Here is a 115,343-nt window from a genome sequence, read left to right on the forward strand (position 1 = left end):
ATCTGTATCTAATGGTTCCAACCGAAGCCGGAACCACGCTAGCTGATAACTTTTCTGTCCAACTCGCTATTTAATTGTCAAGGAACCTTATCTCACCACACCTCAGCGGTGCGGGCGCGCACTCCGGCAGGGCATTCCCTGCTGCAAGCGCGAGAAGGCGTTTTGCCTGATTCCCCGCTACCTGTCAACCACTTTTATTTTTATTCCAGCGATTGTTCCGGGCAGCCTGTTGCTTTTTTCGCCCCGCCCTTTCCACTCTCGTTTTCAGGCATCTTGTTGAGATACTTGGAAAGCGTTGTTCGGGCAGTCCGTCGAAGCGAGAGCGGTTCTATGCAAAAGCACCCCGTGCGTCAACAGCTTTTTTCCTGTTTCCTCGCAAAACACCATAACACACTCAAAATGCAATGCTTTTTTCTTAAGACATAACGCTGCGGGAGGCCCGAAGCCCCCCGCAGCACCCAATCATCGTTTCAGCATGGCAGGAGGAACCACAGTCCCTTCTGTAACCATAGATTCCACCTGTGCCACATCCTTATCGCCCCGGCCGGAGAGGTTCACCAATATGATACTCTCTCTGCCCAGCGTGGGAGCAAGGCGAATGGCATGAGCCAAGGCGTGCGAAGATTCCAGCGCAGGGATAATCCCCTCCATGCGCGAAAGCATGAAGAAGGCGTCCATGGCCTCGGCATCGCTTGCATGCACGTACTCGGCCCGCCCTGCATCCTTGAGGAATGCGTGCTCCGGGCCCACGCTGGGATAGTCCAGCCCTGCCGAAATGGAATAGACCTCTGCCGGTTCTCCCTGCGGGTCTTTGAGCATGTAGGAGCGGAATCCGTGCATCACTCCCGGCTCGCCAAGGCACAGCGTGGCCGCATGCTGGCCATATTCAAGCCCGCGCCCGGAGGGTTCCACTCCCACCAGCTTCACCCCCGGTTCATCAATAAAATCTGCAAACAGGCCTATGGCATTGGAGCCGCCGCCCACGCAGGCTACGCAGTAGTCCGGCAGACGCCCCTCTGCCTCGCGCATCTGCCGTTTGGCCTCACGCCCCACCACCGACTGAAATTCACGCACGATAGCAGGATACGGATGCGGCCCCACGGCGGAACCCAGCAGGTAGAACGTTTCTTCCGCATCCTGCACCCATGCGCCCAGCGCTTCGTCCACGGCTTCCTTCAACGTTTTCTGCCCGCTCTGGGCGGCCACAACCTTGGCTCCCATCATCTGCATGCGGAACACGTTCAGCTTCTGCCGCTCCACATCCACGGCCCCCATATAGATGGTGCATTCCATGCCCATAAGCGCCGCCGTGGCCGCCGTGGCAACCCCGTGCTGACCGGCTCCCGTCTCGGCAATGATCTTCTTTTTGCCCATGCGCTTCGCAAGCAGTATCTGCCCGATGGTGTTGTTCACCTTGTGCGCGCCAAGGTGGTTCAGGTCTTCCCGCTTGAGATATATCTTGGCACCGCCCAGTGCTTTTGTAAGGTTGGAGCACAGATACACCGGCGTTTCGCGTCCCGAAAAATGCTTGAGATAGTAATTGAATTCCCTGAGGAACTCCGGGTCGTTCCGATATGTTTCAAACGCCTGCGCCAGCGTATCCAGAATGGGCTTGAGCGGTTCGGGCACATACTGCCCGCCGTACTGGCCAAAGAACCCTGCGGCGTCCGGCATAGCGGGGGATACGGTAGTCATGGGGCTAACTCCTTTTGATGATCCAGCGTTGTTGACGATGCGGATGAAAGATGGTCCGTTCTCCGATACCCGGGCAGACAGCCGGCCACAAAAAAACCGCGGCCAGTTGTGACTGCCGCGGTTTACTCTTTTTCCGTTGCTGCTTCGCCCAGCGCGAAACAAAACGCTTCCACGGCACTGTTACCAGTGCCACCACCAATTGCGAAGAGAAAGGGTGTTACCAAAAGCGTTTTTCATGAAGGCGATACTGTACGAAACAGCAGTCCTTGTCAAGAAAGCCGGCACTTCATGAACCGCAAGCAGAACCCCCATCCGCACTTTTTACGAGGCTAACCATCTGAATTGCCATATAGACATCGCAAGCGCCTTGCTCTGAGCAGTGAGACGCGCCCAAGCCGCAAACACATTCCGTGCCTGCTTCGCCCCTTTCCCCGCCTGCAGAATATTGCAGAATTGTAAAAAAGGCATTACAACACTCTCCGCTGTCTGTGAGCACCCACTGCGACACCCCTTTTGCACGGCACAAAGACTGCCAAAGGACGTATTCCCCGGTGCACACAGGACAACGTCACCGCCTGCTGGCCACGGCGTTGCCCTGCAGGCTCCCATGGCAAGGACAAGGCGCCCGCACCACGCGCCGCACATACAACCCGTTCGCTTCAAGGAGTTACCCGCCCATGAACAGATTCGCCTCTCTCGCGCTTGCAGTCCTCATCCTTGCCTTTTTCGCGCTTCCTGCCCTTGCCGGGACCAAAGGCGACTACAAGCCGGAATACAAGCTCAGCGTGGTTCCCGGTCCCACCTCCGGCTGGGGACTTTCTGCCACCTATTTTGCCGATCTGGTCGCCCAACGCACGGAAGGGCGCATTGTCATCAAGCCCTATTTCGGCAGTCAGCTTCTGGCGGGTAAGCAGACGTCCGAATTCCTTATGGTACGCAACGGGGCCATAGATTTCGCCCTTGCCTCCACCATCAACTGGTCTCCGCAGGTAAAGGAGCTGAACCTGACCGCCCTGCCCTTCATGCTCGCTGCGGAACCGGACCGCTACAAGGCACTGGACGCCATTGAAACCGGTGCATCCGGCAAGATGATGATCGAGGCCATAGAGGGCAAGGGCGTGAAGATCATCGGCTGGGGAGAAAACGGCTTCCGCGAACTGACCAACAGCAAGCGCCCCGTTTCTGCCCCCGAAGATATGAAAGACCTGAAGATACGAGTGGTGGGCAGCCCCATCTTCATAGACACCTTCCGCGCACTGGGAGCCAACCCGGTGAACATGAACTGGGCAGAAGCCACCACCGGCTTTCAGCAGGGCGTGGTGGACGGACAGGAGAACCCGGTGAACGGCATCTGCATTCCCGTTAAAATCTGGACCTACCACACCTATCTCACCGACTGGAACTACATTGTAGACCCGCTTCTTCTGGGCGTTAACCCCAAGGTATGGTCCTCCTTCAGCCCTGAGGACCAGCAGATTCTGCTGGAATGCGCGCAGCTGGCAGAACGCTACGGCAAGGCTATTGCCCGCGTGGGCATGGATAACGGCGAATCGCTCGCCTATTTGCAGGAGATAGGCATGGCACCGGAAGTGGCCGACCCGTTCGCCTTTCTGGCTGAGAAGGGTATGACGGTAATCAGACTCACCCCTGAACAGTCCAAGGCGTTCCATGACGCCACTGCGCCGGTGCGCGCAAACTGGATACCGCAGATTGGTGAAGGGCTTGTGCAGGCCGCAGAGGCCGATATGGCTTCCGTTCGCTGACCTGCTGCCCAAAGACTGCCCGCCCAAAGACTGCATACCTGAAGACTGTATAACGGAAGACTGCATGGCGGCGTGGGCTGTACAGACCGGACCGCGCCGCCATGCTCTGAAAATGCCGAACCGCACCGCTCCCGTTTTTTACTTGGTATCGCCGCCGGCGTCATAACCGGCATCACTGCCTTCATCACAACCGGCATCACTGCCGTGATAGCTGCCGAGGAAACCCGAGCCATGTTCAAATTCATATGGGATCGTTTCGAGGAACTGCTGGGCTCACTCCTGCTCTTCGTCATGGTAGCCATTGCCTTTGCCAACGTCGTCACCCGCTACTGCATCAAAATGTCTCTTTCATGGACGGAAGAGATCACCGTAAACCTGTTCGTATGGGTAGTTCTTCTCGGCACAGCTTATGCCTTTCGCAAAGACAACCATCTGAGCGTCACCCTGCTGCACGATGCCATGCCGCCATGGGCGCAACGGGCCTGCCGTGCGTTCTCGCTCATCGTATGCGTCGGTTTCTTTGCCGCCCTGTGCTGGCTGGGCATGGTGGAAGTGCGCGACGAGATGGATCTGGAGGTCATCACCGAGTCGCTTGCCATTCCGGTATGGTGGTACACTGTGGCAACCCCCGCCTTCTCGCTGCTCATCATCGTGCGCATTCTGGAACGCGCATGGCAAGACCTGCGTAACGGCAGGCTGTAGGGGGCAAGCATGGAATCACTCATACAAGACCCCGCCCTGTGGGCCGTGCTGCTTTTTGTTACCCCGCTCCTGCTGCGCGTGCCCATTGCCGTGGCCCTTGGCGGGGCGGCGCTGGCCGTGGCCTATCGCTGGGACCTAGGATACGAGATGCTCTCGTACAACATCTACGCCGGAGTGGCCAAGTTCCCGCTGCTGGCCATCCCCTTCTTCATTCTCGCGGGCATTATCATGGAACGGGCGGGCATTGCCGCACGCATTGTGGACCTGATGAAGGCGCTTGTTGGGTCCATGACGGGCGGTTTGGGTATTGCCACGGTGGCAGTGGCCACCTTCTGGGGCGCAGTAAGCGGCTCCGGGCCTGCCACGGTGGCTGCGCTGGGACTCATACTCATTCCGGGCATGGCGTGCGCGGGATATGACAAGCGGTTCGCCACGGCGGTGGTTTCCGTCACGTCCGGGCTGGCTATTGTCATTCCGCCCAGCATCGCCTTTATCGTTTACGGGGGTGTTGCCAACGTCTCTGTGCCCGCCCTGTTTGCGGCAGGATTCATCCCCGGCATTCTGGTGGCCCTGTGCCTTGCCGGGTCGGTATGGCTCACAAGCTGGCGGCACGGCTACCGGGGCAGCTGCGGGCCGGGAGAAGAACCGGCGCGCGTATGGCCTGCGCTCCGCCGCGCCTTCTGGGGCGTGATGACTCCGGTGATCATCCTCGGCGGTATATACGGCGGCGTATTCACTCCCACGGAGGCAGCGGCCGTGGCCGTATTCTACGGATTATTCGTGGGCGTTTTCGTCTACCGGACCATCCGGTCCGTGAGGGAACTCTTTGAGATTTTCGCCGCCACGATGCACGGCACTGCCGTGGTGATGATTGTTGTCACCTGCGCGGGGCTGTTCTCATGGGTGGGGGCGACAGTGGGACTTGTGGAAAAAGGTTCCGCCGTGCTGCTTGGTGCTTCAGACAGCCAATGGGTCATCCTGTTCATGATCAATGCCATTCTGCTGCTGGCGGGCATGGTACTGGATGCCATTTCCATCTATTACGTCTTTCTGCCCGTCATGCTGCCGCTTATCCACCACTTCGGGTGGGACCCCATATGGTTCGGGGTGATGATGACGGTGAACCTCGCCGTGGGTCAGGTAACGCCGCCCGTGGCAGTGAACCTGTACGTAGGCGCGAACATCAGCGGCCTTACCATGGAAGAAATTGCCAGACCGGCTCTGCCGCTTATCTTTGCCGCGCTTATCGCGCTGGCTTTCATCGTGGCGTTTCCGGACCTCTCCACCTTCCTGCCGCGGCTTCTGGGGCTTGAATGATAGCCACCTTCCTGTAACGACAAAAGCCGTCCCGGCTCTGCACCGGGGCGGCTACTTCGGCCCGACTCTGCGCCGCAGCAGTTCTTCGTAGCATGCGGGGTTTTCGCGGCAGGCATTGGCAAGGTCGCTTATATACCGGATGTTGGCCTCAATGGACGTGGCGTACAGGTCTTCGTCCCGGCCCCAGCGTTCCCTGAAGTGGCTGCGCATATGCGTATACAGCCCCTTAAGGCCGCCTTCCAGCCGCTTCTTGGCCACGTTGGTATAGAATGTTTCGGTCTGCATGATAAGCTCCTGCTCGGACGAAAAGCCGGGCAGCTTGGCTTCCTCGAATTCCTGAAACAGCAGGTGCAGCTTTTCCAGATAGGTGCGGTCCGCCATCTGCGCCAGCAGATCGGCCGCACCCACAATGCACCCGAGCACACTGTCTCCATCAACGGAAAAGGCGATGTTCTCCGGCGGCAGACTCAGGATGGTACAGCGGATCATGTCTGCGCAGGAACGGATGTCTGCCTCGCCGTACCCGTGCGAGGCCAGATAGCGCTCCATGAATACAATGCTGCGCTGTTCGTGCCCGACCGTATACTTGGCCCCCGTGCCTTCCGTATCGCCTTCTTCCTGAATCATGCCCGTGTCATGAAAGTAAGCCGCCATGACGCAGAGTAAAAAATCGCGCTCCGAAAGACGCAGAACTCCGTCCAGTACGCACCCATGCAGCAGCCGCGCCGTGGCCAGCACCACCGAGCAGGTGTGTTCCAGATTGTGATATTTTGTCGTACTGCGCCTGTAGCCGGGAAAACGGCCGCTGAACAGACGCACTATGTCTTCGTGCAGGGCGGTCAGAGGCTGTTCGCACCCGCCCAGCGAGAGCAGCGAGGCCACAAGGGCCACCTCTTCCAGCACCCGTGCGTTATCCTTGGGGTCCACCAGATCATAGAGATGCTTGTCGTCCGTGCCGTTGCAGACATACTGCTGCCGGGTGTTGCCCTCTCCCGAAGCATTCTGGCGGGTGTTCCCCTGTCCCGGCTGACAGGCCTGTTGGGACTCTCGGTTTTTTTCCATATCCGCTCCGCTTATTCCCCGCCTATTTCCGCAATTCTGGCATGCTCACGCATGTAACCGCATGTGACCCCATGTAACCGCGTGTGACCTCAGTGACCGTGCTTATACCAAAACAAGGCCCGTGCTGTCAGCACAGAGGCGCAACATCAGCAGATGCGCGGCAACTGCTCACCTTCCAGCATGCCCAGCAGCCTGTGCCCGCCCAGGGGCGTTTCCAGCACCACCTGCCCGGCCTTGCCCGGCCCGTCTGCCGCATCGCGCACGGTGCCCACCTGCACCGCGTTCTCCCCGTAGGGCATGGAGCGCATCAACTCCAGCGCAGCCTGCGCCTTTTCCTGCGGCAAAATGCAGATAAGCTTGCCCTCGTTGGCAAGATACAAAGGGTCCAGACCAAGGAACGAGCAACCGTTCCGCACGGACTCACGCACGGGGACATCGGCTTCCCGCATGTGAATGACCACGCCGGACTGCCCCGCTATCTCGTTGAGTGTGGTAGCCAGCCCGCCCCGTGTGGGGTCGCGCAGCACATGGATATCGCCCACCTGCGTTACCAGCGCCTCCACCATGTGGTTCAGCGGGGCGGAGTCGCTGCGGATATCCGTGGAAAAATTCAGCCCTTCGCGGCCGGAGAGCACCGTCAGCCCATGGTCGCCCATGGTGCCGGAAACAAGCACCGCATCGCCGGGACGGGCGCAGTTGCCCGCAGGGGCCGGGTCGGCAATAATCTCGCCCAGCCCCGTGGTGTTGATAAACACCTTGTCCACCGCACCGCGCGGCACCACCTTGGTGTCGCCGGTAACGATAACCACCCCCGCTTCGCTGGCTGCCGCGGCCATGGAGACCACAATACGCTCCAGCGTCTCCATGGGCAGCCCTTCTTCCAGAATGAACCCGCAGGAAAGGTATCTGGGACGCGCGCCCATCATGGCCACATCATTCACCGTGCCGTGCACGGCAAGGGTGCCTATGTCGCCGCCGGGAAAGAACAGCGGGTCCACGGTGTAGCTGTCCGTGCTCATGGAAATGGGACCGCACATGTCCAGCCGTGCCGCATCATTCATGGCGTTAAGGATAGGGTTGTCGAAATGCCTGAAGAACAGGTTGCCGATGAGACGGCTGGAAGCGTGCCCGCCGCTGCCGTGGTCCAGGAGAAGTGTCTTTTCAGAAAGGGTATCTGCAAGGGGAGATTTGCTCATGATGACCATGCCTGTCTTGCCAGACCGCTTAAGGGGATGCGCGTTGCAGCGGCGTCCGGTCTCCGCAGCCCGTGCGCCCGTACAGATTCGTCCGTACAGATCCTGGGCTTGCAGGTTCCGGGCGATTGCGCACCTGCGCAGCAACACCGTTACCGGCCTGATGAAATGTTTTTACAGCACGTTATACCGAATATTTGTAGTAGGCGGCGCAACTGCCCTCGGTGGAGACCATGCACGGCCCCACGGGCTTTGCCGGGGTACAGCCCTTGCCGAAGAGCGGACAGTCCACAGGCTGCATCTTGCCCTTCAGCACCTCACCGCACTTGCAGCCGGGAGTGGGCGGGGCTTCCTGCACCGTCACGCCAAGGGCCTGCAACGCGTCGAACGACGCATAGTCCTCGCGGAACACCAGCCCGCTTTCCGGAATGCGGCCCACGCCGCGCCACAGGGCATCTGCGGTTTCAAAAACGCCGAACATCACCTCGCGCGCCCGCGCATTGCCCGAATCGGCAACAGCGCGCCTGTACTGGTTCACAATGCGGTAATCGCCGGATTTACGCTGCTCCACCATGATGAGCAGCGATTCCAGAATATCCACAGGGTCAAACCCCGTAATCACACCGGGCGTGCCGTATTTTCCCGCCACGAACTGATACGGTTCCAGCCCCAGCACGGTGGACACGTGCCCCGGAAGAAGAAAGCTGTCAATGGCGCATTCCGGGTCGTCCAGCAGTACGCGAAGCGCAGGGGGAACCAGCTTGTGAAAACAGAGCACCTTGAAATTGCGCAACCCCTGCGCCTTGGCCATCATCACCGTGCCCGCCACCGTGGGAGCCGTGGTCTCAAAGCCCACCCCGAGAAACACCACGGTGTCTCCGGGATTCTTTGCGGCAAGCTGCAACGCATCCACGGGGGAATACACAATCTCCACCCGTGCGCCCTCTGCCTGCGCCAGCTTGAGATTACGCCCCTTGGGGCCGGGTACGCGCATCAGGTCGCCGAAGGTGGCAAGGATAATGCCCTCGCGCCCCGCAAGATCCAGAAACGCCGCCACCTCGCTCTCGTGGGTCACGCACACGGGGCAGCCCGGACCGGAAAGATGGGTTATGCCCTCAGGCAGCAGCGGACGCAGCCCGCTCTGAAAAATGGCAACGGTGTGGGTGCCGCACACTTCCATGAACCGCAAGGGGCGGTCCAGTTCCTCATGGAGACGGGCAAGAAGACCTTTACAAAGGGCAGGGTCCCTGAAGGAATCAGCTATATTCACAACGCCCTTCCTTGGTGCTGCTGGGTGAAAACGAACGGATGAAACCCGCAGGGCTGTGCGGAGCAAGCCCCTTTGACCATTCACTGTGCTACGCGCCACGCGCAACCGTGTCAACGGGGCCACCGTTGCCTGAGCCTTCAAACAGCTTTGCAATTTTTTCCGGCACTTGCTAAAGCCAAAGGGCATACGGTACTCACAACCATGCCACACGCACAGGATTTTGCATGAACCGCCATCCACGCACGCCGCGTCCGGCCCTTTATCATGACAGCACTCCGCCCCTGCGCTTTGCCAACAGCCCGCAGTGGCAGGTGCCTGATGCTGCCTGCTGCCGCAGCCTGTGGAACAAATACGCCATGCCAGACCACATCCGCCACCACAGCGAGCATGTGGCCGCTGTAGCGGAGTTTGTGGCGCGCACCGGTGCGGATATGGGCCTTGCCGTCCACGTACCGAGCGTCATTGCCTGCGCCCTGCTGCACGACATTGCCAAATCCTACACCATCGTCCACGGGGGCAACCATTCACAGCTGGGGGCCAGCATTGTCATGCAGGAATGCGGCAACCCCCATGTGGCGCAGGGCGTGCTGCACCATGTACACTGGCCGTGGCAGCTGGACGTGGACGCATGGTTTCTGCCGCTGTGCATCATCTACGCGGACAAACGCGTCATGCATGACCGCGTGGTGGCCCTTGACGAACGGTTCGACGATCTGAACGTGCGCTACGGCAAAACGGAACGCATCCGCCAGCGCATCCATGAATCCTATGTTCAGTCGGTTGCCATAGAAACAGCTTTCAGCAGAAGAATGGGGACACCTCTTCATGCGTATTCTCTTGATAGCGGGCGGATGGTCCAGCGAACGTGACGTTTCCCTGTCCGGTGCCCGCGGCATAGAAAAAGCCCTGCTCACGCTCGGCCACACCGCTACCCGGTTCGACCCCGCCACCTCGATGGACGGCCTTCTGGAGGCCGCCTGCGCCCACGACTTCGCCTTCATAAACCTGCACGGCTCTCCCGGAGAGGACGGACTGGTACAGGCCATGCTGGACGCCGCAGGCTGCCCGTATCAGGGGTCCGGCCCCGCCGGTTCCTTTCTTGCGCTGAACAAAGCCGTGGCCAAGCAGATATTTGTGCGCCACGGCCTGCCCACGCCGCCGTGGGTGTTCCTGCCCTCGCACCCGGCCCCCGGCTGGCAGCCCGACCTTGCTTACCCCCTGTTCGTCAAATCCAATGTGGGCGGTTCCAGCCTAGGACTCTCCCGGGTGGATGATCCTTCGCAACTGCCCGCCGCGCTGGACGCCGTGTTCGCCATGGGCGACGAGGCCATTGTGGAACCCGCCGTCACCGGCGTGGAAGTCACCTGCGGAGTGCTGGGGGATGAAGCCCTGCCCCCCGTCCTTATCCTGCCGGAAAGCGGCGCAGGCTTTTTCGACTACAAAGCCAAATACACCCCCGGTGCGGCGCGGGAGATTTGCCCTGCCCCCATTGCGCCGGAAGCCACGGAACAAGTAATGCATATGGCCATGGTCGCGCACCGTGCACTGGGCCTTGCGGGTTACAGCCGGGCGGACTTCATCCTCGGGCCTGACGGGGAACTGCACCTGCTGGAGGTGAACACCCTGCCGGGCATGACCGAAACAAGCCTGCTGCCGCAGGAAGCAGCGGCCATAGGGCTGAACTTCGAGGCGCTCATAGACCGCCTCATAACCTTGGGCCTTGAGGCCTTCCGGGAGAAGACGGCATGAGCGCACTGGCAAACACCCTGCTTCTCAAGGCATACGGGGCACTCTGGACCATTGCCCGCCCTGTTCTGCGCCGCCACGCGCGGCTGCGCAACGGGCTTGAGCAGCGCATGGTGCCCGCCGACTGGGCTGTAAAGACGGATATCTGGATTCAGGCCGCTTCCGGCGGCGAAGCCTATCTGGTGTGGGAGTTGCTCAGGCACCTGCCGGAAGACAACGACCACGCCCTGCTGCTCACTTCCTGCACGGCGCAGGGGGTGGAAGTGCTGGAAAAGGCGCACCGCTGGTGCCGTGAAATGCGCCCCCGGCTCAGCCTGCAGATACGCTACTTCCCCTTTGACCAGCCCGCGCTTATGCAAAAAGCCCTGCGCATGACCTCTCCCCGCGTTGTCGCCCTCATGGAAACCGAACTCTGGCCGGGGCTTCTGGCGGCGTGCAAGAACAATCGCGTGCCCGTTGCCGTGCTGAATGCCCGCATGAACACCCGCAGCCTTGCGGGCTACCTTGCCACACACTCGCTATGGCGTTCCCTGCGCCCGGACACCGTGCTTGCCATATCCGAGGCAGACGCCCGCCGCTTTGCCGCGCTGTTCGGAGAACAGGGTGTGCATGTCATGCACAACATGAAGTTTGACCGGGTAACCCCGCCAGCAGACGAAACGCAGGGAGAGGAAGCCAATCCCCTGCTGGACACGGTCATCAAAGCGGGCACGCCCCTCGCCACCTTCGGCTCCGTGCGGGAGGAAGAAGAGCAGGACGTGCTACACATCATCCGCCGTCTGCGTGAGGCGCGCCCCAAAACCAGCATAGCCCTCATCCCGCGCCACATAGAGCGGGTTATTCCGTGGGAAGCAACCCTGCGCAACGCCGGAATGGAAGCGGTGCGCCGCAGCACGCTGGATGCTCCCGCCGCGCCCGGCAGCCTTATCCTGTGGGACGAATTCGGCGAACTGAACCACGTTTACGCGCTTTCCCGCGCCGTTTTCGTGGGCGGCAGTCTGGCACCGCTGGGCGGACAGAATTTTCTGGAACCGCTGGCGCACGGCATTCAGCCCGTCATCGGCCCCTCATACAGGAACTTCGCGTGGGCGCAGGACCTGATCACGGAACGCATGGTGCATGTTATGCCCGATGCCGATGCCGTATTCGACCAGTTGCTCCGCAATCTCAAACGCCCCGCCCCGCGCGACAAAGTGCGGGAGCAGTTCACCCTCTGGCTGCACGACAGGCAGGGAGGCTCACAGTCCGCCGTACAGGCGCTTCTGTCTCTCCTGCAGTAGCCGCCAGCCTGCGCTGCCTGCCCGAAATGGCTGCCGTATGAGTCTTGCATGGGGCGGTATATGCCTGCGGGTATGCCCGGCAGATACGTCAGCGGTCATGTATGCCTGCAGATTGCTTTTTGTAGTCCCGCAGAAAAGCATATCGGGGGGCAAACCTTGCCTCCCCCCTGCCGAACACGTCTTAACACGCTGTTTTAGCTATTAAAAAAGCATTATTCCCGCTTTTTGCATCTTCGGAAACAATCCGGCAGCTTCTGCCGTTTCAGGAGGTGTTTCATGCAGATTACCGAAAAACGACATGCAGACCCTTTCAGCAAGCTGGAAGAGATGCTCCGGCAGGGCGATGATGTAACCCGCAGAAAATTGGCGGAAAAGGGTGCATCTGGAGCCATGCAGGAAGGCTTTGCCACACAGGACGCTCAGGCGGCACATGCGGGCGGCATATTGCCCCCCATGGCAGCGGATGAGGCAGACCGCGCATACGGGGCAGCCATGGACCTGCTGGGTGGCAACACCGACAGCGGCCTTGCGCAGCACGCGCTGGACCCGGACCGGGTGGCAGCCCTGCTGGGCCTGTAGACGGGGCGAGAAAGGGCCCGGAACGGCCCCGGAAGGCCCTGCGGCCGGATAAAGACGGGGACGGCAGGAGGGCGGCGGGCTATTTGAGTCCGAACTCTGCTTCCAGCTTTCTGGCAGCGGGAATGTTGCCGCTTTCTTCCAGCGACCGCACCAATAGTGTTGCGGAAAGTTTGGGATTGCGCTCCACCTTCACGGCGCGCTTCAGGTATTTGGAGGCCATGCGCGGTTGCTTGGCCGCAAGGCAGGCTTCGCCCATCAGGCGGAAGAGGCTGTGTTCGTCCACATACAGGTCCGCAGCTTCCTGAAAGGCTCCGTCCGCGTCCTGCACCTTGCCCGCCTCAAGCAGCTTTCGTCCGTAGCCCAGCAGCTTGTCCAGCTTCTGCTTGCGCTCCAGCGTCTGGGTATAGGTCTCCCGCTCCTGTGCCTGCCGTACAAGGCGCACCATCTGCACCAGCGCGCTGTGCAACGGCTTTTCAAATCCGGGCTTGTAGGCAATTCCTTTGGGGAAGCAGGCTTTCAGTTCGTCCGTGCGGTTGAGCAAGGCCACCATTTCCCGCAGGGCACTTTCTACGGCCAGCTTATCCGGCCCGGTCACCGTGCCGCCCTGCACAACAAACAGCGCGGCGGCAATCTCTTCCACCGCCCGCAGCACCTCGTGCCGCTGAAAATATGCTTTTGCCCGCGCCATGTGCGTCTTCGCGGCGCGCCCTCCGGAATCCATACCGCCTACCCCTGCTACCTCTGTTTGAACCGGTGTGAGAATGGAAATCTCTCTTGCCCAAAAACCGATTTAGTGATTACCGTTTTTCGGGGCAATTCTCGAACTGTGGCCGGACGATGAACCGTATCCCAAGCCCCGCCGGGTATCCCGCATTTGCTGGCTGCCCGCGCGAACCGAAACCAACGGGCATGCCCGCATGCCCCAACAGGAGGACCCCATGGCCAAGGAACTTGTCATTGATGCAAACGAGTGTATCGCCTGTGAATCTTGTGTGGAACTTTGCCCCGAAGCGTTCAAGATGTCCAGCGGCGATGAGTATGCGGAAGTGATAGACCTCCACTCCAAGGCCGCCTGCGTGACCAATGCCATAGATACCTGCCCCGTGCAGTGTATCTCATGGCAGGACGCTTAGCGCCCTGTGCCGAAAATAGGCCGTTCCCCTCACAGGCGGAACGGCCTTTGCTTTTCTCCGCAACCCCTTTGCCGCTACGCCTTTCAGCATGAGAGCGAAGCCAGCATGAGCCCGCCCACCAACGCTATGCACGCGGCTCCGGTCACAGAAAGCAGGCCGTAGAGCACCGTGAGTTTTCGCGGTCCGCGCCCGGCCACGTAGACCAGCGTGCTGCGCGAGGCCATGCTCAGCACACCGAACAGCGATGTGGTAAGCCCCATGCCCAACGCCAGCGCGAACATGGCGGCAATTCCGGTAGCCGGGATATTCAGGCTGAGCGAAAACGCCAGCACCAGTGCCGCGCCGGGGCAGGGCACCAGCCCCGCGAGCACGGAAACGGAAAGCAGGCTGCCGTAAGAATTCTTTTGCGAATCCGGTGTACCGGCCCTGCCAGTCGAAACGGGCGAAACGGGCGAAGCGGGTGCGGCGGATACGGAGGGTGCTGCGGTGCAGCATATTCTGGCAGAAAGCCTGCCGCTGGCCAGTTCGTACAGCGCATGGCAGACCATGAACACGCCTATGGCCAGCACAAGGCTGTAGCTCACCCGCTGCAATACGCACCCTGCCTCGTCAAAGGCGTGCGACCCGGCACCAGCCCCCCATGCGCCAAAGCCCCATTGCAGGGCAAACACCAGCACCACGGCGGAAAGCACATGCACAAAGGTCATCACATGGCCCATAACCATGCCGCGCATCACGCTTCCGCGCCTGCCCAGAAAGTAGGCAAACACCACGGACTTGCCGTGCCCCGGCCCGAGGGCGTGAATCACCCCGTACAGGAAGGAGAGCCCGAGGAACATCCAGAATGAGCGTCCACCGGGATTCTGGGCGATATCGCGTCCCAGCGAGGTAAGGGTGACGCGCAGGTCCTTCTGCACGGCTGTTATGGTGCGCATGAACCGCGTATACAGCGTGGCGGTCAGCCCTGCCCGCGACTCCCCTGAACCGGCAGCTACGGCAGATTCTGCCGCTCCAGGCGAAGGTTCGCGGGTGGTTTCCCGTGCGGCAGGCTGCATTGCATCCTGTTCAGGAGCCTGCTCAGACGCCTGTTCTGAAGCCTGCTCTGAAGCCTGCTCTGAAGCCTGTTCTGAAACCTGTTCAGCAGGCGGTGCAGCCCGTCTGCCCCCTCCGGTAAAAGGGTTGGCACCGGCCTCGGAAACCAGCCTCAGCCCGCCGTGGTCGGACAAGGAAAACGTCCCCGGCCATACGGACAGGACAAGGACACAAAGCAGAAAAACGCACTGTATATGAAGACGCTGCATGGCTCGCTGATCTTTTTGAAATGTCACGTATTGGCTGTCCGGCAGACGTGTATTGCAGGCCGCCTGCTAAAACACAATGCGGGCTGCCATGGGTATGACCTGCCCGCCGTAAAAGGCCAGTTCCGGCGCATCTTCAAACGCAAACTCCGCGCCGTCCGGTTCTCCCGACAGGCGCACGCCGCTCTCATAGGTCTGAAAATCCGTGTAGTAGCTCGGGTCATAGACAGCCACAAGCACCCGCGACCCGCGCGGCACCGCAAGCGGCGCGAAGAAGGTATATGTCAGCACGCCATCTGCGTAAGTGACCACAAAATCATGCACGGCAGTGACCGGGACGGTGGTTCCGTTCACCATGATGTACAGGAAAAACCGCTCCTCGGCCAGAAAGCCCGCAATATCCTCCCGCTGCGCCTCCCATTCTTCGCGGGTGAGCACGCCGTCGCCGTTGGGGTCCAGGTCCGCAAGGTACTGCATGCTCGCCATGGGGTCGAACTTCCACGTCACGCGTATGCCGCTCATCCCCTGTGCGTCAAAGACAACATCCATGGTGTTGTCCACAAACACATGCGGATGCGCATGCGCCGCAACCGGAAGCAGAACGGCAAGCAACCATGCCGCAAGACAGGCGCGCAGAACACGGCGTATGCTCCGGCTGGCCACAGGTGCTTCCCGATATGCTTCCCGATATGCTTTCAAGGGAGCTTCCCAATATGCTTGCAACGTCAGTCCCATTTTTTTCGTATTCCCGTGCCGCTCCGGCATGCTGCGGTCTGCCAAAGGGTACCCCCTTTTCCCAGAACATTCCGGGTCCGCAGGACATTCCGGCCCGCAGCATCTCCCTTTCTCAAGGAATCACAGGCGGAACTTGGCAAGGATGCCCACCGGGGTAGCATGGGAATTCCCTTCCCAGCTTCGCCGGCAGCCTTACGCCTGCGCCGGAGGATACTTCCTAGCAGGAGTCCGGGCGGGAAGAAAGTTTGAAAATAGAGTTGACAATGATTTTCATTTTCATGTAATGCTGAACACACGGTGCAGGAAGACAGGGCCGGGAATGCAGTGCCGGGCCATATTGGGGCGGATTATCCGCCACAACCACAAGGAACAAACAGGAGCATACCATGTGCGCAACGTTGGTCGGAGGAATGGACAGGCTGAAGAGGGAGTACATTAATGCCGCCAAGGCAAACGGCGTGGAGCTTAAGGTCTTCACGGGCAAGGAAAACTGCATATCCGAAAAAATGGGGCAGACCGAGCTGGTTATCGTGTTCACCAACAAGGTTTCTCACGCCGCCCGCAAAGAAGTGATGCACTATGCCAAATCCCGCAACATACCCGTGCGCCTTGTGCACAACTGCGGCGTTTCTTCCCTGCGCCAGAACCTTGCAACCAACTAGAATACCCCAGCCCGCAAACGGCAACCGGGCAGCAGCCCAAGGAGGACACCATGTGTGCCGCAAAGGAAATTGGAGCCCTGAACAAAAATGGCATGCAGGCCCTTACGCAGGGGAACTACGGCAATGCTGAATTTATGCTGCATCAGGCCCTGCGCAAAGCAACCGGACTGGGGGCGGAAGCCTACACAGCCAAGATTCAGAACAATCTGGGACTTGTTCTTGCCGCGCAGGGCAAACAGCGCGAGGCGGCAGAGCTCTTTGCCAATGCCCTTGTCGCCATAGAGCGCAAAATTGGCTGTGAAAACAGCCTGTACAGATCTGTGCTGCGCAATCTGCAGGCAACCGGGCACGGAAGTCTTATCTCCGGCTGTTCGCAGGCAGCTGCATAGCAGCCACCGGCAACAGGATGGGCATGCTCCGGCCTCCCCAATCTTCCATCCTCCGTCCTCTATTCCCCCCCGCAGTGCACAACGGCTTGCCGTGCGCCCTGTGGCGAATGCGCGCAGCCCCCGCACTGAAGCCTGATCATGGGATTTTTCAAGTAATAATTCCCTTTACGGGCACCTCCATGTACAGTAAAAAAGCATGCAGCATCCGACGCCCGCGCCGAACACATTACCCGGCTGCGCGGCAACCCGGCACATCCTGTACGAATGGAACGCAAGGAGCCCGCAAATATGAGTACCGGCATTGAGGTTGCCAAACCCTTTATCGCCGCCACGGTTAACGTGCTGTCCACCATGGCCGGCATAACCCCCATCCCCGGCAAGCCGTATGTAAAACAAAACAACATGGCGCAGGGCGATGTTTCCGCCGTCATCGGTATCACAGGATACAAAAACGGCAGCATTTCCGTCACATTTACCAAAAAATGCGCCATTGCCCTCGTCAAGGGCATGCTGGGCGATGACATTCAGGACGTGCTGCAGGATACCAAGGACGCCGTGGGCGAGGTGACCAACATGATTTCCGGCCAAGCCCGCGCGGGACTTGCGGAAATGGGCATGGTCTTTCAGGGGTCCACCCCCTCGGTCATCATGGGCGACAACCATTCCATAACCCACATCACCAAAAGCCCTATCATGGCCATTCCCTTTTCCACGCCCAACGGAGACTTCACCGTCGAATTCTGTTTCGAGTAGCCCCCCCCCCCACGAACCCGTGTCCCGTTCCGGTGCTCACCGCAGGGAGGTCATAGATGGCGCTGGCAGATTCCTTTCGCTCTATGGATTTTCTTGAACAGGCAACGGCGTTGCAGGCGCTGCAAGCCCTTCCCGCCGCTGAAGCCCTTGCCGAAATTACGCCCCTGTTTCTTGCCCCCACAGGCGACGCGGCAGCCGATTCCATGGTGCGCAACGCCCTGCGGGCCATTTTGCGCAGCAACCCCGCCGCCGTACTGAACGGTCTGACTGCGGACCAGCCACCCATGGCCGACCTCTGCCGCGACATGGCGGCGGAAATGCGCCTTGAAGCCGCTGTTCCCCATCTTATTCACGCTGCCGCAAGCGTTGCGGGCTCCCGCGACATGGACGGCCTGCGGACCATTCTGGGCATACTCGGCCGGATAGGCAGCCCGCAGTCGCTGCCCGCCTTCCGCGCTCACATGGACAACCCGGACCCGGTGACCGCCGCCCTGTGTATTCAGCATCTGGGAGCACTGGGAGATGCCTCAAGCCTGCCCGCTCTTGCTGCCGCCATCTCCGCCGCCAACGCAGAAGACCGCTACGAAACCTGCGACATAACCACATGGAAGGCCATAGAGGCCATTGGTGAAATAGGCCGTGCCGGAACTCCCGCTGCCATTGCCGTGCTGGCACGGTTCATCCACCACCGCAACCCCACGGCCCGCCGTATCGTTCTGGAAACACTGGTCCGCTGCGGCGAAGACGCCATTGCCCACGTTGGGCCCGCCCTGCTTGACCCGGACACGGATACCCGCATTATGGCCGCCAACGCCCTGCGGGACATAGCGCACAAGGCTGCTGCCGAACCTTTGGTGCGTGCACTGGAGAAGGGTGCCGCCGTGGATGCCAATGTGGGATTTGCCATTTACGAAGCACTGGGACACACGCCCGGCATGAAAAGCCTGGTCGCCCTGACCGAGGCACTGCCCAAGGAGCACGAACCCAGCACCCTTATGGCCATTGTACAGGCACTGGAAACGCAGGCTTCGCCCGCCGTGGGCAAACGATTCAATGAAATAGTCACCGACCGTCTTTCCGCGCAGGATGCGCAGGCCCAGCGGATTCTCTCTGCGGTCATTGCCGTGCGCGCCACAGGCCTTTTTCCGCACCTGTACGCCGACCCGGTGGTGGGTCGCATTCTTGTGGGGCTTATCCTCAAAACCAGCGACCCGGAAGCTCTGCGGAGTTTTGCGGAAATCCTGCGCCAGTGCCCGCAGCCGCAGGCGGAGAAAGACGCGCAGACCCTGCTGGCCGCCCTGCCTGCAACAGAAACGTCCGACCGTCCCAGACTGCTCGCAGTGGACGATTCCAACGCCATGCGCAACTTCTACCGCACCCACGGCGCGGCCATGGGATTTGACGTTACGCTCGCGGAACATGGCCAGCATGCGCTGGACATTGTGGAATCTGCCAGCGGGGCATCTTTGACCTTTGCCATTGTGGTGGTGGACATGAACATGCCTGTCATGGACGGCATCCAGTTTACGGAAAAACTGCGTGCCATGCCCGAATACGCCAGCACACCTGTGCTTATGGCCACCACGGAATCGGGCCGTTCACAGGCATCTCTGGCCCGCAAAAGCGGCGTTACCGCCTTTCTCCCCAAGCCCTTCACACCGGAAATGCTGCAATCCAAGATAGGCAAACTGCTGGAGCGGGCCGGACACTGACGCGATTCAGGCGTTACGCATGCGTCCCACTTTGTATCCCACTGTCGCGTCCCACTGTCGCGTTCCCCTGCTGCTTTCTTCTGTCGCGTCCCGCCGGCGTGTTCTCCTGACACCTTCTCCTGCTGCGCTCCATCACCGCAACAGGCAAACTAGAAGCGGCACGGCATCACATACGGCTGACGCTGTCGTATCACGCTGAAATCGTAAGCTCATTTCCTTGCAAAGTGTATCTTTCCGTTGACAACCCTCTTCAAACCTCCTAGTCATGAAAACGAAATTCATTTTCGTTTACTCGTTCTCTTTTCCGTCCCGTTAACAGCAGTGAGGCTCACATGAAGCTCGCCAGCCGGGCCACCGCACTTTGTACCCCGCATGTTCTCCCGGAACCTACCCACTGCCCCGGTCCGCAGAAGGCCTGCCCCGGAAACAGGGTTCTTACCGGACATGACCCGGTAAGCCGATCGCTGCATCAGTTCGCGGAATCCCTCGGCAATGCCATAGATGCCAAGGACCCGCACACAAGCTGCCATTCGGAAGAAGTGGCCGTGATTGCACAGGCCATAGGGCAGAAGCTGGGGTTGCGCTGCCACGATGCAGACATACTGCACATAGCGGGGCACCTGCACGACATAGGCAAGATAGGTGTGCCGGACTGCGTGCTGCAAAAACAGGGCAGCCTGACGGAGGAAGAGTGGCTGCTGGTGCGCCAGCATCCGGTCATCGGGGCCAACATTGTGCGGCCCGTGCAGGCATTTTCAGACATGACGGGCATACGCGCCATGATCCTGCACCACCACGAGCGGTATGACGGCACAGGCTATCCGCACGGGCTTGCGGGCGATTCCATCCCCTTGGGCGCGCGCATCATCGCCGTGGCGGATTCGCTTTCTGCCATGCTGCAGAACCGCCCATACCGGCCCTGCATGGCCTTTGAACAGGCGGTGGAAGAGGTGCGCGCCTGCGCCGGTGCACAGTTTGACCCCATGATCGTGCGGGCCTTTCTTGGTGCCCGCAACACCATTCAGGACCTTGTGACCATGCTCAAGGAATCCGATGCCTGCGAATGCGCCGCTCCCTTTTCTGCCGTGGCAAACACCGCCGAAACGCAGGGCAGTCTTACCCGCATAAAATGAAAAAAGCCGGGAGAGTCCCGGCTTTTGGTTACTGACAATAGTAGCTGTATGCGGCTAATGCCCGGTAATCTGGTATTTCTTCAGCTTGTACTGAAGCAGGCTCTTGGAGATGTTCAGCATCTCCGCCGCCTTTACCTGCACGAAATCTGAACGGACCAGCGCGCGCCGGATAAGCGCGGCCTCAATCTTTTCCAGAGTCTCGCCCAGATCCAGCTTAACGGGCAGCAGGTCCACCGCGCTCTTGAGCTGGGTTTCCTCGTCACGGATTTCCTGCGGCAGGTCTTCCACGGTGATCATCTCGTGCGAGGCAAGCACCATGCACCGCTCCACCACGTTTTCCAACTGCCGGATATTGCCGGGCCACTCGTAGCCCGTCATGTAGTCCATGGCTTCTGTGCTGAACGCCCTGCGCTCCACATTCTGCTCACGCACCACCTTATCCGCAAAATGCGTGGCAAGCAGGGGAATATCTTCCCGGCGCTCCCGCAGCGGCGGCAACTGGATATGCACCACGTTCAGGCGGTAATAGAGGTCTTCGCGGAAATTGCCCTTTTGCACCTCTTCCATCAAATCTTTGTTGGTGGCGGTGACGACGCGGATATCCACCTCCACCTCTTCGCCACCGCCTACGCGCTCTATCTTGCGTTCCTGCAAAACGCGCAGCAGCTTTACCTGAATATCCTGCGAAAGTTCGCCTATCTCGTCCAGAAACAGGGTTCCGCCGTGGGCAAGCTCGAAGCGTCCCCGCTTCATGGCCACGGCCCCGGTAAACGAGCCTTTTTCGTGTCCGAAAAGTTCGCTTTCCAGCACGCCGGGGTTGAGCGCCATGCAGTTTACGCTGATGAACGGGCCGTCCTTGCGGGGCGAGGAAAAATGGATGGCCCGCGCCACAAGCTCCTTGCCCGTGCCCGATTCTCCTGTGATAAGCACCGTGGACTTGCTGGGGGCCGCACGGTCCACCATGGCCAGCACGTCCTTTATGGCCCGGCTTCTGCCGATAATCTGCTTGAGCCCGTAGCGTTCTTCCAGATTGGCATGCAGCAGCCTGTAGCGGCGGTGCGCCTTGGCCAGTTCGGACGCATTCTGCACCGCAAGCAGCAGTTCATCGTTGGAGAAGGGTTTGGTGATATAGTCAAACGCGCCCGTGCGCATGACCTCCACGGCACTTTCTATGGTGCCGAAGGCGGTCATGATGAGCACCGGCGTCTGGGGATAGTTCTTTTTCACGTGGGCCAGCACGTCCGCCCCGGTCAGCTTGGGCATCTTCATGTCGGTGATCACCACGTCCACTTCCGATTCTTCCAGAAACGCAAGTCCGGTCTCGGGATCGTTCAGCGCGGTCACCTTGTAGCCCGCATCGCTGAGCAGAGCCTCCAGCACCAGCAGGTAGTTCTTCTCGTCATCAAGGACGAGCAGATGGGAATGGTCACTCATGGGTTCAGTCTTTCCTTGCACTCTTTTCGGCAGGCAGGCGCACACGCACTATGGCGCCGCCCTCTTCCGCGTTGGAGAGGAACATGTCGCCGCCGTGGCTGGTGATAATGCTGTTTACTATGGCCAGCCCCAGCCCGGTGCCGTCATCCTTTGTGGTGAAAAACGGGTCCAGCATCTTGTCCAGATTGGCCATATCGAAGCCGCACCCGGAGTCTGTAAAGGTTACCAGCACGTCTGCGCCGTGCACACCGCCCACAATGCGGATGCGCCCCTTGCCGGTTATGGCCTGCAGCGCGTTGGTTATGATGTTGTAAAAGGCGCGGTAGAGCAAGTCTTTGTCGCCAAGGACAAACAGCCCCTGCACGTATCCGCGCTCCACCTCCACCTCGTGCCGGGAAAGCTCGCCCTCCAGAAAGCCGAGGGCCTGATCCAGCACCAGCGCCACATCCACCAGATTTTTGCTGGGCACCTTGGGCCGTGCGTAATCCAGAAATTCCTGCACGGTCTTGGAAAGCCTTTTGGCCTCGTCATGGATGGCGGACAGTATCTTCTGCGTTAACGTATCTGTATTGGGGCGTTTGAGCAGCAGCTCCGCGCTGGAAGAGATTATTCCCAGCGGATTGCGTATTTCGTGGGCAATGGATGAAACCACCCTGCCCATGCTGGCGAGTTTTTCGCTCTGGTGCAGTTCGCGCTCCAGCCGTTCCTTCTCCTGCATGCGCTCGGAAAGAACCCGTTCTGACCGGCGGATAAAGGTGACCAGCAGAACGAACAGCAGCAGCGAAGAGACCATGGACGTGCCCACGATGAGCCATTGCAGGCTCACCACCTCCGCATAGTCCGCCGTTATGTCCTGCGTTACCTCCAGCACGGCTATGACCGGCTGCTCTCGCTCGTCGGTGATTTCCTGCAACCCCAGCATTACCCCGCCGTCATCTTCGCGCACGAGTATGGCCCGGTGCCTGTCGCGCAGGGGGAAGGTGGTGCGCAGAATGAAGGAACGCGGCGGCATGTCAAAGTCGAACATGGCCTCTAGCGGGGTGAGCGAGGATTCTATTTCAAAGCTGTGCACCTTTTCGCTCAGGGCGCGGGAGACAGCCAGCCCGGCATGGGCTGTGCTGCCCAGGTCTTCTTTGTTCAGCGCATAGACCACGGCCTTGGACGTATCGTACAGGCGCATGCTGTCTACCTGCAACCCGTGCACCACGCTCTGCACCACCTGATCCAGCCGCTCGTATTGCTCCGTATTATGCAGGTTGATGGGACCAAGGCCCAGCCGGTGAGGCTGGAAAAACCTGCGGTATATCTGATGATTCAGGTTTTCCGCCAGCAGCGTGGCAAACTCCTTCTGCTTTTGCAGCAGCGAGGTGCGCGCCGAGTTGCTGATAATGACCGATAACCCGAGACTGGAAATCAGAATGAGGATCAGGGATGTCCACGAGAGAAACTTGGCAAATCCGAGCGGTGCCTGATCCGTTGACTGTTTGTGGGACAAGCTAGAACTCCTGCTGTTCCGGGACGCGCGCGAGGAAGGCTTCCATATCTGCCGATTCCTCATCGTAGCCCGAAGCGCCGAGGCGGGCGTTGGCAAGCCGCTTGCCAAGCTCCACGGCGGGCTGGTCGAGGGGGTTTATATCCAGCAGCCAGCCGGTGAGCACGGTGGCGATGCCCAGAAGCGCCATAAGCCTGCCCGCAGCTTCTTCCCCGGTGCTGCCCATGCACATTTCCACAATCGGAGTACCGGCCTTGTACAGCGCCATCTGGGTTCCCAGACCCTCTGCCTGCAGCAGGTCACCGAAGTGCGCCCCGCGCAGATACGCCCATTCTTCCGGCAGGTCCGGCCCGAACTGCCGCCCCTTGGACAGGCTGGGCGAACTGAGCAGCAGGCACGCCTTGTCCCGCGGACCATCCAGAAACATCTGCTGCGTGGAATGCTGGTCGGTCACGCCCACGGCAGGCAACGGCATGGAGCCTTTGCCTTCCTTGCCCAGACTCTCTGCCCAGAGCTGCGTGAACCAGAAGCCGAACTGCGCCCACAACGGAATGTAGGAAAAGAAAATAAGCTGGGTGTAGCCGCGCTCCATGAGCGTGCGGTTCCACACCGCCAGCTTCCATGCGGGGTGCGTCTCCAGCGTTTTGACGCCCGCGCCCGGAGCGTACAGGGGAGCGCCCACGGCAAGTGCGCCGCGCAGGAGCGCCTTCCAGTCCATATCCAGAAAGGCGGCCGGGACCATGCCCACGGCGGAAAGCACGGAATATCTGCCGCCCAGATGGTCGGGTACGGGCAGGGACGCAAGCCCGAGCACGTCGGCTTCCTGCCGCAGATAGCCCTTGGCGACGTCGGTGATGACCATGACGTGTTTTTTCCACGCATCGCCCAGCGACTCGCGCAGCCACTGGCGGGCCAGAAAATACTGCGAGAGGGTTTCTATGGTGCCGCCGGACTTGGAAATAACCACCACAATCGTCTTTTCAGGGGGAAGCAGTTCAAACCACGCATCCAGCGTGTCGGCGTCCACATTATCGGCAATCCAGAGGCTGCGCCCGGCGTGTTCCGGCCTGTCCTGCTGCGGATAAAAGGCCTTTTGCAGGGCGCGGGCGCCCAGCGCGGAACCGCCTATGCCCAGCAACAACATGTGCCGGAACGACTGCAGCCACGGCGTGTAGGCTTCCAGCGAGGTTTCCAGCTCCTCCCGGAAGGGCATGTTGATGAACGGCAGCCGCCCCGCCGTTATTTCGGAAATCAGCCGCGTGGACATGTCTCCGCGGCGCACCTCGTACGGCATGGAATCGCCGGAGGCTACGCGTCCGTTCCACGCGCCGGTCCAGTCAAGCGTATTGGGAATTATCGAGCCTGCGGTCTTCATGGGCTTATCTCCTTGCGTTTACGGCCACCGGCCATGCGCCTCGCGCCCCCGCCCCGGCACCACCGGCAGTGGGCCGCACAGAGGGACACACAGAGGGACGGACATACAGGCACCCTACCGCATTTCCCTTCCGACTGCACCTATTTGAAAAGCACCTTCGCAATCTTATCCAGCGCAGAGGTGAGGGTTGCCTCATCCACGGCGTAGGAAATGCGGATACAGTTGTCATCGCCAAAAGCCGCCCCCGGCACGAGGGCAACGCCCGCTTCTTCCAGCAGGGCAGTGCACAGGGTGGCGGAATCGGGAATGGCCTTGGTGTAGTGGCGGTGCACATCGGGGAAGATGTAGAACGCCCCTTCAGGCACCGGGCACACCACCTCCGGCCAGCTGCCCACAATCTTCAGGGCAAGGTCGCGGCGCGCGCGGAAGGCGGCGCGCATCTCGTCCACCACGGCAAACCCGCCCGAAAGAGCGGCCACAGCCCCTTTCTGCGCAAAGGTGCACACGTTGGACGTGGACTGTCCCTGAATCTTGGTCATGGCCTTGATGAGGTCGGCATGGGCAAGCACGTAGCCGATGCGCCAGCCGGTCATGGCAAAGCTTTTGGCAAGGCCGTTCACCACGCAGACCTGCTCGGGATAGCGGGTCCACCATGAACACAGGGAAACGTGTTCCGCCGGGGCATATACCAGCTGGTCGTAAATTTCGTCGGAGATGATGAACAGGCCCTTTTCTATGGCCCAGCCGGCAATGGCGTCCATCTGCGCCTTGTTATAGGCGGCTCCCGTGGGATTGGAGGGCGAGTTCAGCAGCAGCACGCGGGTTTTTTCCGTGCGGTGCGCCTCCAGCTGCTCCACCGTAACCTTGAAGGCGGCATCCGCCGTGGCGGGCACCACCACGGGCACGCCCTCGGCAAGCTGCACCATGGGCGGATAGCTGACCCAGTAGGGGCCGGGAATGAGCACCTCGTCACCGGGGTTGAGCAATGCCTGAAAAAGATTGTATAAGGCCTGCTTGCCGCCGTTGGTGACCATGGTATTCTCCATGGCGGCATAGGCGTTGTAGAAGGTGTTGAAATACGCGGCAACCGCTTCGCGCAGGTCCGGCAGGCCCGGAACGGCGGCATAGCGGGTAAAACCGTCGTCTATGGCCTTTTTACATGCCTCGCGCACATACTCTGGTGTGGGGAAGTCCGGCTCGCCCACGGCAAGACTGACAATCTCCTTCCCCTGTGCCTTCAGTTCCAGCGCCTTGGCGTTTACGGCCAGCGTGGCCGAAGGCTTGAGCTGCTTCAAACGGTCCGAAATGTTCATGCGCATTCCTCTTTGTACGGATTGTCGGTCATGGGCTTTCCGCGAAGTATCAATTTGGTCTGCATCTGTAAACAGTTGAAAGTGCGGGTGAAGATACGCCACACTGAACGGCGTTCCAATCCCCCGATTACAAAGGATTTAGCATGACCGCAAAACCGCTCATTCCCTTTCCGCAGGGCTGCATCACCGGAGCGTTTGTCCGGCGCGTCAAGCGGTTCAGCGTGGAGATAGTGCACAATGGCCGGTCGGAATGGGTGCATTCCAATAATTCCGGTTCCATGATGGGATTGCTGCGCCCCGGCGCGCCCGTGCTCGCCTCGCCCGCCGCCAACCCGGACCGCAAGCTCAGATGGACGCAGGAGGCCGTGCGCATGCGCGACTGGTCGGGCGATTTTTGGGTGGGGGTGAACACCGCCACGCCCAACAGGCTGCTGGAAGCCGCCTTTCATGCGGGATTGCTCCCGTGGGCGGCGGGCTATACGCACCTGCGGCGCGAGGCCAGGTTCGGAGAAAGCCGTCTGGACGCCTGCCTTACCGCAGACCCGCAAAACCCGGCACAGGGGGATGGGGGCGGAGAAACAACGCTGCCGCCCCTCTGGGTGGAGTGTAAGAATGTTACCATGGTGGAAGACGATGTGGCCTGCTTCCCGGACGCGGCCACGGAACGCGGGCAGAAGCACATACGGGAGATGATGGGGCTTGTGGAGCAGGGGTTCCGGGCCGCGTTTTTCTATCTGGTGCAACGGGCGGACGGCTCCTGCTTCGGCCCTGCGGACTTCATCGACCCCGCCTATGCCGACCTGTTCTGGCAGGCGCTGGACGCGGGCGTGGAGGTATATCCCCACCGCGCGGTGGTCACGGAGCAGGGAATATTTCTGGGCGAGATGCTCCCTGTCCGGGCAAAATAATGCCAAGATAAGGCCAAAGTAAGGCCAAGGTAAGGCGCAGGCAAGGGAGAGGAAGACACAGGCAGGGTAAAGTAAGGCGACCTTAGACGGCGGTAACGTGGTCGCAGGCCTACTTTACCACATACGTGGTTTCCTGATTGCCCAGCACCATGCGCTCTGCCCATTCCACACCCTGCATGACGGAATGGTCCATGTTTGCGGCCTCGTACTGCCAGCCGCCGAAGCGTCCGCGCGAGTAGATGTCGCGGCTCTCCAGCCACGGTTGCAGTACGCGCAGGGCGGGGTCGCGCTCCAGCGTGGGCACGGGGTACCCGTACTCCAGTTCGCAGGACCAGCGCGAGAGGATGTTGTCCCGGTCCTTTTCGTCCATCAGCGCTGTGTTCACCAGTCCCTGCACGGTGGATTCCATGAGCTGCGACAGGTCTTCCTTCTTGTGGCGGGAGTAGGATATTTCGCACATCAGCGCACGCGAGGCACCGGGTTTGGCGGCGTTATTGGGCGAATAGTTGTGGAAGTTGGTCACGCGGTAGAACGGCGCGTTATCTTCCGGGAAATACATCCAGCAGGTGGGGTCGTCGCGCATGCCGTCCACGCCCACCCCCGCCACGAACACGGAGTTGTGCGCCAGCCTGCCCGCCGCCTCGCGCAATTCCCCGTTGGGGGTGTTCAGGCTTTGCAGCACGAACTGGTCCAGCGGGCCGGTATTGAGAAGATATTCGTAGGTAATGCGTTCACCCTGCGATGTTTCCGCCACCTTGGCTTGGGCGTCTACGGCAACCACCTCGGTATTGCGGCGCACCATGTCGCCCAGACGGTCGCCCAGACGGGTGAATATCTCTCCCGTGCCGCCGAACAGCGGAAAACGGAAGACATTGTTGGGGCCCCAGCTCTTGTTATCCAGTTCCAGAATCAGGTTTTTGAGCACCATCTCAAGATTCACCACGGAGACGCGTTCGCCTATCCAGTGATAAGCCATCATCTCCGCCGGGGTGGCCCATACCTTGAAATTGTACGGGACCATGAAATATTTGGCGATGCCCGCCCCGAACACCACGTCCATCCATTCGCGGAAGTTGGCGGGCTGCTTCTCCGGTCTTCTGCCGGGGAGCATGGCTTCCACTATCTCCCATTGCACCTCGCGCGGCAGATGGCGCAGGTTGTTCTGGAAGGGATAGGGCACCCAGCGTTCCAGCATGCGCACCATGGCGATGCGCTGGTGCTCCAGATAGGCATCGCCCAGCAGGTCCTCTATGAGCCTGTCGAAATACGCATAGTGCGAAAAGACCACGTGCCCGCCCAGATCCCAGGTAAACCCTGCGGAATCCTTGAAGCTGGCTGCAAGCCCGCCCGTGTAGGCATTTTTTTCCAGCAGCAGCACGCTGGTTTCGCCCAGCTCCCGCAGCCTGTGCCCTGCACCCAGCCCTGTGGGTCCGGCCCCTATGATCAGATATTTGACATGCATGCCGCGCCGCCTCCGGTGTGGAAAAAGTTCTTGTCCCGCCGCAGCCCGCGCCGCACGGGGGTGCCTGCCCTGCTCCGCAACGATGCGCCGTGGCGCTACTCCGGCGGCAGGGAATCCAGCACACTGGCCTTGGCAAGCAAATCCTGTTCCAGCAGCGCAGACTCCGCCCGCATGATGGCCTCTATGCGGTCACGCCCATAGGCGGCGTGCAGCTTGAACTTATTGCCCATGCCGTTACCGTATTGCGCGGCGGACATGCCCACCGCCTTGCCCGTGCGCTTGAGGTGGCGCACCGCAAGGAACCCCGTGTAGGCGCAGTGCCTGCCCTGCACCGCCATGCGCAGGTCGTGCTCCAGATCATCATACTGCGAGGGCGAGTAGAACAGTGAAAAATCTCCGCCCGCCGCAAGGTCCGCCGCGCGGAAGAGGTGGCAGCACCCGGTCACGGACACACAGGGGCGGATGTAGTCGAACCGTCCGGTATCCGACACCTGCGCGTGGATATCCTTTACATTGAAGGGCACGGCAAGGGCGTGGGCAAGGCTGAACGCCGCTTCCACCTCTTCTTCCGTGCCGCTCTTGATGGTCAGATGCAGATCGGCGGACTGCACCACGTGCGGGGCATGCTGGTCCAGAATTTTGCCGCCCCATACGGAAGCCTGCGGGCAGACATGCACCGCGCGCGCCATGTGCCCCAGCCAGTCGGGCGGCAGCATGGCATCGTCATCCAGATAGGCAATAAAATCAGCCTGCGCCATTTCCGGCAGGTTTTTAAGCCAGTTGCGTGCAGCAGGCGCGCCCACGTTCACCGGCAGGTGAATTGCCTGCATGCGCCCGCCCAGCCGGTCCGCCCACGCGGTTATCACGTCACCTGTGCCGTCTGTGCTGCCGTTGTTCAATGCCACGATGCGCCATAGCCCGGAGGCGGAAGGCGCAAGGCATTCCAAGGCGGCGTTCAGGTCGTCCGCCTTGTTCCACGAATACAGCAACGCCGCCACCCGGCCCAGTTGCGCGCCATCCTGCGGCCTGTCGTTTTCCTGCACAGAGTCGTGCAGCCGCATGAGCGCGTTCACGTTCCAGGGGCGCAACACCAGTATGCGACGCCACAGCGTATGCGCCCCCTCACGCTCCCCTGCCTTCCACAGGCAGTGGGCCAGCCTGTCCGCCAGCAGCAACGGCCCACCGGGCACCATGGACAGCAGGGAGTCTGCGGCTTCCCTCTCCGCCAGACAACGGGCCGCAGCCCCGGCGGCATGGTGCGCCTCCGCTTCCTCACTCACAGCGGCTGCGGCGCACAGCCCCACGGCGGTCACGCCTTCCTGCGCCGCGCGGGCAAACAGATGCAGCACCGCATCATGCCGCCCCATGGCGGTGAGCACATGGGTGAGCACCCCCATGCGCAACTGCGCACATTCGACCAGCGGTTCCGGCCAGTGGTCACGCACATGCTCCAGCACCCACGGAAGATCGCCCGACAACTCCCCCACCGCCAGAACCTGCTGCAACCAGTAGGCGTTGGCGGTGTCCTTTGCCCGCTCGCCGTCCAGATAGCTCCGTATCCTGCCGTAATCGGCCTGCTGCGCCAGCCGCTGATAGTATCGCTGGTTCTCCGGCCTGTTGAAACAGGCCGCCAGCCGCAGCAGCGTGGCCTTGGCAGACATGCTCAGCCACGGCATCTGACTGTCCAGCGAGAGCAGCTGGTGGGCAAAATCCCCGTTCAGCGGGTCATCTTCCCACGCTGCCAGCAGCAGGTCGCGCCCCGCCATGAACAGGGTGGCGTCCACCCCCTGCCCGTCGCCGTGCTCTCCGCCCAGTGCCCGCGCGGCAAGCCGCATGCAGCGGAACGACCCCACCGTGCCCGGCAGCAGTGCCGTTCGGAACCATGCGGGCAGCCCGCGCCAATACTGTTGCAACATGCGTAACTCCTGAAGTATGCAACACCCTGAAGATTCTGGAACGGTACCCGGGTACATCCGGTAACACCCGATAACGGGCGGTACACCCGGAAACAGACGGATACAGACGGATACCAGCGGATACGTTTGGACCACCCCCGGCACCACGCAGCCGCCCCGGATGACCGGATACGTTTTCTGATACGTTACAATTCGCCGTTCAGGCAAGGAACGCGGGCGTATTCCCGCACAAGGAGCCACATGAGCAGCATGGACTGGGAGCGACTTCTTTCCACCGCCCGTCTGGGACAGACCAGAAAGACCCCCAAGGAAGGCCGCACGGATTTTAACACCGACCATGACCGCATCGTCTTTTCCTCCGCCTTCCGACGCCTGCAGGACAAGACACAGGTATTTCCGCTGGCGGAGACAGACTACGTGCGCACCCGCCTGACCCACAGTCTGGAGGCTTCCAACATTGGCCGCACCTTGGGCACACTGGCGGGACGCCGCATTCTTGCCCGCCTGCGCGGTGACAACACGAACGAATGCACGGAAGACAGCGGGCACGGCACTGCGGGCAGTCCTTCGCGGCGGCTTGCCGATGGCACTGCCGATGGCGCAGGCGTGAATGCATCCCTTGCAGGCTCTTCGGGTTCCTTTGCGACCGACCGGCATGGCCTGTCCGGTGATAATGGCCCGTCCGGTCATAACGGCCTGCATAGCCTGACAGAAGACGACTTCGGCGCCGTGGTGGCCACCGCAGCGCTGGCGCACGACATGGGCAATCCGCCTTTCGGGCACAGCGGCGAGGACGCTATCCGCGAATGGTTCCTCTCCCACCCTACGGGTCAGGAAATTATCGGCCAGTTACCGGAAGCCTGCCGCGCCGATCTTCTCTACTTTGAGGGCAACGCGCAGGGGTTCCGCATTCTGAACCGGCTGCAGTTTCCGGACCGGGCATACGGGATGCGCCTGACCTGCGCGGTGCTGGGCGCGTTTATGAAGTACCCGTGCGATGCCTCTGTCATGGACAGCGGGCAGAATGCCGGGGGACGGTATACAAAATTCGGCCTGTTCCGGGCGGAGAAGGATAGCTTCGCGCAGGCGGCGGAAGAACTGGGACTGATAGCCCTGCGGCCTGACGGGTCACGTTGTACTGGGCCAGACGGCACCGGACAGACCCCATTGGCCGCATGGGCCCGGCATCCCCTCGCCTACCTCGTGGAGGCAGCCGATGATATCTGCTACTCCATTGCCGACGTGGAGGACGGCTTCCGGCGCGGACGCGTGACGTATGACGAAGTACGCGACCTGCTCTGCCCCCTCATCGCACCGGAAAACAACTGGTGGGAGCGCTCACTGGAAGCCATGCGTCAACCTACCGAGCAGGTGGAATTTCTCCGCGCTGTTGCCATGGGCGGCGTGGTGCGGAGCGCTGTGGACTGCTTTATGGAGCACGAAGACGCTCTGCTGCGCGGCGAACACCTGAAAAAGGGACTTACCCGGCACATGGCGCTGGCGACTCCCTTTGCGCGGCTGGGCGAGGTGAACTACGCCAAGGTCTATCAGGACCCGCAGGTGGTGGAGATAGAGGCTGCCGGCTACGAGGTGATGGACAGATTGCTCACTGCCTTCGGCGGTGCCGTGTTCAGACGTTATAACGGCCGCATGACCACACGGGATACAACCGTTGTCAAACTTTTCCCCGCCATCCGCCATGCGGCACAGGACAGTTTGTACGAACACATGCTGGAAGTTACCGACTTTGTTTCCGGCATGACCGACACCTCTGCCGTAAGCCTGTACAAGAAGCTCTCCGGCATGACGCTGGGCAGGGGGTAGGCTGCGGCTGACGACTCAGGAGACAGCAGTGCCCGAATAGCGTGCGGGTATTTCCCTGTTGTCGGAGGGAGTTCCCTGTACAACAGGAGTGATAGCTCCCGGTTATGCGCATTCACCACGAGTTATCGCTCTTGAAAGATCGCTAACATATCTGGATAAAAGAAAAGCCCCGCTGCGCAAAGGCAACGGGGCTTTGGTCATTCTATCGTGCACTTGGAGAAGGACTATTTTCCCTGCAATCCCAGCCGCTCCGCAATGGCCTTTGCGGCAGCCAGCGTGAATTCGGTGGGAGAAAGGCGGTCTTTGTCCGCCGCATCCAGCAGCAGTTCCGGCCTGTTGGCGAGCGACATATCCGGCACCACGCCGTATTCGGGCGGAAAGGCGTTGCTGAAATACATATCCTGAAACCCGGCAAACTTCATGGCATGGGCGGTGGCATCCAGCACGGCGCTCTGCCCTTCTGCCATAAGCCCCAGCTCCAGCGCGCGTTTGAGGCCAGCAAAGCATTCGCCGCCCTGCGTGCAGGCAATGTGCCCGTGGCGGTTCACCTCTATCATGCCGTCCATGATCTGCTGTTCCGTGACCTGCAACACCTGAAACGCGCCGCGGCCGCCTATGGCCTCGAACTGTTCTGCAAAGTGCCGCACGCGCGGGAAGGACACCGGGTTGCCTATCATGGCTGCCTGCGCCACGGAAGGCGTGACCGTGACCGGCCTGTATTCCCGCTCCGCAGGGTCATCTACGCTGTAATAGCGGTAGACGGGGTCCGCATGGTGCGACTGCACACCGAAGACACGGGGCAACGCGGGGATGATGCCCAGCCTGTGCAGCTTGAGGAACCCGCCCATGACGGCGGTTATGTTGCCCGCGTTGCCAATGGGCACAAACACGCATTTGTCCGCCACATCCCAGTTATACCACTGGGCAATTTCAAAGGCATAGGATTCCTGCCCCAGAATGCGCCAGCTGTTCTTGGAATTCAGCAGGGCCACGCGGTAGTGTTCCGCCAGATGCTCCACCACCTTCATGCAGTCGTCGAACACGCCGGGCACTTCCAGCACGGTGGCACCGGATCCCAGCGGCTGCGAAAGCTGCTGCGGCGTGACCTTGCCGTGGGGCAGCAGCACCACGGACTTGAGGGGCGCGCCCACGTAGGAGGCATACAGCGCGGCAGCGGCAGAGGTATCTCCCGTTGAAGCGCACACGGTGAGCACATCGTCCCATCCGTGCCTGCGCACCAGAGCCTTGAGGTAGGAAAAGGCGCACGCCATGCCCCGGTCTTTGAAGGAGGCGCTGGGGTTCTGCCCGTCATTCTTGTAGGCGAACCGCACCCCCGTCTTTTCCGCCAGATGCGGGCTGGCTTCCACTATGGGGGTGTTGCCCTCTCCGAGGTAGACGATATCCTCTTCTTCCAGCACGGGGGCCATAAGCTCGTAGAAACGGAATATGCCGCGCAGGGCCGTATTGCGCGAAGCGGCCCGCTCATCGAAAATCTGCTGCCACTCATCGCCGGGGGTTTCTGCCAGCCTGTCAAAGGCAAGGTTATCCAGCAGAAACACGCCGCCGCACGTGGGGCAGGTGTACAAAAGTTCATCCACGCCGTGGCGCGAACCGCAGCCAAGGCAGAAATATTCCATGTTTCCCCGGTAGCGGGGAAATACATCTGCGTTTCGCATTATGCCGCTTCCTCATGCTTTTTCTTTTGCCAGGACTTTTCCTCGCCGCGTGCCAGCCGCGCAATGTTTTCGCGGTGGGTCCAGTACACCAGCGCCATTACGCCCAGCGCAAGGGGAATATATGCCCAGCAGCCGGTGATGAGCAGTGCCGCAGGCATAATGGTTACCAGAGTGAGCGAGCCAAGGGAAACGTAGCCCGTGCGCCAGATGACCAGCAGACACACCAGCGCCGAAGCAAGCAGGCTGGAAAACGCCAGCGGGATGAACACGCCGATGGTGGTGGCCACAGCCTTGCCGCCCTTGAAGTCCAGAAACATGGAGTACACATGCCCCAGCAGCGCAGCCAGCGCGACCAGCGAAAGGAACAGCGGGCTGGTGCTTACCAGCATGCCCGCCCACACAGGCACCACGCCCTTGAGCAGGTCCAGCACCAGCGTCAGCATGCCGTAGCGGGTACCGCACAGCCTTGCCACGTTGGTGGCTCCCACGTTGCCGCTGCCGCCGTTGCGCGGGTCCACACCGCAGGCGGCCTTGGCCACCAGCAGGCCGAAGGGAACGGAACCTATCATGTACGCGATGAGGAGCCACAAAAGTATACCCAGCATAACCTCTCCTATTCTTCTTCCATCACATCAAGGATCTGTATCTCGTTTTCCAGCGGATGCACCTTGCCCAGCCGCACGCGCAGCCGCTGGCCGGGATACACCTTGTCGCCGAACGACTTGCGCCTGCCCCGCACGAAAATCTGCTCGCGCGGCAGCGAAACGGTGACGAACATGTCATTATCTTCCGTTACCACGGCGTTCCACCACTCCTTGTCGCCCCGCTGGCGGAAATACAGTAGCTTCCAGTAACGCGGACGGAACCGCTGTATCTGCCCCACGGCATCCAGCCGGGCACCCAGCACGGGCAGCATGGCGGCAAGGGCTTCCCGCGTCCACAAGGGCGCGCCTTCGCGCACATAATGCAGCACCTGCGCCACGTTCATCAGGTCCGGGTAACGGCGCAGCGGAGACGTGACCGGGCTGTACGCCTCTACCCCTATGCCCCGGTGCGGCTTGGGGGCGGGTTCCAGCAAGGCGGAGGAGAGCGACTTGACCACACGGGCAATATCCTGCGGCGCGCTCCAGATACCCGCATACTCCTTGGGCACCGCCACATCCTGCGTGCGGTGCAGCAGGGGCACATCCCGTTCCCGCGCCCACAGCGCAAGACCGGAATTGGCCAGAATCATCATTTCGCTCACCAGCAGCATGGACCGGGGCACTTCTTCCGCGTCGTGGATTTCCACCCGCACGTCAGCCCCTTCGCCGCTGAGCACCACCTTGGGGTCGTTGCGGTCTATAATCACCGCCCCGTTGCGCACCCGGCGGGCGATGAGCACATCTGCAAGCTCCATGGCACAAAGAATCTGTTCCCTGTGCGCAGCAGCGGGCGTTGCTTCCCCGCCTCCGGCGATAACCGCCTCGCAGTCCACATAGGTAAGGTTGCCTGCAAGGCGCACCCACTGCATGGAAGGCGCGCACCGCTTAGTCTCGCCCTCTGCGGAAAGTTCCATATCCAGCACCATGGCAGGGCGCACCTCGCCCCCCATAAGGCTGAAAAAGTCCGTGCCCAGCGCGGTGGGCAGCATATTGCCGTTGCCCTCCGGCAGATACACGCTGGTGGCACGCCGCAGCACTTCGCGGTCCAGCGGTCCTTCAAAGGGCCATTCCAGCGCGGGGCAGGCAATGGCGATGCGCAGACGCCAGCCCCCGTCCTCTCTGCGCGCAATGGCAAAGGCATCGTCAATGTCGCGCGTGGAGGCGGAATCTATGGAAATATACCCGTACCCGTCCGGTTCGCCGCACAGGTCACGCACCTTGCGTTGCAGGGATTCCACCTCTTCCGCGTGGGGTGCTGCCCAAGCCTCTGTGCAGTCGTAGCCTGCGCGGTCCAGCCAGAAATTGTGGTGCGGCGGAACCAGCCCCCACGCCTGCGCCAGCCGCAGCGGCATGTGCGGGTCTTCCGGCAGCCCTTTTGTGAGCAGCTTCCAGACCTGCTCAACATCGTGGTTATCCGGGTCTGCCATGCGCCCGAGGATAACGTCCCTGAACCGCTCCCGCAGTTCGCCTTCCGGCTGCCTGCCCAGCGGTTTGCCGCGTGACGCCGACTCCCACAGGGACTGGAAGAATTCCTGCCCAGCGGTCACCAGCATCTCGCGTTCTTCGCGCTTGCGCTCTTCCACCATGCGCGATTCCACACGCTCTGCGGAATAGATCTCAAAGTCCGGCGGCTGAAACCGGAAGTGTGTCTTGCACGCAAGCAGGGCATGCCCCAGTGCGGCCACATCGTCCACATGAGGCTGTTCCCACAGCAGTTCGGCAAACCACTCCACAGAGGCTTTATCCACCTCGCCCTGCGCCAGTTCCCACAGTTCCAGCGCGGCTATTTCCGCCTCGCGGGCCTCGCGCCGCCTGTGGTGGTCATCCAGAATGTCGCCTATCTGCTGCCGGGAATGCTCGCCGGAATACTGCGGTCCTGCCCACGGCAGGATACGCGCCGTTGCCAGCTTCATTTCCCGCTTGTTCAGGGTGAACAGCCGCAGCTTGCCGGATTGTTCTTCCAGCACCCACGCCACCTGCGCCTTGTTGCCGTGCATGAACTCCACAACGCAGCCGGGACCGGGATACCGGACCAGAGAAGATGCCATACTGCCTGCTTTATGTTCTCCGTACGCTGCGCACATGCTGCCCGTACGGAATGATTACACCCGGATTATTGCCGCCTGAACGGTGCCTGCCGCTGTCCGCCGGACAGGGCATGGGACAACACACGAGGCAGCCCCGCCCCGCCTTTTCCCGCATGTTGCAGAAAACGCAGAGGCACGCGCTTAATGCTTAAAGGACCGCTGGCCCGTAAACACCATGGCCACCTGCGGGCTGGCTTCGTTCACAGCCTGAATCACCTCATGGTCGCGCATGGAGCCGCCGGGCTGGGCAATGGCGGAAACGCCGTGCGCCAGTGCCGCATCCACGCCGTCGCGGAAGGGGAAAAAGCCGTCCGAAACCATGGCCGTTCCTGGCAGACCACCCCTGGCAGCGCGGGTGCGGGCGTCTATGTCCGCAAGGGCTTCTGCCAATGCAGGGTCTGTGGCGGCCTTTTGCTTCATCTCGTACAGCGACAGGTTATGCTCGGTAAAGGCCAGCATGTCCGCATACTTGGTGTAGGCCTTGTGCACGGTCAGTTCCACGCAGCCCACGCGGTCCTGCTCGCCCGTGCCGATGGAAACCGTGGCACCGCCGCGCGCAAAGATAATGGAGTTGGAGGTAACGCCGGACTCCACCGCCCACGCGAAGAGCAGGTCGTCTGCCTCTTCCGGGGTGGGTTTGCGCGCCGCCACCTGCACGCCGTTTTTGTCCGCCGTGGCGGGCAGAAAATCATCTACGGTGAGGATGCGGTTGCGGAACGACTGCTGGATGATGATGCCGCCGTCTGTCAGGCATTTGAAATCAAGGAACGGCTCGCTCACCAGTTCCTCAAGCCGCGCCATGCCGGGAATGTGCAGAATGCGCAGGTTCTTGCGCTTCTTGAGGATATCTACCACGCCCTCTTCAAAATCCGGGGCGGCCACCACCTCAAAATACACGCTGTTCACCAGTTCTGCGGCGGCCTTATCCATGGGCCGGTTCACCACCACCGCGCCGCCGAAGGCGGCAATGCGGTCGCTGCGGTAGGCCTTGTCCAGCGCGTCGGCAACGCCCTTGGCGGACCATGCCGCGCCGCACGGATTGTTGTGCTTGAGAATAAGTGCGGCGGGTTTGGCGGTCAGGTACTGCAGCATGTTTATGCCGTTGTCCACGTCCGTGAGGTTGGTCTTGCCCGGATGCTTGCCCGCCTGAATCATATGCTCTTCGGTCAGGGCGGAAACAAGCCCCTTGCCCGCGCCGCGGAAGCTCACGCCGCCGAGGGTCAGTCCGCCTTCAGCCAGTTCATACAGGGCGGCCGGCTGATCGGGGTTTTCGCCGTAGCGCAGCCCCTTTTCCTCGCCGTCAATGGTCCATACCCGCTTGCGGTACACCAGTTCCCGGTCGCCGAGACGGACGGTCATTTCCGCCGGAAACGGATCGCCGAGAATGGTCTTGTACATATTTTTCAGCCCGTTGGACACGCTGCTCACCTTGTCGCTCATGCGGATTCTCTCCCCTGTGTGAAATATTCTTGCCCACGCAACGGCAAGGCGCAAGAAAGTAGCACACACCCCGCCGACGGGCAATTTTCATTTGAAGCCCTTCGCCGATTGTCGTAGCGTTGAAAAACAGAACGGGGGCGGTGCCAAGCACCCCCCCCGCTCCCGTTGCCAAAACAGCTGAATTACATAATCACATAGCGGCTTCCCGGCGGGAAGCCAGGAGATACGACCATGGAACGCGCACTACGCAAACTCGCCGCCCAGCTCAACGCCTACGACGAAGCGTCTCTCATGAACCTGTGGGAGCACTACGCCAAAGAGGTGGAGCACTTCGAACCCACCAAACGGTGGGAAGAGTCGGCCCTTATCTTTTCGTTCATTCAGGCGGTGCGCTGGAAAAACCAGCTCTTTAACCACCATTGGGCGGAAAATTCCCGTCCGGATGCCACGGGGCTTCCGCCGCAGTCATCCTTTACCCTGCTGGAAGACCTTTCCGCAGGCGGCAAAGTGCGCGATGCGCAGGCATCGCTAGATGACGGCGGGCCAGCCGGAGGGGATGGCGCTCACAAGCGGGCCAAGGTACTCAGCTTCCGGCCGAGAGAGACTGACTAACCCGTGCATGATGTAATAGTAGTAGCGGATGCTTTCCACAAAGGCCACGGCCTCGTACCCTCTGGTGTAGCCGTGCTTGGTCTGTGAGTAGTATTTCTGCCACGCCAGCAGAGGCAGCACCTTTTTCAGTTCGTGCCACGTGCTGCCCGTGCCACCCATGGATTTGGACAGGGCAATGGCATCGTACACGTGGCCCAGCCCCTGATTGTAGCTGGCAAGGGTGAAGAACCAGCGGTCCCACGGTTCCAGTTCCATCGGCTCAAAGGCGTCCCACAGCATCTTCAGATACCGTGCGCCGCCGTCTATGGCCTGCACAGGGTCCAGCCTGTCCACGCCCAGAACGCGCGCCGTGTTCTGGGTAAGCTGCATCAGGCCGCGCACGCCGGTCTTGCTGGTGGCGTCCGCAACAAAGCGCGATTCCTGATAGATGACGGCGGTGAGCAGCAGCGGATCGATGCCGTTTTTGCGCCCGTGCTTCAGGATGGTATCGTGGTAGCGGGGCAGGGCACTCTGCAGGGCGCGGGTTAAGCTCTGCACATCGTAGTAGTCCACATCTTCGGGCAGAAACCCGAAATACTTTTCATGCAGCACGGCAAGCCTGCTGTCGCCTTCCCGTTCTTCCCAGAACCGGGAAAGGTCGGCATGCAGTTCGCTGTTGGCCGAACGCCAGAACCAGCGGTAGCTCACCTCTTTGCCCATGGACCTGGCAGGCTTGACCCCCAGAAAAAACGGCTGCCACAGGCTGTAGCTCCAGTCATCCACCAGAGCGAAACGGGCGCGGTCTTCGTTCAGCGTGTCCAGCACGGGAGAGACGCGCACGCCCTCCACCTTGTCTGTCCACGGTTCACAGTCCAGCCCCTGCCCTTCCTCCTGCAGCGAATCGGTGAGGTAGTGCTGCTCGGTGGTGAGGATGGGGTTTTCGCACATATCCTGCTCATTGCGCAGGGTGTAGCGTTTGGTGCTGTGCACCAGCACGGGACGGGACGTGGCATAGACAGGCCCCGCCACCACCGGGCTTTCCAGCGATTCCGGTTCCACGCCGCCCACGCCGACCACAAGGTCCACCTCGCCGGAATGCAGGGCCTCCCACGCTTCGGCGGGGGTCTGCACTTCTATCATTTCCAGCAAATAGCCCCGCCCTTCGGCAAACAGAGCCAGCAGTTCATGCTCAAATCCGGGACCGTAGGGGGAAATGGTGGTGGACACACGCTCCATTCTGGGAGCCGCCACCCGCAGCAGGGGCACGCCGTCCACATGGGTGGGACGGGGGGCTTCCCACAGGATAAGCCCACACTGGGCCGCTATGAGGAGTATCAGAGTTGCCCACTCACGCGGGCGGATCATCGTTCGGGTCTTCATCGTTTCGTGTTCCTTTGGCGTCCACGTAACCATCCTGTCAGGAAAGGAAAGGGGGACGAGACGTCAGGTGATACCGCAACGAATGAAAAGGCTCGGAAAGAATATGATTTTGAGGAGGGAACAGATTGACGTTGTCCGTATCTGTATATTAAGAGATGATGCCTTTTCTGCGTTCCGAGAACGCGGAGTCGTCGGGAAAGGGGATTTCCATGTCACAAGGAGAGGCTAATGTCAAATATTATCATCATGGGTGCCCAGTGGGGCGACGAGGGCAAGGGCAAAATTGTTGACCTGCTCACCCGCGATATAGACGTCATCGTACGCTTTCAGGGCGGCAACAATGCCGGCCACACAGTCATAGTGGGAGACAAGCAGTACATCCTGCATCTTATCCCGTCCGGCATCCTGCACGAAGGCAAGAAATGCCTCATAGGCAACGGTGTCGTCCTTGACCCCGCCGTCTTCTGGCAGGAAATTGAAAAACTGGCCGCCAAGGGTGTGGTCGTAGGTCCGCAGCGCCTGAAGATAAGCAAGAAGACGCACATCATCATGCCCTACCACAAGAGCCTTGACGGTGCGCGCGAAGAATACAAGTCCGCCGAAGACAAGATAGGCACGACGGGTCGCGGCATTGGTCCCTGTTACGAAGACAAGGCCTCCCGCGTGGGCATACGTGCCGCAGACCTTGCGGACCCGGAGTTGCTCAAGGCCAAAATCCGCAACGCACTGGTGGAAAAGAACGCCCTGTTCACCGCCCTGTACGGACGCGATGCCATGGATGCGGACGCCGTGTACGCCGAAGTGATGGAAGCGGGCAAGAAGCTTGTGCCCTACCTTGCGGACGTTACGTCTGAAATATGGGAAGCCTTCAATGCGGGCAAGAGCGTTATGTTTGAAGGCGCGCAGGGCATCCATCTGGACATTGACCACGGCACCTATCCTTATGTCACCTCCTCCAACACCGCCGCAGGCAACGCCTCTGCCGGTGCGGGCGTGCCCGCCAACAGGCTGGACCGCATCATCGGCATTGTAAAGGCTTACACCACCCGCGTGGGCGCAGGCCCCTTCCCCACCGAGCAGCAGAACGCGGAAGGCGACTACATGCAGGCGAAGGGCCACGAATTTGGCGCAACCACCGGGCGCAAACGCCGCTGCGGCTGGCTGGACCTTGTGGTGCTGGGCGAAACCACACGCCTGAACGGCCCCACCGAGTACGCGCTGACCAAGCTGGACGTGCTGAGCGGGCTGAAGGAACTGAAAATATGCGTTGCCTACGAGTATCGCGGAGAACGCGTGACCGTGGTGCCGCAGGAACAGAACGCCATGGCCTACGTAACCCCCGTGTATGAATCCATGCCCGGCTGGGAAGAGGACATTACCGGCATAACCGAATGGGACAAGCTGCCCGAGGCCTGCCGCAACTACGTGCTGCGCATTGAAGAACGCACGGGCGTTCGCGTGTCCATCATTTCCGTGGGCCCGGAGCGCGACCAGACCATCTTCCGTTAGCAGCGGCGGGATGCAGGAGACCGGTTTTACACCGGTTCAATACCGGTTCAATACCGGCGTAACATCGGCTTAACCGGCCGCAGGCATGCGTGAAGACCTGATTACTGCACTGCAGCACTGATGGCTGCCACCGTACCCCGCCGGTAAGCGGCAGAAAAACAGCATCGGAAAGACCATGGTTTCACAGGACGGCACTGCGGCCCCTGCCGCATCGCACACCAAAACCGCCGCGACTCAATCCGGCGGCGTCCGCACCGATATGACCGACATACTGGCCCCCGCCCTTGCCTCCCGTCAGGCAAGGGTGCGGGGCTTTCTGCACCGTCTGACAGATTCCCCGCCGCAGGTGCTTCTCATGGAAGGCGGCACGGCGGATGAACGCGAGGCCATGAGCCTGTACTGGGCCGCCCTGCTTAACTGCACCCTGCCCACGCAGCGCCCCTGCCTTGCCTGCACGGCCTGCGCCCAGATGATAGCGCGCCAGCACCGCGACATGTTCTTTCTGGACGGTCGCGAAGGTTCCATAAAAATTGACAATGTGCGTGCCGTACGCGCCGTGTTGGGCGAACCACCCCGCGACGACGGGCAACGCATGGTCATCCTTGCAGAGGCGCAGGCACTGGGCAACGAGGCGGCAAACGCCCTGCTCAAGTCGCTGGAGGAGCCGCGCCCCGGCACCAGCTTTGTCCTGCTGGCACCCCAGCGGGAACGCCTGCTGCCTACCCTTGTCTCGCGCAGCTGGGTGCTTACCCTTGCATGGCCGCAGCCTTTTCCGCAACACGCGGACCAGTCAGACGCCATGTCGTCCGCAGCCTCTTCCGACGCCGGGGAAACAGAAAGCGAACTGGCGGCTGTGCTGACGGAATGGACCGACGCCCTGGCCCGTTTCGCCGTGGAAGGCACCGGCTGGTTTCAGCGTACCTCGTCCAAAGGCTCGCTGGACAACCTGCTCGGCCAGCACATTATCGCCCGCTGCCAGCGCGAGCTTGCCGCAGCCATAATCGGCCACCCCCGGTCGGCCCTTGCGCGCCTCCTTGCGGACATGGGACCGGCCCGGCAGCGCAAGCTGGACGAGGTGCTGGCCGAATGTCAGGAGAGCCTTGCCTTCAATGTGAACCCCGCCCTTGTCATGGACTGGCTGGCCACGCGCCTTACACTTCTCGCGCCCCGGCAAGCACGCTGACCCATTCTTCTTTCCCATGCCGCCACCGCACATGGCCGGCAGGTCAGCAACCGCTTCCAGGCCGCTTTTCTGTTGCCTCTCTTCTGTGCCGGATGTATCATCGGGAAGACTGGCCACTCGCCCGTCTATTCGTTGTGGACGCGTGTGACCGCCAATGAGGCCATGCTGTGCATGGTCGTGCGTGCATACTCCGGGCACACACCTTCAGCGTATGAAAAAACACGGCAGGCAAGGGTGTTCGGGAACCATACGACGGCCCGGCCACGCTGACGGCCCCTGCCCGGAAAACCGGCGTACACCGCAGAAAGAACTTTGCAGCAACAGGTTCCGCATGACCAACACCATATCCATGGCTGACGCTCCCAGAACGGTGCTCATCATCGAGGACTCGCACGTCCAGTCCAAGATCATCTCCAAGCAGATTCTGGCGCTCACCCAATTCGACACCACCGTAGCCAACTCCATGGAAGATGCCCGGGTTTTGCTGGAAAGCTCGCGTGAGCGTTTTTTCGTTGCCCTCATCGATCTGAATCTGCCGGATGCCCCGGACGGCGAAGCCGTGGACCTGTGCCTTGAGCACGGCGTCCCTTCTGTGGTGCTTACCGCCACCTTCAATGAAAACATCCGCAAGCGGTTTCTTGAACGCAGCGTGGTGGACTATTTCTTCAAAGGGTCCATTCAGGACATGGACCCCATGGTGCATAGTCTGGAGCGCATTTTCCGCAACCAGTTCGTCAAGGCACTGGTGGTGGACGATTCGCGCATGGCCCTGCAACACCTGCGGCACCTCATGGAGATTCAGCGGTATCAGGTACTGGAGGCCTCAGACGGGGTGCAGGCCCTTGCCGTTTTGCAGGAAAACCCGGACATCTCGCTCATCATCACGGACTACAACATGCCCAACATGGACGGGTTTGAACTCGTGCGCAACGTACGCGCCCGCTACAAGGCTGACCGCGTGGCCATAATAGGCGTTTCCGCCGCCGGGTCCGGCACCCTTTCCGCCCAGTTCCTGAAAAACGGCGCCAACGACTTTATCACCAAACCCTTTGAGGCCGAAGAGTTCTACTGGCGGGTCAACCAGACTGCGGGCATGCTGGACATCATTGCCGGGCTGAGCGCCTCACGCAACGCCAACGACTGAGGCTACCTGCATGCATCCCGGACGCGCCATATCCACCGGTCTCATAGGTTCCATAGGGCGCCCAGGGAACTCAGGCGCCCCAGGGAACGCAGTCAACTCGGGGAGCATCGGGCGCATAGCGCAGGCGCAGGACAGAAAGACGCTCCTTTCCGCGCCGGGAGCAGACAACGCAGCCCAAGGCAGCACGCCAGACGCAGCCACCGGCCCCAGAACCCCTGTGCTCTACTGGATGCACCGGGAACACCGCGCCTATGACAACTGGGCACTGCTGCACGCCCTGCACGAAGCTGACCGCCTTAACGCCCCCTGCGCCGTGGTCTACGCGCTGGCACCTTCCTTCCTTGGGGCAGGGGCACGTCAGTTCGGCTTTCTGCTACGCGGACTGGAAGCAACCGCCGCAACCTTAACCGGACACGGCATTCCCTTCATCCTGCTCCGCCAAAGCCCGGAAGCGGCCATTCCGGAATACGCCCGTGCAGTGGGTGCTTCGCTCATCGTCACCGACTTTGATACCCTGCGCCTGAAGCGGCACTGGCTAGACAGCGTGCGCGCCGCTGCCCCCTGCCCCGTGACCGAGGTGGACGGACGCAACGTGGTGCCCTGCCTTGCCGTCTCCGGCAAGCGGGAATATGCCGCCCGCACCCTGCGCCCGAAGATCCACAGGCTGCTGGACGAATTTCTGGATGACTTTCCTGCGCTGCACGCGCCCGCCGCCCCGTGGCCCTTTGCCGTGCCGGCAACGGACTGGAACGCCCTGCGCCATGCCGCCTGCGCGGACGCCGACGTGCCGGAGGTGCCGCCGCCGTTCGGCCCAGCGCCCGGTGAGGAGGCCGCCCTGCATACGCTGCGCACCTTTCTGTCGCAGCGCCTGCCCCTTTACGCCCAGCGCAACGACCCCAACGCAGATGCCCTGTCGCGCCTTTCGCCCTATCTGCATTTCGGGATGCTTTCTGCACAGCGCGCCGTGCTGGAAACCCTTGCCCATGCCCGGACAGGTGAAGGCAGCCGCATACCGGCAGAGGCGCGGGAAGCCTTTCTGGAAGAGCTGGTCGTGCGGCGCGAGTTGGCGGACAATTTTTGCCTGCACACGCCGCAGTACGACAGCGTGGAAGCCTTTCCCGACTGGGCGCGCGCAACGCTGGACAAGCACAGGGAAGACCCGCGCGAACACGCCTACGACCTGCCCGCACTGGAAAACGCACGCACGCACGACCCGCTGTGGAACGCGGCGCAGACGCAGATGCGCCGCACCGGCACCATGCACGGCTACCTGCGCATGTACTGGGCCAAGAAAATTCTGGAATGGAGCGGCACGCCGGAAGACGCCATGCAGCATGCCGTTTTTCTGAATGACCGCTACTTTCTGGACGGGCGCGATGCCAACGGCTACACAGGGATAGCATGGGCATTGGGCGGCGTGCATGACCGCCCGTGGCAGGAACGTGCCATCTTCGGCACTGTGCGGTACATGAACTACGCTGGCGCGTGCCGCAAGTTCGACGTGCCCGGCTACGTTCGCCGGATGCAGGAAACGGAATCCCTCATGCGCATGCAGGGGTTGTTCTGATTCTCTCCCTGCGATGACCGGGCTGCAGCAGGTTTCTCTGGCAAGCCGGAGGACTCGGGCGGATCAGGGCTAAGAGGGGGAGTTGGGACGCTCAAGCAGCGCAAAGGGGATGGTCTGCTGCATTCCCGCAAGATATTCCCGCATTTCCCGTTCCTGATGGGGAGAAAATACCACCTTGAGCACGGCGGCGTATTTGTCCACCACGGTGGCATAGCCAAGGTTATCCTGCGCTTCCAGCAGAAAGCGGAACATGCCTATATGCTCCGGCGCAAGCCGCACATACAGCAGCGAGGACCACTGCGGCGCGGACAGCGGCGGACGGGGTTTGCGGGGTCTGGGTTTGGCCATATATTCCTTTCCTGATTGTTCGCCCCGCTTTGCCCCGATGCCGCCCCGTTGTCAACCGTTGTCAGCAGTCGTCAGCAGCCGTCTGCAGCCGTCACCTGTACACCTCCTGAAGGCGAGGCCCCGTACTGGCGTCTGGCGAAGCGGGCCGGGTTCTGCTATCATGACGCAACCGATTACAATCTCGGTCACAACCGGAGACAGCCGGAGACAACCGGACACTGGCGGACACTGACGGACACAACTGGTCGCGATTGGACTCGATTAGACACAACTGGACGCGACCGGACGCAAATTGGCCGCAGCAGGTTGCGGCAGCCTGTATGCCTGTTTTCTGACCAGCCCGGGCCATACCCACGGCATAAGGCGGGACAGACCCGCTCCATGCCGCAAGGACAAACAAACCGCGCAAGGGAGCTGCCTATCCACCCGTTTCTCGAAATACGTAATGTCTCTCGCACGTTCCGGGTGCGCCAGCCCCTGTTCTCCAGCGCGCCCTCCCTGCTGCGGGCGGTGGACAACGTGAGCCTTTCCCTGTGCCGGGGGCAGACGCTGGGGCTTGTGGGCGAAAGCGGCTGCGGCAAATCCACTCTTGCCCGCATGGTGGTGCGGCTGCTTGCTCCCTCTTCCGGCGATATTCTGCTGGACGGGCAATCTGTCTTTCACGGCAGCGCAGAATTCATTCAATCGCTTCCCGGCAGGGTGCAGATGGTCTTTCAGGACCCTGTATCGTCCCTCAACCCCCGCCGCAGCGTGGGCAGATCCATTCAGGAGGTGCTGGATATCCATAAAGAGGGCACCCGCTCCGAACGCCGTGAACGGGTGGAGCACCTGCTGGAACAGGTGGGATTACGCGCAGAGCACTACACCCGGTACCCGCACGAATTTTCCGGCGGTCAGCGGCAGCGTGTGGCAGTTGCCCGTGCGCTGATCATGCGCCCCGACCTTGTGGTCTGCGACGAGCCTGTTTCGTCACTGGATGTTTCTGTGCAGGCACAGGTGCTGAACCTGCTGGATGAGATGCAGCAACGGCTGAACCTTACCTACCTGTTCATTTCGCATGACCTTGCCGTGGTCGGGCATGTCAGCGACCACATTGCGGTCATGTATCTGGGCAGGCTCATGGAGCATGCCCCCAAGGATGCCCTTTTTGCCGCACCGCTGCACCCGTACACACGCGCCCTGCTCAGTGCCGTGCCCGTTGCCCGCGTGCGGGAGCGCAAGGCGTATCAACGCTTGCCCAGCGATCCGGCTGGCAATTTGGCTGTCGATTTGGCAGGCGATTTGCCCAGCCCCCTCGCCCCACCGCCCGGCTGCCCTTTTAACCCCCGCTGCCCGGAGTGTATGCCGGTGTGCCGCACCGACGCCCCCCCGTGGATACAGCCGCAGGCAGGCCACTCGGTCTGCTGCCACCTGTACACCCAACCATGACGCCCCCCGCTGCGCATGGCCGACCAGACCGGGAGATTGTGAAATTGTGTACTTGACGGGTGCGGTCCCAATGACCATAGTTACCCGGCCCCAGAGCAAAACAGGAAAGACAAGGAGTTCCGTCCATGGCCGCCACCGAATTTGGAAAAGCCGTAGAAACCATCAGCGAAGTCATGATGTTTGAGAACTGGCTGCGCTTCTACTTTATTGCGGAAGAAGACGACAAGCTCTACATACGCGTTCCCGAGCAGGGACTTATGCGCATCCGCGAAAACCACCCCGCCCTGTTCTCTCTTGTTGAGGAGATGAACGGCAAGGAGGTTACGCCTCAGGTCTCCCGCACCGCCGTGTGCAACCACATTTCCAGCGAAGTGGAAGGAAGTTCCATTCAGATGGGTATGGGCGGACGCGTGTTCGACAGCCAGACCTTTCAGTTTGAAATGCACCTCTTCGGCACATGGGTGCAGTCGCATGAGGAGCAGCTCGACAAAGGCTTCCTTGATTTCAACACATGGAAAAGCCTGTTCGCCGATTGGAAAAAGTCCGACAAGGTTCGCGAACACATAGAAGAACTGCGCGGTGCCATGACCCGTTCCAGTACGGATTGCACCACCCAGCAGTAGGCTTTTTGCCGTTCACAGCTCGTAAAAAGGCCGCTCCCGTTTGGGGGCGGCCTTTTACTTTGCCCCATCTGCCAGACATGTTCTGCCCATTTGCCGGATGTGGCGGCGAAAGCATGGCAACGGCCACAAAGTCCCCTGCGTGGGAGGAGGCTTCTCGTCCGGTCAGTCCGGAGGCCACAAACGCAAGAGACCCCCGCTTGCGCGGGGGTCTCTGCCAAACAAATCCTATGCAGTACTACTTGATGATCTTGAATTCGCCGCGGCGGTTCTGCGACCACACGGCTTCTCCGGTGCCCGTCACAGCAGGACGCTCTTCACCGAAGGAAACAACTTCGATCTGACCGGCGTCAACGCCCAGCACCATCAGGTATTCCTTGACGGTACGTGCGCGGCGTTCGCCCAGCGCGAGGTTGTATTCAGCAGTGCCACGCTCATCGCAATGTCCTTCCACCAGCACGCGGAGCTGGGGGAACTTCTTCAGGATTTCGGCCTTTTCCTTCAGCTGGTCGCGGTATTCTGCCTTGATGTCGAACTTGTCGAAATCAAAGAGTACCTTGCTGTCGGTGATGACCATACGGGCCTTGCTCAGGGCTTCTGCGAGTTCCTGCTCGGCGCTCATGCCGGAGTAAGCGGACTCAACGGGAGCCTGTTCGTAAGTGGCGGTTTCTGCCTCGGGGGTTGCGGCGACCTGCTTCTTGGCACAGCCAAAGCTCATAGCCAAAACCAAAACCATAAACAGTGCCAGCCCGAAACGTTTCATAGTGCGCATTGAAAATCCTCCTAATGCTCTGTACAAATCTCTTTTTAGCGGACACACAATTTGGTCAGCCTCATTCCCTTGTTCTTATCATGAATGGGGCGGTCTTTAAAGAACCACCCCAAGCACGGAACGCGAGAATATCCTAGCCTGTGCGTAAAAATTGTCAAGATGAATCGCATGGGTTATCAATGGGTTCCCCCCACCTCGTGCCATCTTGTCAAGATTCTACGCCACTGGCGTGACAATAACATTATTTTCTAATCAGGCACCAGACCCCACGAAGGCATGGTCGCCTCGCCGTCTCCGGTGGGTACCTGACGCGGTTCCCCGCCGTGACGCGTGGTGAGGTATACCTTGTATTGACCTGATCTGCTTGAAGAAAATGCCAGAAAATAGCCGTCTGGAGCAAAGGCAGGCATCTCGTCATTGCCGGGGCCAAAGCTTACCTGCTTTTCCCTGCCCGTAACCAGATCTTTGACGAAAATGCGGTGCCCGCCGTCCAGCATGCGCGAAAAAGCTACCAGTTCCCCGTCCGGAGAGATGGAGGGAGTGGTGTTATATTTGCCTTCGGTGGTTATGCGATCATCACTGCCTGTGGCAAGGTTCTTCAGGAAAATGTGCGGGTTGCCCCTGCGACTGGACACATACGCCATCTTTGTGCCCGAGGCGTCAAACGATGGCGAAACATCTATGGCCCAGTTCTCCACCAGTGCCTTTTCCTTCTGGAAAATGTGGTTAAGCAGGTAGATATCCGGGTTTCCGCCGGAGGCAAGGCTTACCGCCACCTTGTTGTTGGGCAAGAAGGTGGGGCCGATAATGGTGTTACCCGGGAACTTGATATGCTGCACACGGCGTGTCAGGCGGTCCCACACACCAAGAGAATGGTACCTGTCGCCTATATGGCTGAAGATAACGTAGCGGCCGTCCGGCGACCATGAGGGCGAGAGGCTGAGGCCCGGCAGCTTGGTGAGCTGACGCAGGTCTCTGCCCGTGGGATGCACGGACCATATATCCTTCTGCGTCTTGCCCGCCTTTTTCACGAACGCCAAGGTGGAGAGAAAAAAGTCGCCCCTTCCGGTCAGTGCCTTCATGAAATCCGCGCAGAACCTGTCTGCCACGCGGGGCAGCATGTCCTTGGAAATGTCAAAGTAAGCCTTGCCCAGCACCAGCTTGCCGGAAAACGCCTCGAACACCCGAAGCTCCACTGAGGGCAGCTTGCCGGGGGCGGGCGTGGGCCATGCCTGCGTTATGACAAGGTCTACCCCCGCCAGCTGGTAGCGGCGCAGATCAATATCCGGTGCCTTGAATCCTGCCGGGGTATTGCCTCCCAGAATGGTGGAGCCTTCCACCACCTTGATGAAGGGCAGAAAATACATGTTCCTGTCAATAAGCGACTTCAGTTCCGGCCCTTCCGCAGGCGAGGCCGTTACCGCACCGGCGGGCGTGCTGCCCAGCGGGGCGGTGGTGACCAGATTCAGGGCGCCTTGACCGGGTCCGTAAATATCCACCTCAATGGAACGGGCACCCGCCTGCATGGCAGGAAAGACAAGTGCCACGACGGAAAGGAGAAAAAGCGTTCTGATTGTTTTCATGCGTATTCTCTTGACGCGGCGGTAGTCCCGCCCGCTGCTGCCGTGCCGGTTGCCCGGCTACTCATGGCTGTTGAAGGTGATAACTATAGAACTGATATCCGGCGTTGGCGGCTTGGGCAACTGTTTGGTGTCCGAAACCGCGCGCAGGGCCGAACCGTCAAAGTCCGGCCTGCCCGACGAGGTAACCACAGAGGCATCCATGATAGTGCCGTCCGGAGAGAGCACTATGCGCACACGCGTGACGAATTCGTCTCTGGTGGCCATCTGCGGAAATCGCCAGTTCTTTTTCACAAGGTTTTGCACGGCAATGGCGTAGAGGTCTTCTATGCTGCCTATCACGCCTTCGGTGGGCGGCCCTTCCAGTCCTTCCTCGCCTATGCCTTCCAGTGCGTCACCCAGTCCGGGGCTGGCTTCCACGGCTGCCTGCAATGCGGCCAGTTCCTGGCTCAGCGTCTGCTGCCCCGACTGTTCCTTTGATTGGGCAGACTTCTTCACTTCCTTGCTCGTATCCGCCAGTGCCGCCTTCAGGATATCCTCGGGAGAAGGTTGCGGGGGCTTTTTGGGCTCCTGCTTTTTGGGTTCCGGCTTGGCATCCTTCTTCGGCTCCGCTTTAGGTTCCGGCTTAGGCTCGGGCTTGGGTTCCGGCTTCTTCTCCGGTTCCTTTTCCTCACGCGGCTTGGGAGGCTCCGGCACCACAGCCTCCTTCTTGGGGCTTATGGGCGTGGCATCCGGCTTGGGCACGGGCACCGGTTCCGGCTTGGGGGCAGCAACGGGGGCCGGTGCGGGCGGCGGGGGCGGCGCAGGGGCCGGTTCCGGCTTGGGCGCGGGGGCCGGAGCCGGTTTTTGGGCAGCGGGCTTGACCGCCGGGGCGGATTTTCCCGCCGCCGGTTTGCCCGCAATAGCCACCAGCCGCACCTGCTGAACGGGCATATCAAGCCGCACCTTGGGTGAAGAGGCGGGCCAGAAGACCGCCAGCAACACTATACTGAGGTGCAGGCACAAAGAGAGCAGCGTACTCAATAACCGCATGGGGGTATGCGCCTACTTCTTCTTAGTGGTTGGTTCGTCATCCGGCTGCTCGGCCACAATGCCCAGATTGACTATGCCTGCGCCCTTGATACGGCCCATCACTTCCACCACAACGCCATATGGCACCTCGCGGTCGGCGCGCAGGAAAAGCTGCTTGTTCTGTTCCTTCACCATACGCTGAAGGTGGCCTTCCATATCTTCCAACGTCAGGGCATATTCATCCAGAAACATGGCTCCATCGCGCCGGATGGTCAGTACCAGGTGGTCGCTGTCTGTCGGCAGCACTTCCACCGTCTGTGTCTGCGGCAGGTCCACCTCCAGCCCCTGTGTCATGAGGGGGGCGGTAACCATGAAGATGATGAGCAGCACCAGCATAACGTCCACAAAGGGCGTTACGTTGATTTCGGACACAAATCCCTTGCCACTACCCATAGAAACGCCCATGGACTTCTCCTACTTCTTGTCGCCCGAAAGGCGGGCCACGGTGGTTGAAGCCGGGCGGGTTGCACCCAGTTCGCGCTGCACGCGGTTGAGGAACGCTCCGGCAAAGTTAACCAGCTGCACCTCAATGCCGTTGAGCATGCCCAGAAACATATTGTAGCCCACGGTGGCGGGAATAGCCACGCCAAGGCCGATGGCAGTGGCAACCAATGCCTCGGATATACCGGGAGCCACCACCGCCAGCGAGGCGGTTTTCATCTGCCCAATGGCATGGAACGAATGCATGATGCCCCACACCGTGCCGAACAGCCCGATGAACGGAGCGGCGTTGGCCGTGGTGGCCAGAAACGCAAGGGAAGATCCCATACGCGAACTCTGCATGCTCACGCCCTGTCTGAGGGCACGGCGCACGTTGTCTGCAAGAATATCGGTGTTGCTGCCCATCTCGCGCAGCCGGTTGTATTCGGCCACGCCCTCCTGCGCCACGAGATACACGGGGGAGGTGACGTCGCTGCCCAAAGCCTGCACGGCCTCGCGCAGGTCTTTGGCACGCTGAAAATTTTCCAGTCCTTCTGAGGCTTTGCGCTTGGCTGCGCTGAGCTGGAACCACTTCTGGATCATCAGGGACCAGCTCATTACCGACATGCAGACCAGCAGAAGAAGCACGAATTTTACCACAAGAGTGGCCTGCCAAAGCAGCATCAGAACATTGGTATCGCCCATCAAGTCACTCCAGATTCGTTTGATTGACGGTCTCCGCACCGGGTTGTCATGTCTGAAACCCCGGTGCGGGCCGGATATGGCGGGGGTTGTATCCCAAAACGTGTACGGCATAAAGCGGGATTAGGGGGTGCAACCCCGGCAAACCATTGGTTTACGCACACCCATGCCCGCGGAGGTGGATGCCGCGCCACTTTTGCGGGAAAAAAATTTTTTCATGTCTGGCGGAAAACCCTTCTCACGAGAAGAGTTTCACCGCATTGCGAATGAGGCTTACCCTCATTTCGCCGGATAAACAACAGCCGCCAACGGGCCCAACATTAAAAGAGACTGCCTGCTGCGTTGCTGCGGAAGGCAGAAATATTCGCAGGTGCCTGATGATACGATCCCTGCAAAACAGGCACGGACATTCTCCGGGCCGTGCAGCGCAGCTTCTGTGAACGGCCCGGCAGTTCCTGCGGCTAACGCCCTTCCGTCACCCGCTGCCCGGGCCGCAGACGCTCGTTGCCCTTCACCACCACAGCCGCACCTTCAGAGAGTCCGGTGCCGCTCACAGCCACCTCGGAACCCAGCCATGCATCCACCGTCACGTGCACCGCATGGGCTTCTCCCTGCTGCACGATCCACACCACGGTCTGCCCCTGCGAAACGGTTACGGCATCCCGCGGCACCAGCACGGCGTCCGCTTCTGCCCCGGCAGGCAGGCGCACTCTGGCCTCCATGCCCTGTGCCAGATGCTTACCGTTTTTCAGCCGCACCCGCACGGGAAAGGTTCGGGTGGAAACATCGCCCTGCGGAATCACCGCCGTGACGGTGGCGGGGTAATCCGTGCCGCCCACGGCGGCAACCACATCCTGTCCCGGCCGCACAAAGCCCATAACAGACTGCGGCACTTCCACCATTGCCTCCACATAGGCATTGTGCGCCACGGTGGCAACCACTGTGCCCGGTGCCACCCACTCGCCCCGGCTGGCGCTCCGCTGCAGCACCACGCCTTCAAACGGGGCGCGCACGGTGCTCTTGGCAATCTCCAGCCGCAGGCGTTCTGCCTCTGCCTTGGATGCGTGAGCCTTCTGCTGCAGTCCCTGCATACGCAGCCGCGCCTCGTCAAATTCTTTTTCCGAAACCGATTTGGAGCGGTAGAGTGTGTCCATGCGGGCAAATTCCAACCGCGCACTCTCAAGGTCCGTCAGGGTCTGCGCGTGCTGTGCCGAAGCAGACTCCAACGCCTTGGTCAACAGGTCGGTATCCAGCACCACCATAACATGTCCGGCGCTCAGAGAATCCCCTTCCTCAAAGGCTATCCGCTCCACCCTGCCTGCCACGGAGGCAGCCACCTCGGATACTTCGGGAAACCGAATGGTCCCGATGAACACGTTTTGCAGAGCGGCCTTGCCCAGCCGCGCCTGCGCCGTAACCACCGGAGAAGGCGGCGGCCCCTGCGGCGCGTCCGATGCCTTTGCGGTTCCCGCCATGGTTACTGCTGCGCCCCACCATACTGCCACCGCGAAGGCGCACAGCCCTGCGCAACGGGTAAAGCGCGTACATAAATCTCCGGGCATGGCAAACTCCTTACTCTTGGAATGTCACTCGCCCGAGCATGGCACAACCTGCACCATCCTGCGGGGCTCGACCTCTGTGTACCCCAAATATTACCGGAACGAAACAGCAACACGCACGGCAGGGCCGTAACTATGGGAGCGCACGCACAACAGGCAGGCACAGGAACCGGCTTTGCGGACGTTCTTCCCGGAAGGCTTGCCGAAAACGACGGGCAGCACATGCCCCCTTGAATGCCATCCCCCTGCCGGACTGCTTGTCTTGGTATTCCTCGGAGATGTGAGAAACGGCGAAGGCAAGAAGCGGGTAATTGGCAACATCTGCCGACCGGGGATATTCAGTGTGTGATTCCCGGCCATGGACGACCCTCATGACGATAGCCCCCTCCTTTACAGCCCGCACTTCGTAGCATATTGTAGCTACAAAGGAGATTCGCCATGCAGGAAACGATACGCGCACGGGTTGATTCTCAGCTCAAGGAACAATTCGAGGCAGCCGCCAAGAGCCATGGGCAAAACGCCAGCAAACTCTTACGCGATTTCATGTCCGACTACGTGCGCAGGCACAGGGAGCAGCAGACCCGGCGCGAGGAAACGCTTCAGGCCATAGAGAGCATTGAAGCGGGCCGCTTCGTTGCCGGAGATGACGTTTTCGCATGGATGGATACGTGGGGCACTGATTCTGCTCCCGCCATTCTGAAGGGCGCACCGGAATGCAAATAAGATTTTCCCCGGAGTCCGTGGAAGACCTGAAACGCCTTTACGAGTTCGTTGCCGAGCACGACATAGACGCAGCCCGGACTATCGCCCTTAACCTGAAATCAGCCATCAACCGCTTCGCGGGCTTCTCCCACATAGGGCATCCGCTGGAAGACTTGGAAGGCGTGCGGGAATTTGTTTTCGGGCGGTATGCCATCCGCTATCTGGCAAAAGGTGAGGTGGTGTATGTGTTGCGGGTGTGGCATGGGAAGGAGGAGAGGTAGCGCGGATTCTGCATGCTGTATCTGCTTATGGGGGCGGGGCGGGAGATTGCTGCTTTTCAGGAGCGTTATTGGGGGGGGGGGGGACCTAACTAGCAGATGCCTCCATGAAGAAACTTCCGTTGTTATCACTGCTAAGGTGAGTTAAATCTGAATTAATCTTCGCGCATAGCGCTCACCGTCGGGAGGTAGCAATGACCAGTTTCCCACCCTTTGATGACCAAATCGCTGCAAACTTAAGAAATACAAGCCGGCTGTGTTACAACAATGGAAACAACCTGTTAGTTGAATCTAATATTTTATATGATCACGAACACTATGCAAGATCAGTTTCCCTAGCAATACTTTCTGAAGAAGAATTTGCCAAATCCATGATATTGGAGATTTGTTCCCAAAATCAAAGATGGGATAAAGAGATATACGATGGTATAAAAAGGCATGAAAAAAACAAGCCATGGCGGTAGCTATGAAAAATTTAACATGGCAATTTATACGCCACGCATCAGAATCTTATTTAACATTTTCTAATTATCATTTCAATATCCAGCAATCTGTCAGAAGTAATTTTGAAAAAATAAAAAAAGATTATCTTGTTAAGAAAAAAAGAGATATTCGCAAGCAAAGAGCACAATTTGTTTCACTTGACAGATATGGATTACCATCAAATACACCAGAATCATTTACCAAGAAGGAAGCTCAGTCCGATATCGACAGCGCTGTTAGATTCCGAGCCTGCCTTGAGCTCGTATATGGAGAACGCTCCCCTCACGACCCTCTCTTCCGTACTCTAACCACTTTAAATTACTCGCACCAAGATGGCACGGTACTGAATCATGAGTCTGGAGTAACTATAAAAATGGAACCATTCGCTTGGATTGAGACTGGCTGCCAACCTGATAGAATCAGCATGAACCCGCACATAATATTGCCCAAGCTACCTTCTATTAACCCTGCCATGCTAGATGACAAGCAAAAATCAGACCTCGCCAAGATATACAAGACTTACGATTTTCCTTCCCAAATACGATCTGAGATGAGCAAGCTCGGGCTCAAGAAAACTGAATACCTTGATGAAGTCGAAGAATTAATTGATGCTTATGCAATCACCGACATTCAACAGACATCCAATGACAACTAAAAAAGCGGTTACGTCTTTCGACCTAACCGCTTAAATTCGCTTGATTGAGATGAAAGGGGTTGAACCCACTACCTCTCGAATACCATGCAGGCACGCCTCATGCGCACATCGCAAGGCGGCGCGTACGCCGACAGCATACCGCCGCTTTCTTAAGAACCGTTAAGTGTTTCCCGCGCTTGATACCGGAGCGGAAAGGTATTACAGGAATGGGAGTAGCTACCATACCCGTGTTCACCATCGGCTCATGTCACTCCCCGCCAACGCGGAAGGCATGATGCCACCAAGGAGTTTTTCATATGTACGCAGCCGCCCGCAGGCGAATATTCATCCCCCTTCTGTTGCTCGCTCTGGCCCTGCCCGTCAGTGCCCATGCCGAAATGACCTACGACCTTGAGGCCACTGTCCGCAAGGCGCTTGCTGACAACCCGAGCATAGAGGCATCCCGCGCCACCGCTCTGGGTGCGGAAGAGGGCCGCAAGGCCGCACGGGGCGCGTTCGGCCCCAGCCTGAGTTCCACCTACAGCTACACATACAACGACCACAAGAAAAACACCCGGCAGAATCCCATCTCTGACGACGACTACTACACGCTCACCGCGTCCGTCACGCAGCCGGTGTTTACCGGGTTCAACCTGCTTTCCACCTACCAGAAGGCGGAACTGACCAAGGAAAGTGCCGAGCTGGCTAAAAATCTCACCGAGCTCAGCCTCATCCTGAACGTGCAGGAGAACTTTATTAACCTGCTCGTGGCGCGCGAGAACGTACGCAGCGCACAGGCCACCGTAGACCGCCTTGCCTCGCAGTTGCAGGTAACGCAAGCCTATTACGATGTTGGCCTGCAGCCCCGCATAGACGTGCTGCGCGCCGAAGTGCAGCTTTCTGATGCGGAAAACTCGCAGCTTCAGGCCCAGAACGCGCTGGAGACACAGCACGCGCGCCTGAACACCCTGCTCAACCTGCCCCTTGAGGCCGATGTGGACTACAAGGGCGAACTTACGTTCATTCCCACGCCTCTGGATCTGGAATCCAGCCTTGACGTGGCCGCCTCCAACCGCCCCGACCTGCTCATTGCGCGCAAGGCCGTGGAGATTGCCGCAAAGGATCTGAAGATTCGCGAGAGCGACTTCTATCCGCATGCCTCCGCATCCTTCAACTGGTCCAGGATGGGCGACCACCCCAGGGTGGACGGAAGCGAATTTGCCTCTACCGAGTTCAGCAGCTGGTACGCCAAGGGAACCGTTTCATGGGAACTGTTCTCGTGGGGAACCACCTACTACGCCACCCAGCAGGCCAAGCAGACCATAGCCCAGCTTAAGGCGGAAGAAGCCAACACATGGCAGGAAGCGCTGTACGAGATTAAGTCGCGCCACCTGAGCATAGGCGAAGCGGCCAAGCGCATAAAGGTTGCGCAGAAGACCGTGGATTCCGCGCAGGAAGCCTACCGCATGGCCCTTGCACGGTATCAGGCACAGGTGGGCACGAACAACGACGTGCTGGACGCTCAGGCAGACCTCTCCTCCGCAGAGGCTTCGCTGACCAAGGCGCAGGGCGACTACATGATCTCTATCGCCCGCCTGTACAACGCCGTGGGCGAAAAGAACCCCGGCCTGAACGGCAATCCCTAGCCTTTTCTTTCCTCCCGAAAAATCAGAGGCCGGGCAGCGTGTGCTGCCCGGCCTCTTCTCTTTTATTTCCGTAAGGGCCTATTCGTCGTCGGAAAGGCCGAAGTGGGCCGCCATGAAGGGGCCGAAGTAGATGCCGTCGTCATCAAGGTCTTCCTCAATGCGCAGCAGTTGGTTGTACTTGGCAAGACGGTCGCTGCGGCAGAGTGAGCCGGTCTTGATCTGCCCGGCATTCAGCCCCACGGCAAGGTCGGCGATGAAATGATCCTCGGTTTCGCCGGAGCGGTGCGAAATAACGGTGGAATAGGCAGCCTGCTTGGCCATCTCTATGGTATCCAGCGTTTCGGTCAGGGTGCCTATCTGGTTCAGCTTGATGAGGATGGAGTTGCCCACGCCCTCGTCAATGCCGCGCGCCAGAATGTCCGGGTTGGTCACGAAGATGTCGTCGCCCACTATCTGCACGGTGTCGCCCAGCTTTTCCGTCAGCATGCGCCAGCCGTCCCAGTCCTGCTCGGCAAGGCCGTCTTCAATGGAGATGAGCGGGTACTTTTTGGCAAAGTCGGCAAGGTAATCCACCATTTCCGAAGAGGAAAGGGTCTTCTTCTCGCCCGCCAGCACGTACTTGCCGTCCTTGTAGAATTCGGAAGCGGCGGCGTCTATGGCAAGGGCAATATCCCGTCCCGGCACGTAGCCTGCCTCTTCAATGGCGCGCAGGATGTACTGGAACGCCATGTCGTGGCTTTCCAGATTGGGGGCAAAGCCGCCCTCGTCACCCACGGAGGTAACGTGGCCGTCCTTGGCCAGCAGCTTTTTAAGGCTGTGGAAGGTTTCCGTACCCATACGCAGCGCCTCGGCAAAGGTGGGCGCGCCCACGGGCATGATCATGAATTCCTGAATATCCAAATTGTTGGGGGCATGTTCGCCGCCGTTAATGATATTCATGAGCGGCACCGGCAGCACCTTGGCGTTTACGCCGCCGAGGTACTGATACAACGGCAGGCCGAGAAAGCTGGCAGCGGCGCGTGCGGTGGCCATGGAAACGCCGAGCAGGGCGTTGGCACCGAGGCGGTCCTTGTTTTCCGTGCCGTCCACATCCAGCAGAATATTGTCGATATTCACCTGCCGGGTAGCGTCAAGGCCGATGACCGCTTCCGCAAGCTCGCCCACCACGTTGGCAATGGCCTTTTCCACGCCCTTGCCCATGTAACGGCTCTTGTCACCGTCGCGCAGTTCCAGTGCCTCGCGGGTGCCGGTGGAAGCCCCGGAAGGCACGGCGGCGCGGCCGGAATGGCCCGACTCCAGCGAAACTTCCACCTCAACCGTGGGGTTGCCGCGCGAATCCAGAATTTCTCTCGCCCATACCGAAACGATGGTGCTGCTCATTTGCTCTCTCCTTGTGGACGGCTGCGCCGCCCGTTCTGCCGTTTCGCGGCCATGGGCCGCCAACGGTTATTGTCCTGTTCCGCTTTCCGTATATAAAAGCCGCAGGCCTTCCAGCAACAGGTCCGGCCTGACATGGTCAAAACACGTGGCCACACGGGCGATGGACACGGCGAATCCGCCCGTTGCCACCACCTCCATGGGGCCTTCCAGCACGGTGCGCAACCGCACGCACACGCCTTCGGTCATGGAAGCAAAGCCGAAAATGAAGCCGTGGTTCAGGCTGGTTGAGGTACACCGCCCCACCACGGGCATGTCTTCCGCCACTTCCAGACTTATGCGCGGCAGCTTGGCCGTGCGCGATGCCAGCGCCCCCGCAGAGGACTTTACCCCCGGACAGATCAGTCCGCCGAGGTAGGCGTTGTCCTGCACGCAGTCAAAGGTTGTGGCCGTTCCGTAATCCACGGAAACGAGCGAGCGAGGCCCCGGATAGAGCCTGCGCGCGGCATACGCCGCCACAAGGCGGTCTGCCCCCACCTGCTCCGGATGAGTATATCTGTTTTCCAGCGGCACGGGAATATCTCCCGGGGCAAGCAGCAGTTTTTTTCCGAAATACCGGGAGCATGCCTCCCGCATAAGCGGGTCCAGACTGGGCACCACCGAACTGCCCACGCACGCCTCCACCTGCTCCGGCGCTACCCCCGCGTGACGCAGGGCATCCAGCAGCCGCAGCCCCATGGAGTCCGCAGTCTGATCCTGATCAGTGGGCAGCACGTACGAAGTCTGCACACCCGCTGCCGTGGCAAGCCCCATCTTCACGTTGGTGTTGCCTATATCAAACAGAAGTATTGTCATGGCATCCCGTCTTTGGGCTCACGCGACCGGTCATCTTGCCGCCGCGCGTGAACCGCCGCCTTGGTGCACAAAGCGTGAACCGTATCTGCCCACCGGCGCAATGATTAAACACCACACCGTACCAAGAAAACCGGGCAGCGCATAGCCGCCATTTGCCGCCTTGCGCATAGCCCGCAACCGGGCGGCATGCAGCGGCACCTATCCTCTTTGGCGTGAAATGACAAGCAGATGCGCAGATATACTTGCGCAAATGTACACAACCACTTACAAGGGGTATGTTCCATTACCTTGACAAAGGAGTCACCATGTCGCCTGCCGGACTCATTCCTCCGCCTGATGCCATACCTGTCAGTTGGGGATGGCTGGAATCGCTGCTGGTTCTCACGTTTACTGCCCACATACTGCTCATGAACGCGGTTGCGGGCGGGGCCTTTGTCTGCGCCGTACGCTCCCTGAGCTACCGCTCGGACGCTGCGGTACGTGAGCTTTCCCACGCGCTGCCCACACTGTTCGCCCTTACGGTGAACTTCGGGGTGGCACCGCTCCTGTTCGCGCAGATGCTGTACGGGCAGTTCTTCTACACCAGTTCCGTGCTCATGGCGGCATACTGGCTCTCTGTGGTCTTTCTCGCCATCGCCGCCTATTACGGCATGTATCTCTTCCAGTATAAATATGATGCATGGACGCACAGCCGCTGGCTTATTGCCATGGTCTGCGCCGTGCTGCTGTTCATGGGCTTTATCTTTTCCAACAACATGACCATGATGCTTCGCCCGGAGGCATGGCTGGCCTATTTCGGCACGCCGGAAAACCCCGCAGGCGGCACCATGGGCGGCACCATGCTCAACCTTGGCGACCCCGCGCTGCTGCCCCGCTATCTGCATTTTATGGTGGCCGCGCTGGCCGTGGGGGGCCTTACGCTGGCCCTGCTGTTCGACCACCGCCTGCGCAGGGGCACCGTAACGCCGGATGAAGCCGGCCGCCATATCCGCTTCGGCATGATGTGGTTTACCGTGGGCACCGCCTCACAACTGCTGGTGGGCAGCGCGTTCCTCGGTTCTCTGCCGCTGGAAATCCGGCAGCTCTTTCTGGGTGCCTCCACCTTCCATACCGGAGCCTTCGCCATTGCGCTGGTCTGCGTGGCCATAACCCTGCACTACAGCGTGCGCAACCGCGTTTTACCCACCGCCGTGGCACTGGCCTGCACCGTGCTGGCCATGTCTGTGGTGCGCGCACTGGTCCGCGCAGCCTATCTGGCTCCCTACTTCTCGGTGCGCGACCTGCCCGTGCAGCCGGACTACTCCCCCATGGTGCTGTTCGCGGTCATTCTGGCGGCGGGCCTGTGGTGCATCTGGTTCATGGTCCGGCTGGCGTTCCGCCGGAACAAGGAGGAATAGCATGGATTATCCGATCTGGTGGATTCCCGCTCTCTCCGGCGGCTTTATCATCGCCGTCATGGCCGTCTTCCATGTGTTCATCGCCCACTTTGCCGTGGGCGGCGGCCTGTTCCTCGTGCTTACGGAACACAAGGCCTACCGCGAAAACAGTCCGGCCATCCTGAACTACGTGAAACGCCACACCAAATTCTTTCTGCTGCTGACCATGGTGGCGGGCGGCATGACGGGCGTGGGCATCTGGTTCACCATTGGCCTGCTCTCCCCGGCCGCCACTTCCACGCTGGTACACAGCTTCGGGTTCGGCTGGGCCATAGAATGGGTCTTTTTCCTGTGCGAGATAGTGGCGCTTCTGCTCTACCATTACCGCTTCAACCAGATGAACCGGCGTGACCACCTTGTGCTGGGCTGGTTCTATTTCCTTTTTGCCTTCCTTTCGCTGTTCGTCATCAACGGCATAATCACCATGATGCTCACCCCCGGCCAGTGGCTGCACACAGGCCGCTTCTGGGACGGATTCTTCAATCCCACCTTCTGGCCTTCGCTGTTTCTGCGCGGTTCCATCTGTCTTATGGGCGCGGGCCTGTTTGCGCTGGTCACCGCCATCCGCATACAAGAACCCCATGACCGCGAAAGCATGGTCCGCTACGCCGTGCGCTGGATAGCCGTGCCCTTTCTCATCATGGTGCCTTCCGGCCTGTGGTATGTCTTTGCCCTACCGGAGCCGCAGTTCAGCATGGTGGTGCAAAAGTCGGCGCAAACCCCGCAACTGGTGCGCCTGTTCTATCCCATCACCATTGCCATCATCCTCGGCGGGCTGCTGGTTGTCCGGATGCGCGCCCGCGTGCTGCGCACCGGGCTGGTGTGGGTGCTGGTGCTCACCGGGCTGGTCCACATAGGCACCTTTGAATGGATACGCGAGGCGGGCCGCCGCCCCTATCTCATCCACGGGCACACGTGGTCCAACTCGGTCAAGGTAGCGGAAACGGAGCGTATCCGCGAGGAAGGCGCGCTCAGCGTGGCCCGCTGGGTCACCCTGCGCACCGTCACCCCGGAGAACATGGTGGACGCGGGCAAGGAACTCTACCGCCTGCAGTGTCTTGCCTGTCACAGCATCGGCGGGCCCATGCTCTCGGCAGATACCCGCACAGCCGCCCTCACCCAATACGGGCTGGAGGCGCAACTGGCCGGACAGGGCCGCCTGCGCACCTTTATGCCCCCCTTCATGGGCACCGATGAAGAACGCATGGCTCTGGCCGCCTACATCACCGAGACCATACACAAGCGCGATCCTTCCGGCCCCGCCATTGCCCCGCAGGCCATGGCCACGCTGCTGCCCGGCTTTAACAGGCACGAGGCGGAATATGTGCTGGTGGCATGGGCCACCATGGGCATGACCACCTTAGCGGACAACTTTGAGCACTTTACCATGCAGGCTCCCGGCATGACCGTGCGTGCCCAGCTGGTACGCCGGGGCGATTCGCCGGAGCTGGTTACAGAGGATGTAACGCTCACGTACAGCATGGAAAAAGGCTTTGCAGACCCAGCAGCCCATGTGCGGTTCTGGGATGTGGCCAAGGCCCAGTTCGGGACGGATGTGCCCAGAAACACCGGCATTGCCCCCGGCGGTATGCCCGGTGCTCCCATAGAGGGGCCGTTTGCCGTGGACGAGGGCCGCCGCCTGTTCGAGGTGAACGGTCTTGCCGCCATGCCCTACAATGACGACGGCTCCGTGAATCCCTACCCGCTGGTCACCGTGGAGGCGCGCGATGCCTCCGGCGAACTGCTGGCATCCACCCGCGTGCCCCTGCCTGTTTCCACGGAGTGGGGCTGCCGCAACTGCCATGACGGCGAATGGCGCGTGCAGGGCAAAACGGGCATGTCTGACCTGACCGCGCGCAATATCCTTGCCGCGCACGACAAGATAAGCCGCTCAGACCTTGTGGCCCGCGCCGCTTCCGGCAACCCGGTGCTCTGTCAGAGCTGCCACGGCTCCGCCAAGCTCGGTACCGCAGGGCAGGAAGAGCTCATCGGCTTCTCCGCCGCCGTGCACGGCTGGCACGCCAACTATCTGGGCGAAAAGGACGACCGCAGCTGCAAGAGCTGCCACCCCGCCGCCCGCAATTCCATCACGCAGGGTATGCGCGGCGTGCACGCGGCCAAGGGGCTTACCTGCATGAACTGCCACGGCACGCTGGAAGACCATGCCCTTGGCCTGCTCAAAAGGGAAAAGGAAGAAGGCAAACAAGGGGCGGACAAGCTCATGACCTACCTTATCCCCCGCAGGGCTGCCTCGCTGGATGAGGTCATGGCCCGCACCGCGTGGACCAGTGAGCCGGACTGCATGGCCTGCCACGACTTCTTCACCACGCCGGGGGCGGATGCCTCTGCCGCCCACCAGTGGACAGCCGATCCTTCCCAACTGTACAGCGAAAAGCAGGACGACATGGCCGCCATGATGTGTCAGGCCTGCCACGGCCCCACCCACGGCCTGTATCCGGCGGAAAACGCCTACGGCAAAGAACGCAACAACATCATCCCCCTGCAGTACCAGAACCTTGCCGGACCTCTGGGCAGGGGAGACAACTGCATATGCCACACGCGCGAGATGACCATGTACGAATCCGCGCACCATCCCATAATTCCCAAATAGCAACGTCTGTTCGGGCCGCGCGGCATCTGCCGCGCGGCCCGGCTTCTTTCTGAACCACTCCACGCTTCAGCTCACATTCCGCCTCACGCTCCGCCTCCTCCTGCACGGCGAACCGCACATTCTCTCCCGCTTACTTCACCCGCGGCACTCATTTTTCTGTCCCTCTGTCCCGCTCTTTCTTTGACAGGACCACACTTTTCGCAAGATTCGCTTCAGGTACGTAGAGGCGCACCATGACCTATCAGCCGTTCACACCCGGCAACATGCTTAAAACATTGTGACTTTTTATGTATTAAAAATATAAATGGAATCCATTAATAAAATTATTACACATTGACATATTTTTCACATTCTTCTAGGCGAAGGGTATGTAGTAACTGACCTGGGTTAGGGTCAACTTTGTCATGCGAGGAAATCATGCTGAAAAACGTTCTGAAGCTCATCACCAACCTTTGGCTGTGGGTGGCCGTGCTCGTTTTCACGTCCCCCGTGGCCGCCATGGCATCCGCTGCCGCTGAAGCGGGTGTCGTTCCCGGTGGCGACGGCAAACCGTGGTGGTTCTGGCCGCTCGTGCTCCTGGTATTCTGTTTCGTCCTCGGCATCATTGCGGTGCTGGCGGGCGTGGGTGGCGGCGTGCTCTACGTGCCGCTTGTCTCGGGCTTTTTCCCGTTCCACATCGACTTCGTGCGCGGAGCCGGCCTTATGGTCGCCCTTGCGGGTGCCCTTGCCGCCGGTCCCGGACTGCTGAAGCGCAACCTCGCCAGCCTGCGGCTGGCCCTGCCTGTGGCACTCATCGCATCGTCATGCGCCATTGTGGGTGCCGTGCTCGGCCTGTATCTTTCTGCGCTTGATCCGCGCTATGTGCAGACAGCCCTTGGTGCCACCATCATGGGTATTGCCGTGCTGCTGCTCTGCTCCAAAAACTCCGACTACCCCGTGGTGACCAAGCAGGACGCCATAGGTCACGCGCTGGGCATTGAAGGCCTGTATAAAGATCAGGCCACCGGCAAGGAATTCCACTGGAAAACCCACCGCACCCTGCCCGGCCTGTTGCTGTTCATCGTCATCGGCCTTATGGCGGGCATGTTCGGCCTTGGCGCGGGCTGGGCAAACGTTCCCGTGCTGAACCTGCTCATGGGCGCACCGCTCAAGGTTTCCGTTGCCACATCCAAGTTCCTGCTCTCCATCACCGATACGTCGGCAGCATGGATTTATCTCAATCAGGGCTGCGTTATTCCGCTCATGGCCATTCCGTCCATCATCGGCCTTATGGCCGGTTCTTTTGTGGGTGTGCGCCTGCTTGCCATCGCCAAGCCCACGTTTATCCGCTACATGGTCATAGGCGTTCTCTTCTTCGCTGGCTTCAAGGCTCTGGATAAGGGCCTTGGTCTGGGAATCATGGGTTAATGGAGGCAAACATGACAAACGATACAGCAAACTGCGACCTCTCCAGCAAGGCCACTCCCGAGCAGATGCTCTACGCAAAGATCCTTGAGATCGGCGCATACTCCGGCCTGCTGCTCATGATCATATCGTACATTCTCTACGTGCTGGGTGTGTTCACCCCGCATGTGCCCATTGAAACTGTTGTCGCCAACTGGCACCACGGTGTGCATGAGTACCTTGCCGCCACCGGCTCCCCGCAGGGATGGAGCTGGTTTGTCCTCATGGGCAAAGGCGACTACATGAACTTCTTCGGGCTGGCGCTTCTGGCCCTGCTCACCATTGTCTGCTATCTGGTGCTCCTTCCGGGCTATCTGCGCTGCAAGGACAGGGCTTACACCTTCTTTGTGGTGGCCGAAGTGCTGGTTCTCTCCCTCGCCGCCTCCGGGCTGGTGGGAGGCGGAGCGCACTAGGCGCTTCATCGCCGCATCCCCGTGATCACGGCCCCCGGAACACATGTGCGTTCCGGGGGCTTATTTCTTTTGCTGAGGTGAGCACTCTTTTTTCCACAAGTGCCGTTGCGTCTTCGTTGACCGGAGCGCAAAACCGGATATACTCTCCCGTTACACGCTGTCCCGTGCCTTCGTTCCTGTGCCTGCTGATACACCACCACGCACCGGGCAGCGCTCAACACAAGGAGAACTCCATGAAGCTTTTTGGCCAACTGCTTGAACGCATCATAGACCGTGTGAACGTAAATCTGCGCAGCCTCGGGTTCGATGTACGCCCCTACGTGCGCGTTATGGCGGAATACCGCTACGGCGGGTGCTCCTTTGCCTGCTACGGCCTGAGCACCTATCATCCCATCCACCTGCAATTTGACAACTCCAGCCTTTCCGGCAGCTACTTTCTCGGCCGCTGCAAGGTGCGCCATTCCGTGCTCATGCGTAGCGATATACGCGGCGACGAACTGAAGAAAAAGGGACAGATATGGGAGATAGACGACATTCGCATCCCCCTGTACCACGATGAAATCATCACCATCCGCAACAGTTTTCTGGATACCACCCTCGTGCACAGCAATTCCCATTCGCCGGAATCGCCGGAGGAGTTCCCCATCCGCAACACCGTTGCCATGCCCTATGCAAACATTCACGGCGCGCCCATAGAGGGCAGCTTTATCGGCACCTTCGGCACCGTGGACCTTACCTGCGTGCACAACTGCGTCATCGGGCACTTTGCCTACGTGCTGGCAGGCGAAGTGCGGGCAGAATCCTTCCCGCCCGGCACCATTCTGCTGCGGTCCGGCGGCGCGTGGGAGTTCCGCTACACCTATGACCCCGCCGTGCTGGACAGATACATCCGTCATGAAGAGGGAGAAGCACCGGAAGGCCTGTTCATAGACTTTGCGGAACCCTACGAAGACGCCTTTGCCGGGCTCTTCGCCTCCGCGCGGCAGGGAGTGTACCCCGCCGGTGCCGGGTCGTTTGTCAGCCGCTATGCCGTTAAGCGCGGCGAAACCAGCATTGCCAACAACGTGCTGGTTGCCCAGCGCGCGTATCTGGAGAACGCCATCCTGCACACCGGTTCCAACGCGCAGGAAAAGTGCTACATCATCGATTCCGTGCTCGGGCCGCGCTGCGTGGCGGCGCACGGAGCCAAGATTGTGGGCACGCATCTGGAGGAGCACATCTTCGTGGGCTTTAACTGCTTCCTGCACGGCACGGCAAAAGCCCCGCTGACCATAGGGCGCGACTGCATTGTCATGCCGCACACCATCATAGACCTGGAAGAGCCGGTGCACGTTCCTGCCAACAGGCTGGTCTGGGGCATCATCCGGCGGGCGGCGGATCTGGAGGAAAACTCCATCGATCTGGACGAACTTGCAACAGGCAGCGGCGATGTGCGCATGGGACGCATGACCTTCCGGGGTGATGCGGCTGGTTTCGTGCGCGGATTCCGTGACCGGATAGACCACATCTTGCAGGAGAACGGCGCGTTCTGGGACGGGCACGATGAGGTCAGCAAGGGCCACAGCCAGAACATGAAGTATCTTACCTTCAACATCATCCAGCCCTATGCGGACGGCGACGCGGAAGGGTTGTATCCTACCATTGACATACGGCCCATAGGGTAGCGTTACGCTGACCGGGGCATACCGCCAGAAAAAACGGCCCTTCCCACATGCCGCGTGCGCGGAGTGCGGGATGGGCCGTTCTGCTCTGTCTGCCGAAGTTGCCCCCGGCAGTCCAACAGCATGCGCCCCTTGGGTATTCCTGCCGGGACGTATAGAGGCATACGCCCGTATTGACCCCGCCACCGCGTTAAGGCATAACCGGAAGCCTTTGCGCGGGGGTTTTCGCCCTCGTGCCGACGATATTTTTCAAGGATCGGGATATGAACAAGGAACTCAAGCGGGAAGTGGACAAGCGCCGCACCTTCGGCATCATAAGCCACCCGGACGCGGGCAAGACCACCCTCACGGAAAAGCTGCTGCTCTACGGCGGCGCCATTCAGATGGCCGGAACGGTTAAGTCGCGCAAAGCGGCGCGCCACGCCACCTCGGACTGGATGGCCATGGAGCAGGAACGCGGCATTTCCGTTACCTCCTCGGTCATGAAGTTTGAATACAACGGCTACGAGATAAACCTGCTGGACACCCCCGGCCACCAGGACTTTTCCGAAGACACCTACCGCGTGCTCACCGCCGTGGATTCCGGCCTGCTGGTCATAGACGTGGCCAAGGGCGTGGAAACCCAGACCCTTAAACTCATGGACGTGTGCCGCCTGCGCAGCACGCCCATCATCACCTTTATCAACAAGCTGGACCGCGACGGTCTGGACCCCTTTGCCGTTATGGCGGACATAGAAGAGCGGCTGAAGATAGAATGCGTGCCGCTCACATGGCCCATAGGCATGGGTTCCACCTTCCGGGGCACATGGAACATCCTTAAGCACGAACTGCACCTCTTCAGCGCCACCCATGGCGGCAAGGTGCAGAAGGGCGACATCTTCAAGGATATTAACGACCCCCGCCTTACCGATGTTCTGGGCGAACAGGTGCATCAGCTGCGCGAGGAACTGGCACTGCTGGAAGGCGCGGGCACTCCCTTTGATCTGGCGCGTTACCGCAAGGGCGAGCAGACCCCTGTGTTCTTCGGCTCCGCCATAAACAACTTTGGCGTGCAGGAAATGCTCAATTCCTTTGTGGAACTGGCTCCGCCTCCGCAGCCGCGCCCCACCACCACGCGCGACGTATCGCCCTACGAAGACGAGTTTTCCGGCGTGGTCTTCAAAATTCAGGCAAACATGGACAAGAACCACCGGGACCGCATCGCCTTCATGCGCATCTGTTCCGGCAAGTTCACGCGCGGCATGAAGGTGAAGCACCACCGCGTGGGCAAGGATTTTACCATCGCCAACGCCACCATCTTTATGGCGCAGGACCGAACAGGCATAGAAGAAGCCTTTCCCGGCGACATCATAGGCATTCACAACCACGGAACCATCAAGATTGGCGATACCTTCACGGATAAGGAACCGCTCAAGTTCATCGGCATTCCCAACTTTTCGCCGGAACACTTCCGCCGGGTGCAGCTCAAAGACCCCATGAAGCGCAAGCAGCTGCAAAAAGGCCTTGAGCAGCTGGCGGAAGAAGGCGCGGTGCAGCTTTTCCGCCCGATCAGCAACAGCGACTACATTTTAGGCGCCGTGGGCATGCTGCAGTTTGATGTCATAGTACACCGGCTGCTGCACGAGTACGCGGTGAACGCCCTGTACGAGCCGGTTTCCGTAACCACGGCCCGCTGGATTCACAGCGAAGACAAGCGCGCGCTGGACGACTTTACAGACTACTACCGCAGCGACCTGGCCATAGACGCGGAAGGATGCCTTGCCTACCTTGCGCCCAACCCGTGGAAGCTGGAATCTGCCGTGGAGCGGTTTCCCAAAATATTGTTCAGCACCACACGGGAGATCCGCTGACCCCCTACGGAACGAAAGAACACATATCCGCCAAGGGACTGCGCAAAAAGTCCTTTTCCGCAGGCTGTGCAAGATGATACGGTGAGGGAAGCGGTACCTGTTCGCCCATGCGGCGGCAAACAAAGGATGCAGCATATGATACAAGTTATTCTCAACATCCTCTGGCTTGTTCTCGGCGGCATTGCCATGGGGCTGGGATGGTATGTTGCCGGCCTGATCATGGTTGTCAGCATCATCGGCATACCGTGGGCCAAGTCGTGCTTCGTCATCGGCACTTTCGCCCTGTGGCCCTTCGGCAAGGAAGTGGTCAGCCGCCAGTTCGTCACGGGGCAGGCCGACATAGGCACCGGGACACTGGGCCTTGTGGGCAACGTTATCTGGTTTGTTCTCTGCGGCCTGTGGCTCGCCATCGGGCACCTTGTCGCGGCCCTGCTCAGCTTCATCACCATCATCGGCATACCGTTCGGATTCCAGCACCTCAAACTGGCCACCATCTGCCTTGCGCCCATCGGCAAGACCGTGGTGGAACGCCCCAACCCCTTCCTTGACAAGTAACCGGAAACCCCAAGCAGCCAAGGCAGAAGAACGCCATGAAGCATTTCATAGAACTTTCCCTGATGAACACAAAGACGCATACAGCTGCCCAAAAACGCGTGCTGCGGCCCGCCGTTGCCATTCTGATCATGGTGATGCTCGCCGCCACCGCAGGATGCCAGAAAGCCTATTACGGTGCCATGGAGATGGTGGGGGTGCAGAAACGCCAGATTCTCGTTGACCGCTCGGAAGACAGCCGCAACGCCCTGCACGCGGCCATGACCGATTTCGGCCCCGTGCTGGACAAATTCTCCAGCCGCCTGCAACTGGCAGGGCAGCCCCCCAAAGAGCGCTATGAAGCCGTGCAGGCCCTTTTTGACGTGGTGGATTCCCGCGCGCAGACACTGAACAAAAGTCTGGATAAAACGCAGGACGTGGCTGATGCCCTCTTCGCGGACTGGGAAAAAGAAGCACGCGGCTACGCAAGCGAAGCCCTGCAGGAAACCGCCCGCCAGCGCCTGAACGAGACCCGCGACGCCTTCCGCACCATGATGCGCGCCGCCCGCCGTGCGGAAGACACTGTGCCGCCGGTTCTTGAACCGCTGCGCAGGCACACCCTGCACCTCAAGATCAACCAGAACGATGAGGCAGCCGCCACTGTGGACGCGGAGCTCCCCCGCCTGCAGCAGGACATTGTCGCGCTCCAGCAGCACATGCAGACCGCCATTGACGAGGCAAACCGCTTTATCCATTTCATGAACCGCAGCGGGAAGTAGCCCCCGGCATTGCCGTATTCCGCAGGCAGTATACCACGTTTTTTCAGCACACAGACAACAAGCCGCCCGGGGTCAATGACCAACCGGGCGGCTTTGTTATTTTGGGCTGTCTCCGTTCCGGAAACCTTAGAACCGTTCAAACGCCTCGTCGTCTTCCATGGAAAGGGCAATGCCTGCTCCGGCGGCTGCAGCCTCTTGGGCAGTATCGCGGGGGGCCTCCTTCTGTCCGCGCGGGGCTGCGGGCAGCGGAACATGCTTTCCGGTCACGGCAGGCTTATGCAACGAGGCAATGGCCGTCACCGTGCGCCTGCGGGAATAGCCGGTGTCTGAAATGCGGAAGAAGCCCATGGTTTCCTGCAACTGCGAAGCCTGACTCGCCAGTTCCTCGGAGGTGGAAGACATCTGCTCCGATGCCGAAGCGTTCTGCTGCACCACCTGATCAAGCTGCTGAATGGCCTTGTTTATCTGCTCCGCCCCTGCGTTCTGCTCGCTGGAGGCAGAGGCTATTTCCTGCACAAGGTCCGCCGTGCGCTTGATATCCGGCACCAGCTTCATGAGCATGGCCCCCGCCTTTTCCGCCACGGCCACGCTGCTGGAAGAAAGCTCGCTTATCTCGGCCGCTGCCGTGCCGCTGCGCTCTGCCAGCTTGCGCACCTCTGCCGCCACCACGGCAAAGCCCTTGCCATGCTCGCCCGCGCGGGCCGCTTCAATGGCGGCATTCAGGGCCAGCAGGTTGGTCTGGCGGGCAATCTCCTCCACAATGGAAATCTTCTCCGCAATATGCTTCATGGCGTCCACCGTGCTTGCCACGGCATTGCCGCCTTCCTGCGCATCCTGCGCTGCCTGCGAGGCAAGGGTCTCTGTCTGACGGGCGTTGTCCGCCGTAAGGCTTATGTTGGAACTCATCTCCTCCATGGAAGACGATATCTCTTCAATGCTCGCCGCCTGCTCCGTGGCTCCCTGCGACAGGCTTTGCGATGAGGCGGAAAGCTCCTCGCTGCCGGAAGCCACATTCTCCGCTGCCGCAGAAACCTCGCTGACGATGCCGGAAAGCTTGGAAACCATCACCTGCATGCTCTGGTACACGCCCATGGCGTTCGCCCGGAACGAAAGAACCATATTGCCTTCCGCCAGTTTGTTGGCAATCTCCGCAATCTCTGAAGGGTCGCAGCCAATCTGCCTGAGCACATTACGCGCCAGCCAGAAGGCGATAAGCACACCAAAAACCACTGCAAAAAGCCCCACGGAAAGAATGATCATGGTCGCCGTATCGTTGGCACGCTGCACGGCCGGCCCAAGCGTATTCTGGGCATTGGTCAGAATGGTCCGTATCTCCTCAGCGTATCCGGCTATGGCCGGACCAAGGGTATCCAGCCCGGCGGCTATGCGGTCACGATCCCTCGTCTCCGTCAGTATGGCAGCAAACGTCCCGGCGTATGCTCCCGCCACGCGCTGCACTTCCGCCACCTGCGCGGCACCGGACCCGGCATTCAGTTCTCCCTGCAAGCTTTGCAGTTCTTTCTGCATATGGGCATACTGCGCTGCCACGCCATCCGCATCCGCCTGCTCTGCCGTGTCCAGAAACCGCAGCACGTGCAGCCGCATGAGCAGCAGGTGGCGCATGGCAAACCCGGCATGCAGGGCCGCCCCCACATCCCCCTGCTTTTCAGAGGTTGTAAGAATCTCCGCCAGCCGCGCCTCCATGACCGGGCCGTCCGCATAGAGCGATGCGACCATGGGGGCCATCTTGGTACCCAGCGTTACCACCTGTCCGAAGGCGACATCGTACTGGCGTATAGCCTCCTGCGTCTTGTCCAGCAGGGCTCGCTCATCCGTGCCGGTTATAAGGGTACGCGCCTCTTCCATGTCTTGCTGCACGGCCGCCATCTCTTTGCGGTATTTCTGCACATCCTCCTCCTTGCCATAGGCAAGGAAGTTGCGCACATCCATACGCACCAGCAGCATGTCTGCCTGCACCCGGCCCGCAAGATTGGCCTGCCGGGCCATGTTCCGGTACGAACTGAACCCGGATGAAGCGTTTCCGATGGCAAAGTAGGCGGTTGCGCCCACCACCATGAGCAGGGCCAACACAATGCCGAACCCGGCGTAGAGCTTGGAGGATAAACGGAGATTGGCGAACACGGGTTGTCTCCTTGCATAAGAATGAATATGTGCCTGTCTTTGACAGCGAACCGGTGCAAAGGCGCAATACAGCATGGTGCACGCTCTCGCGCCCGGGCCTTTCTTGCGCTGTGCCTGTTCCCGGCACGGCGGCTACGCAAAGCGGTTCTGATGCTAAACACACTACACAGCACAAAGCGATACGGTGTATTATAAATGCGTATGCGCTGGTATTTTTTGCAACAGACCAGCCCGCACGCTTCTCAAAGACGGCACACCAGCCCCGCAGCGCATGCCACCACTGCCGGACAGCAGGGGACAAAGACCCGACACCCCGCCTGCAAAATAGGCGGACACGGACGGGCGAACACAGTCATATCTTCCGTAATAAAAGAATTTTTACCATATCGGCACCGGAGTTGCTTTGTACGCCGCAAGGAGCCGTACATGAGCATCAACCCCGCAGCCATAGGGCGTATCAGCGCCCACGTCGACCGCCTCTCGCAGGGCGGTGCCGACTCCGTATTCGGCGGCGGGACGACCGGCTTTGGGGCGGGAAAAATTCCCGGCATAGGCGGCCCCGGCGGGAGTCCGGGGGGCGGTCTGGGCGGTGTTCTGGGCGGCAAGTTTGCCCAGCTGATGAGCGACCCCATGGTTCAGATGACCAACCCCGCTGTCCTGCAAGGCGTGCTCGGGCTGGACGGCGGCGAAGGGGTCAAGAACCTGACGCCTGAAGACAGCGCCATAAGCGGCGGACTGAACCTGACCAACGTCAAGGCACTGGCAACCCTCACCAAGGTCATGGGCAATGAAGAAAGCCCCATGGCGAACATGTTCCGCAGCATCCCCACGCCGGAAGGCAACGCCATCCGCATGTCCGTGGACAAGAGCACGGCTTCCTTTTCTGCATATGACCCCATGAGCGCGTTGCAGGCATCGTCCCGCGCCGCTGCGCGCGGTGACATGCGGGCCGCGCTTTCCGAACTGGTGAACGCCGCCAATGCCATGAAGGCCCAGCGCACGCCGGAACCGGCTGTCCCTGAAGCACCTGAAATAGCAGAATCTATTGACGACACAGAAGAATACGGCATCTACCGCAAGGCAGAGCAAGAGGCACAGAGGGAATTTGCCGAAGCGACGCGGCTTGCGCGCAACGGCGGTGCCGGGTTCAAACCGGGTGCCCTCTCTGCGCTGTTCGAGTCGGGCGGAGACGGGGGCATAGCCGCCATAGGCTATGACAGGCGGGGCGGAACATCGTACGGGAAGTTCCAGATGTCATCCCGCGCGGGAACAATGGACGCCTTCATCCATTATCTGGATACCCACGCCCCGGACATGGCTTCGCGCCTGCGCCAGTCCGGCAGCGCGAACACGGGTTCCCGTTCCGGGGCCATGCCCGACGCATGGAAGGAAATAGCCCGCTCACAGCCCGCGCGGTTTGAAGAATTGCAGGAGAACTTCATCCACCGCAATCACTTCTCCCCTGCCTACCGGGCCATCAGCAAAGCCATGAATGTAGACTCCATGAGCCCCGCCATGCAGGAGGTGCTGTTCTCCACCGCCGTGCACCACGGTCCCACCGGCGCGGTACGCATATTTGCCAGAGCCTACGGCAGAACCGGCGGATTCAACCCCGCCAGCGAAGCGGAGTTCATCCGCAACATCTACAGCATACGCCAGCGCCAGTTCGCCACCTCCACAGAAGGGGTCAGAACCGCCGTGCAGGGCAGGCTGGGCGATGAGCTGCGCATGGCCCTGAGCATGCTGGAACGCGGCGACATGGCCTGACGGCCTTTGCCGCATGCCGAACAGCGCATCCAGCCGCTCGTAGCCCGCAGGTAGTAAGTATCCCACGGGCGACATCCTGCTGTCTCCTCTTTCAGACGGACGCTCTTTCAGGCTGCCGGTATCCCTGACTGACAGCATCCCTGACTGACGGTATCCCTGACTGGCGGATATCGGCAAACGCTAGCCTGCCGGTCGTATTTCCGCATCCGCCACCGCACATCCCCACAATGCCGCGCCCAGCGCGCCGGTCATATCCGGCTCAGCAGAAATGAGCAGCGTCTGTTCCGTTGCGCCCAGTTCCTTTTGCAGCAGATGACGCATGCACGGGTTGCGGGCTACGCCCCCCGTGAAGACCACGGGAAACTCCAGCCCCACCCGCCGCAGCATGTTCACCGTGCGCCGCACAATGGACTGGTGCAGCCCCAGCGCAATATTCTGCGGGCGTATGCCCTGCGCCATAAGCGAGGTGGCCTCTGTTTCAGCAAAGACCGTGCACATGGAATTGATGAGCGGCGCGTCATCCCCTTCCAGCGCATACAGCCCGAACGCCTGCACATCCATCTGGAACACCGTGGCCGTGTACTCCAGAAACTTGCCCGTGCCTGCGGCGCAACGGTCATTCATCTCAAACCGGGAAACCCGGCCCGGCAGCGTGCCGGATGCCGCGTCTCCTGCCCGCGGCGGCAGCAGGGCAATGGCCTTGGTATCCTGCCCGCCTATGTCCAGCACTGTGCGGGCGTGGGCAAAATCATGGGCCGCTCCCAGGGCGTGGGCCTTGATCTCGGTTATGGTTTCCACGCTCACGGCACCGGACACCGCCCCGCCATCACGCACGCCGCTCTCTGCAAGGCTGTTCACCGCCGCCTGCACCAGTTCCCTGCCGTAGCCGGTGGCCACAATGCGCTGCGGCAGGCAGTCCTGCAGCAGGACCCGGCACTGTTCCACCGGATGAAAGGTGGTGGGCAGGCGGCGCTGGAGCACGGTGCGCCATGCGGCAGCCTGCCCGCCTTGTCTGTTGTCCTGTCCAATGCCGGAGCCAATGCCGGAGCCAATGCCGGACGGGGCGTCCGGCCAAACATAAGACCGGACGTCCGTCAGACCGTCATGGCAACTGTGCGGGGCACAACGCTCGCGGACCACAATCTCCATGGACCGCGAGCCTATATCAATTCCTGCAACCCGCACGGGTCAGCGCACCATTTCCACAAAGGCCTGCACGCGCGTCTTCAGCTGCTCCACATCCTCCATGCTGTAGTCGGTTTCCATGGCCAGCATGGGGATACCTTCCGCACGCAGTGCGCCTTCCACCTTCATGGCTTCGTGGGCATAGGGCTGGCAGAACATGAGCGCATAATGGACCACGCCGTCCGCCTTCAGTTCCTTTGCCATGTCCACCACGTTATCCAGCCGTTCCGTGTTGGGAGTAAAGCACGCACAGTCTATGCGCATGTAGCGGTCCACCAGAGCGTCTATCATGCCGTCCATGTCTGCGGGCGATTCGTCCACAAGGTCACGGGTATTGCGGGTGCCTATGCACGATTCTTCCCCCACTATGACCGCACCGGAACCTTCCATCACATACGGCAGTTTCCAGTTGGGCACCGCCATGGGACAGCCGGAAAGCATAAGCCGCACCGTGCCTGCCGGGGCAATACCCTCGCCCTTGGCAATGCGGGCTTCCATCTCATCGCACAGTGCGTTCACGGACTGGGTGAACCGCACGGGGTCGTCATAAAAAGAAACCTGATTGATAAGCAGTGCGTCCCGGCCGGATATGGGGGCCGGGTCTGCCGCACGCAGACGGCTCAGGCGCTGCAGGGCGCGACGCTTGTCGTTCACGACCTTTGTTGCAGCGGCAAGGCGCTCCGGGGTTATGGTCACTCCGGTCAGCCGCTCCAGCTCGGATGTATACCGCAGCACCTCTGCCCGGAACAGGGCGCGGGCGCTTTCGCTCTTGGTCTGGGGCAGTTCCATCACATGCATGTTCACATGCTCGGCAAATGCCTCATACGCCTTTTTCTTGCCGTCACAGGTGGTTTCTCCCACCACCATGTCACAGGATTCGGTATAGGGACACAGACGCGCCAGCTTGAAGCCGATAAAGGATTTGATGAGCGCGCAGGTGTTGCGGGGAACCAGCTTTTCCGCCTGTTCCGTACCCGCATCCGCCCCGGCACACAGCCCCACGTGCACGGCATCTGCCGCAAGGGTAAGCTCCTCGGGCACAAAGACACAGAAGGTGCCTATAACCTTGCGCCCCTGCGCCTTGGCGTCCTGCAACTCCTTCACGCGCAGCCCGTGCACCTCGCTGAGCACAAAGTCCAGATATTCCATACCCTTCAGGCGGCCCTGCTGCGACAGATAGATGTCACCGTAAAACTTACCCAAAACGGCAAGCAGGCCGTCATGGGCGGGGATGTCCAGGTTCAGCTTTTCCCACATTTCCTTGTACGCACTCATGGTCTTCCTCCGGCTGATGGTTGAGAGGGACGGTACGGGGTCAGGGTATTCGATCTGAAGTTGTAGCAGTGCGGGATAGTTACGCAAAATAGATTCTGCTGATAGATTTCTCACTCAAGCATAGAGTACGACAATGCCCTCCGCCCACGCTGTCTGAGTGCGGTTGCCAAACGCCCTGCCGACAGGTACACCACAACACACCTGAATTCACGGGAAAGGGCCGAAGGGCGGGGCGTACGGACACCCCTGAGGCACCCCGCAAGCAAGAGCAGCCATGAACAGCACGCAGACATACATTATCGGCGTGGACGCCGGAGGCACATATACGGATGCGGTCATTACGGAAGCCGCATCGGGCCGGGTTATAGCCTCCGCCAAGCGTCCCACCACCCATTACGACCTGAGCGAGGGTATTCGCGGCGCACTGCAGGCGGTGATGCACGCATCGCAGGTGCCGCCGTCCGCCGTGTCCATGACCTGCGTTTCCACCACCCTTGCCACCAACGCACTGGTGGAGGGCAAGGGGGCAGATGTGGGCCTGTTTGTCATCGGCTTCAACCAATGGCTGGAAGTGCCTGCGGCGGCAGCCCGGTTCATTCCCGGCGGACACACCATTCAGGGTGAGGAGCAGGAACCGCTGGGCCTCAACTTTGTGCTGGACGGCCTGAAAGAACTGCATGGCAAGGTGGACGCGTGGGCCGTGTGCGGCACCATGTCCTTTGTGAATCCCGCCCATGAACTTGTGGTGGCCAAGGCCATTCAGCTTACCGGCGGCGTTCCGGTTTTCTGTTCCCACGAGGCAAGCATGCGGGCGGGCATGAAGGAGCGGGCCACCACCGCCTGCCTGAACGCCCAGCTTTTGCCTGTCATGCGCGATTTTCTGGACGGTATGCGCCGCGCGCTGGACGCACTGGACATTGCGGGTGAAGTGCTCGTGGTGCGCGGCGACGCCCGCGCCATGCGCATGGAAGAAGCCCTGCGCCAGGCCGCTTCCACCGTTGCCAGCGGTCCCGCCGCCACCGCCCTGTTCGGGGCGCACCAGTCTCAGGAGCAGGACGCGCTTATTGTGGACGTGGGCGGCACCACCACGGACATTACCATCATCCGCTCCGGCAACCCGGTCATAGACCCGCAGGGCATGACCATAGGCAAGTGGGAAACCCACGTGGAAGCGGTGGAAATGTTCACTGTGGGCGTGGGCGGCGACAGCTTTGTACGGCCCGCGCGCGACGGTTCCTTTTCGCTGGGTCCGGCCCGCGTGCTGCCGCTGTGCATGACGCAGAACCTGCCTGATCCGGCGCAGTGGCTGGGCCACGGCCCTAACGCGCGCTGCATCATACCCATTTCCAGACAGGAGCCTGCACCGGAAGCACCGGCAAATCTTCCACCGGAAGCGCAGGCCATTCTGCGCCACCTGACCGAAAACGGCCCGGCCACGCCCGGCCAGATCATGCGTGCCCTCTCCCTTGCCGAGATCACCGTGGACCAGCACCTCACCCGGCTGGTCAGGCTCCAGCGGGTAGCCGAGGCAGGCTTTACCCCCACGGATGCCCTGCATGTGCTGGACAGGCTTCAGCTTGGCAACGCGGCTTTCTCCCTTGCCGCAGCAAAGGCACTGGGGGCTGTGCACGGACAGGATGCCCGCGAATTCTCCCTTGCCGTGCTGGCAGAGGCGGAGCGCATCATTGAGGAAACGATTCTGCGCCATGTCACCCGCCGCGAGGCAGGCGACAGTCTGGCGGCGTTTCTGGCGGCACGCGACCGCAAGGGGGGCAGTGCCCCGCTCATTTCCGTGGCAGTTTCGCTCAACGTGCCCATGGTGGGCATAGGCGCGGCTGCCCGCCTGCTTCTGCCCGGCGTGGCGCGCAGGCTGGGAGCGCACATCGTCTTTCCGGAACGGCATGAGGTGGGCAACGCTCTGGGAGCAGCCCGCATGGCGGCGGCTCACGTGCAGCACGCGTAAAACGCTCTGCGCCCACCCCCAAACGCGGGGACGCAGCCTCCATCCAAGGCTGGCACCCCAAGCTGGACAACCGGAACACGCATCCTATATCTTCGGAAAAACTCATACTTCGCAAGACGGAACTCAGGAGGCAACGGAATGCACTTTCGACCCAAGGCGTTTGAAGCGGTAATAGAGGTGGGGAGCGAATGCGAGGATTGCACCATTGTACACGGCTGGCTGCACGCGGACGGGCAGTGGGTGCTGCACGCATGGGGTGAGACGGATGCCGCCGTCTATGACCTGACCGAATCCCGCGAGCCCTTCCGCAAGGAAGACTACTATGCCCGGTTCGGCGCAACGGAAGAACGCCTCAGACGCTATACCCGCATAGAGTTTTTCACGCTTCTGGGCGACCACAGGCACTTTGGCCCGTATGACAAGGAATTGTTCTTTGCCGAGACTTCGGCAACCGACCCGCTTGAACGGCTGAAGTAGCCTGCCTGCGCGCAGCCTTTCCACCTGCGCAGGGCGGCTGCGTTCCTGCTGCACGCCGGTTCAGTGCGAGCACGAGCCGGTTCAGTACGCCCCGCCTAGTCGGGTGGGCTAAGTGCGTGGGCTAAGCAGGTGGGCTAAGCACGCCGACTCAGTGCGCAGGTTCAGTCCCGCGCGCCTTCCTGCTGCGGGAGAAGGCCGCGCTTTTGAATGGAAATGGCCTGCTCGCCCTTGAAGGACGAAACGCAGCCCGTAAGGGGCGCAACCGTCAGCAGTATCAGCAGCAGGGCTGCCAGCATGACTACCGGCGGGACTTGCGTCAGAGTTCGCGGCAGGGCTGGCGGCGGACTCAGTCGCAGGGCCGCATGAGAGGCGGACAGGGGGGCGGAGAAATGCCCCTTAGGTTTGTGCATGGCAGCCCTCCTGCTGTGCTAAAAAGCCCTAGTCCGCGTCTTCTCCGGTAAAAACATCGGACCCGTACCGGGCCATCAGTTCTCCCGTTTCGCGGTAGTGGTCGCGCATGTAGCGCTCTATGGTAAGCCCGTCCCCGGCCTTCAGCACATCCAGCAATGCCTTGTGCCGCTGGTATATGGCCTCGGGAGGATAGAGAGCCTTAAGGTGATGGCTGAGCAGAAAATGGGTAACCCCCCGGCTGGAACGCAGAGAAAACTCCACCAGCAGCTCACTGTCCACCTTCGCAAACATGGAGTTGTGAAACTCATGGTCCAGCCGCGTCATCTCGCTTACATCACGCGAACCTGCGGCAATCTCTCCCATCTTGGCCACTATCCCGGCAAGGTGCGCGTAGTCCGCATCCGTGAACAGATGCGTGGTCTGCGCAAGGGCAAAGCCTTCCAGCACCCCGCCCAGCACATAGCTGTCCAGAATCTGCTTGGCCGTGAGAGACACCACGGACTTGCCCACCTGCGGACGGGAAACCACGATCCCCTCGCGCATAAGCTGCAACAGGGCCTCCCGCACCGGAGCACGGCTAATCTCCAGTTCGGCGGCCACCAGGCTTTCCTTGATGCGCTGCCCCGGCTTCATATCACCATTCAGGATCTTGTCCTTGAGGTAGGCGACAACCTGCTCCGCGTAGGTACTCTTCTGAATCATGCTGTTCCTGTTCCGGCCAGATTCCGGCACTCTCGGCTGCCGTCGATGAGGCACTATACAGGCATTTTGTGCGGAATATCAACCTGCACAGCAGGGCGGATTTGCGGCCTCTGCGGCCCTGCTCCTTTCCCCGCCGCGCCCCCGCAACTCCCGCAGCTCTCCCAGCTCTCCCAGCTCTCTCTGTTGCCATGAGGCATAGAACGGCCTATACCTTACAAAACCCATGCCTTGCACCTCGCAGGCAGGCATCACCAGTACCCGGCTGCCGCCGGAAAGGGGGCTTTCATGAGGCATCGGACTGACCAGCAGCACGTTGGCTGGTATCACTCAGGCCTGTATCACCCGGGCCTGTATCGCTCGGGCCGGCAGAACGCTTCGGACACACCAAACCGCCGCCACCGCCCATACACACAGGCAACGCTCTGCCTGCTGGTTGTGTTGCTCGTGGTGCTTGCGGCAGGGTGCAGGGGCGTTAAAACAGGCCATGCCGGAACAGCAACACCGGATACCGGAACCGCCGCCATGGCCGTTCCCTACCCCGCCGTGCCGGACTTCACCACCAACCCTTTTGCCTTGGGACCGGGGGGCGAATGGGGCACCGGCCTTGCGCTGGCAGACATGAACGGCAACGGCTACCCGGACCTTGTGGTTTCCGCAGGCAACGACAAGGCCAACCAGCACGTGGTTATCTACTTCAATAACGGCAGCAACAAGATCAATCCCAATCCCGGCTGGGTATCGCAGGATACAGACCACCACGGTACGCTGGCAGTGGGCGACATAGACGGCAACGGCTGGCTGGATATCGCGGTCTCCGTATTTCTGGGGCAGGACCTTTCCTACGAAGGCGGCGGGGTGAAGGTCTATTACAACTACGGCCCGCCCAACTATCTGGAGCGCACGCCCTCATTCAAGGTGACGGGCTTTCCCGCTTACGGATGCGCGCTGGGCGATATTAACGGCGACGGCAGGCTGGACCTTGCCGTGGCGGGCGGTGAGCCCATCCCCGAAGTGGAGAGCTTTGCTACGCAGGAATGCGGCACCGGCGACGCAGCGCAGACTTCCCGCCGCACGGGAGCAGCCCCGCAATCCGCCGAGCCGGAGAATTTGCAGGCGGGCGGAACGCAGGAACCGCCCTACGAAACACCCGGACGCATCTACCTCAATGTGGGGGGAAAATTCTATGAGAACGCGGTCTGGAAGACAGACGACGCCTTTGTAGCCATGGCCGTGGACTTTGCCGATGCCAACTATGACGGACTTATGGACGTTATCTTCCAGTCCGCCCCGGTGCGTATCTATCTTGGCTCTCGCACGGCGCAAGGCACCAACCTTTCCACTTCACCGGACTGGGTGAGCACCGATGCCAACTATTACGGCAACGGGTTCGACTACGCGGCCTCGCTGCAACAGCCCGCCGACCTTGCCAAGCCCTCCTTCTCCCTTGCCACCTCGTCCAACAGCTACATGGGGCAGGGCAGAGGCGGCTTTTCGCTCTACCGTTTCCTTTCTCCCTTCGTCATCCAGTACAAGCCCCGGACCAGCGCACCCAACTGGCAGTCCCGCTACGGCGACTGGGGCAGCGGCGTGCGGCTTGCCGATGTGGACAACGACGGCAACCTGGACATGCTCACCCATCGCTGGAACACGCCGGGATTCAACGACCTGAAGGGCAGGCTGCTGCTCTTTCAGGGCAACGGCGGCCTGTTCACCACAGACGAGGCCGTATGGCAGTCCGATGCCTCCTCCATTATAGAAACCATTCAGGTGGCGGATCTGGACAGGGCTGCGGAACGTTCGGAATCGCAGCTTATACGCATCACTGCCGAAAACTGGAGCCCCGGCCAAACGGGCCAGTCCATGGTCTACCTGCAACGGCAGGTCATCGCCGCCATTGATGAGGTAAGGGTAAACGGCATACTCTACGCTGCCGGACGCGACTACATAACCGTTCCCGGCAGAAACTGGATTTCCTTTGCCATACCGCTGCCGGATAAAGCAGCCGTGACCGTGCGCTACCGCTGGTCGCCGGAACTGGACGTGGTGTACACCAACTGGAACTGCGACCTCGGCAACTACATCTACTTCCACCGGTAGAGCGTGCAGACGAAAGACAACGGCAGGCCGTTTTTCCGCCCGATGCGGAGAAGCGGCCTGCCTTTGCCCGAGCCTGACCAAACCAGCTCGGGCCTGCTCGGTCTGCCCCGCCAGATACGGACGAAACCGGGCCGAACCCTGCGCTCCCCTGCACAATCCTGCTCACCCCTGCACAATCGGACGCATACAGGGGCATCCGAATGAATGAGGGAAACCGGCACCCCCTCTCCATCGTTCCGCTCTTTTCCCATTGACACATCCGCATAGGCGGATATGATGCTGCCATGGAAACACTCGCGGACCACCTCAAGGCCCTTTCAGACCCCACGCGACTGCGCATTACCCGCCTGCTGTGCCACGGCGAGCTGTGCATATGCGACCTTATGGCTGCGCTGGACATGCCGCAATCCACCATCTCACGCCATATTTCGTACCTGAAAAAATCCGGCTGGGTGCGCGGCAGGCGGAGCAAAAAATGGGTGTACTACTCGCTTACCGAACCGGAGCATCCCGTGCAGGCAAAGGTGCTTGCCACCCTGCGCGAGGCGTTGCCCGCCATGCAGGAGTCGCGCGGGGACTATGCACGCCTGCGGCGGCATCTCACGGCCAAACTGGCCTCCCGCTGCGGCTGACGGGAGCAGCGACCGCGCGCGCCATACTGCAGGCTCAGAATGAACACCAACACAAATACGCCGCCCGTGCGGCATTGTATAAACCTTTCACCGTAATCCCAAACAACAGAGGATGCACCCATGGCAGAATCATTGATGAAAAAACTTTCGTTTCTGGATAGATACCTCACCCTGTGGATATTCCTTGCCATGTTCATCGGCGTGGCATGCGGATACTTCTACCCCGGCGTGCAGGACGTGATAAACAGCTTTCAGGTGGGCACCACCAACATTCCCATCGCCATAGGGCTCATCCTCATGATGTACCCGCCCCTTGCCAAGGTGCGCTACGAAGAACTGGGGCAGGTCTTCCGCAACACAAAAGTGCTCATGCTCTCGCTGGTGCAGAACTGGGTCATCGGCCCCATTCTCATGTTCGGTCTGGCAGTGACCTTTCTGGCGGGATATCATGAGTACATGGTGGGCCTCATCCTCATAGGGCTTGCACGCTGCATCGCCATGGTCATTGTCTGGAACGACCTTGCCAAGGGCGATACAGAATACTGCGCCGGACTGGTGGCCTTTAACTCCGTGTTTCAGGTGCTCTTCTTCTCCGTCTACGCCTATGTGTTCATAACCGTTCTGCCGGGCTGGTTCGGGCTGGAAGGCGCGGTGGTGGATATTTCCATAGGCCAGATAGCGGAGAGCGTGTTCATCTATCTGGGCATTCCGTTCCTCGCGGGCATGGCTTCGCGCTATATCGGCATCCGGACCAAGGGCAAGGAATGGTACGAAACGGTCTTTGTGCCCAAAATCAGCCCGCTCACGCTGGTCTTCCTGCTCTTCACCATCCTTGTCATGTTTTCCCTGAAGGGTGACAAGGTGGTGGAACTGCCCATGGACGTTATTCTCATCGCCATTCCGCTTACCGTGTACTTTCTGGTCATGTTCCTCGTGTCCTTTTACCTCTCCTACAAGGCGAACGCCACGTACGAACAGACCACCACGCTCAGTTTCACCGCCGCGTCCAACAACTTTGAACTGGCCATTGCCGTTGCCATTGCCGTGTTCGGTATAAACTCCGGCGTGGCCTTTGCCGCCGTTATCGGCCCGCTGGTAGAAGTGCCCGTGCTCATCGCGCTGGTGAACGTGGCCCTCTACTTCAAACGCAAGTACTTCCCCACCGCTGTGAACACCCCCAGCGGGGTATGCCACGTAAAGTGCCCGACTGCCTAAACTGAACGGCGGCTTCGTTGTGACAAACAATACGGCCTCTCCGGTTATGCCGGAGAGGCCGCTTGCGTGCTGTATCGGACCATACCTGACTGTATCAGGTTGTATCAGGCTGTATCAGACGGTATCGGGCTGTATCGGGGCGAACGACTAGCTGTTTTCGCGCTGCATGTCGTCGATAATGGCCTTCAGCTTCTGCGCCTGCGCGGCAAGTTCCATAACCGCCTGCGCGGACTGCCGCATGGCGTCGCTGGTCTCTTCGGATATCCGGTTCACCTCGTCCACCGCGCTGTTAATCTCTTCCGAGGCGGCAGACTGCTGCTCACAGGCGGTGGCAATGCTCTGCACCTGCGCGGAGACACTGTCCACCAGCGCCACAATGGACGCCAGAGAATTGCCCGCCTCCTGCGCCCTGCCGGTAACGGAACCTATCTGCTTCACCGTGCCGGCAACCTGCCCCATACTGTTCTGGGTGCCCTTCTGGATGTCGGCAATGGATGCGCCCACTTCCTTCGTCGCCTGCACGGTCTTTTCTGCCAGCTTGCGCACCTCGTCCGCCACCACCGCAAATCCGCGCCCGGCATCGCCCGCGCGGGCGGCTTCAATGGCCGCATTCAAAGCCAGCAGGTTGGTCTGGTCCGCAATGTCGGAGATAACATCCATAATCGCGCCTATGCGCTCCGCGCTGGTTCCCAGCAGCTTCATATCCCGTTCCAGATCCTCGGAATGCTGCCGCACGGAATGAATGCCGCTGATCATGGACTCCACAATGGACGCCCCGGCAGCCGCGGTCGACTTGGTATCTCCCGCCGTTTCTGCCGCACCGCCCGCGCTTCTGGCCACTTCCAGCACCGAGGCGTTCATCTGCTCCATGGCGGTGGCCGTCTCGCCCGTACGTTGGGTCTGGGTTTCCGCACCGCGCGAAGATTGTTCTATCTGAGCAGAAAGCTCCTCAGAAGCAGCGGAAATAATCTCCACAATGCCCTGCAACTGTCCCGCCGCCTGCAGCATGCCCTCACGCTTGGCCTGCTCCGCCTGTCTGCGGGCTTCTTCCGCCTGCGCCGTGGCCTCCTGCGCCTTTATGGTCTCTTCCGCCGCAAGGCGCGTCTGTTCGTTGGCAAGACCTATTTTTTCCCTGAGCGTGGCAACCATCTGCCGCAACGCATCGGCAAGCACCCCCACCTCGTCGTTGGTCTTCACGGCAAGCTCACGGTTCAGATCGCCCGCCGCAACGGCAGAGGCAAACTCCGTGGTGCGCGCCACGGGATTAGCCAGCGACCGGGCAATAACCCACGCAGCAAAAATCATGATCGGGATAAGCCCCGCCATGACCAGCAGGGACGAGTTGGCAACCTTGGCCTGCGCCTGTTCAATGCTCTCAATGGGCATGCCGATGAACCACATGCCTATGTTCGCACCCTGCATGTCCCGCACGGGCCAGTATGCGGTCTGGTAGTCCCTGCCCAGAATGGTGTTGCGGGCAAGATAAGACTGCCCGCCACGCAGCACGGTCTCTATGACCTTGGGGTTGTCCATGGTTGTTCCCACAGCCCGCTTGCCCGCGTTCACAATGGTGGTCATGGCCCGGGTGGATTCCTTGAATATGGTCACCTCCAGCCCGGTAAACGCCTTTATGTCGTCCACAAACCGTTCCTGCACAAGGGAACAGCCAATGGCCACCGAACCGATAATCCGCCCGCCGTCCATGACAGGAGCCCCCGCACGGATGGAAAACGGCACAACCGTTCCGGACACTATTCCCGCGCCTGCCTGCCCGCGCAGCGCGCTCTGCACCGTCTGCTGGTCCATGACGGAATCGCCCGTCTTGTCCGAATGCCCGCGGGCGAGCACCTTGCCCTGCGCGTCCGTCAAGGTAAGAAAGTCGGCATGCGTATCCTGCATCAGCGACCGCGCAAGCGCGGCAAGTCTGGCAGAATCGCCCGCCAGCATGGCTGAGGCCAAATCCTGATCTCTGGCAACAAACCGGATCTCCTCAAGATACTTTGCAGAAACGTTTGCAATATGCCGATCAACAACCTTTTGCATGGTGGTAATGTTTTTTTCCGATTCCTCGGAGAACCCCTGCCGCATGAAGTAGTTTGCCGTTCCGAACATGGACAGTGCCGTTACAACAACGATTGCCACAGCCATAAGAAGCAGCTTGTACAAAATTTTGAAACGCATCCAACACCCCCTGACGAAATAAGTTTGCCCGCATACGCTGTCTCACAAGCCACCTATGGCATGGAATGCCCCGTTACGCAATTGTAACACACCAAGGATTCTATTGTTCATATTTGTAAAAACAGACCGGCGTGGTCGGGGATGCAGGCAGAGCCTCAGTCGCGTGGCAGAAGAGCAACAGTGTTGTTGTGCATACAAACAGTGGGTGCGTGCAATTTTGCAACACGCTCCCCTTTTTTTTTGCAGGCCATACAACTCTTGTTTCCGTGTTTGCTGCCATACGCACTGCATGTGCCTGCCGGAACAGGGCGCAAAAAAAGACGACCCGCTTGTGGCGGGCCGTCTGTAAACCGTCTGTGGGCCGTCTTATGACAGCATGAGAGTCATGCGGAACGAATGGGACCAATTCACCGGCAGGCACAACCATACAGCAGTGCCGGATGCCTCACCGCACGCATGCGTCACTACGCCTCTACTGCTGCGGCTTGTAGTACTGCATGGCCTCAGGAATAAGCCCGCGTATGCTCTGAATGCGGTTCTCCGAAGCCGGGTGGGTGGAAAGGAACTCCGGCGGCTTTTTACCCGGCTGCTGCGCAAAAGCCTGCCAGAAGTCCAGCGCGGCGCGCGGGTCGTACCCTGCCTTGGCCATAAGGATTAAACCTATGCGGTCAGCCTCGTACTCCTGCCCCCGCGAGAAGGGCAGAATAACCCCCACGTTCACACCCAGCCCCATGGCAGCCATGGTCAGCTGCTGCGAAGCGGGCGACATGTCGCTGCCGGAAATGGCAATCATGCCCACGGCAGCCCCCGTCTGCGCCGCCATGGCGGTGGAAACACGCTCCGCGCCGTGCCGCGCAATGGCGTGGCCCACCTCGTGCCCTATGACGGCGGCGAGTTGGTCATCGTTTTTAGCGTACTCGAACAGGCCGGTGTAAACAAACACCTTGCCCCCCGGCAGGCAGAAGGCATTGGGGGTTTCATCGTTGATGATGGTGTGAAACTCCCATTGAAAATCACTGCGCCCGGAAACAGCGGCAATGCGTCTGCCCACGCGCTCCACAGCCTGCGCCTTGGGGCTGGTGGTATCGCGTTTTTCTTTTTGCAGGACGTCGCGGGCAGCCTGATGCCCCAGCGCAAGCTCCTGTTCCTGAGAAATGATGATAAGCTGGTTGCGGCCCGTATAGGGGGCCTTGGCACATCCGGCAATAAGCATCAGGCACGCCATGCAAAGGCAGAGCATGTATGATCTTTTCATTAAAGCATCCCTCCGGGGATACACCCGCCTTCCGCCTTGGCGCGGGGCCGGTCTCCGAAATGGTTACTTGACGCGGTTGGCATTTGTCGTATTTTCCCCTACCTGAAAGGGAACGTAACCGATACGAGAGGACGCGCCGTCCTCCCGCTGACACTTCATATATTGAACACCTCCGGCCCGAAAAGCAATCGGGAAACAGGAATCCGCATGGGCAAAGATCTTATCATCGTCGAATCCCCGGCCAAGGTGAAAACCATTAAGAAATTTCTCGGCCGCAACTACATGGTACACGCCAGCGTGGGCCATGTGCGCGACCTGCCGACCAAAGACCTTGGCGTGGACGAGGCAAAGGACTTTGCGCCCAAGTATCAGGTCATTCAGGGCAAGCAGAAGGTTGTTACCGCCCTGCGCGAGGCCGCAGCAGGCGCGGACAACGTGTATCTGGCACCCGACCCCGACCGAGAGGGTGAGGCCATAGCATGGCATGTGGCCGAGCTTATCCGCAAGGAAAACCAGAATATCAGCCGCATTCAGTTCAACGAGATCACCGCCCGCGCGGTGCGTGAAGCCTTGCAGAACCCCCGCCCGCTCAACGAAAACCTTTTCGACGCCCAGCAGGCGCGCCGGGTTCTGGACAGGCTGGTGGGCTATAAGCTCTCTCCCCTGCTGTGGAAAAAGGTAAAGCGCGGCATATCCGCCGGACGCGTGCAGTCCGTGGCCTTGAGGCTTATCGTGGACCGCGAGGCGGAACGCCACGCCTTTGTGCCGGAAGAATACTGGGTGCTGCGCGCACACCTGCAAGCCGCCGTGCCGCCGCCCTTTAAGGCGGAACTGCACAAGGTGGACGGCAAAAAGCCCGTGGTGGGCAACGCGGATGCCGCAGCAGCCATAGAAACCGCCATTGCGGGTGCTCCTTTCATTGTGGACAAGGTGGAAGAGAAAAAACGCCTGCGCCAGCCGCAGCCGCCGTTTATCACCTCCACACTGCAGCAGATGGCCAGCCAGCGGCTGGGCTACTCCGCCAAACGCACCATGTCCATTGCCCAGCGCCTGTATGAAGGCGTGGAACTGGGCGAACAGGGCACCGTGGCGCTCATCACCTACATGCGTACCGACTCCGTACGCATAGCCGATGAGGCGCAGCAGGCAGCCCTTGCCCTTATCGCAGATATGTACGGCAAGGAATACGTACCGCCCAAACCGCGCGTCTTTAAAACCAAATCCGCCGCGCAGGACGCGCACGAAGCCGTGCGCCCGGTAGACGTGAACCTTACCCCGGAAATGGTGCAGAACCTGCTCCCGCGTGAGCAGCACAGCCTGTACAAACTCATCTGGCAGCGTTTTATGGCCTCGCAGATGGCGGCTGCGGAATTCCACGACACCACGGTCACCATCGCCGCCGCCAGCACCCAGTGGCGCGCCAAAGGCGAGCGCATGCTCTTCCCCGGCTTTCTGGCGGTTTCTCCGCAGAAGGGAACGGAAAACGAGGAGCTGCCCAAGCTGGAAGAAGGCCAGACCGTGCAGCTTACCACGCTGGACAAGGAGCAGAAGTTCACCCAGCCCCCGCCCCGCTACAGCGAAGCCTCTCTGGTGCGGGAAATGGAAGAACGGGGCATTGGCCGTCCTTCCACCTACGCCTCCATCATCTCCACTCTGCTGGACCGCGACTATGCCACGCTGGAAGAAAAGCACTTCGTCCCCACGGACCTTGGGCGCGTGGTCTGCGAAAAACTGAGCCGCCACTTCACCACGCTCATGGACGTGGGGTTCACCGCACAGATGGAAGACGCGCTGGACAAGGTGGCGGAAGGCGAACAGAACTGGGTGGACCTGCTCAAAGACTTTACCCGCGACTTCGACCCCACGCTGGCCAAGGCCGCAGATGAGATGGAAGCCGTAAAGCAGGGCCTAGCCACCGACGTGCTCTGCCCGGAATGCGGCAAGCCCATGATCATCAAGTTCGGCAAGGCGGGCACCTTTCTTGCCTGTTCCGGCTATCCGGACTGCAAAAGCACCACCAATTTCAGCAGGGATGAAGACGGTAACATCCGCATCACCGAACGCCCGCAGGAAGAACCGGAAAAGGTCGGCACCTGCCCGGATTGCGGCAAAGACCTCATCGTCAAGAAGGCGCGCACCGGCAGCCGCTTCATCGCCTGCACCGGCTACCCGGACTGCAAGCACACGGAACCGTTTTCCACGGGCGTGGCCTGTCCGCGTTGCGCCACGGGCATGCTGGTGGAAAAAAGCTCCAAGCGCGGCAAGATATTCTACTCCTGCAACCAGTATCCCAAGTGCGACTACGCCATATGGGACTGGCCCGTGGCCGAACCCTGCCCCCAGTGCGAATCCGGCATTTTGACGGTGAAAACCACCAAGGCGCGCGGCAAGCATATTGCCTGCCCGGAAAAGAGCTGCCGCTACACCCGTTCGCTGGGTGATGACGACAATGCGGAAGGCGGCGAAGCCTCGTCTGAAGAATAGCACACCGTTACGCCGCTGGTGCGCGGCATCACGTCAGTCGGTAAAATGGTCAAACCCGCAGGGCTGCCACGGCAGCCCGTTCAGGGTGTGCACATCTCCCGCCGCAACCGTGCCGAGTATCCGCACCTGCGGCAGCAGGGCCTGTAATTCCTTGGCCCGCGCGGCAGAGCAGGTGCCCAGCAGGGCATAGTCTTCGCCGCCCAGCACAGCCTGTTCCAGCGGGTCCAGATCGTTGGCAAGGCAATAGGCTTCCACCTCCGGGTGCAGCCATTTCCTGTCTATGACAAGCTCTGCGCACAGCCCGCTGCCACGGTCTGTTCCCAGCAGGCGGGGAATATCGCGGGCCAGTCCGTCTGAAAGGTCCATAAGGCTTATACAGCCTGCGCCCGTTCCCACGTGTCCGCCAGCTCTGGCAGTCCCGCCCGTTTCACCAGTACCGCCCGTCTCACCAGTATGGGCAATTATGGCGGTGTCTCCTTCCGGGCCGTCCTGAATCGATACGCGGCCCCCTGCGCTGAACCGGGCCAACGCTTGGCCCTCCGGCACCCTCGGCACCGGGCGCAGATGCGCCGACGTTGCCGCAGGATACAAAAGCACCGCATCACGGCCCATGCTCTCCAGCGCCAGCAGCCCTATGCGCGCAAGGCCAAAGTCGCCCACAAGAAACAGCACATCCCCCTGTGCCGCTCCCCCGCGCTGCAAAAACGGCGCAGCCCCATCCCCCAGCGATGCCTGCGCTCCCCATATGGTCACGGCTGCCCCCATCATGGGCGAACGGCTCAGGTCTCCCCCCGTCAATGCCACGTCATGCACCGCCGCAAGCTCTGCCATGCCGGAAAAAAAGGCATTCCAGTAGGCATCGGAGCATGTATCCCCGGCCTCCCCGGCCTGCCCCGCCCCGGCGGAAGCGGCGGGCACCATAAGCCCCAGATTAAATCCCAGCGGCACCGCCCCGCTCGCCGCCATGTCGCTCAGATTCACCGCCAGAGCCTTGTAGCCTATTTCCTCCGGCAGAAAATAGCTGCGCCGGAAGTGCACATCCTCCAGAAACAGGTCGCTGCTCACGCACAGCCTGCCGGGGCAGGCAAGCACGGCTCCGTCGTCTCCGCGTCCCAGCAGCATATGCCGGTGCGTATTGGGAAAATGGCGATCAATGCAGGCAAGAAAGGCGGCTTCGGAAGTCAGGGGCATGACGGCTCCTTACGGGTGGTGACGGATGATACCGATGGCGGCTGCAAAAACAGGGACAAGCGGGCAACACAGGGTCAGCACCGCCTTGCAGGTATAGTACGCACATTTGCCCCGGAATGGAAGATTGGGCAGCCGATATCGTGCTGTCACCCGCCCGTTTCCGCTACCCGAAATCGTTCCGGCACACCCACACGCGGGATACCGTGCTCAAAAAGCACAGCGCAGCGCCCGCGCATGGGGCGAACAGACAGCATGAACCTGCCCGCAGGGTGTCAGATACTTTTACGCCCGGCGGGTACAGGCGGCATTCGACGGCAAGCCACGGCACACGCTGTTCGCTTACGACTTTCATCGCGGCAAGGTGTCAGCACGGCTGACAGTAAGCGCTTACGCCCATCCCGCACAAAAACTCTCATCTGTCTGTAATACATGGAATACCGCATACCGCCACCTTGGCACGCCTCTTGCGATACAAGACAGCGGATTCTTCCGTTAAACAAGGATGAGCCATGCGTACGGAAACATGCCGCACTGTCCCGTCTCCGCGCCCCCTGCCGGAGATTCTCATCGCCATTGGCGCGAACCCGCACCACCAGTTCGGGGTGCAGTTCGCGGCTTCCTTCTTTCACGATTTCGACAGCATCCGCTTCCGGCTCATTCACCTTCTTCCCCCGGAACAGGCTGTGGTGCAGGGCCCATACGGCGTTCTGCTGGAAGGCGGACGCATGGATGAAGCCCTTTACCGCCAGCACGAAAGGCAGGGCATGGAAAGTCTGGAGTATGCCCGCGCAACCCTTTGCGGGGCGGGCGTGCCGGAAGAGCACGTCACCTTGCTCAGCCGTCCGCAGGAACACGGCAAGGCACTGGACCTGATACGGGAATCCGCACAGAACAACCACCACGCGCTGGTGCTCGGCAAGCGCGGACGTTCGTGGCTGGAATCGACGCTGGACGGCATTCCGGACATTACTGGCGAGATCATCGACGCCACCTGCGGCGTGCCGCTGTGGGTGGCACCCGCTGCCCTGCACAGACGCCGCAACATCCTGCTGTGTCTGGACGGTTCGCAGCACTGCATGAACATAGCGCGCCATGTGGGACGCACCGTCGGCTCGCAGGGCAACCATTCCATCACCATGCTGCGCGTACTGCGCGACAGGCACAACAACCCTGTTCCGCCGGAAACCATGTTCAACCAATGCCGGGATGTGCTGGAGTCAGAAGGCGTACCATCCGATGCCATCCGCATGCGCGTGGTCACGGACAACACCCCCGCCGACGCCATTCTCGCCACCTGCGACAGGGGCAAGTTCGCGGTCATCGCCATGGGGCGCGCAGGCTACGGCAACAGCTTCCTCCGCCGCCTGCTCATCGGGTCCGTATCCATGAGCGTGCTCAGACGGCTGCAAAACGCCTGCCTCTGGCTGTCCTGCTGAAGCCTAAGCTACTTCTCTTCCCGCTCTCCGGCTGAAGCGGCCTTCATCTCGCCGGGGTAGACCACCCGTCCCGTGCGGGAAATATCATATCCGGTCAGGGCTGCGGCATCGGCCTGAAACTCCTCCGTGCCCAGCAACGCCAGAAACTGCTGTACGGGCTTGTCGAAAAACCGGTCCTTGGGAATGATCAGGTCATACCGCTCCCACTGCACAGGCACAAAGCCAAGCCCCAGACGGGTCGCCACCGCGCGAATGGCCATACCCGCATCCGCCCTGCCCGCCAGCACCTCAAGCCCCACGTCCAGATGCCGTGCCGCTTCGGCTCCGTATCCGGGCACGGTGCGCGGCTCCGCGCCCACGGCGGCAAGCTGCGCATCAAAGAGCAGCCGCGTGCCCGTGCCCACGGGCCGGTTCACCACGGTGAGCCGCTTGCGCACTATATCCGCTGCCCCCGCAATGCCGTGCGGGTTGCCCGCCGCCACCACGTATCCCTGTTCCCGGCAGCAGAAATTGATCATGGCAGGCTTTTCGTTCAGCTCCTGCGCGGCATGGGCAAAATTGTAGTCGCCGTTGCCGTTTTCCCGCAAATGGCTGGTGGCGATGTGGCACTGCCCCCTGCGCACCGCCTTCAGTCCGCCAAGGCTGCCCAGATTGGCAAACGCCGCAAGATGATCAGAATATGTTTCCATATACCGGGCAAGCACCCGGTCCAGCAGCAGATCGTTGCTCCCCGCCACCACCAGCACCTCGCTCTGCACACCCTGCCCGCTCAGCATGGGCGAATCCGCCCTGCGCGGGTAGTTCATGGTCCGCGACTCTATCCACTGCTCCACGAGATGCGAGGGAAAAAGCCACTTGCCCGTTGCCTTGGTCGCCGGAAGCCCCTTTTCCGAGATGAGCGCGTAGACCATCTTCTCGTTCACGCCGAGATACTTGGCAACTTCCTTGGTAGAGAGCAGATTCTTCATGGCAGTACTCCTGCAGGTGGTGTCCGGGCCTTTTGCGGCAAGCCCACAGCCCTTGTAGCGCGTTCCCGTGGAACAAGGCAACGCCCCCCGTGCACCCACCCGCACCGGCTGCATGCAGGCCTGTGTAATTTCCCTTGCCTTCCTGCGCTGCATGGAGTAAGCACATCTCCCCTCTTGCGAGAAGCGGCGGGGCATCGTACCCTGCCTGCTGAAAGCGTCTGATCGGGCAGCGCCCTCTTCCCGGCATGCCGGCACCTCCTCCCCCTTTTTTTTCGGAACAAGGCCATGTATCCCAAAATAGCACTCATCGGACGACCCAACGTAGGCAAATCCACCCTGTTCAACAGGCTCATCCGCAGCAACCGCGCCATCACCCACGACCGCCCCGGCGTCACGCGGGACCGCATGGAGGGCACGGTAAAGCGCGACGGACGCACATGGACCGTCATCGACACCGGCGGCATCCATCTGGATGAAAGCTACAAGGCGGCGGAAGGCCCCAGCGAACTGCGTGGCTTTGAATCCGAAATCCTGCGCCAGACGCAGGAAGCCATGGCCGAATGCGTGGCCCTGTGCCTTGTGGTGGATGGACGCGACGGGCTGCTGCCCTTTGACCGCCGCCTTGCCGAATATGTCCGCCGCAGCGGCCTGCCCGTGCTGCTTGCCGTGAACAAGGTAGACGGCGGCGAACTTGAAGACCAGCTCACCCCGGAGTTTCACGAACTGGGCCTGCCCATGCTCGCCTTGTCCGGTGAGCACGGCTACAACATGCGCGCGTTTGAAGAAGAGCTGCGCGACCTGCTGCCCCCCGAGGACCAGTGGCAGCAGCTGGAGCAGGAAGCTGGACTCAAGCTGGCCATGCTCGGCCGTCCCAACGCGGGCAAATCCTCGCTGGTCAACGCCATTACGGGCATGAACCGCATGATCGTTTCCGACATGGCAGGCACCACCCGCGACTCGGTGGACGTTACCTACGTGCTGGACGACAAGCGGTACACCTTCGTGGATACGGCGGGGGTGCGCCGCCGCGCCAAAATCACCGACACGGTGGAACGCTACAGCGTGAACTCCTCCATCAAGTCCAGCACCAAGGCCCATGTGACCATTCTTGTGCTGGACGGGCAGGAAGGGCTTACCCAGCAGGATAAACGGCTCATAGACCTGCTGGACGAACGCAAAACCCCCTTCATGGTGCTGGTGAACAAGACCGACCTTGTAAAACCCAACGAACTGGCGGCGGTTAAAAAGGTTTACAAAGAAGCCCTGAGCTACTGCGCCCACGTGCCCATTCTGTATGTTTCCGCACACACCCGCGCCAACCTTAAGCGCATCATCCCGCTCGCAGAGCAGATATGGTCGGAATGCCATGTGCGCGTCCCCACCGGGCAGCTGAACCGCGTGCTGGAAGCCATAGTCACCAAGCAGCAGCCCCCCGTGGTGAACAGGGTGCGCCCCAAATTCTTCTACATGACGCAGGCAGAGACGAACCCGCCCACCTTCGTCTTCTTTGTCAACGATGCGGACCGCATGAAAGACGCCTACATCCGCTACATGGAACGCTCGCTGCGCAAGACGTTCAAAATAGAACACGCTCCCGTGCGGGTGCGCTTCCGCTCCAGCCACACCAAGCGGGCCAAAAAGTAGCCTCCCCTTTGCACGAATGAAAACGCCCCCGCAGGAATCTTCCTCGCGGGGGCGTTGCTTTGTCCGGTACTTTCAGCAGGCCGGCATTTTCAGTCGGCTGGCTCTTTCAGCGGATTCTGCTCGTTACGGAGAGACTGCGGTTTCCGGGATGCCTGTGTATTTCTCAATTCCTGCGGCTTCCGGGGGCGCGCCGTGCCTGCGTCACGCGGCAGGGTCTGTGCTCGCATCGCTTCCGGCGTTCCCGTTGGCCTCTTGTTCCACCGTGTCGTTGCCGCTCTTGTCCGACTTGTCCGGCTTGTCCACCGCCTGCAACGTGACAAAGAAGGCGGCACCCGTGCCCGTGGTCGGGTCCAGAGGCGATTCCACCCATATATCCCCGCCGTGTGACTTGACTATGCGGCGGCATATGGCAAGGCCAAGCCCTGCGCTACCGTCCTTGGCGGCGGGTTCGCCCCCCTGCTCTATGCGGTAGAAGCGTTCAAATATCCTGTCCTTGGCCTTCTCCGGAATACCGGGCCCCTCATCCCGCACGCAAAAGGCCACCCTGTCCTGCGCCGGACGCATGGAAACGCTCACAGTGGTCCCCTTGGGGCTGTACTTCACGGCGTTGTCCAGCAGGTTGCGGAAGACTTCCATCAGCCCGTCCCGGTCGCCCAGCACGGAGATATCCCCCTCCGGCAGAGTATTGGCCAGGGTAATCCCCTTGGCATTGGCGGCGTGCATTACATCGCGCAGCGACTGGCGCACCAGTTCGTGGGCGTCCACGGGGGCAAGGTCCGTCTCCTCTCCCTTATGCTGGCAACGGGCCAGCACCAGCAGCGAGTTGACCATCTTGGTCATGTGGTTGGCGTTCTTCAGAATGGTCTTCAGGAACATGGCGGTCTGTTCCGGCCTTCCGGGCGGCGTTTCAATGAGCGTTTCTGCAAAGCCCTTTATGCTCGTCAGCGGCGTCTTCAGCTCGTGGGAAACGTTGGCCACAAAGTCACGCCGCACCTTCTCCAGCCGCTCGCGTTCGCTTATGTCATAAAATACCACCACCATGCGCCGGGCTCCCGCAGGGTCCGTAAAGGGAACCAGCGTGACCTCAAAAAACCGCCCGCCGGAAAATTCCATCTGCGTGCGCATGGTTGCGTCATTGTCGGAATGCTCCAGCAAATGCGAAACCATTTTCTGCAGCTCCGGCTTCATGGTCGCTTCAATAGGCGTAATACCCACCTTGTTCTCTATGCCGGGGAATATGGCGGCAAGCGCCTTGTTGCAGGAATGGATACGCCCGCCGCAATCCAGCACCATCACTCCCTCGTTCATGCCGTTGAACACGGCTTCCAGACGCCCTTTCTGGTCCACGAGCATGGACAGATGCTGCTCAATATTATGGGCCATGCCGTTTATGGCGTCCGCCAGCGGCTTGAACTCCTTGCCGGGATACTCGCGAATGCGGCGGCTGTAGTGCCCCTGTCCTATGCTCTGCGCCGTGCGCGCAAGGGCGTCTATGGACCGCAGCAACGGCCGGGTGGACAAAAAGCCTATCAGCGCGCTGGCAAGCACCGTAAGCGAAAGCACCCACACCATACCCGATTCCAGCCGGCTCAGCCGCTCCTTGACAATGGAAACAGGAACAGCGATGCGCAGCACCCCTTCCGGCAAACCGGGTACTCCCCGCATCGGACGGGCGGCATAGATAAGTTCCTTGTTCACGGTGGTGGAATAACGCACCTCCACTCCCGTGGTTCCCTGCATGGCCTTGCGCACTTCCGGGCGCGCACCGTGAGACTCCAGCGCGGGCACCTCTTCAAAGGGCACGCTGGAATCGGCCAGCACCACGCCGTCCGCAATATAGGAGATGCGAACCCCCATGCTCTCGCCAAGCCGCGTGAGGCGCGCGTCTGTTCCGGCCATGTCCGTGTCGCCGCCGTACTCACGCAGCACATGGTCCACGGTATCCAGTACTTTTATGGCCCTGTCCTTGGCATCCAGCATGATATCTTCACGCAAGGTGCTGTCATAAAAGTAAAAAGGCGGCACAAGCGCCACCATGAGCAGCATCAGGGTGCCGAAGAACAGCCGTTTGCGGAAGGAGTAGTTTTTCATAGGCAGACACTACACCGTAACTTTGTGGCGTTTGCGTCACGGAATTGTTACAATTGCACGGTAGACAGGTTGCGTTTCTTTGACATTCAGACCTTTTCCTCTTAGGTACACCCGCAACAAGGGATACGCAACCCGGCTACAGTGCCGATAACCAACTCTGGAAATCATCGGGAGCCTCATGGATATCTATACCGTCTTTCTTGTTCTGGCCGTGCTGGCCGGGTTCATGATGGCCTTCAATCTCGGCGCCAACGATGTGGCCAACTCCATGGCCTCTGCCGTGGGTGCCAAGGCGATAACGGTCAAACAAGCCGTCCTGATTGCAGGCGTTCTGAACTTTGTCGGTGCGGTTTTTCTGGGTTCACACGTCACAAAGACCATTTCGCGCGGCATCATCAACCCGGATATGATCACTGACCACAGGGTGCTCATGGTGGGCATGTTCGCCGCCCTGCTCTCCGCAAGCCTGTGGATGCTCATAGCCACCCTCACCGCCCTGCCCGTCTCATCCACGCACTCCATCGTCGGCTCCATCATCGGTTTCGGCTTTGTTGCCGGAGGACCGGATGTGGTGCAATGGAGCGGTCTGGGCGTGGTCGTGCTTTCGTGGATCATTTCCCCCCTGTTCGGAGCCGCCATATCCTACGTGGTGTTCTGGCAGATACGGCGGTATATCCTCTTCGAGAAAGGCGACATGCTTATGGCGGCACGCAAATGGGGGCCGTTCTGGATAAGCATGACCGTCGTGCTCGTTTTTCTTTCCTTCGTCTTCAAAACGCCCATGGGCAAGAATCTGGGCCTCACGTGGGGCTCCATGCTGTATGTGGCCCCCGCGCTGCTGGCTGTGGCATGGGTGATTACCCGCGCACTGGTCAGGCGGATCATACCGGATGTGGCAGAACAGCCGGAGGCGGTGGAAGGGCTTTTCCGGTCCATGCAGGTGGGCACCAGCTGCTATGTTGCCATCTCACAGGGCGCCAACGATGTGGCAAATGCCATCGGCCCTGTGGCAGCCATCTACCTCATCGCGCGTGACCAGAACATGGCCTTCACGGCAGAGGTACCCACATGGCTGCTGGTTCTGGGCGGGCTGGGCATTGCACTGGGCATTGCAACGCTGGGATACCGCGTTATGGACACCGTGGGGAAACGCATCACGCAGCTGACCAATACCCGCGGCTTTGCCGTGGACTTTGGCGCGGCAACAACCGTGCTCATGGCGTCCAATCTGGGCATGCCTGTTTCCACCACCCACGCTGCGGTCGGCTCCATTGTGGGCGTGGGTCTGGCCAGAGGCTTTGGTGCGGTGGATTTCCGCGTCCTGTTCAAGATCGTGCTGTACTGGGTGCTCACTGTGCCCATTGCGGGCTTCACCTGTATCGTCATTTTCCAGTTGCTCCGTTGGGCAGTACTGTAACCCCTGACCGCGAGTCATATTTTTTCGGAGGAACACGCAATGAAATTTTTCGTACCTTTTTTCGGGCTGCTTTCCGAACGCAATCCCATGGACGGGCTGGTTGAGCATTACGCCCAGATAGGCAAGGGCATGGCCCTTATCCGCGAATCCATGGAATGCTACATAACTGGCGGCACCTGCCGCGAGTTCTCTTCCCTGCAGGAAGAGGTGAACGAGGTGGAGGACAAGGCGGACAAGATTAAACGCAACATCCGCAACCACCTGCCGCGCGGCCTGTTCATGGCCGTGGACAAGACCCTGTTCCTGAACTACACGCGCAGCCAGGACAACATTCTGGACGCCGGACAGGAGGCCCTGAACTGGCTTGCCATGCGCCGCGTGCTGGTTCCTGAAGAATTCCACAAACAGTTTCTGGACTACATGGACAGCGTGGGCCAAACGCTGGAACTGCTCGGCCCCGCGCTGGAGGCGACCATAGGCATGGTCAACGGCGGCGGCAAGATGGACCGCGAAGGAGTGAAGAACACCTACCGCGCCATCCGCCACAATCATAAATCCGTGTTCCGCAGCAAGCAGGCGCTCATTTCCGCCATCTACAATTCCGAGATGGAATTCAAGGACATCTACCAGCTTCTGCACTTTGTGGAATGCCTGAACGCCATGTCCCACAATGCGGAAAACTGCTCCGACATGCTGCGGGCCATGATTGCCCGCTAGCAGACTTTCCGCTGCCGGACTGCATGGATGACAGGCAGCCTGATTGCCATGCCGATTGTCATGCTGCCTGACAGCGGCCTGCCAGACAGCTTGACCGAAGGCCGGAAACGGCCTGACGAATAGCCTGACGATAGGCCCGAATGACAGGCTGAAGGGCAGAGATACCGGCTGACAGCCAGATGAACTGATCGGCAGCCCTCCAGACCGCCAGACCGCCAGTCCGCTCCCGCAAAAAACAACCGCCCGCGCCGGAAAATCCGGTGCGGGCGGCATTATTTGTTCACCGCGCCTCTGCGTCTGCCCTTTGCAGGATACGGGCGGAGCCGTGGCGTTTCCTGCTCTTACCGTGTGGAAGGGTCGTCCTTGTGGCGGAAGAACGCCAGCGTTGCCCCCAGTTCCTCGCGCAGGAGCACGGCCGTGGGGTGGCTTTCCACCTCCTCGCGCATCTCGGCCGGGGGGCGCACCCTGTTCAGCGGCTCACGCACGGCAACCCTTGTTCCTTCCCCGAAATACTCCCGCACCCGCCCAGACAGCGCAGACTGCACGGTAGCGTCACCCAGTTTCTCATACTGCGTGGCGGACATGGCTGTTATGTTCAGCACGCCTTCCCGCACCTCGCCATCGGCCAGCCGCAGGGCATGCGCCACGGAACCGCCCTCGCCGTTCCGCTCGCGGCAAAAGGCCAGAAACCCTTCCCACGTTCCGGGAGCGGACGCCTGTCCGGGAGCCGATACCTGTCCGGGCGCAGCCGCCCACGCCGGGTCCGGCATTACAGAAGGCTCCGCATCATGCCCCGCATGCGTGTCCGCACTTCGTTCAGGGTCGGGTTGCGGGCCAATCTCCGCAACCGCGCCGCCCAGTTCCGGCGGCAGATCGGGCGGCGGCCCCATATCGTAGTCTGCCGGCGGTCCGTCCTGCATGGAGGCGTCTCCTCCCTGCGGAGCGGAAAAGGCATCTGCGCCATGCTCCGGCGCAGCAGGGAATGCAGGCTCCGTTATGCCGGGGGCTTTCCGTGCCTGCTCCGGCTGCCGTGCTTCTTCAGCCTGTCCAGCCTGTCCGGCCTGTCCCATTTGTCCGGTTCGTTCGGCCTGCCCTGTTTGTCGGGTCTGTCCAATTTGTTCGGCCTGGAGTGCGGCCCGCGCGCGGCGATGCGGCGGTTCTTCCCGGCTCCCTTGCCCTGCACGGGGTGCAGCGTCAGGGGTGCTGTCCGGGGTACGGCCTGGGGCAGTCGGCGCGTCGGGTAAACCACCCGACCTGTTCACGGCACCGGCTGCGGCGTCAAAAGGGTTGCGTGGGCCTCCGGGACCACCTGTCCCCTGTACGGGCCTGCCTCCCTGTACTCCCCCCTGTGCACCCTGCCCGCCGTGCGCAGCTTGGGGACCGTGGGAACCTTGCGAGCCTTGGGGGGCTTGAGAGGCGGGAGCGGCGGCAGCCCCCCGCGAAAGCTGCTCCATGTTCAGCAGCTTGGGCAAAAAGGCCAGATTAAGCAGCAGCAGTTCCAGCGCCATGGCAGGTTCAAGACTGGTCAGCACCCTGCGCTGCCCTTCCAGCGTCAGTTGCCAGCAGGCATGCACATGAGCCAGTTCAAATTCCGGCGTCCACGCCAGCCACTGCGCGGCCTCGTCCTGCGGCAGGTCCAGCAGGGGCAGTGCAGCTTCGCCCGCCTGCTTGAGCATGAAAAGATTGCGCCATGTGGCCGCAAGCTCCCGCAGAAAAAACCCTATGTCCACGCCCTGATCCAAAATGCTGCGGATAACCGAGGAAACGGCCAGCACATCCTGCGCCTTAAGCGCCTCCATGACCTTAAAAAACAGTTCCTGCCCCGCCAGCCCCAGAATGGAGCGCACGGCCTGCTCCTCCAGCCGCTCGTGCCCGAGCGCGAGCACCTGCCCCAGCAACGACATGGAATCGCGCACAGACCCCGCCGCACGCCGCGCAATAAGCTTCACCGCCTGCGGTTCATAGGGGCGGGCCTCCAGCCCCAGAATCTTTACCAGATGCGCCTCAATTTCCTGCTCGCCCAGCCGCTTGAAAATATAATGCTGGCAGCGGCTGATGATGGTCACGGGAAACTTGTGCGGTTCCGTGGTCGCCATAATAAAGGTGACCCCGCGCGGCGGCTCCTCCAGCGTTTTGAGCAGCGCGTTAAAGGCGTCCCGGGTCAGCATGTGCGCCTCGTCGATGATGAACACCCTGTAGCGCCCCTCCATGGCGGCATAGCCTATGGATTCGCGCAGCCTGCGGGCGTCGTCTATGCCCCGGTTGGAGGCGCCGTCTATCTCCACCACGTCCACGTGCATGCCCTGCGTGATCTTGCGGCAGTGCTCACAGACGTTGCACGGTTCTGCGGCGGGAGCTGTGGCGCAGTTCAGCGCCTTGGCAAAAATGCGGGCAATGGTGGTCTTGCCCACACCCCGCGTGCCGCTGAAGAGATAGGCGGGGGCAATGCGGTCTTCCTGCGCGGCGCGGGAAAGAATGGCCTTTATGGTGTCCTGCCCCGCCACATCGGCAAAGGTCTGCGGGCGGTGGGCAATGGTAAGGGATGCTGTGCTCATGGTATCCTGCGGTTGGAGAAAACGGGTGCCAACAAGGGGTACAGGCTAAAGAAAAAGCGGCAAAGTGGCAAGGCGCGCGGCGCAATGCCTACTTAGGTCTTTGAGTTTGCGGGCATTCTGTCATATACTCCCTGCAACCAAGCAATGGCGTATGCCGCAACGAATCGGACGTACCCTAAGAGGAAATGAGAGTGAAACGCCGCACCTTCCTGCGCAACCTGTCCCGCGCCGCCGTCTGCCTGCCGGCGGTTTCCGCGCTTTCGGGGCTGGCAGCCCTGGCGCCCCGTGCTGCCCGCGCGGACCGGGACATTTCTCTCTTTCCTGCCCCGCAGCCCGGCCCCTACGAACTGAACATCCGCGACTACTACACCAAAATGCGCCACTTTGATTCGCCATCCGAGGGCGACATCGTGCTGAACGCAGAAGACCACGCCCTGCTGCTTTCTTCCCTTGCCCGCATGGAACGGCTCATTGCCGTGGTGGGGCACGCAAATTTCTGTCTGCTGGGGTTTGACGACGCCCTGCAATACGCGCGCAACTATCCCTCCATCGGGGCGTTCACGCCTGCCGAACTAGAGTTTCTGGAATGCCAGTATTACGCCGATGCCGCCGTTTACGGATTCTACGGCATCAAAACCCTTCCGCACCTCACGGATACGCTGCCGCAGCCGGATGCCGTCAAGGTGCCCTACAGCGGCAACTTCCTTTTCGCGGGGCACCCGCACCGTACATGGCTGACCATTCACAAGGCGCTGGGAGATGCAGTGGTACTCACCTCCGGCGTGCGCGGGGTGATGAAGCAGTTTCACCTGTTTCTGAACAAGGCCGCGCAGAGTAACGGCAATCTTTCTCTGGCCTCGCGTTCCCTTGCGCCGCCCGGATACTCGTTCCACGGCGTGGGCGATTTCGATGTGGGTCAGCGCGGTTACGGGGAAGCGAACTTTACCTCACGCTTCACGGAAACCGAGGTGTTCCGGCGGCTGGAAGATATGGGCTATCTCACACTGCGCTATCCGCGCGAAAACCGGCTCGGCGTACGGTTCGAGCCTTGGCACGTCAAAGTGAATCAGGCATGAAACTACTCCTCGCGCTTCTCCTCGTCCTGTGCATGGCTTTCCCTGCACAGGCCCGCAATCCTCTGGATTTCCATCTCGTCAAACTCAACGGCACGGAATCCGGCCCCACACTGCTGGTGGTGGGCGGCATACAGGGCGACGAACCGGGCGGATTCAACGCCGCAGGCATGCTGGCCAGCAACTACACCATACGCAAAGGCAGCGTGTGGGTGGTGCCCAACCTGAATTTTCCCAGCATCATCGCCCGTTCCCGCGGAGGATTCGGCGACATGAACCGCAAGTTCGCCGCCCTGCACAAGGATGACCCGGACTACACAACCATCCAGCGTATCAAAGAAATCATTCTGGACCCGCAGGTGGACTTTGTGCTCAACCTGCACGATGGCAGCGGCTTCTACCGGCCCGCCTGGGAGAGCGAAACCCGCAATCCCAAACGCTGGGGGCAGTGTGTCATCATCGACCAGACGGCCATCGGCGCGCAGCCGTTCGGCAATCTGGAAGAGATGGCCCTTGCCGCAGTTTCAGACGCCAACAACGCCCTGCTCATCCCCGGCCACGCCTACCATCTGAAGAACACCCGCACCAATGAAGGCGATGCGGAGATGGAAAAAACCCTCACCTACTTCGCCATCACCAACGGCAAACCCGCCTTCGGGGTGGAAGCCAGCAAGGAATTCAAAACTGCCACCCGCGCCTACTACCACATCCGCGTTCTGGAATCGTTCATGCGGCAGGCTGGCATAGAGTATGAGCGCGATTTCGTGCTCACGCCCGAAGGGCTGGAAGCCGCCATGAACCGCAACCTGCATCTGGCCTTCCATAACGGCAAGCTCTCGCTGGATATGCAGGATATCCGCAGCGTGCTGCGCTTTGTCCCGCTGAACCGCAACGCAGAGCGCGAATTTTCGTCTTCCAAGCCGCTGCTCACCATGGTGAACAACGGCAACGCCTACCGGGTGTATTATGGCAATACCCACCTGACCCAGCTTGTTCCCCAGTATTTCGACTTTGACGACAGCCTGAACGCCCTGACCATCCTTGTGGACGGCAAACCCCATAACGCCACGGTGGGCAGCATCGTGCCGGTGGGCAATGTCTTTGAGGTGGCAGCGCAGGAAGGCTACCGGGTAAACGTCATCGGCTACACCCACCCCAGGCTGACCAACGAGGTGGATATTCCCATCCGCAAGGCGGACTTCCTGCCCGGCTATTCCGTGGATAACGCAGAAACCCACTACCGGGTGGAGGTTTATCGCGGCGAAAAGTTCGCGGGCATGGTGATGGTACGGTTCGACGAAGCAGCGGCGGCAGCCCTGAATAACAACAATGCCGCCCCCCGTACGGAAGACGGAGCCCCGGCGCAAGACCTTGCCGGTAACGGTGCCGACAGCAACGACACGCTGGGCTGGTAAAAACCCCCGCAAAACGTGGTACGACGGACTGCGGCAAAGGCCTTTTCTCAGGCAGCTCAACGCATGCATAACAGGATTCGGCCTGTCGTGGTTCACCTTTGATCCGGGAATCGGGAAACTTGGCAATCGGGAAAGTTGGTAACCCGGAAAGCGGGCAATCGGGAAACATTGCAACCCGGCCTTTCAGAGAGGCATATGTCTCCACCGTTCCGTAACGCGGTCTTCGTCCTTGCTCTGCTTCTGCTGCTCCCTGCCGCCTCCCGCGCGGAGCAGCTGACGGTGGGCTATATTGAATACCCGCCCTACTATTTCACGCACGGCAACGGCACCCCGGGCGGGCTGCTCATGGATATCACCACGCAGATTCTGGACGATTCGGGCGTCAGCTACACGTACAAACCCCTCCCCTCCAAACGCATCCTCAGCTATCTTGAAGATGGCAGGCAGGACTTCGCATCAACAGGATGGTTCAAAACGCTCCAGCGGGAAAGCTTTGCCATATTCTCCCTGCCCATCTACCGGAACAAACCTGTGGGACTTGTCTCGCTGCGGGAAAAGGCGCACCACTTTGCGCGGTACGGAACACTCCGGGAAATCATGGAGAGCGGCCTGTTTACGGCCGGGCTTCTGTGCGGGCATTCTGAGGGAGAGTACATTGACGGCATCATGACCCGGCACGAAAACAGGGTCATGCAGATAACGGGCGAACAGGCAGTCCTCATGCGCATGCTGGCAGCCGGACGCTTCGACTTTGTCCTCCTGCCGCCGGAAGAGGTGCCCGGGCTTGCCCTTGCCGCCGGGGAAACACCGGAAGCATTCACGCTTACGGAACTGCCGGACATTCCCGCAGGCAACACGCGCCACATCATGTTTTCCCGGGCAGTCTCCCCGGATATGGTGGAACGCATCAACAACGCCATCCGCAGCCGTCAGGAAAGCATCCCGCTGCCCTAGCTGACCTAGCGTATCAGCCGCTAGTCCAGTTCAAACTCGTCGCGCCAGTCCGCCTGCTCGGTCCATGCGGGCTGCTGCTCCTTGCGGAACAGGCAGTCGCCCATGACCAGCACGTCCATCTCCGTGCGCATAAAGCAGGTGTAGGCATCCCGTGGCGTACACACTATAGGCTCACCGCGCACGTTAAAGCTGGTATTCACCACCAGCCCGCATCCCTGCTCACGGCGGAAGGTATCGATAAGCTGCCAGTAGCGCGGATTGGTGCGCCTGCTCACGGACTGGATACGGGCAGAATTGTCCACATGCGTCACGGCGGGAATATCGGACCGCTGTACATACAGCCTGTCATACATGGGCAGGCTGTCGTAGTTTTCCGGCAGGGGGTTGCAGCGCGCCTCTGCCACCTGCGCCACCAGCAGCATGTAGGGCGAGGGACGGTCCAGCTCAAAATACTCGGGAATGGCCTCTTCCAGCACGGAAGGCGCAAAAGGCCGGAACCCCTCGCGATACTTGATCTTCAGGTTCAGCTTCTTCTGCATCTCGGGGTGCCGTGGATCCCCCAGAATGGAACGGTTGCCCAGCGCACGCGGACCATATTCCATGCGCCCCTGAAACCACCCCACCACGTTGCCCTGCGCCAGCAGTGCCGCAACTTCGGAACACAGTTCCCCGGCATCGTCGTACTGGGTGCAGGGAGCGTCAAACCGCCCGGCCACCCGCAGCACGTCCCGGCGGGTGAATTCCGGCCCCAGATACGCCCCGCGCATGGCATCCGCCTCATCCCGCTCCAGCGGAACCCGCGCGTTGCCCTGCCAGATATGGTACGCGGCAAGGGCCGCACCCAGTGCGCCGCCGGCATCGCCCGCAGCAGGCTGAATCCATATGTCGCGGAACATGCCCTCGCGGAGCAGCTTGCCGTTGGCAACGCAGTTCAACGCCACCCCGCCTGCCATGCACAGGTTCTCGGCACCTGTCAGTTCCTTTGCCGTGCGGGCAAGACGGAACACGATCTCTTCCGTCACCTGCTGGATGGCAAGGGCCATATCCATGTATTCCTGTGAGATGGCCGATTCGGCAGGACGCGGCGGCAGGCCGAACAGCGCCTCCCAGCGCTCGTTGCGACACATGGTCAGGCCCGTGGCGTAGTTGAAATAATCCATGTTCAGCAGCAGCGAACCGTCTTCGCGCACGTCCGCCACCTCGTCCAGTATCTGCTTCTTCCAGCGGGCCACATGCTCGCTCTGCGGGTTGCCGTAGGGGGCAAGACCCATGAGCTTGTATTCGCCGCTGTTCACCTTAAAGCCGCAATACGCGGTAAAGGCGGAATAGAGCAGCCCCACCGAATGGGGAAAACGCAGCTCGCGCTGCACGGTGATATCCTTGCCGCACCCCGTGGATATGGTGGTGGTGGCCCACTCACCCACGCCGTCAATGGTCAGGATGGCGGCATGCTCAAAGGGCGAAGGATAGAAGGCACTGGCGGCGTGCGAAAGATGGTGTTCCGGGAAAAGCAGCCGGGGCTTGTTCCGCCCCTTGTACCTGCCCACCTTGTTCAGTTCTTCGGTGAGCATGCGCCGCATGAACAGCTTTTCCTTAATCCACACGGGAATGGCGGAAAGAAAGCTGGTCAGCCCCTGCGGCGCAAAGGCGTGGTAGGTTTCCAGCAGCCGTTCAAACTTCAGGTAGGGCTTGTCATAAAAGGCAATGGCGGAAAGATCACCAAGCTCTATGCCCGCCTCGCCCAGCACATACCGCACTGCCTGCGCAGGAAAATCCGGGTCATGCTTCCTGCGGGTAAAGCGTTCTTCCTGCGCGGCGGCAACCACCACGCCGTCACGCAGCAAGGCAGCGGCGGAATCGTGATAAAAGGCGGATATTCCCAGAATATACTCTGCCACGGGGTTCTCCCTGAAGGCTGTCGTTTCCTGCACGGATACAGGCCTGCCCGCTCCCGCCTCCCGTCCGGCGGGGGGCCGGAAAAGGCGGGCCGGTGCACCTGCTAAAACACGGTATAAATGAAAGGGGCTATGGCAGAGCCGCTGGTCAGCACAATAAGCACGCCGAACAGCAGAAGCACCGCAATGAGCGGCAGCAGCCAGAACTTTTTACGTTCCTTCATGAAGCCCCAGAGGTCAGTCAGAAAATCCATGTCGCATCCTTGCTGTGAGTATGGCGAACCGCGCAGGCGGGTCGCTAGAACGGCATCTCAATATCACGCGGCGTGTAGGTGTGGTCGCGCACCGCAAAGGCGGTTCCGGTATCCTTTTTCCACTGCCGCAGGGCCAGACTGTCTTTGCCCATGGCCCGCCGCAGCATGGCCACCGGCACCACCACGGCCACAAACACGAGGCTGAGCAGCACCTTGGACATAACCGTCCCCAGCAGGTGCGAAAACCCCAGCCACACCTTGGCCACGGGCGTAAAGGCCGGGGGCCACGTCATCGTCACCACCAGCAGCGCCGTTGCTGCGGCAAAGGCATACTGCCACAGGCCGAAAAGCCCCACAATCAGGCAGATGAGCACCATGGCCATGCCGGTGTCCTTGGCCTGCTCTTTGGTAATGCGCGCGGGAATGAATCCTGCGGCAACGGTGCGGTGTTCGGTCATGCGTTCCTCCGGTTCAGCGGGCCATATCGTTCAGCACGTCTGCCACCACGCGGGCGGCAACATCAACGCCGTTTCGGTTCCAGTGGGTATCGTCCGGCCACCAGAGCAACCGGCCCGATTCCGTCCACAGGGCTGCGGCGGCTTCACGCATGGGTTCGGTCAGGTTGTGGCAGGGAATACCCGCCGCGTCACAGGCGTTCTTCAGCAGCAGCCAGTCCGCTTCGGGCAGCGGTGCCGCCCCCATGAGCGGTGCATACACCCTGTACTTTGCGGGGATGAAAAACACCGCGTCCGCCAGCCCGGCTAGCGACTGCACCAGCGGCTCAAACCTTGGCCCGGCCTTGCTCTGCTCCCGTCTGGTCTCTTCCACATAGGGGCCGTAAAACGCCATCGGTTGCCCCTGCATGGGCATAACCCGCACGTGAGCCGCCTCTTCCGTATCCTTGAAGCGGGCCATCTGCAGACGGAAGAACTTGCCTATATCCGTGGCATGCATACGCCGCACATAGCGTTCCGGCAGACGGCGCACCTTGCCGTCATAGCGGGCAAAATCGTTGCCTTCAAACAAAAAAACCAGCACCGGGGCCTGATGATTGGCGGCATGGGCCTTGGCGCGGGCCACATAGTCCACCAGATCTCCCGGCGCGCCCATGGCGTAGCTCGGAATACCGTAGTCGCTGCGCAGCACGGCGGCAAGGGTGTCTTCCTGCGTGTTGCCGCTGCCTTGAATGAAGGAATCGCCTATGAGTATCACATCTTCACGGGCAAGGTCCGCATCGTTGCGGAACCCCAGCGCATCGGTGCGGAATAACACCTCGCGCGGCACGCGCGGCACAGCCGCATCCGCGCTCATGGCTCCCATGTCCCCGAAGGGCTGCACCATGGTCACACTGGCGTTAGGCACATGCCGCTGCCCGTCCAGACCTATGTCGTACGTCACCAGCATCTGGTCCGGGCGGTAACAGCTCTTGTCGTACAGGCCCAAACCGCTGATCATGCCCCACACCAGCAGGGTGGCGATAAAAAAGGAGCCAACCACGCTCACCGCCGCCCCCCGGCGCGGCACAAGGACCAGCAGCACAAAGCTGACGCCGAGCACGCCCGCCAGTTCCGGCAGACCGGCAAGACCGTACAGGGCCACCCCCTGTGAGAGCATAACCGCCGCCGCAAGCGCGACAAGAATTCGTCTTACCATCTCTGCTCCGCCCTTCCCCGCACTGTCTGCACACTGCCCGGGCAGCTTCTGCACTGCCTCAGCTCTTCATCTTCACTGCCTGCGCATGCCTCAGGCATCATTCAGGCTCCGCCGCCGCACCTGCAAAAAGCTGCTCCGCAAAGCGCCTGCGCACTGTCCTACCCTGCCGAGCATCCGCTCACGTTCTGTATATGGTTGGCGGTATCTCGTCAAACCTCCGCTTTCCGGTAACGGCAACGCCCCCGGAACGCTCAGAATAAAGCGTTCCGGGGGCTGTTTCATGGACGGCACTGCGTTTATGCAGCCCGTCTCCGGCCAAACGGCTGTTTAAAACGTTCCTGTGCGGGGACGCATGCAACCGGCTACGGATGGTTCTTGAACTTATCCATCACGTGCTTGGACCCGGAGTGACAGGGCGTACAGTCCTGAATGCCCTTGACTATGGGCGACTGCATGCCTTCATCATGGCACGAGCCACAGTAGGCTACGGATTCCGGTGTGGCAAAAGCGGCCTTGAAGCTGCCGTCAATCTTCGCGTTCATAATCTCGATAGCCTTGGCGGCAACGTCTGCGGTCAGGCGTCCGCAGCGTTCGGAGCGGGTCTTGGAGTTGGCATCAATCCCGGTTTCGAACGACCACTTGGAAACCGAAACATGGCACAGCACAGACCCGGCAACGCTGGTGGGCAGGGGCCCGACAACACGCCCGTCCGCACCGGGGTTATAGATGGGGAAGGCGGTCTTCTCATACCAGCGGAACAGTTCGGTCACCATGGCATCGCGCTCCTTGCGTCCCCAGAACAGCGCAAAGGCGGATGCAGCGCCCAGCAGGGCCCCGCAGATGGTGCCCCAGTCGGAGATGCCGCCCTTGCCCACTTCCAGCATATGGTGCGGAAACTGATTGTAGGGCGCGCCGTACTTTTCGCCCATCACACCTACAATACTGTAGAACGCGCCATAACCGCAGCCCAGCCCCTTGTTCCAGTACCCTTCATACGCCACAGGCGCACATTCCTTCGGGTCCAGCTTGTGCGGAGTCCACATCTCCACGGCGGGAAAACCGGACGCGGCATGGGCGGGCACGGGCGAAACACCGGGCACGGCGGAAACAAGGGCGCCACCCACAACGGCACCCCCGAGCGCGGTCAACATCTGACGGCGAGACATCTTGTTCATTGCTTCTTCCTCTCTCATGATATGATAATCTGCCGTGTGCGCTCGCTCAGCGCAGCCACACGATGTTCCGCCCATTACAAAGATCATGCCGAAGTCAGTGAACACTTATCGCCGCATAATATCAGGATTTTATTTACAAAAGAGTATCCGCGCCTGCATAGCGCACTTTTCTCCCCTGCTAACCATGCATTGCACAAACAGCATGCAACCTCTCGCCATCCTACATTTTTGTTGAAAAATGACACAATCTGACCTTGCAATGCCGATTGCAGGTGGTACAACAAAAAAGCCGCAGATGCGGCCCATGAAAATGCTGACACGGCGACGGCGCAGAGTCTTTTTCGACCCGCCCTTGCCTCTTTTCACAATATCGTGATAATTTGCCGATGACTGCCATAGACAGCGGTCCGGTGTCGCCACAGCGGTCAGCCCCAAGGAACCGCACGCAATATTCAAGCATGGAGGTACGGAGGATGAACAACTATCCGGTGTTCAACTGCAAAAACGGTGACGATGTCATCAAGGCTGTGAAGGAATACAATGTCAGCTTCGTCCAGTTCTGGTTCGTGGACATTCTGGGCACCCTGAAAAGCTTTCAGGTAACCCCCAGCGAACTGGAAGCCGCCTTCGAAGAGGGCATGGGTTTCGACGGCTCCTCCATTCTGGGCTTCACCCGCATTGAGGAATCGGACATGGTCGCCTTCCCGGACGCCACCACCTTCCAGATATGCGCATGGCGCCCGCTGGAACGCCCCGTGGCCCGCATGTTCTGCGACATAAAAAGCCCGGACGGCACCCCCTATGAGGGCGACCCCCGCTATATTCTGCGCAAGCATGTGGAACGCGCCGCCCAGAAGGGCTACACATATTATGTAGGTCCGGAACTGGAGTTCTTCCTTTTCGCCAGTTCCTCCTGCCCGCAGCCGCTTGATTCGGGCGGCTACTTCGACGCCCCCCCGCTCGACCTCGGCAACGACGTGCGCCGCGAAATCATCTTCGCGCTGGAACGCATGGGCATTCCCGTGGAATACTCGCACCACGAGGTGGCTCCCTCGCAGCACGAAATAGACCTGCGCTACAACGAAGCCCTGAAAATGGCCGACATCGCCATGACCTACAAGGTTGTGGTCAAGGAGATTGCCCGCAAGCACGGCTGCTACGCCAGCTTCATGCCCAAGCCCATATTCGGCGAAAACGGCTCAGGCATGCATGTGCACCAGTCGCTGTTTAAGAACGGCAAAAACGCCTTCTTCGATGCCAACGACCCGCACCACCTTTCCGGCGACGCCCGCGCCTACATCGCAGGTCTTCTGCGCCACGCCAAGGAATTCACCTGCATCACCAACCAGTGGGTAAACTCCTACAAGCGGCTTGTGCCGGGCTATGAGGCCCCGGTCTATATCGCGTGGGCACAGCGCAACCGCTCCGCCCTTATCCGGGTGCCCATGTACAAACCCGGCAAGGAAGCCGCCACCCGCATAGAGCTGCGCAGCCCCGACCCTGCCGCAAACCCCTATCTCGCCTTTGCCGTCATGCTCGGCGCAGGGCTGGAAGGCATAGAAAAGAGCTACGCACTGCCCGCCGCGGTAGAAGAAAACATCTTCGCCATGGAGAGCGAAAACCTTACCGCCAAGGGAATAGATTCCCTGCCCGGTTCACTGTACGAAGCCGCCATGCTTCTCAAAGGCTCTGCGCTCATGAAGACCATTCTCGGCGACCACCTGCACCGTAACGTTGTGGGCAACAAGCTCATAGAATGGGACGAATACCGCACCCATGTTTCGGAGTACGAGATCAAGCGCTATCTGCCCATCCTCTAATCTTGTAAACATGACGGGCCGCCGGAATTGCTCCGGCGGCCCGTCTTATTTGAAAGTACAACAAATTTAAGATTTTTGCTTGCGGCGCAAATCACCAGCAACGCTACATCGACCTTTCAGCAGCGACGCTACACAGACTTTTCCGCAGCGACGCTACACCGTCAGGTCCAGCAGCGTTCCCACCTTGGGGGCAAGAGCGGCCTCGCCCTGCGCCACATTCTGCGCCAGCAGGCCGGTGAACGAAAGCCCGGCATGCTCTTCGCCCAGCATCCCGTCCGCTTCGGAAAGCGCCGCCTTCAGCGCCTCAAGCGGGTTCTCCGTATCCGCCATGGCCGGCTCCAGCAGGGCCAGAATCCCGTCCGCCGTGTCCTGCCCGGCTTCCTTGGCAACCGTGGCAAGGGCGGTGGAAAAGGATTGCGATATCGAGGCCGTTCCCGGCGTAGCGGCAAAAAATCGCTCGCTCAGCCCGTTGTCGAAATAGGCATTCATCTGCTCGTTCAGGTCGCCGTTCAGCTCGGCCATAAAGGCATCGCCCTCGGCCATACCGAAATTGCGGTCAATAAACCGCACGCTGTCCAGCAATCCCTTGCCCAGCGAATCTTCGGTCACACCACCCTCGGCAATGCGGCTGTACATCATGCCCATCACCGCCGTGGCAGCTTCCTTCCCGTAGCGCTCCTGCACATGCTCCACCGTGCGCTGCAACGCCCCGGCAAGCCCCTGCTCGTCTTCCCCAAAGCCTGCAAGGGCCTCCGGGCCCTGCAAACGCTCAGTGTCTGGCGGCGTGATGCGCGAAACCACGTCCGCGGCAAACACCGCAGACACATCTTCGCCCTGCCGGGCAGCAACAGAAACGCGCCCGTTCCCCATCAGGGAACCGGAACCACCCGCAGCCCCGCGCGAAAGCCCGAACAGTTGCCCGAACCCATACGCATCTGCGCCATATCCAGCCTGAATGCCGTTCATCTGCTCATCTCCTTGCATGCCTGAGGCCATAACAACCCCGCACACCGCTGCCGCATCAACCTCTCTGCGGCAACTCCATCCCCCTTATCGGCATGCCGCCCCATTCCATTAGCCTTCCGTCGTGCAATTCACTTCTCCGGAGCTGCTGGAGTCATCGCATATGCCCCCCATCCTGCACTCTCCGGCCACGTTTTTCGTAGGCCGCACCCTGTGCCGCCTCTCCATATTACAAATTTGTCAGTACAAAAAGGCTCGCCCCATGCGCGCTTTATCCAATTTTTACAATTTTGGCACATACAGACAGGGGTCCACCTGCTGTTTTTTGCTTTTTTTGTAAATTTAAGCATTGAAAAACTGTGGCAATGGAGAATCAATGCTGCTAACGTGCCGACATACAAGCACTGGCACTGAACGTGCTATTCTTCAGAAACACGCCTGAACCGTTGGCGGCCACGCCGCAACCACCGGGCCGGAACTGATTTTTCATTGGCAGGGAGCCCGCCCAGGGCTGGTCATAGGAACAAAATCCCTTTCCGGGGAGTTAACAAACTTCTGCAAGGAGCTGTAAACATGAGCGGATCCCAGGCCCGGCTGAACGCCATCACCGCCGTCAACAACTTCAGGGCAACCGAAAAGCCCCTGAACTTCATGGAAGAAAAGCCCACCGACCTCTTTGGCTGCAACGTGTTCAGCGACAAGGTCATGAAGGAACGTCTGCCCAAGAACGTGTACAAAACCCTCAAGCGCACTATGGACAAAGGCGAGCAGATGGACCCCTCCATCGCAGAAACCGTTGCCAACGCCATGAAGGACTGGGCCGTATCCAAGGGTGCCACCCACTACACCCACGTTTTCTATCCCCTCACCGGCATGACCGCCGAAAAGCACGACGGCTTCCTCACCCCGGACGGCAAGGGCGGCGCCATTGCCGAATTTTCGGGCAAGCTGCTCATTCAGGGCGAGCCGGATGCCTCCAGCTTCCCCAGCGGCGGCCTGCGCAGCACCTTCGAAGCACGCGGCTACACCGCATGGGACGTGACCAACCCCGCCTACATCCGGGAAAACCCCAACGGCACCACCCTGTGCATTCCCACCGCTTTCGTCTCCTGGACCGGAGAGGCGCTGGACAAGAAAACCCCCCTGCTGCGTTCCCAGCAGGCCCTGAACACGCAGGCGCAGCGCGTGCTCAAGTTCTTCGGCAAGGCGTCCGATGAGCGTGTGCAGTCCTACGCAGGCCCCGAGCAGGAATACTTCCTCGTGGACCGCAACTTTGTGCTCAACCGTCCCGACCTGCAGCTTGCAGGCCGCACCCTCTTCGGCGCGCCTTCCGCCAAGGGTCAGGAGATGGAAGACCACTACTTCGGCGCCATTCCGCCGCGCGTGCTGTCCTTCATGATGGAAGTGGAGCGCGAACTGTACAAGCTGGGCGTGCCCGTAAAGACCCGCCACAACGAAGTGGCTCCCGGCCAGTTTGAAATCGCTCCCATCTACGAAAATTCCAACCTTGCCACCGACCACAACCAGATGGTGATGACCACCCTCAAGGAAGTGGCCCTGCGCTACGGCATGGTGTGCCTGCTGCACGAAAAGCCCTTTGCGGGCATTAACGGCTCCGGCAAGCATGTTAACTACTCCATCGGCAACGCCAGCCTGGGCAGCCTGTTCGATCCCGGCGACACCCCGCACGAGAACATGCAGTTCCTGGTGTTCTGCGCCGCCGCCATCCGCGCCGTGCACAAGTACGGCCCGCTGCTGCGTGCCACCGTT

At 60.5% G+C, this 115,343-nt stretch carries 95 protein-coding genes (1 of these 95 running past the window's edge); 51 read left to right on the forward strand and 44 right to left on the reverse strand.

Features of this window, described 5'->3' with window-relative positions:
• Positions 1 to 462 precede the first annotated feature (462 nt).
• Positions 463 to 1,695 carry a tryptophan synthase subunit beta gene (gene trpB / locus HUV26_RS05315; protein ID WP_174409082.1) on the reverse strand — a complete coding sequence of 411 codons (1,233 nt, stop codon included), beginning with the start codon at positions 1,693 to 1,695 and terminating at the stop codon, positions 463 to 465.
• A 677-nt stretch (positions 1,696 to 2,372) separates the two neighbouring features.
• Here trpB and HUV26_RS05320 point away from each other — a divergent pair.
• From HUV26_RS05320 to HUV26_RS05330, 3 genes are all read left to right on the forward strand, one after another.
• Entirely contained in the window at positions 2,373 to 3,458 is a 1,086-nt protein-coding gene (locus HUV26_RS05320; RefSeq protein WP_174409083.1) for a DctP family TRAP transporter solute-binding subunit, read from the forward strand.
• Positions 3,459 to 3,689: 231 nt separating this feature from the next.
• Positions 3,690 to 4,160, forward strand: coding sequence for a TRAP transporter small permease (locus HUV26_RS05325; protein ID WP_174409084.1), 471 nt, complete (start codon positions 3,690 to 3,692; stop codon positions 4,158 to 4,160).
• 9 nt (positions 4,161 to 4,169) lie between these two features.
• Positions 4,170 to 5,477: a TRAP transporter large permease gene (locus HUV26_RS05330; RefSeq protein ID WP_174409085.1), complete on the forward strand. Its 1,308-nt coding sequence runs from the start codon at positions 4,170 to 4,172 to the stop codon at positions 5,475 to 5,477.
• Between the two features lie 51 nt (positions 5,478 to 5,528).
• Here the strand turns inward: HUV26_RS05330 and HUV26_RS05335 are convergent, their stop codons facing one another.
• The 3 genes from HUV26_RS05335 to hypD all read right to left on the reverse strand — a co-directional run bounded on the left by HUV26_RS05335 (position 5,529) and on the right by hypD (position 9,002).
• Positions 5,529 to 6,539, reverse strand: coding sequence for an HD domain-containing protein (locus HUV26_RS05335; RefSeq protein ID WP_174409086.1), 1,011 nt, complete (start codon positions 6,537 to 6,539; stop codon positions 5,529 to 5,531).
• 146 nt (positions 6,540 to 6,685) lie between these two features.
• Complete coding sequence (gene hypE, locus HUV26_RS05340; RefSeq protein ID WP_243451277.1) at positions 6,686 to 7,735, reverse strand: hydrogenase expression/formation protein HypE; 1,050 nt, start codon at positions 7,733 to 7,735, stop codon at positions 6,686 to 6,688.
• Positions 7,736 to 7,916: 181 nt separating this feature from the next.
• Positions 7,917 to 9,002, reverse strand: a complete 1,086-nt coding sequence (hypD, locus tag HUV26_RS05345; protein ID WP_243451278.1) for a hydrogenase formation protein HypD — start codon at positions 9,000 to 9,002, stop codon at positions 7,917 to 7,919.
• 224 nt (positions 9,003 to 9,226) lie between these two features.
• On the opposite strand from hypD, the gene HUV26_RS05350 reads away from it, so the two are divergent.
• From HUV26_RS05350 to HUV26_RS05365, 4 genes are all read left to right on the forward strand, one after another.
• Positions 9,227 to 9,871, forward strand: a complete 645-nt coding sequence (locus HUV26_RS05350) for an HDIG domain-containing metalloprotein (protein ID WP_174409089.1) — start codon at positions 9,227 to 9,229, stop codon at positions 9,869 to 9,871.
• Positions 9,828 to 10,751: a D-alanine--D-alanine ligase family protein gene (locus HUV26_RS05355; RefSeq protein WP_174409090.1), complete on the forward strand. Its 924-nt coding sequence runs from the start codon at positions 9,828 to 9,830 to the stop codon at positions 10,749 to 10,751. The genes HUV26_RS05350 and HUV26_RS05355 overlap by 44 nt, the downstream gene beginning before the upstream one ends.
• The gene (locus tag HUV26_RS05360) at positions 10,748 to 12,028 is read left to right on the forward strand and encodes a 3-deoxy-D-manno-octulosonic acid transferase (protein ID WP_174409091.1); all 1,281 of its coding nucleotides are present in this window, start codon (positions 10,748 to 10,750) and stop codon (positions 12,026 to 12,028) included. Before HUV26_RS05355 ends, HUV26_RS05360 begins: the two co-directional genes overlap by 4 nt.
• A gap of 276 nt (positions 12,029 to 12,304) precedes the next feature.
• Complete coding sequence (locus HUV26_RS05365) at positions 12,305 to 12,607, forward strand: hypothetical protein (RefSeq protein ID WP_174409092.1); 303 nt, start codon at positions 12,305 to 12,307, stop codon at positions 12,605 to 12,607.
• Positions 12,608 to 12,686: 79 nt separating this feature from the next.
• Here HUV26_RS05365 and HUV26_RS05370 read toward each other — a convergent pair whose 3' ends face one another.
• Positions 12,687 to 13,328, reverse strand: coding sequence for a tetratricopeptide repeat protein (locus HUV26_RS05370; protein ID WP_174409093.1), 642 nt, complete (start codon positions 13,326 to 13,328; stop codon positions 12,687 to 12,689).
• Positions 13,329 to 13,545: 217 nt separating this feature from the next.
• Here HUV26_RS05370 and HUV26_RS05375 point away from each other — a divergent pair, with 217 nt between their 5' ends.
• Complete coding sequence (locus HUV26_RS05375) at positions 13,546 to 13,740, forward strand: ferredoxin (protein WP_174409094.1); 195 nt, start codon at positions 13,546 to 13,548, stop codon at positions 13,738 to 13,740.
• An 83-nt stretch (positions 13,741 to 13,823) separates the two neighbouring features.
• Here the strand turns inward: HUV26_RS05375 and HUV26_RS05380 are convergent, their stop codons facing one another.
• Both HUV26_RS05380 and HUV26_RS05385 read right to left on the reverse strand, forming a co-directional pair.
• On the reverse strand, positions 13,824 to 14,966 hold the full coding sequence (locus tag HUV26_RS05380) for a nickel/cobalt transporter (RefSeq protein ID WP_174409095.1): 1,143 nt from the start codon (positions 14,964 to 14,966) through the stop codon (positions 13,824 to 13,826).
• 141 nt (positions 14,967 to 15,107) lie between these two features.
• Positions 15,108 to 15,737: a DUF1007 family protein gene (locus HUV26_RS05385; protein WP_174409096.1), complete on the reverse strand. Its 630-nt coding sequence runs from the start codon at positions 15,735 to 15,737 to the stop codon at positions 15,108 to 15,110.
• A gap of 422 nt (positions 15,738 to 16,159) precedes the next feature.
• On the opposite strand from HUV26_RS05385, the gene HUV26_RS05390 reads away from it, so the two are divergent.
• The 5 genes from HUV26_RS05390 (at position 16,160) to HUV26_RS05410 (ending at position 20,422) form a co-directional block, all read left to right on the forward strand.
• Positions 16,160 to 16,435, forward strand: a complete 276-nt coding sequence (locus tag HUV26_RS05390) for a DUF2325 domain-containing protein (protein WP_174409097.1) — start codon at positions 16,160 to 16,162, stop codon at positions 16,433 to 16,435.
• A 50-nt stretch (positions 16,436 to 16,485) separates the two neighbouring features.
• Entirely contained in the window at positions 16,486 to 16,824 is a 339-nt protein-coding gene (locus tag HUV26_RS05395) for a tetratricopeptide repeat protein (RefSeq protein ID WP_174409098.1), read from the forward strand.
• A 288-nt stretch (positions 16,825 to 17,112) separates the two neighbouring features.
• Positions 17,113 to 17,577: a chemotaxis protein CheX gene (locus HUV26_RS05400; protein WP_174409099.1), complete on the forward strand. Its 465-nt coding sequence runs from the start codon at positions 17,113 to 17,115 to the stop codon at positions 17,575 to 17,577.
• Positions 17,578 to 17,633: 56 nt separating this feature from the next.
• A complete protein-coding gene (locus tag HUV26_RS05405) occupies positions 17,634 to 19,289 on the forward strand; it encodes a response regulator (protein WP_174409100.1) in 1,656 nt (551 codons plus the stop codon).
• A 332-nt stretch (positions 19,290 to 19,621) separates the two neighbouring features.
• Positions 19,622 to 20,422 carry an HD-GYP domain-containing protein gene (locus tag HUV26_RS05410; RefSeq protein ID WP_174409101.1) on the forward strand — a complete coding sequence of 267 codons (801 nt, stop codon included), beginning with the start codon at positions 19,622 to 19,624 and terminating at the stop codon, positions 20,420 to 20,422.
• A 54-nt stretch (positions 20,423 to 20,476) separates the two neighbouring features.
• On the opposite strand, the gene HUV26_RS05415 is transcribed toward HUV26_RS05410, so the two are convergent.
• The 4 genes from HUV26_RS05415 to HUV26_RS05430 form a co-directional block, all read right to left on the reverse strand.
• A complete protein-coding gene (locus HUV26_RS05415) occupies positions 20,477 to 21,856 on the reverse strand; it encodes a sigma-54-dependent transcriptional regulator (protein WP_174409102.1) in 1,380 nt (459 codons plus the stop codon).
• A 4-nt stretch (positions 21,857 to 21,860) separates the two neighbouring features.
• Positions 21,861 to 23,351, reverse strand: a complete 1,491-nt coding sequence (locus HUV26_RS05420) for a sensor histidine kinase (protein ID WP_243451279.1) — start codon at positions 23,349 to 23,351, stop codon at positions 21,861 to 21,863.
• A 1-nt stretch (position 23,352) separates the two neighbouring features.
• Positions 23,353 to 24,723 (reverse strand): phosphoglucose isomerase-related protein, encoded by a 1,371-nt coding sequence (locus HUV26_RS05425; protein ID WP_243451280.1) that lies wholly within the window; start codon positions 24,721 to 24,723, stop codon positions 23,353 to 23,355.
• A 140-nt stretch (positions 24,724 to 24,863) separates the two neighbouring features.
• Positions 24,864 to 26,036 (reverse strand): pyridoxal phosphate-dependent aminotransferase, encoded by a 1,173-nt coding sequence (locus HUV26_RS05430; protein WP_174409104.1) that lies wholly within the window; start codon positions 26,034 to 26,036, stop codon positions 24,864 to 24,866.
• A gap of 143 nt (positions 26,037 to 26,179) precedes the next feature.
• Between HUV26_RS05430 and sfsA the strand changes: the two genes are divergently transcribed.
• Positions 26,180 to 26,944, forward strand: a complete 765-nt coding sequence (gene sfsA, locus HUV26_RS05435) for a DNA/RNA nuclease SfsA (RefSeq protein ID WP_174409105.1) — start codon at positions 26,180 to 26,182, stop codon at positions 26,942 to 26,944.
• Positions 26,945 to 27,053: 109 nt separating this feature from the next.
• On the opposite strand, the gene HUV26_RS05440 is transcribed toward sfsA, so the two are convergent.
• Together HUV26_RS05440 and HUV26_RS05445 are read right to left on the reverse strand one after the other, a co-directional pair.
• On the reverse strand, positions 27,054 to 28,406 hold the full coding sequence (locus HUV26_RS05440; RefSeq protein ID WP_174409106.1) for a protoporphyrinogen/coproporphyrinogen oxidase: 1,353 nt from the start codon (positions 28,404 to 28,406) through the stop codon (positions 27,054 to 27,056).
• A 95-nt stretch (positions 28,407 to 28,501) separates the two neighbouring features.
• Complete coding sequence (locus HUV26_RS05445) at positions 28,502 to 30,322, reverse strand: glycosyltransferase family 2 protein (RefSeq protein WP_174409107.1); 1,821 nt, start codon at positions 30,320 to 30,322, stop codon at positions 28,502 to 28,504.
• Positions 30,323 to 30,562: 240 nt separating this feature from the next.
• On the opposite strand from HUV26_RS05445, the gene dgt reads away from it, so the two are divergent.
• Entirely contained in the window at positions 30,563 to 32,146 is a 1,584-nt protein-coding gene (gene dgt, locus HUV26_RS05450; RefSeq protein WP_174409108.1) for a dGTP triphosphohydrolase, read from the forward strand.
• A gap of 224 nt (positions 32,147 to 32,370) precedes the next feature.
• Here the strand turns inward: dgt and thrC are convergent, their stop codons facing one another.
• The 4 genes from thrC to HUV26_RS05470 all read right to left on the reverse strand — a co-directional run bounded on the left by thrC (position 32,371) and on the right by HUV26_RS05470 (position 37,993).
• Positions 32,371 to 33,822, reverse strand: a complete 1,452-nt coding sequence (gene thrC / locus HUV26_RS05455; RefSeq protein WP_174409109.1) for a threonine synthase — start codon at positions 33,820 to 33,822, stop codon at positions 32,371 to 32,373.
• Positions 33,822 to 34,427, reverse strand: coding sequence for a glycerol-3-phosphate 1-O-acyltransferase PlsY (plsY, locus tag HUV26_RS05460; RefSeq protein ID WP_243451281.1), 606 nt, complete (start codon positions 34,425 to 34,427; stop codon positions 33,822 to 33,824). Before plsY ends, thrC begins: the two co-directional genes overlap by 1 nt.
• 8 nt (positions 34,428 to 34,435) lie before the next feature.
• Positions 34,436 to 36,514 carry a ribonuclease catalytic domain-containing protein gene (locus HUV26_RS05465; RefSeq protein WP_174409110.1) on the reverse strand — a complete coding sequence of 693 codons (2,079 nt, stop codon included), beginning with the start codon at positions 36,512 to 36,514 and terminating at the stop codon, positions 34,436 to 34,438.
• Positions 36,515 to 36,694: 180 nt separating this feature from the next.
• Positions 36,695 to 37,993, reverse strand: a complete 1,299-nt coding sequence (locus HUV26_RS05470) for an IMP cyclohydrolase (protein ID WP_174409111.1) — start codon at positions 37,991 to 37,993, stop codon at positions 36,695 to 36,697.
• Positions 37,994 to 38,224: 231 nt separating this feature from the next.
• On the opposite strand from HUV26_RS05470, the gene HUV26_RS05475 reads away from it, so the two are divergent.
• Positions 38,225 to 38,605, forward strand: coding sequence for a hypothetical protein (locus HUV26_RS05475; protein ID WP_174409112.1), 381 nt, complete (start codon positions 38,225 to 38,227; stop codon positions 38,603 to 38,605).
• Here the strand turns inward: HUV26_RS05475 and HUV26_RS05480 are convergent.
• The gene (locus HUV26_RS05480) at positions 38,522 to 39,964 is read right to left on the reverse strand and encodes a transglycosylase SLT domain-containing protein (protein WP_174409113.1); all 1,443 of its coding nucleotides are present in this window, start codon (positions 39,962 to 39,964) and stop codon (positions 38,522 to 38,524) included. The two genes, HUV26_RS05475 and HUV26_RS05480, sit on opposite strands and share 84 nt — an antisense overlap.
• A gap of 228 nt (positions 39,965 to 40,192) precedes the next feature.
• On the opposite strand from HUV26_RS05480, the gene HUV26_RS05485 reads away from it, so the two are divergent.
• The 4 genes from HUV26_RS05485 to HUV26_RS05500 all read left to right on the forward strand — a co-directional run bounded on the left by HUV26_RS05485 (position 40,193) and on the right by HUV26_RS05500 (position 45,367).
• Complete coding sequence (locus tag HUV26_RS05485) at positions 40,193 to 41,473, forward strand: adenylosuccinate synthase (RefSeq protein ID WP_174409114.1); 1,281 nt, start codon at positions 40,193 to 40,195, stop codon at positions 41,471 to 41,473.
• Between the two features lie 259 nt (positions 41,474 to 41,732).
• Positions 41,733 to 42,656, forward strand: a complete 924-nt coding sequence (locus HUV26_RS05490) for a DNA polymerase III subunit delta' (RefSeq protein ID WP_174409236.1) — start codon at positions 41,733 to 41,735, stop codon at positions 42,654 to 42,656.
• Between the two features lie 331 nt (positions 42,657 to 42,987).
• A complete protein-coding gene (locus HUV26_RS05495; protein ID WP_243451282.1) occupies positions 42,988 to 43,800 on the forward strand; it encodes a response regulator in 813 nt (270 codons plus the stop codon).
• Positions 43,801 to 43,810: 10 nt separating this feature from the next.
• Positions 43,811 to 45,367: a deoxyribodipyrimidine photo-lyase gene (locus HUV26_RS05500; RefSeq protein WP_243451283.1), complete on the forward strand. Its 1,557-nt coding sequence runs from the start codon at positions 43,811 to 43,813 to the stop codon at positions 45,365 to 45,367.
• Between the two features lie 69 nt (positions 45,368 to 45,436).
• Here HUV26_RS05500 and HUV26_RS05505 read toward each other — a convergent pair whose 3' ends face one another.
• A complete protein-coding gene (locus tag HUV26_RS05505) occupies positions 45,437 to 45,715 on the reverse strand; it encodes a DUF4911 domain-containing protein (protein WP_174409115.1) in 279 nt (92 codons plus the stop codon).
• 381 nt (positions 45,716 to 46,096) lie between these two features.
• On the opposite strand from HUV26_RS05505, the gene HUV26_RS05510 reads away from it, so the two are divergent.
• Together HUV26_RS05510 and HUV26_RS05515 are read left to right on the forward strand one after the other, a co-directional pair.
• Positions 46,097 to 47,143, forward strand: a complete 1,047-nt coding sequence (locus HUV26_RS05510) for an ABC transporter ATP-binding protein (RefSeq protein WP_174409116.1) — start codon at positions 46,097 to 46,099, stop codon at positions 47,141 to 47,143.
• Between the two features lie 125 nt (positions 47,144 to 47,268).
• Entirely contained in the window at positions 47,269 to 47,766 is a 498-nt protein-coding gene (locus HUV26_RS05515; protein ID WP_174409117.1) for a hypothetical protein, read from the forward strand.
• A gap of 235 nt (positions 47,767 to 48,001) precedes the next feature.
• Here the strand turns inward: HUV26_RS05515 and pal are convergent, their stop codons facing one another.
• The 6 genes from pal to HUV26_RS05545 form a co-directional block, all read right to left on the reverse strand.
• Positions 48,002 to 48,535 carry a peptidoglycan-associated lipoprotein Pal gene (pal, locus tag HUV26_RS05520; protein ID WP_174409118.1) on the reverse strand — a complete coding sequence of 178 codons (534 nt, stop codon included), beginning with the start codon at positions 48,533 to 48,535 and terminating at the stop codon, positions 48,002 to 48,004.
• Between the two features lie 248 nt (positions 48,536 to 48,783).
• Entirely contained in the window at positions 48,784 to 50,118 is a 1,335-nt protein-coding gene (locus HUV26_RS05525) for a beta-propeller domain-containing protein (RefSeq protein ID WP_174409119.1), read from the reverse strand.
• A 57-nt stretch (positions 50,119 to 50,175) separates the two neighbouring features.
• Entirely contained in the window at positions 50,176 to 51,147 is a 972-nt protein-coding gene (locus HUV26_RS05530; RefSeq protein WP_174409120.1) for an energy transducer TonB, read from the reverse strand.
• A gap of 12 nt (positions 51,148 to 51,159) precedes the next feature.
• Entirely contained in the window at positions 51,160 to 51,591 is a 432-nt protein-coding gene (tolR, locus tag HUV26_RS05535; RefSeq protein WP_174409121.1) for a protein TolR, read from the reverse strand.
• A 9-nt stretch (positions 51,592 to 51,600) separates the two neighbouring features.
• Positions 51,601 to 52,311: a protein TolQ gene (gene tolQ / locus HUV26_RS05540; RefSeq protein ID WP_174409122.1), complete on the reverse strand. Its 711-nt coding sequence runs from the start codon at positions 52,309 to 52,311 to the stop codon at positions 51,601 to 51,603.
• Between the two features lie 458 nt (positions 52,312 to 52,769).
• The gene (locus tag HUV26_RS05545) at positions 52,770 to 53,870 is read right to left on the reverse strand and encodes an efflux RND transporter periplasmic adaptor subunit (protein WP_174409123.1); all 1,101 of its coding nucleotides are present in this window, start codon (positions 53,868 to 53,870) and stop codon (positions 52,770 to 52,772) included.
• Between the two features lie 435 nt (positions 53,871 to 54,305).
• Between HUV26_RS05545 and HUV26_RS05550 the strand changes: the two genes are divergently transcribed.
• The 5 genes from HUV26_RS05550 (at position 54,306) to HUV26_RS05570 (ending at position 57,610) form a co-directional block, all read left to right on the forward strand.
• Positions 54,306 to 54,590 carry a CopG family ribbon-helix-helix protein gene (locus HUV26_RS05550; RefSeq protein WP_174409124.1) on the forward strand — a complete coding sequence of 95 codons (285 nt, stop codon included), beginning with the start codon at positions 54,306 to 54,308 and terminating at the stop codon, positions 54,588 to 54,590.
• Positions 54,581 to 54,850: a type II toxin-antitoxin system RelE/ParE family toxin gene (locus tag HUV26_RS05555; protein WP_174409125.1), complete on the forward strand. Its 270-nt coding sequence runs from the start codon at positions 54,581 to 54,583 to the stop codon at positions 54,848 to 54,850. The genes HUV26_RS05550 and HUV26_RS05555 overlap by 10 nt, the downstream gene beginning before the upstream one ends.
• Positions 54,851 to 55,041: 191 nt before the next feature.
• A complete protein-coding gene (locus HUV26_RS05560; protein WP_174409126.1) occupies positions 55,042 to 55,311 on the forward strand; it encodes an AbiV family abortive infection protein in 270 nt (89 codons plus the stop codon).
• On the forward strand, positions 55,302 to 55,985 hold the full coding sequence (locus tag HUV26_RS05565; RefSeq protein ID WP_174409127.1) for a hypothetical protein: 684 nt from the start codon (positions 55,302 to 55,304) through the stop codon (positions 55,983 to 55,985). Before HUV26_RS05560 ends, HUV26_RS05565 begins: the two co-directional genes overlap by 10 nt.
• Positions 55,986 to 56,281: 296 nt before the next feature.
• Complete coding sequence (locus tag HUV26_RS05570) at positions 56,282 to 57,610, forward strand: TolC family protein (RefSeq protein ID WP_174409128.1); 1,329 nt, start codon at positions 56,282 to 56,284, stop codon at positions 57,608 to 57,610.
• A 78-nt stretch (positions 57,611 to 57,688) separates the two neighbouring features.
• Here HUV26_RS05570 and eno read toward each other — a convergent pair whose 3' ends face one another.
• Both eno and HUV26_RS05580 read right to left on the reverse strand, forming a co-directional pair.
• Positions 57,689 to 58,990, reverse strand: coding sequence for a phosphopyruvate hydratase (gene eno, locus HUV26_RS05575; RefSeq protein WP_174409129.1), 1,302 nt, complete (start codon positions 58,988 to 58,990; stop codon positions 57,689 to 57,691).
• Between the two features lie 66 nt (positions 58,991 to 59,056).
• On the reverse strand, positions 59,057 to 59,842 hold the full coding sequence (locus HUV26_RS05580; protein WP_174409130.1) for a type III pantothenate kinase: 786 nt from the start codon (positions 59,840 to 59,842) through the stop codon (positions 59,057 to 59,059).
• A 305-nt stretch (positions 59,843 to 60,147) separates the two neighbouring features.
• On the opposite strand from HUV26_RS05580, the gene HUV26_RS05585 reads away from it, so the two are divergent.
• The 8 genes from HUV26_RS05585 to HUV26_RS05620 all read left to right on the forward strand — a co-directional run bounded on the left by HUV26_RS05585 (position 60,148) and on the right by HUV26_RS05620 (position 70,566).
• A complete protein-coding gene (locus HUV26_RS05585) occupies positions 60,148 to 61,239 on the forward strand; it encodes a hypothetical protein (RefSeq protein WP_174409131.1) in 1,092 nt (363 codons plus the stop codon).
• Position 61,240: 1 nt separating this feature from the next.
• Complete coding sequence (locus HUV26_RS05590; protein WP_174409132.1) at positions 61,241 to 63,889, forward strand: cytochrome ubiquinol oxidase subunit I; 2,649 nt, start codon at positions 61,241 to 61,243, stop codon at positions 63,887 to 63,889.
• Between the two features lie 417 nt (positions 63,890 to 64,306).
• Positions 64,307 to 65,296 (forward strand): sulfite exporter TauE/SafE family protein, encoded by a 990-nt coding sequence (locus HUV26_RS05595; protein ID WP_174409133.1) that lies wholly within the window; start codon positions 64,307 to 64,309, stop codon positions 65,294 to 65,296.
• Between the two features lie 11 nt (positions 65,297 to 65,307).
• Positions 65,308 to 65,745, forward strand: coding sequence for a DUF1634 domain-containing protein (locus HUV26_RS05600; protein WP_174409134.1), 438 nt, complete (start codon positions 65,308 to 65,310; stop codon positions 65,743 to 65,745).
• A 233-nt stretch (positions 65,746 to 65,978) separates the two neighbouring features.
• A complete protein-coding gene (locus HUV26_RS05605) occupies positions 65,979 to 67,409 on the forward strand; it encodes a transferase (protein ID WP_174409135.1) in 1,431 nt (476 codons plus the stop codon).
• Positions 67,410 to 67,669: 260 nt separating this feature from the next.
• A complete protein-coding gene (locus tag HUV26_RS05610; RefSeq protein ID WP_174409136.1) occupies positions 67,670 to 69,256 on the forward strand; it encodes a peptide chain release factor 3 in 1,587 nt (528 codons plus the stop codon).
• 135 nt (positions 69,257 to 69,391) lie between these two features.
• Positions 69,392 to 69,811 carry a YccF domain-containing protein gene (locus tag HUV26_RS05615; protein WP_174409137.1) on the forward strand — a complete coding sequence of 140 codons (420 nt, stop codon included), beginning with the start codon at positions 69,392 to 69,394 and terminating at the stop codon, positions 69,809 to 69,811.
• Positions 69,812 to 69,846: 35 nt separating this feature from the next.
• Positions 69,847 to 70,566, forward strand: coding sequence for a DUF2959 family protein (locus HUV26_RS05620; RefSeq protein WP_174409138.1), 720 nt, complete (start codon positions 69,847 to 69,849; stop codon positions 70,564 to 70,566).
• Positions 70,567 to 70,692: 126 nt separating this feature from the next.
• Here HUV26_RS05620 and HUV26_RS16920 read toward each other — a convergent pair whose 3' ends face one another.
• Positions 70,693 to 72,708 carry a HAMP domain-containing methyl-accepting chemotaxis protein gene (locus HUV26_RS16920; RefSeq protein ID WP_205245120.1) on the reverse strand — a complete coding sequence of 672 codons (2,016 nt, stop codon included), beginning with the start codon at positions 72,706 to 72,708 and terminating at the stop codon, positions 70,693 to 70,695.
• A gap of 426 nt (positions 72,709 to 73,134) precedes the next feature.
• Here HUV26_RS16920 and HUV26_RS05635 point away from each other — a divergent pair, with 426 nt between their 5' ends.
• On the forward strand, positions 73,135 to 74,475 hold the full coding sequence (locus HUV26_RS05635; protein WP_174409139.1) for a VgrG-related protein: 1,341 nt from the start codon (positions 73,135 to 73,137) through the stop codon (positions 74,473 to 74,475).
• Positions 74,476 to 74,655: 180 nt separating this feature from the next.
• On the opposite strand, the gene HUV26_RS05640 is transcribed toward HUV26_RS05635, so the two are convergent.
• A complete protein-coding gene (locus HUV26_RS05640; RefSeq protein WP_243451284.1) occupies positions 74,656 to 75,660 on the reverse strand; it encodes an acyl-CoA dehydratase activase in 1,005 nt (334 codons plus the stop codon).
• 3 nt (positions 75,661 to 75,663) lie between these two features.
• The gene (locus HUV26_RS05645) at positions 75,664 to 76,935 is read right to left on the reverse strand and encodes a double-cubane-cluster-containing anaerobic reductase (protein WP_174409140.1); all 1,272 of its coding nucleotides are present in this window, start codon (positions 76,933 to 76,935) and stop codon (positions 75,664 to 75,666) included.
• A 274-nt stretch (positions 76,936 to 77,209) separates the two neighbouring features.
• Between HUV26_RS05645 and HUV26_RS05650 the strand changes: the two genes are divergently transcribed.
• Together HUV26_RS05650 and HUV26_RS05655 are read left to right on the forward strand one after the other, a co-directional pair.
• The gene (locus tag HUV26_RS05650; protein WP_174409141.1) at positions 77,210 to 78,898 is read left to right on the forward strand and encodes a hydantoinase/oxoprolinase N-terminal domain-containing protein; all 1,689 of its coding nucleotides are present in this window, start codon (positions 77,210 to 77,212) and stop codon (positions 78,896 to 78,898) included.
• Between the two features lie 138 nt (positions 78,899 to 79,036).
• A complete protein-coding gene (locus tag HUV26_RS05655; protein ID WP_174409142.1) occupies positions 79,037 to 79,375 on the forward strand; it encodes a hypothetical protein in 339 nt (112 codons plus the stop codon).
• 161 nt (positions 79,376 to 79,536) lie between these two features.
• Here the strand turns inward: HUV26_RS05655 and HUV26_RS05660 are convergent, their stop codons facing one another.
• Together HUV26_RS05660 and HUV26_RS05665 are read right to left on the reverse strand one after the other, a co-directional pair.
• Positions 79,537 to 79,785, reverse strand: a complete 249-nt coding sequence (locus HUV26_RS05660) for a hypothetical protein (RefSeq protein WP_174409143.1) — start codon at positions 79,783 to 79,785, stop codon at positions 79,537 to 79,539.
• A gap of 28 nt (positions 79,786 to 79,813) precedes the next feature.
• The gene (locus tag HUV26_RS05665; protein WP_174409144.1) at positions 79,814 to 80,488 is read right to left on the reverse strand and encodes a GntR family transcriptional regulator; all 675 of its coding nucleotides are present in this window, start codon (positions 80,486 to 80,488) and stop codon (positions 79,814 to 79,816) included.
• A gap of 285 nt (positions 80,489 to 80,773) precedes the next feature.
• Here HUV26_RS05665 and HUV26_RS05670 point away from each other — a divergent pair, with 285 nt between their 5' ends.
• From HUV26_RS05670 to arsB, 3 genes are all read left to right on the forward strand, one after another.
• Positions 80,774 to 82,585, forward strand: a complete 1,812-nt coding sequence (locus tag HUV26_RS05670; RefSeq protein WP_174409145.1) for an FG-GAP repeat domain-containing protein — start codon at positions 80,774 to 80,776, stop codon at positions 82,583 to 82,585.
• 284 nt (positions 82,586 to 82,869) lie between these two features.
• Complete coding sequence (locus tag HUV26_RS05675) at positions 82,870 to 83,217, forward strand: ArsR/SmtB family transcription factor (protein ID WP_174409146.1); 348 nt, start codon at positions 82,870 to 82,872, stop codon at positions 83,215 to 83,217.
• Positions 83,218 to 83,337: 120 nt separating this feature from the next.
• Complete coding sequence (gene arsB / locus HUV26_RS05680) at positions 83,338 to 84,432, forward strand: ACR3 family arsenite efflux transporter (RefSeq protein WP_274602453.1); 1,095 nt, start codon at positions 83,338 to 83,340, stop codon at positions 84,430 to 84,432.
• Between the two features lie 147 nt (positions 84,433 to 84,579).
• On the opposite strand, the gene HUV26_RS05685 is transcribed toward arsB, so the two are convergent.
• Both HUV26_RS05685 and HUV26_RS05690 read right to left on the reverse strand, forming a co-directional pair.
• Positions 84,580 to 86,613, reverse strand: coding sequence for a methyl-accepting chemotaxis protein (locus HUV26_RS05685; RefSeq protein WP_174409147.1), 2,034 nt, complete (start codon positions 86,611 to 86,613; stop codon positions 84,580 to 84,582).
• Between the two features lie 472 nt (positions 86,614 to 87,085).
• Positions 87,086 to 87,868, reverse strand: coding sequence for a M48 family metallopeptidase (locus HUV26_RS05690; RefSeq protein WP_174409148.1), 783 nt, complete (start codon positions 87,866 to 87,868; stop codon positions 87,086 to 87,088).
• Positions 87,869 to 88,075: 207 nt separating this feature from the next.
• On the opposite strand from HUV26_RS05690, the gene topA reads away from it, so the two are divergent.
• Positions 88,076 to 90,352 (forward strand): type I DNA topoisomerase, encoded by a 2,277-nt coding sequence (gene topA / locus HUV26_RS05695; protein ID WP_174409149.1) that lies wholly within the window; start codon positions 88,076 to 88,078, stop codon positions 90,350 to 90,352.
• Positions 90,353 to 90,385: 33 nt separating this feature from the next.
• Here topA and HUV26_RS05700 read toward each other — a convergent pair whose 3' ends face one another.
• On the reverse strand, positions 90,386 to 91,543 hold the full coding sequence (locus HUV26_RS05700; protein ID WP_174409150.1) for a thiamine-phosphate kinase: 1,158 nt from the start codon (positions 91,541 to 91,543) through the stop codon (positions 90,386 to 90,388).
• 509 nt (positions 91,544 to 92,052) lie between these two features.
• Here HUV26_RS05700 and HUV26_RS05705 point away from each other — a divergent pair.
• Positions 92,053 to 92,979, forward strand: coding sequence for a universal stress protein (locus HUV26_RS05705; protein WP_174409151.1), 927 nt, complete (start codon positions 92,053 to 92,055; stop codon positions 92,977 to 92,979).
• A gap of 8 nt (positions 92,980 to 92,987) precedes the next feature.
• Here the strand turns inward: HUV26_RS05705 and HUV26_RS05710 are convergent, their stop codons facing one another.
• On the reverse strand, positions 92,988 to 93,947 hold the full coding sequence (locus tag HUV26_RS05710) for a substrate-binding domain-containing protein (protein WP_174409152.1): 960 nt from the start codon (positions 93,945 to 93,947) through the stop codon (positions 92,988 to 92,990).
• A gap of 285 nt (positions 93,948 to 94,232) precedes the next feature.
• Between HUV26_RS05710 and der the strand changes: the two genes are divergently transcribed.
• Positions 94,233 to 95,591 (forward strand): ribosome biogenesis GTPase Der, encoded by a 1,359-nt coding sequence (gene der / locus HUV26_RS05715; RefSeq protein WP_174409153.1) that lies wholly within the window; start codon positions 94,233 to 94,235, stop codon positions 95,589 to 95,591.
• A gap of 201 nt (positions 95,592 to 95,792) precedes the next feature.
• Here the strand turns inward: der and HUV26_RS05720 are convergent, their stop codons facing one another.
• The gene (locus HUV26_RS05720) at positions 95,793 to 97,682 is read right to left on the reverse strand and encodes an ATP-binding protein (RefSeq protein WP_174409154.1); all 1,890 of its coding nucleotides are present in this window, start codon (positions 97,680 to 97,682) and stop codon (positions 95,793 to 95,795) included.
• Positions 97,683 to 97,860: 178 nt separating this feature from the next.
• Here HUV26_RS05720 and HUV26_RS05725 point away from each other — a divergent pair, with 178 nt between their 5' ends.
• Positions 97,861 to 99,099, forward strand: a complete 1,239-nt coding sequence (locus HUV26_RS05725) for an inorganic phosphate transporter (protein WP_174409155.1) — start codon at positions 97,861 to 97,863, stop codon at positions 99,097 to 99,099.
• Positions 99,100 to 99,138: 39 nt separating this feature from the next.
• Positions 99,139 to 99,816, forward strand: a complete 678-nt coding sequence (locus HUV26_RS05730; RefSeq protein ID WP_174409156.1) for a DUF47 domain-containing protein — start codon at positions 99,139 to 99,141, stop codon at positions 99,814 to 99,816.
• A gap of 341 nt (positions 99,817 to 100,157) precedes the next feature.
• Here HUV26_RS05730 and dnaX read toward each other — a convergent pair whose 3' ends face one another.
• On the reverse strand, positions 100,158 to 102,371 hold the full coding sequence (gene dnaX / locus HUV26_RS05735) for a DNA polymerase III subunit gamma/tau (RefSeq protein WP_174409157.1): 2,214 nt from the start codon (positions 102,369 to 102,371) through the stop codon (positions 100,158 to 100,160).
• 191 nt (positions 102,372 to 102,562) lie between these two features.
• On the opposite strand from dnaX, the gene HUV26_RS05740 reads away from it, so the two are divergent.
• The 3 genes from HUV26_RS05740 to HUV26_RS05750 all read left to right on the forward strand — a co-directional run bounded on the left by HUV26_RS05740 (position 102,563) and on the right by HUV26_RS05750 (position 105,813).
• Positions 102,563 to 103,447 carry a M15 family metallopeptidase gene (locus HUV26_RS05740; protein WP_243451285.1) on the forward strand — a complete coding sequence of 295 codons (885 nt, stop codon included), beginning with the start codon at positions 102,563 to 102,565 and terminating at the stop codon, positions 103,445 to 103,447.
• Positions 103,444 to 104,859, forward strand: a complete 1,416-nt coding sequence (locus HUV26_RS05745) for a M14 family metallopeptidase (protein WP_174409159.1) — start codon at positions 103,444 to 103,446, stop codon at positions 104,857 to 104,859. Before HUV26_RS05740 ends, HUV26_RS05745 begins: the two co-directional genes overlap by 4 nt.
• Before the next feature lie 195 nt (positions 104,860 to 105,054).
• On the forward strand, positions 105,055 to 105,813 hold the full coding sequence (locus HUV26_RS05750; protein ID WP_174409160.1) for a substrate-binding periplasmic protein: 759 nt from the start codon (positions 105,055 to 105,057) through the stop codon (positions 105,811 to 105,813).
• 20 nt (positions 105,814 to 105,833) lie between these two features.
• Here HUV26_RS05750 and HUV26_RS05755 read toward each other — a convergent pair whose 3' ends face one another.
• The 5 genes from HUV26_RS05755 to HUV26_RS05775 form a co-directional block, all read right to left on the reverse strand.
• Complete coding sequence (locus HUV26_RS05755; protein WP_174409161.1) at positions 105,834 to 107,711, reverse strand: carbamoyltransferase family protein; 1,878 nt, start codon at positions 107,709 to 107,711, stop codon at positions 105,834 to 105,836.
• A gap of 101 nt (positions 107,712 to 107,812) precedes the next feature.
• Positions 107,813 to 107,962, reverse strand: a complete 150-nt coding sequence (locus tag HUV26_RS05760) for a DUF5989 family protein (protein WP_174409162.1) — start codon at positions 107,960 to 107,962, stop codon at positions 107,813 to 107,815.
• A gap of 44 nt (positions 107,963 to 108,006) precedes the next feature.
• Positions 108,007 to 108,420 (reverse strand): SxtJ family membrane protein, encoded by a 414-nt coding sequence (locus tag HUV26_RS05765; protein ID WP_174409163.1) that lies wholly within the window; start codon positions 108,418 to 108,420, stop codon positions 108,007 to 108,009.
• Positions 108,421 to 108,433: 13 nt separating this feature from the next.
• The gene (locus HUV26_RS05770; RefSeq protein WP_174409164.1) at positions 108,434 to 109,615 is read right to left on the reverse strand and encodes an SGNH/GDSL hydrolase family protein; all 1,182 of its coding nucleotides are present in this window, start codon (positions 109,613 to 109,615) and stop codon (positions 108,434 to 108,436) included.
• A gap of 362 nt (positions 109,616 to 109,977) precedes the next feature.
• Positions 109,978 to 110,790, reverse strand: coding sequence for a split-Soret cytochrome c (locus tag HUV26_RS05775; protein WP_174409165.1), 813 nt, complete (start codon positions 110,788 to 110,790; stop codon positions 109,978 to 109,980).
• A gap of 473 nt (positions 110,791 to 111,263) precedes the next feature.
• Here HUV26_RS05775 and HUV26_RS05780 point away from each other — a divergent pair, with 473 nt between their 5' ends.
• Positions 111,264 to 112,610 (forward strand): glutamine synthetase family protein, encoded by a 1,347-nt coding sequence (locus HUV26_RS05780; protein WP_174409166.1) that lies wholly within the window; start codon positions 111,264 to 111,266, stop codon positions 112,608 to 112,610.
• A gap of 153 nt (positions 112,611 to 112,763) precedes the next feature.
• Here the strand turns inward: HUV26_RS05780 and HUV26_RS05785 are convergent, their stop codons facing one another.
• Positions 112,764 to 113,576 carry a hypothetical protein gene (locus HUV26_RS05785; RefSeq protein ID WP_174409167.1) on the reverse strand — a complete coding sequence of 271 codons (813 nt, stop codon included), beginning with the start codon at positions 113,574 to 113,576 and terminating at the stop codon, positions 112,764 to 112,766.
• A gap of 570 nt (positions 113,577 to 114,146) precedes the next feature.
• Between HUV26_RS05785 and HUV26_RS05790 the strand changes: the two genes are divergently transcribed.
• Positions 114,147 to 115,343: the 5' portion of a glutamine synthetase III family protein gene (locus tag HUV26_RS05790; RefSeq protein ID WP_174409168.1), read on the forward strand. It continues 987 nt past the right edge of the window; 1,197 of the gene's 2,184 nt are visible here — the first part of the coding sequence; its start codon is at positions 114,147 to 114,149; its stop codon lies beyond the right edge, outside the window.

Source organism: Desulfovibrio psychrotolerans (assembly GCF_013340305.1).
Classification (GTDB): Bacteria; Desulfobacterota; Desulfovibrionia; order Desulfovibrionales; family Desulfovibrionaceae; genus Halodesulfovibrio; species Halodesulfovibrio psychrotolerans.

Excerpts from the sequence above, each read along its gene's own strand:
- HUV26_RS05480 (WP_174409113.1), bottom strand. The coding sequence starts at position 39,964 with ATGAAGACCCGAACGATGATCCGCCCGCGTGAGTGGGCAACTCTGATA.
- HUV26_RS05705 (WP_174409151.1), top strand. The coding sequence starts at position 92,053 with ATGCGTACGGAAACATGCCGCACTGTCCCGTCTCCGCGCCCCCTGCCG.
- eno (WP_174409129.1), bottom strand. The coding sequence starts at position 58,990 with ATGAGCAGCACCATCGTTTCGGTATGGGCGAGAGAAATTCTGGATTCG.
- HUV26_RS05700 (WP_174409150.1), bottom strand. The coding sequence starts at position 91,543 with ATGCCCCTGACTTCCGAAGCCGCCTTTCTTGCCTGCATTGATCGCCAT.
- sfsA (WP_174409105.1), top strand. The coding sequence starts at position 26,180 with ATGACCGCAAAACCGCTCATTCCCTTTCCGCAGGGCTGCATCACCGGA.
- HUV26_RS05750 (WP_174409160.1), top strand. The coding sequence starts at position 105,055 with ATGTCTCCACCGTTCCGTAACGCGGTCTTCGTCCTTGCTCTGCTTCTG.
- thrC (WP_174409109.1), bottom strand. The coding sequence starts at position 33,822 with ATGCGAAACGCAGATGTATTTCCCCGCTACCGGGGAAACATGGAATAT.
- HUV26_RS05590 (WP_174409132.1), top strand. The coding sequence starts at position 61,241 with ATGGATTATCCGATCTGGTGGATTCCCGCTCTCTCCGGCGGCTTTATC.
- HUV26_RS05375 (WP_174409094.1), top strand. The coding sequence starts at position 13,546 with ATGGCCAAGGAACTTGTCATTGATGCAAACGAGTGTATCGCCTGTGAA.
- HUV26_RS05560 (WP_174409126.1), top strand. The coding sequence starts at position 55,042 with ATGACCAGTTTCCCACCCTTTGATGACCAAATCGCTGCAAACTTAAGA.
- HUV26_RS05410 (WP_174409101.1), top strand. The coding sequence starts at position 19,622 with ATGAAGCTCGCCAGCCGGGCCACCGCACTTTGTACCCCGCATGTTCTC.
- HUV26_RS05405 (WP_174409100.1), top strand. The coding sequence starts at position 17,634 with ATGGCGCTGGCAGATTCCTTTCGCTCTATGGATTTTCTTGAACAGGCA.
- HUV26_RS05675 (WP_174409146.1), top strand. The coding sequence starts at position 82,870 with ATGGAAACACTCGCGGACCACCTCAAGGCCCTTTCAGACCCCACGCGA.
- HUV26_RS05635 (WP_174409139.1), top strand. The coding sequence starts at position 73,135 with ATGAGCATCAACCCCGCAGCCATAGGGCGTATCAGCGCCCACGTCGAC.
- HUV26_RS05325 (WP_174409084.1), top strand. The coding sequence starts at position 3,690 with ATGTTCAAATTCATATGGGATCGTTTCGAGGAACTGCTGGGCTCACTC.
- HUV26_RS05600 (WP_174409134.1), top strand. The coding sequence starts at position 65,308 with ATGACAAACGATACAGCAAACTGCGACCTCTCCAGCAAGGCCACTCCC.
- HUV26_RS05515 (WP_174409117.1), top strand. The coding sequence starts at position 47,269 with ATGGCCGCCACCGAATTTGGAAAAGCCGTAGAAACCATCAGCGAAGTC.
- topA (WP_174409149.1), top strand. The coding sequence starts at position 88,076 with ATGGGCAAAGATCTTATCATCGTCGAATCCCCGGCCAAGGTGAAAACC.
- trpB (WP_174409082.1), bottom strand. The coding sequence starts at position 1,695 with ATGACTACCGTATCCCCCGCTATGCCGGACGCCGCAGGGTTCTTTGGC.
- HUV26_RS05495 (WP_243451282.1), top strand. The coding sequence starts at position 42,988 with ATGACCAACACCATATCCATGGCTGACGCTCCCAGAACGGTGCTCATC.
- HUV26_RS05485 (WP_174409114.1), top strand. The coding sequence starts at position 40,193 with ATGTCAAATATTATCATCATGGGTGCCCAGTGGGGCGACGAGGGCAAG.
- HUV26_RS05580 (WP_174409130.1), bottom strand. The coding sequence starts at position 59,842 with ATGACAATACTTCTGTTTGATATAGGCAACACCAACGTGAAGATGGGG.
- HUV26_RS05545 (WP_174409123.1), bottom strand. The coding sequence starts at position 53,870 with ATGCCCGGAGATTTATGTACGCGCTTTACCCGTTGCGCAGGGCTGTGC.
- dgt (WP_174409108.1), top strand. The coding sequence starts at position 30,563 with ATGAGCAGCATGGACTGGGAGCGACTTCTTTCCACCGCCCGTCTGGGA.
- HUV26_RS05505 (WP_174409115.1), bottom strand. The coding sequence starts at position 45,715 with ATGGCCAAACCCAGACCCCGCAAACCCCGTCCGCCGCTGTCCGCGCCG.
- HUV26_RS05390 (WP_174409097.1), top strand. The coding sequence starts at position 16,160 with ATGTGCGCAACGTTGGTCGGAGGAATGGACAGGCTGAAGAGGGAGTAC.
- HUV26_RS05500 (WP_243451283.1), top strand. The coding sequence starts at position 43,811 with ATGCATCCCGGACGCGCCATATCCACCGGTCTCATAGGTTCCATAGGG.
- der (WP_174409153.1), top strand. The coding sequence starts at position 94,233 with ATGTATCCCAAAATAGCACTCATCGGACGACCCAACGTAGGCAAATCC.
- HUV26_RS05525 (WP_174409119.1), bottom strand. The coding sequence starts at position 50,118 with ATGAAAACAATCAGAACGCTTTTTCTCCTTTCCGTCGTGGCACTTGTC.
- HUV26_RS05475 (WP_174409112.1), top strand. The coding sequence starts at position 38,225 with ATGGAACGCGCACTACGCAAACTCGCCGCCCAGCTCAACGCCTACGAC.
- HUV26_RS05530 (WP_174409120.1), bottom strand. The coding sequence starts at position 51,147 with ATGCGGTTATTGAGTACGCTGCTCTCTTTGTGCCTGCACCTCAGTATA.
- HUV26_RS05665 (WP_174409144.1), bottom strand. The coding sequence starts at position 80,488 with ATGATTCAGAAGAGTACCTACGCGGAGCAGGTTGTCGCCTACCTCAAG.
- HUV26_RS05745 (WP_174409159.1), top strand. The coding sequence starts at position 103,444 with ATGAAACTACTCCTCGCGCTTCTCCTCGTCCTGTGCATGGCTTTCCCT.
- HUV26_RS05650 (WP_174409141.1), top strand. The coding sequence starts at position 77,210 with ATGAACAGCACGCAGACATACATTATCGGCGTGGACGCCGGAGGCACA.
- HUV26_RS05550 (WP_174409124.1), top strand. The coding sequence starts at position 54,306 with ATGCAGGAAACGATACGCGCACGGGTTGATTCTCAGCTCAAGGAACAA.
- pal (WP_174409118.1), bottom strand. The coding sequence starts at position 48,535 with ATGCGCACTATGAAACGTTTCGGGCTGGCACTGTTTATGGTTTTGGTT.
- HUV26_RS05655 (WP_174409142.1), top strand. The coding sequence starts at position 79,037 with ATGCACTTTCGACCCAAGGCGTTTGAAGCGGTAATAGAGGTGGGGAGC.
- HUV26_RS05645 (WP_174409140.1), bottom strand. The coding sequence starts at position 76,935 with ATGAGTGCGTACAAGGAAATGTGGGAAAAGCTGAACCTGGACATCCCC.
- hypE (WP_243451277.1), bottom strand. The coding sequence starts at position 7,735 with ATGAGCAAATCTCCCCTTGCAGATACCCTTTCTGAAAAGACACTTCTC.
- HUV26_RS05690 (WP_174409148.1), bottom strand. The coding sequence starts at position 87,868 with ATGAAAAGATCATACATGCTCTGCCTTTGCATGGCGTGCCTGATGCTT.
- HUV26_RS05605 (WP_174409135.1), top strand. The coding sequence starts at position 65,979 with ATGAAGCTTTTTGGCCAACTGCTTGAACGCATCATAGACCGTGTGAAC.
- HUV26_RS05350 (WP_174409089.1), top strand. The coding sequence starts at position 9,227 with ATGAACCGCCATCCACGCACGCCGCGTCCGGCCCTTTATCATGACAGC.
- HUV26_RS05360 (WP_174409091.1), top strand. The coding sequence starts at position 10,748 with ATGAGCGCACTGGCAAACACCCTGCTTCTCAAGGCATACGGGGCACTC.
- HUV26_RS05660 (WP_174409143.1), bottom strand. The coding sequence starts at position 79,785 with ATGCACAAACCTAAGGGGCATTTCTCCGCCCCCCTGTCCGCCTCTCAT.
- HUV26_RS05565 (WP_174409127.1), top strand. The coding sequence starts at position 55,302 with ATGGCGGTAGCTATGAAAAATTTAACATGGCAATTTATACGCCACGCA.
- HUV26_RS05440 (WP_174409106.1), bottom strand. The coding sequence starts at position 28,406 with ATGCATGTCAAATATCTGATCATAGGGGCCGGACCCACAGGGCTGGGT.
- HUV26_RS05620 (WP_174409138.1), top strand. The coding sequence starts at position 69,847 with ATGAAGCATTTCATAGAACTTTCCCTGATGAACACAAAGACGCATACA.
- HUV26_RS05400 (WP_174409099.1), top strand. The coding sequence starts at position 17,113 with ATGAGTACCGGCATTGAGGTTGCCAAACCCTTTATCGCCGCCACGGTT.
- HUV26_RS05445 (WP_174409107.1), bottom strand. The coding sequence starts at position 30,322 with ATGTTGCAACAGTATTGGCGCGGGCTGCCCGCATGGTTCCGAACGGCA.
- tolQ (WP_174409122.1), bottom strand. The coding sequence starts at position 52,311 with ATGGGCGATACCAATGTTCTGATGCTGCTTTGGCAGGCCACTCTTGTG.
- HUV26_RS05725 (WP_174409155.1), top strand. The coding sequence starts at position 97,861 with ATGGATATCTATACCGTCTTTCTTGTTCTGGCCGTGCTGGCCGGGTTC.
- HUV26_RS05730 (WP_174409156.1), top strand. The coding sequence starts at position 99,139 with ATGAAATTTTTCGTACCTTTTTTCGGGCTGCTTTCCGAACGCAATCCC.
- HUV26_RS05595 (WP_174409133.1), top strand. The coding sequence starts at position 64,307 with ATGCTGAAAAACGTTCTGAAGCTCATCACCAACCTTTGGCTGTGGGTG.
- HUV26_RS05470 (WP_174409111.1), bottom strand. The coding sequence starts at position 37,993 with ATGAGCGACAAGGTGAGCAGCGTGTCCAACGGGCTGAAAAATATGTAC.
- HUV26_RS05570 (WP_174409128.1), top strand. The coding sequence starts at position 56,282 with ATGTACGCAGCCGCCCGCAGGCGAATATTCATCCCCCTTCTGTTGCTC.
- HUV26_RS05780 (WP_174409166.1), top strand. The coding sequence starts at position 111,264 with ATGAACAACTATCCGGTGTTCAACTGCAAAAACGGTGACGATGTCATC.
- HUV26_RS05775 (WP_174409165.1), bottom strand. The coding sequence starts at position 110,790 with ATGAACAAGATGTCTCGCCGTCAGATGTTGACCGCGCTCGGGGGTGCC.
- tolR (WP_174409121.1), bottom strand. The coding sequence starts at position 51,591 with ATGGGCGTTTCTATGGGTAGTGGCAAGGGATTTGTGTCCGAAATCAAC.
- HUV26_RS05770 (WP_174409164.1), bottom strand. The coding sequence starts at position 109,615 with ATGGTAAGACGAATTCTTGTCGCGCTTGCGGCGGCGGTTATGCTCTCA.
- HUV26_RS05765 (WP_174409163.1), bottom strand. The coding sequence starts at position 108,420 with ATGACCGAACACCGCACCGTTGCCGCAGGATTCATTCCCGCGCGCATT.
- HUV26_RS05785 (WP_174409167.1), bottom strand. The coding sequence starts at position 113,576 with ATGAACGGCATTCAGGCTGGATATGGCGCAGATGCGTATGGGTTCGGG.
- HUV26_RS05395 (WP_174409098.1), top strand. The coding sequence starts at position 16,486 with ATGTGTGCCGCAAAGGAAATTGGAGCCCTGAACAAAAATGGCATGCAG.
- HUV26_RS05320 (WP_174409083.1), top strand. The coding sequence starts at position 2,373 with ATGAACAGATTCGCCTCTCTCGCGCTTGCAGTCCTCATCCTTGCCTTT.
- HUV26_RS05430 (WP_174409104.1), bottom strand. The coding sequence starts at position 26,036 with ATGAACATTTCGGACCGTTTGAAGCAGCTCAAGCCTTCGGCCACGCTG.
- HUV26_RS05465 (WP_174409110.1), bottom strand. The coding sequence starts at position 36,514 with ATGGCATCTTCTCTGGTCCGGTATCCCGGTCCCGGCTGCGTTGTGGAG.
- HUV26_RS05370 (WP_174409093.1), bottom strand. The coding sequence starts at position 13,328 with ATGGATTCCGGAGGGCGCGCCGCGAAGACGCACATGGCGCGGGCAAAA.
- HUV26_RS05760 (WP_174409162.1), bottom strand. The coding sequence starts at position 107,962 with ATGGATTTTCTGACTGACCTCTGGGGCTTCATGAAGGAACGTAAAAAG.
- HUV26_RS05355 (WP_174409090.1), top strand. The coding sequence starts at position 9,828 with ATGCGTATTCTCTTGATAGCGGGCGGATGGTCCAGCGAACGTGACGTT.
- HUV26_RS05330 (WP_174409085.1), top strand. The coding sequence starts at position 4,170 with ATGGAATCACTCATACAAGACCCCGCCCTGTGGGCCGTGCTGCTTTTT.
- HUV26_RS05365 (WP_174409092.1), top strand. The coding sequence starts at position 12,305 with ATGCAGATTACCGAAAAACGACATGCAGACCCTTTCAGCAAGCTGGAA.
- HUV26_RS05555 (WP_174409125.1), top strand. The coding sequence starts at position 54,581 with ATGCAAATAAGATTTTCCCCGGAGTCCGTGGAAGACCTGAAACGCCTT.
- HUV26_RS05685 (WP_174409147.1), bottom strand. The coding sequence starts at position 86,613 with ATGCGTTTCAAAATTTTGTACAAGCTGCTTCTTATGGCTGTGGCAATC.
- dnaX (WP_174409157.1), bottom strand. The coding sequence starts at position 102,371 with ATGAGCACAGCATCCCTTACCATTGCCCACCGCCCGCAGACCTTTGCC.
- HUV26_RS05425 (WP_243451280.1), bottom strand. The coding sequence starts at position 24,723 with ATGAAGACCGCAGGCTCGATAATTCCCAATACGCTTGACTGGACCGGC.
- HUV26_RS05415 (WP_174409102.1), bottom strand. The coding sequence starts at position 21,856 with ATGAGTGACCATTCCCATCTGCTCGTCCTTGATGACGAGAAGAACTAC.
- HUV26_RS05610 (WP_174409136.1), top strand. The coding sequence starts at position 67,670 with ATGAACAAGGAACTCAAGCGGGAAGTGGACAAGCGCCGCACCTTCGGC.
- HUV26_RS05335 (WP_174409086.1), bottom strand. The coding sequence starts at position 6,539 with ATGGAAAAAAACCGAGAGTCCCAACAGGCCTGTCAGCCGGGACAGGGG.
- HUV26_RS05615 (WP_174409137.1), top strand. The coding sequence starts at position 69,392 with ATGATACAAGTTATTCTCAACATCCTCTGGCTTGTTCTCGGCGGCATT.
- HUV26_RS05490 (WP_174409236.1), top strand. The coding sequence starts at position 41,733 with ATGACCGACATACTGGCCCCCGCCCTTGCCTCCCGTCAGGCAAGGGTG.
- HUV26_RS05510 (WP_174409116.1), top strand. The coding sequence starts at position 46,097 with ATGCCGCAAGGACAAACAAACCGCGCAAGGGAGCTGCCTATCCACCCG.
- HUV26_RS05585 (WP_174409131.1), top strand. The coding sequence starts at position 60,148 with ATGTCGCCTGCCGGACTCATTCCTCCGCCTGATGCCATACCTGTCAGT.
- arsB (WP_274602453.1), top strand. The coding sequence starts at position 83,338 with ATGGCAGAATCATTGATGAAAAAACTTTCGTTTCTGGATAGATACCTC.
- plsY (WP_243451281.1), bottom strand. The coding sequence starts at position 34,427 with ATGCTGGGTATACTTTTGTGGCTCCTCATCGCGTACATGATAGGTTCC.
- HUV26_RS05710 (WP_174409152.1), bottom strand. The coding sequence starts at position 93,947 with ATGAAGAATCTGCTCTCTACCAAGGAAGTTGCCAAGTATCTCGGCGTG.
- HUV26_RS05720 (WP_174409154.1), bottom strand. The coding sequence starts at position 97,682 with ATGAAAAACTACTCCTTCCGCAAACGGCTGTTCTTCGGCACCCTGATG.
- HUV26_RS05670 (WP_174409145.1), top strand. The coding sequence starts at position 80,774 with ATGAGGCATCGGACTGACCAGCAGCACGTTGGCTGGTATCACTCAGGC.